Source organism: Pseudomonas yangonensis (assembly GCF_009932725.1).
GTDB lineage: Bacteria > Pseudomonadota > Gammaproteobacteria > Pseudomonadales > Pseudomonadaceae > Aquipseudomonas > Aquipseudomonas yangonensis.
In genome coordinates, this window is the sequence record NZ_BLJU01000011.1 from 55,171 (window position 1) to 157,946 (window position 102,776).

Here is a 102,776-nt window from a genome sequence, read left to right on the forward strand (position 1 = left end):
CGAAACACTGGTACGTGCGCGCCCTGCCCTACGGCTACATCTTCTTCTTCCGCGGCACACCGATGCTGGTGCAGCTGTTCCTCATCTACTACGGCCTGGCCCAGTTCGATGCCGTGCGCCAGAGCATCTTCTGGCCCTATCTGCGTGATCCGTACTGGTGCGCGGTGCTTACCATGACCCTGCACACCGCCGCTTATATCGCCGAGATCCTGCGCGGCGCCATCCAGGCCGTGCCGCCAGGGGAGATCGAGGCTGCCCGCGCTCTGGGCATGTCGCGCGCCCAGGCCATGCTGCACATCATCCTGCCGCGCGCCGCGCGTATCGGCCTGCCGGCCTATAGCAACGAAGTGATCCTGATGCTCAAGGCCAGTGCCCTGGCCAGCACGGTCACACTGCTGGAACTGACCGGCATGGCACGCACGCTCAATGCCCGCACTTATGTAAGCATGGAGTTCTTCTTCACCGCCGCGCTGTTCTATCTGGCGATCACCTTCATTCTGATCAACCTCTTCAAGCTGCTCGAACGCTGGCTGCGCGTCGACGCCTGCCAGGGCCGTTAAGCCTGTGGGTCGCCTGCACAGGCGGCCCGCTTTTTCACCATAGACGCCATGTCCGAGCCCATTCTTACCTCAGGCGAACTCCTCGCCCGCTTCCAGGCGCTGGACAACTTTCTCCTGCAGCACCAGGCGCTGTGGCGTCCAAGGCCGTTTTATCATCTGCACCTGCCCTGGGAGGCAGAGCTACCCGAACTCTCCGCCTGGCTGCGCAGCCGCTCTCTGGAGCAGGCACAAGCCAGCGACAGCGGCCTCTTCGCGCTCGTGGCACCCGCCCCGTTCACCGCCCTGGCCTGCCAGGCAAAGGCGCTTAGCCAGCTGGACGAACTCCCAAGCCTGCATGGCCCGGAGCGCGCACATGCCCTGAGCGTCGATGTGCCCGGAAGAAAGCTGGCGCAGATTCAGGCCTTCGCCAGTCACCTGCAATTTCGTCAACGCCCGCTGCATTGGCTCGACTGGTGTTCAGGCAAGGGACATCTCGGTCGCTGGCTGACCGAGGATGACCAGCGCCTGACCTGCCTGGAGTGCGACCCGGCACTGATCGAATCCGGTAGCGCATTGAGCAAACGGCTGGGGCTGGATGCCATGCACCTGCAGCAGGATGTGCTGGCCGATGATTGCAGCGAACGCCTGAGCAAAGAACATACCCCGGTAGCTCTGCACGCCTGCGGCGACCTGCATGTGCGCCTGCTGCAACTGGCCAGCCGCACTGGCTGCTCGCAGTTGGCAGTCGCCCCCTGCTGTTATAACCGCATCGCCGGCAAGCAGTACCAACCGCTCTCGACTGCAGCGCAAGCATCGGCGCTACAGCTTTCACGCGACGACCTGGGCCTGCCGCTGAGCGAGACCGTCACGGCCGGGGCTCGGGTACGCAGGCAACGCGACCAATCCATGGCCTGGCGCCTGGCCTTCGACCTGCTGCAACGCCAGTTACGCGGTGTCGACGAATACCTGCCGACCCCCTCGCTGCCCAGCGACTGGCTGAGCAAACCTTTCGCCCGCTTCTGTCATGACCTTGCCACCCTTCGCAATGTGCCTTCGCCTGGCGAGCAGGACTGGGCCACTCTGGAAGCGCGTGGCTGGCAACGCCTGGCCGAAGTGCGCAACCTGGAACTGCTACGCAACCTGTTCCGTCGCCCACTGGAACTCTGGCTGCTGCTGGATCGTGCCCTCTATCTGGAAGAACAGGGCTATAGCGTCAGGCTGGGCGCCTTCTGCGATTACCCATTGAGCCCACGCAACCTGCTGCTTCTGGCGGAACGCGCCTGAGTTGCTCACAGAAGCTGTGGATAACTCTGTTGATCCTTTCTGGGCAAGTCCTGCAAAGCCAATCGGGAATAGCCTCGCAAACGTCTGATCATTTTTCGAACAATCGCTGGAGTCATAATAAAAACAATGACTTGCAAAAAAAACGTGAGCGAGCGCACGGACAAGGTGCACAGCGGTGACAGGTGCCTTACGTTTGTGCATAAGACGAAAGCTGTTGATAGCCGCGCCTGAAAAATCTTGCCTTGAACGTGGCTTTACTCAGGCTGACGAATGGATATAATGGCGGCCCTTCCGTGCCGGTATAGCTCAGCTGGTAGAGCAACTGACTTGTAATCAGTAGGTCCCGGGTTCGACTCCTGGTGCCGGCACCATTTACATCAAGCCTACGGGCTTTGGAATTTCCTAACCCCGTAATCATATGTTCCCGAGGTAGAGTTTCGGTACAGTCCCGTGCCGAGTACATCTCGCAGAACATATGGCGCCCCTCGTAAACCCCTTCTGACACATGGAAAGCAGTCATCCGCAAGACTGGCTGGCCAACCTGCTCCAATTCCTTCCGAACCAAGCGTGATGCCGAAGACTGGGCACGCCGCACCGAAGACAAGAGGGGCGTGGCGTCTATATCGAGCGCAGCAGCTCGGAGTGCATGACGAGCGCCCCCATTGCTACCTCACCGACGCCTTTTGGGTCCCAAATTCCCCTATGCCTTGACCTAGCTGGTTAGCTGTATGTGATGGCGTTCGAGCGTTTTGCACCGCTCACCCTCGGCTAGACAGCCAGCGCCATTATTAGAAGCAAGACTTCACGTTCAGCATGGTCGCCATGCTGCGCGCCGGTGGACTGATCATCAAGCGGCCATGCCAGAATGCCTCTAAACGCCACAACAAGCGGCTGGCAGAGACGGCGTCGAGCCTTCATTTGGCAGGACGGGCGACAACTACAAAAAAGCCTTGGTTAAGGCCCTTAAATGTACAAGGCCGGACTGGTTGTCGCTTAGGAGGAGCCACGAGACAACTAGTAAAAACTACCGACGCCTTCTGAACTCAAAACGATAACTTCGCCTGTGGAGGCGAACCCAACCCCGCTAGTAACAAAACAACAAACAGGTCAGGCCTTGGCGGCCTGACCTAAACAAATAAACCTAAAAAGCCGGAGCAACTCAAATCCAACCGTAATATTAAAAAACCCTTCTCTTACTCTGAGACCTGACTGGCTGTCGTCTTTTTCAATTTTTTCTTATTCTTTTTCTTCCAAACAGGCAAATACATCACACGCAAAAAGCTAAATCGCTTAATAAATTCACCAATCAGCAAGGAAGCAATCACGGTAAACACAAGCGCAATAGCAGCACCTAAATGGTCAGGAACAGAGAACCATCTCAGCAAGGCGAAGCTTTTGTTTTGAATCTCACCATGGAAGATCAGGATAACCAGAGTCGATTGCCCGATATATGTCATAGCTTTGGAAAGCCAGCCCCAATGTGTCATCAGACCTGACAACGCCCAACAGATATACACCCCCAGAACTGCCAACAACGTGGTCCACAGCCAATGATCATAACGTCGTTGCGCCAAATCCATAGTCACGGGATGAAAAAAGAAAATCATGCCGAACAATACGACGCTGACTAATAGACCTATCACCGAGGTTTTATGTGCACGCAGAGCCGAGCGTAACAGATAGCCAAGCAAGAAGTATGCGCTACTGATAAAAACAACATCGGCACTGAACGGCAGCCCAGGTATGCTATAGGAGTGGCCCAAAAAGGTGACCGGCGAATGCCACGACCAGCCAAGCAGCCAGATTCCCAGCAGCATCTGAACGACCACGACAAGCCACATGATCAGAGCAGGGCACCGCAACGACTCAAGCAGGCGCAACAACAACCAGCTGTATAGAATTGCCAGCCAGAAGTGCGGCAGGAACCACAATGCTTGCCAGGGCAGTGTGCTGACCGAGGCATAGAACAAGCCTCCGATATCCGGTAGCAGGGGCTGCCCTCGCAACACATCACGCACCACGACATACAACAACATCGTGAAGAAGAAAGGTTTGAGCAGGGCATCGGCCTTGCCAATAGCCGTTTCAGCGAAGGTACCAGTGGTTTTGAAGAAAACCCCGGAGAGAAAGAAAAACAGCGGCAGAATGAAGGACGCCAGCAGCGGATAGAGAAAATCCGGCGAGCTGGCCACGAACCATCCATGCCCGAACACAATGATCAGGATACCCACTCCCTTGGCGATATCCATCTGAATCCAGCGCTGCTCCACCCTGCTTCCCCTTTAAGAAAGCCCGCTACGGGGCTCTGACTGTTCGTGTGTGTTCGTGAGACGTACCCGCACCGCTCAGGCGGCACGCCAGGGCCGCAGCATCAATGCCATGCCGGCGAGCGTCGCCGCCGCGAATAGCGTAGTCAGCCCCAGTTGCAACCAGGTGTCTGCCACGCCGAAAAGACCTCCTGCGCTGATACCCAGCAACAAGCCCGCACACAGCCAGTACCGCACCCAGGCCAAATGGCCCAGAAGCGCCTGGCGGCGCATGAGCGCCAGGGCCGTGACCAGCACGCCTGCCACGGCTGCCAGCGGTATACCAGCCAACCCCAGCCACCAGGGCAGCGCCAGCAACAACAGCGCGTTGACGCCGCTGCCCAGAAGTTCGCAGTACAGCGGCTGAACCGTGTCGCCGACTGAATAAGCATAACGGGCGAGCAAGGCATTCCAACAACCGAACACCAGCGGCAGGGCAAACCAGGCAAGCAGCGCCGGTAGCGGATCAGCCCCCAGCGATGACGGCAGCAGCAATGCCACCAGCGCAGGGGCGGCGCCCACCAGGCCGATGCCGGCCGGCAACGCGAGCAGGCTTGCCGTCTCGACCCCACGTCTGAGCAGCGGAATACGCTGCGTATCGGCTCGGCTGCTCATCAGGCCCAGCAGCACCTGATTGAGGCTCATCAATGCCACCAGCGGAAGGTTCACCAGCTTGCGGGCCAGGTTGACCCAGGTAACAGCGCCCTCCCCGAGCAGCGACGCGACTGAACGCTCAAGCAGGGCAAGCCCCTGGCTCGCCGCGTTGCTGCCAACCAACGGCAACATGCGCCGCCCCAGTAGCCGAAGTGCCTGCAAGGAGCCGTTGCTGCGCCATGGCCTCCAGCCCTGTTTCCATTGCCAGGGCAGCAGCGAGCCGGCCATCAGCACGCTGCCTAGCACGCAGGCCTCGGCTACACCGGAGACACTGCTTTGCGCCCCCATGCTTGCCAGATAGATCACGGGCGGTGCGTTGAACAGCACCGAGCCCAATCCCGCCATCACGAAGCGCTCGCTGGCCTGCAGCGGCACACTGAGCAGCGCATGCAGCACGAAACCCGGTATGCACCACGCGAGCAGCCGCAAGGTGTCACCTGCCTGGACCTGCCCGGTATCGCTCAGGCCCAGGCCGATCACACCGACAATCCATGGAGCCGTAACGACTACCAGCAGCGCGGCGGCCAGACCGATCAACGCAAGCTGCGGCAACAGCGCCCCCATCCAGCGACGACGCCCCAGCTCGTCCTCGGCCAGATAAAGAGGCAACGCAGCGGCACTGAGCAGCCCACCGGCCAGCGACATGCGAACCGCCTCCGGCAGAAACAGTGCGACAAGGAAGGCATCGCTCTGCGCGCCAGCGCCCCATGCGCTGACCAGCAGCCACTCACGGGCAAAGCCCAGCGCCAGGCCGAACAGGGTAACCAGGGTGAGCGACGCGGCGGAGCCAAGCATGGTCGCCCTCAGCCTCGCTCGTTGACCACGACACCCAGGCGCTGGCGCTGCAATCCGCGATGGAGCTTGCGAGCAGGGAACAGCCGCCTTGCCTCCAGCAGATTGATACCCACCAGCAACCAGAACAGGCCGATCATCACCACCGCGAAGCTGAAGTAATGGTCGAACAGACCGCTTATCAGCGCTGCCAGCACACCACCCAGGCTACCCAGCCATATCGCATTGTCCCGCGTCAGCACGATATCCCCCTGCTCAGGCCGGCTCTCGCGCCACCAGCACCAGGTGGCGGCGATGAACAACAGCATGCCGCCAAGCCCCAGCTTGTACATGAAGTTGAGCCACAGGTTGGAGATGCCGATCAGGTCAGTGCCTTCGATAGGCGGCTCCAGCTTGAAGCCCAGACCGAACGGGTAGGCAAGCACCGCCCTGGGGAACATCCGGTATTCGTCGAATCGCTCCTGTGTACTGGCGTTATCCGAGGAGAAGATCGTCGCCAGGCGTTCCTGCAGAGGCGGGTAACTCATCACCAGCGCAACGACAAGCACGGCACCGAGCATCAACAGGCGACCGGTATAGGGAACTCGCCGTCCCGCCATCCAGATCAGTACCACGGTCAGGCTCAGCATCGCCCCGCGCGAACTGCACAGCAGCAGTGCCGCAGCCCCCAGCAAGGCGACGCACAGCCCCAGCCAGCGCCGCCAGCCTTCATTGGCAAGGCCAAAACACAGCGCCAGGGGCAACAACAGCGCCATGATGCCGCCCGTGGCATTGGGGTGCATCCAGGGCGAGCCCATGCGCGATGAAAGCGCATTCAGGGCGAAGCCGAGCATATCCAGGTTTCCGTAACTGAAGAACGTCAGCACCGGCAGCATGCCGGAAGCCGAGCGGGTCCTCAGGAATACCGCGATCGACAGGAGCAGCATCGCCAACGTGCCGAGCAACAGGCAGACAACCAGCAACTCCCGGTTTTTGCGCTCCTGCAGCAGCTTGGCAGCGAGGAACACGACGGAAAGGTTGAGCAACCAGCGCAGCCAGTTGGACAGACCGCTGGCGGTGCCTTGTGTCGTGAGCTGCCCCACCACGAAGGGCAGGATACTGAACAGCATCAGCACCATGAGCCAGCGCTCGGTGGTGCCGGTGACCGCGACCCGGGAGGCCGGGGAGATGAACGCCTGCCACAGCAAGGCACCCCAGGTCAGCGCCAGCAGCGCCTCGCTGACCGTGGTACGAATTCCCAGGTTGACCGTCGCGTAGGGCATGAAGGTGGCAAGCAGCGCGAACAGCAGCAGCCCCCACAGCGGAAAGCGCAGTACGCTCAGGGCCACCGCCACCGCGAAGACGGCCGCCACGGCCTTGACCGGGGACAGAAACAGCAGCAGCGCACCAAATACGACGCCAACTACGATGGCAATTAGCTTTCCTGGCATTACGAACTCACTTCCGCGATCAATTCGATCAGGCGATTACGATAGGTTGCCGGGCCGAATCGCTCAGCCCACTGACGCAACAGTTGTGGGTCCTCGGCCGGCTCCGCAGACAGCCCCAGCATGAGCTGCACCAGTGCCGGCCCATCACTGGGCGAAAAACGCGGGCTGATCGCAGGCGCCACCTCGTCGAGGGAGGAGCCGCGAGCCACGGCCACCGGCACACCCAGGCTCAGGGCCTCGACAACCGGCAGACCGAATCCTTCGGCGTATGAGGGCTGCCAGAGCCGCTGCGCTCGCGCATACACGGCGTGAAGCTGCGCATCATCGAGTCCCGACAAGGCATGCAGGCCTGGCAGGTCACGCTGCGCCTGAGGCAAGTGGTCCAGGCTGCCGACCATCACCAGATCAGGAATTTCAGCAGACTCACGCCTGGCCTGCGCCCAGGCTTCGACGAACCATGGAATGTTCTTGCGCAACTCCCGCGTGCCCACCACCAGCCAGTAACGTGAAGGCAATGGCCGGGTAAGCGCCGCAGGTTGCCCACTGAAACCTTCGACCAGGTTGGGCAGTACCCGAACCTTGTCGGCCACGCCAGGAAACAACCGCACCGCCTCGTCGGCCGTGAAGCGCGAAGGGGTCCAGATTTGATCGGCCGTCCGCACCGCATAGCTGATCGAAAGGCGGTCACAGGCACGGTAGACCGCAGCCTTGAAAGCATTGGCGTGGTAATTCTTGAGCGTGATCTGAAACAGATCGTGCAGCAACAGCGCGTAACGCGTGCCCTTGGGACGCGGAGGCAGGGGCAGACCCATGTTGAAGTTCGCGATGTACAGATCGATACCCTGCGTGCGCAGTTCGCCTGGCAGAAAACAGGCCTCGAAGCGCAGCCGGTTGTGAGGCTGGTGCATCGAAGCCGAGGCGCAATCCCAGGGCGGACAGCAGACCTGCTGGCGCAGATCGGCTCCTGACGGCGCGACGGCATAGCGGGTGAGGGTTACATCGGGAAGTTCGCGCAGCACGCGCTCCATCGCCAGCACCTGACGACTGATACCCGACATCGGCGCAGACGCCACCATCCGATAGTCGAGGCCTATGCGCATGACGCCTCCGATATCGGCTGGCGCGCCAGGTCTTCGTAGATGGCCTCCACCTGACTGGCAGCGACCGCCCAGTCGTGATGGACGCGGACATACTCGCGCCCGGCCTGGCCGAGTCGCGCGGCATCCGCCGGCTGGTCCAGCACCTCGGACAACGCCACGGCCAGTTGCTGCGCCGTCTCGCCAGCCAAATAGTCGCGCCCCGGCTCCAGCGCCAGGCCGGACACCCCCTGCGCGGTACTTACCAGCGGCAGACCGGCGGCAAGGGCCTCCAGCACTTTGAGCTTCGAGCCACCGCCGTGGCGCAACGGGGCAAGAAACACCGACGACTGCGACTGCAGCGCCGGGAGGTCGCTGACGAACCCCTGCCACTCGATTCGCTTGTCAGGCCAGCGCTCTGGCCATTGGGCCGGCAGCGCATGCCCGCAGATGCTGATGACCGCACGCGGGTTGCGTTGCCACAGCAGCGGCATGATCTCATCCAGCGCCCACTGCACGGCATCGACGTTTGGCGAGTACTCGTAATTGCCGAGAAACAGGATCCTCTGGCAAGCATTGTCGGGCGTTGCGCCAGCGAACTGCGCACAGTCCACGCCATTCACCACCACGGCCACCGGTTGCCCAGTCAGGCGCTGCATCACGGCCGCATCCGCTTCGGTCACGGCGACCACACGTGCCGCCTGCCTGAGCACCTGGCGCTCCCAGCGCCGGTAACGCCATTGGTCGAACCAGACGAACGGCCGCGCCCAGGTCGGAAAGCGGGAATAGGTGGCCGCCCCCAGCGATGACTCGACATTGTGCTCGGTCAGCACGAACGGCTGCCGCTGTTCACGGAGCGGCTTTCGCAACGGCTCGATGGTATAGCTGTGCTCCACCTGCACGACATCCCATCGCTGCTGCAGCAACTCGACGAACGCGGCCTGCATGCGTGGGGCATAACCATTCACACCAGCCAGCAGAGGGGCTGGCGCGAACAGCGCCACAAACAGACTTGCGAAGCTGCGCAGCGGGCGGCGCGGCACGACGATCAGTTGCTCGAGCAAAGGCTCGAGCATCGCCCGGTCGTCGGCGCTCAGTGGTTGCTTGCTCTGCACCAGCAACGTGATGCGGTGCCCACGTTCGGCCAGACTGCGCAGCAGATTGTACTGGCGGGTCTTGCCACCGCTGGTGGTGGGCCAGGGCGAATAAGGGAGAACCCACAATAAACGCATCTAGGTTCAGTCCCAGGTCAGTATCTGCAGCGACGGTTTGGTCTTCACCTTCACCCAGCTGCCATTGCCGAGCGCCGTTTCGCGCCCCGTGAGCGGATCGTGGAGAACGGCGCGGGTGACTCCCGGAAGCTCAAGCTCAGCGCCCTTCTCCGCCCAGAACATCAGCAGGCTCCGTCCCTTCTCGTCCTTCCAGGCGATGTTGTACAGCCCGTCGATCTTCTTTGCGATCTGCGGGGACTCGGCGGGTACCAGGCGCGGCCCGGTGATTTTCAGGAACCGTTGCAGCGCCAGGTAGACAGGCTTGGGATTACCTTCAAGATCAAGCAACCCATAGTCACGGTCCCTGACGGTTGCACGGGTGTCGAGGTCATTGAGGGTGAAGAGAAAAACCCGGTCGAAATCCTGCGTACTCATCAAGGCCAGACGCCGCAGAACGTAATCGGCCTGGCCGTTTCGGCCGATGATGTCCTGAGCCTCCTTGGGCCCCGAATAGCTGGACCACCCCCACTCCGTCGCCCAGATGGCGGGTACACCGGAACGGCGCAATACATCGTTGAGCTCGCGTGTGCGCAGAGCGAAATCGTTGCTGCCACGCGTGTTGCCTTCCGGCAGCTGGGTGTAGGGGTGATAGGCAACGATGGTGTTCAGCCGCTGCACACCCAGTTGGCCGAGCTGCTCGAACATGCTCGCGCCACCGGGCAGATCGCTGAAGAATGCCAGCCCGGCGCCCACCACCGGTTTGTCGGGGGCGACGCTGCGCAGAGCCCTGGTACTGGCTTCGAGCAGGCGGGCGTAGCCGGCCGCATCTGCCTCGGGGCGCCAGAAACCAATCAGATTCGGTTCGTTCCAGACCTGCCAGGCATCGACACTGGGGTAACGCATGGCCAGCAGCGCCATGCGCTGGGCGAAAACCTCCGGGTCGCGCGGCGGATACTGATCTTGGTACGGAGACTCCGGCGGGGCGGTAGTGATGAAACGGGCCGAGCCCACCAGATAGAAAACGGACTTGAGCTGCTGGCGCTCCAGATCACGCACCAGTACATCCAGGGCCGCTACATTATATTGGTCCTCAGCCAGTTCGAGTTGGTCCCAATGCAGATCAAGGCGCACCCATTGCAGACCAAGCGCCTTCAAACGCTCCATCTGCTGGTTGTACCGCTCCGGGCTGAACCACAGGAACTGTGCATTCACGCCCAGGAAATCCTTCCAGACGACCTCACGCGGCGCCTTGAGCGCGTGCATCTGAGCGTCCACCCGCATCCCCCACAACAACAGGCTTCCAAGCAGAACGATCATCAAGGCGGTGGCTATCTTTCTCATAGCATCGGCTCCTGTCTGCACAGTTCGTCGAAGTGCTCGTGAAAACGCCGCCCAACACTGCTCCACCGGCGCTCACGCCCGATCGAGCTTGCCCGGTCCGCCCAGGCCGCAGCCAGTTGTGGCTGACGAGCGATACCCTGCAACGCCTGCGCGAGCGCCTCGACATTTCCCTGAGCATAGGTCATGCCGTTTCCGCTACTGACCTCTTCGGCAAATGCCCTGGCGTCCGAGGTAATCGCCCCACGACCGCAGGCCGCAGCCCAGGAAAGTGCACCACTGGTGCCACGTTGCTCACCCAGGATGCGCAGCTTCTGCGACTCCCGGTACGGTAGAACCATGACATGGTGCTGCTGAATGACCTGGGCGATTTCCTCGCGTGGCAGGTCAAGGCGCCAATCAATGCTGTCCTGCAGTTGAAGGCGACCGATCAACTCGCGAAGCTCGTCGAGGTAATCATTACGCCCGCCAAATGCCATCTCGGCTGCGGTACCACCAGCGAGCGTGAGGCGCAGGCGTCCGTGCAGCGACTCGTCGGCCTGCAGAACCCTGGCCAGGGCCTGCAGAAGATCCTCGATGCCCTTGCCCCGGTAGATGAAGCCAAAATACAGCAGACGCATCACATCCAGCTCCGGCAGGGCAGCCGGCGCTATGTCGAGATTGCCGTGCGGGACCACGGCGACCCGCCCGTCGGCAAGCCCCATGCGCTGGCGCAGGCAGGATGCACCGAGCCCGGTCAGGGTGAACAGACGATTCATGCCGTGCGCCAGCTTGCGCTCCTGACGCAACGTGAACGGGTCATTCAGCACCACCGCCGCCTGCTGCAGCAGGCCCGGAAAGCGTTCCGTCCAGGCCAGGACGCGGGGCAACTTCGCCTGACGCCATACCAGGCGCTCGGGATCGTGGATGGTCGCCGTCAACGGCAGCGCGGGATAGCGCATGCGCAGCAGCTCCAGCGCGTGGAACTCACGCAGACGCCCACCGCCAAGCTCGCCATGAACCAGATCGACGCCGCTCCAGTCGAAGGATGACACCCGGGCGTTGACGGCCCCCGGCTCTGCGCCACACCCGGCCAGCGGGGTCAGTACTTCGACCCCGCCGGCTTCCAGCGCCGCCTTGAAATGCCCCGCGTAATCGGCAATGCCGTTCTTCTCGGGGGGCAACGGCGCCAGCAGGGCAATGCGCATCAGAACGCGCCTCGGAAACGATCAATCACTTTCAGAACCTTGCCCGGCACCTCGAAGCAGCGACGGTTGATGATGATGCCGTCCACCTTGCCGAACGCGGTGGTGAGAATCGACAGCACGTGCTGGACCACTGGAATGGAGCTTTGTCGTGCCTCTACCACCAGCGCGATCATGTCCGCGCGGCGCAGCGTGACAAATGCCTCGCGGCTGTCGAGCAGAGCAGACGCATCGAGCAGCACGACCTCGCCGGGTTGGGCCGGCTCTGCGCCGCCTACGCGTACATTAAGGCCATTCTCTTCAAGCAACTGACGCATCTGCTCGATGACGAAGCCGACCCCTTCGCCATGACGTGCTGAGGTCAGGCCAAGCATCAAACCATCGCTGGCGATGCGCTTGAGCGGCATGAAACCATACAGCCGGTAGACACTGGCAGCGAAGGCATTGCTAGTCTGGGCACTGGAATTGTTCCGCTCGGGAAGCGTCGTCCACAGGGGCAGGCCAAAGCGCGACTCCACTAGGCCGCCATCATGGATGCGCTGATCCAGCAGGTAGCACACATAGACCACCAGCAAGCCCACCAGCGCCGAGAATGGCAAAGCCAGCAGCAACATCACCAGCGTCTTGGGGAAGACCCGGGCAGGGTTTAGCGTCGCGGCCTCGATGACTGCGATGTTGCTGATCTGGCTGTTGTCCAGTTCGCGATCAATCCGAGACTTCTCCAAGCTGTCGGTATAGAGCACATAGTTCTTCTCTGCCGCATCCAGCTCACGCTGCAGGCGAGCCACTTCAGGCTCCTCGCGCATCGCCTCGTTGCGCTGCGCCTCGAGTTCATGCAGTTGAGATTCCTGAGCCGCGAGCTGAGCGCGCAATGCCTTGTTATTGCTGGTTTCGTCGAGCAGAACACGCTGCAGGTGAATGGACAGCGTATTAGGGGCACGGTCCTCGGAGCTCTGCACCGTATCCCCCTCATCGGCCACCTGCTTCTCCAGCGAGGCGATCGACTCGTCGAGCGCCCGCACGGGCTCGGCGGAGGTCATATAGGTGCGCAGCATATCGACGCGCTCGAGACGCTTCTGATTGAGCAGACGACGCAGGTCCTGCTGGGCCGGGTTCAGGGCGATCTGACGAACCGTTACGACCTCCTGAGGCAGCCCCTTCAGTTGATTGCGAGTGTTTTCCAGAACGCTGTCCGAAGAACTGATCAGGCGCTGGGTATTGAAGCGTTCGCCACGCAGGATGTTGATACGCTCCGACAGGTCCTCCAAACGGTCGGTGATGCTGGCGGCGCCGAGCCCGGTCATCTTCTGCAGCAATTGTTCCTTGTAGCTCTTGATCTGCAGGGCGCTGGCCGCACTCTGCGCTTCGTAGAACGTGAACAGGCTCTTTCGGCCAAGCGCATCGGTACGCTGGCGCTGATAGATTTCGATCCAGTGCTCGACAATGGCTTGCGCCACATCCGGCTCGTTCCAGGTGAAGCGAATCTCCATAACGCTCGAGCCCAGCGCATGGTCGACTTCGAAGTTCTTCTCCAAGGCACGTGCCAGACGCTCGACGTCGGTCTGTTCCTCGATCACGCCGATGGTTTCGAAGACCGTGCGCACCCCATCGATAACCGCACCGACAACGCGCTTCACTTCATATTTAATGCGCTTCCATACCCACGGCGGAGGCGGCTGGTTGGCCAGCACTTCCAGGTAATGCTCAGCCACCTCGCGGACGATCGGCCGGCCGGTGAGCATGCGCTCTTCGTCGACAATCGGATCACGCTGGCTGATGGGCATCACCATAGCCTGGCGATCGCTGATTTCCAGCGGTAAGGCAGCATCACGCCCCGGCTTCACCAGCAATCGCGCATTGGACTCGTATTTGGCGGGCAGCAGGAATGCGCCCAGCAGGATCACAACCAGGGTTATCCCCATCGCCCACTTGAATTCTCGCAAGAATATAAACAGCAGACGCAGCAGGTCGCGAAAGGAACGAATTTCGATCATGAGTGTGTCGCTCCTCAGCGATTGATTGTGTAACTGGCGCCGATTCCCATCGACTTGGTAAAAGGAATGAGCTGGTTCAGATAGACGTCCACGCCCTCGATTCGCTCGCCGACCGCCGACTTGGGCACGAAGACGATATCGCCGCGCTGCAGCCCGACTGTCTTGCGCCCGTGCTCTCCGGTGACGAGCAGTTGGCTGTAGTCGAGGAAATAGGCGTGATAGGCCCCCTCGGAATCCTCTCGCAGCAAGGCGACCTTGCGGCTGTCCGCCGTGGGAAGCACGCCACCGGCCCCGATGATGGCCTGCTGGATGTTGTTGGCCGCCGGAATCGGCACGGCCGAGGGATTGCGCACCGCACCACCGACGAAAACGGTATTGCCCGGCGCGTTGTTGATGTTCACCGTTACCTTGGGCTGGCGGTAGACCTCCTTAAGCCGCTCGGTGAGGGATTCGGCGATTTCGCCGGGCGTGCGACGCGCCGCCTGCACGTTGCCGATGAACGGGTAATAGATTGAACCGTCATTGAGTACGGTGAACAGCGTCAGCTCGTAGATGGTGCTGACATTGAAGGCAGATAACGTCGGCATCTCACCGGCATCGCGGACGATGCGTAACGTATCGCCCACCCGCACACGCTCTTGCGGTGGCGGCACCAGGGCAAGCTGATCGAGCGCCTGCTGCCCGGCCTCTATGGTGTCCGTATCAGGCAGCATAACCCTCGCAGGTGTGGTGCATGCCCCCAGCATCACGACGGATAACAACAAGATCACATGTTTCATTTATCGAACTTCCTGTAGCAAAGTAGGGGCTAACGCCAGTACCCGGAAAACATACTGACGCGACGCTTGAGGGTTGATGGCAAAGACATTTCCACCTGACCAAGACGGTAACCAGCCAGCTTCATCGCACTGCGCAGAAAGACTTCGGGCAAACGGTAGAGGCAGCCGGCCGCGCGCAGCGCTGCCATCTCGGCCTTCACATAACGCATGCCTTCGCCACCGGCCGAACCGAACGCCTGCCTGATCCAGCGCTCACGTCCGTAAAAAACACCGATATCGAAGTAACGACGAAACTCCTCGAGCACGCTGTAATCGTGCGAGTGATACACCTCGGCGGTCGCTGCATAACGCACGGCATAACCGCAGAGCAGCATGCGGGCCGCAACGTAGGCGTCTTCGCTGCCGATCACGTCCTCGGGAAAGCCGCCCACGGCGACCAGCGCGTCACGCCGGTAGGCCGAAAACGAATCTGAGCTGAAACAGGTTTTGATCCCCAACTCAGGTGCATCACTCATGCGCTTGGTGCGGCTCTGCGGCGGATAGTTGAAACGACGCGACTGCGCGCCCAGCAGGCCCGCATCCGGGTGCGGCAGTTGTCGCCCATAGGCAACCCCGATATCGGCCTCGCCCTGCAGGTCGGCGATGATGTTGGCGAAGGTACCGGCGTCGACCGGAATCGCGTCCTGGGTCAGGTAGATCAGCGCGTCCGCGTCGACCTGCTCGCTCGCCCAACGGCGGGTACCGCCATGATTGAACTGCGCCGGTTCGATCACCTCGACCTGCGCACCAGCAGCGCGAAAGCGCGCCACCGTATCGTCACGCGAGGCGCTGTCGACAACCAGGAACTCGTCCGGCTGCAGCGTCTGCATGGCGAGCGCCGGCAACAGGCGATCAAGATGAGCGCCAGCGTTGCGAGTCGGGATGATCAGGGCCACACGCATCAGCTGGTCTTCTCGCTCACCGGCGCACGACCATAGATATCGTTGAAACGGACGATGTCGTCCTCGCCCAGGTACTCGCCGCTCTGCACCTCGATCATCACCAGGTCGATCACCCCTGGGTTGACCAGGCGGTGGCGGTGGCCGGCGGGAATGAAGGTCGACTCGTTGGTATTGAGCAGGAAATCACGCTCACCATTGACCACCCGCGCCATGCCACTGACGACGATCCAGTGCTCGCTGCGATGGTGGTGCATCTGCAGCGACAGCGATTCGCCTGGGCGGACCATGATGCGCTTGATCTTGAAGCGCGCACCCTCCTCCAGCACGGTATAGGTGCCCCACGGGCGAGTCACCGTACGATGCAGTCGATAGGCCTCGTGGCCGCGCTTCTTCAACTCCTGGGCGATGAACTTGACGTCCTGAGTGCTGCGCGCGTCGGCGACCAGCAGGGCGTCTGGCGTGTCCACCACCACCAGATCATGCACGCCCACGGCGCCTACCAGCCGCTTGGGTGAATCGATGTAACATTCCTGTACGTTGTGCAGTACCGCCTCACCTATGATCTGGTTGCCATTGGCATCCGCTGGCGTCAGCTCGCGCAGCGCCTGCCACGAGCCGATGTCGCTCCAGCCCAGGTCGCAAGGCACGACAGCCACCCTGGAGGAACGCTCCATGAGGGCATAGTCGATGGAGATATCCGTTACCTCGGCGAAACTGGCCGCATCCAGCTCACATTGCTTGCCCTGCTTGCCTTCGACGGACCCGCTCAGTGCCAGGCATCTCTCCACACTCTCGACGACCTGCGGCGCATGTTCGCGAAGTTCGCGCAACAGAACGTCGGCGCGGAAACAGAACATGCCGGCGTTCCAGAGATGTTCGCCACCCTCCAAGTACGTCTGCGCGGTCTGCAGGTCGGGCTTCTCGACGAAACTGGCTACGCGATACCCACCGTTCTCCAACGCTTCACCCTGCTGGATATAGCCATAACCGGTCTCCGCATGGTCGGGGCGGATACCAAAAGTGACCAGCCAGCCCGCCTCGGCTAGATCACGCGCACGCGCCACCGCGGAAACGAACGCAGCCTGATCACGAATCAGGTGATCGGCCGGCAGCACCAGCAGCTGCGTCTCCTCACCGTAGTGACGAACGGCGTGCAGCGCTGCCGCGGCAATCGCCGGTGCCGTATTGCGCCCCATAGGTTCGAGGAGAAAATCCAGCCCCAGGCGCCCACGATTCAGCGGCCGGTAGTCGTCCAGGGTGCGAAACAGCAGCTCCCGATTGATCACCGTCAGCAGCCTGGCCACATCATCCAGGCCAGCGACGCGTTCGAAGGTCTTCTGCAGCAGACTGAGACCATCGGCCAGACGCATGAAAGGCTTCGGCATGGCCTCGCGCGATACCGGCCACAGACGGGTGCCGGCACCACCGGCAACGATGCAGGGAATCAGCGTGCTCATCAGTAGGCCTCGCGGGTGAAAATGACCGCAGGCAGGGTGCGGAAGAGGATGTACAGGTCGAACCAGACCGACCAGTTCTCGATGTACTGCAGGTCGTACTCGACACGTTTCTCGATCTTTTCCAGCGTATCGGTTTCGCCGCGATAGCCATTGATCTGCGCCCAGCCGGTGATGCCGGGCTTCACGCGATGCCGCGCGGTATACTCCTTGACCGCTTCCTCGAACAGGACTCCGGCCGCCTTGGTGGCCGTGGCATGGGGGCGAGGTCCGACCATGGACATGCTGCCAAGCAGCACGTTAAAGAGCTGCGGCAGCTCGTCGAGGCTAGTCTTGCGAATGAAGCGGCCGACCCGAGTGATGCGTTCATCGTGGCGGGTGGTCTGGCGCTCGGCGTTGGCATCGGCGCGGTCGCAGTACATCGAGCGGAACTTGAACACCTCAATCAGGCGATTGTTGTAGCCGTAGCGTTTCTGCCGGAACAGAACCGGGCCGGGCGAGTCGAGCTTGATGGCCAATGCCACCAGCACCATCACCGGTAGTGCCGGTACCAGCGCCAGGCTCGCCAGCACCAGATCCTCGAGGCGCTTGATCAGAGGCGACCAGCCATCCAGCGGGCGCTCCGATACATTGAACATGGGCAGCCCGCCTACCTCGGTGATGCGGTTACGCGCATGACGAAAGGCGAGCATGTCCGGCACCAGCAAGACGTTAACCGGCAACTTGCGCAGCTCGCGCACAATCTGGCCGATGCGGTTCTCGGCCGACCAGGGCAGTGCCACCAGCACCTGAGTGACCCGCTCGCGACGGATCAGACTCTCCAGGTCACGGCTGTCACCCAGCAGCGGCAAGCCTGATAGCGTGTCCGGCATGCGCCCTATACGATCATCGATGAAACCGATTAGACCGGAGCGAATATCGCAGTGACGCGACATGTGCTCGGCCAAGCGCAAGCCGTTTTCGGTACCACCAAGAATCACGGCGCTCTGCAGGAACTGGCCGGCAGCAGTCCATTGCCGGAATAGGTACAACACAAGCAGACGCTCCATGAAAAACGCCAGTAAACTGACGAAAAACCATAGAGCAAGTAGGTGCACCTCCATGAAACTGAACATTTCCAGCGCCTGGTGCATGAACAGCAGCAGGCAGAAGGCCGCCGACCAAGCGAAAAACATCACTCGAAAGCGCAGTAGATTGCTGAAGGCCTCTTCTGAATAAACGCCCAGTGCCTGAAACATCAGGACCGTAAGCACTCCGAAAAATAACAGAACGGCACTATAACTCTGCGTCAGCGCTAGTTCTTCCGATAACCACAACAGCAACAACAAGCCGGGCAGCGCTGCGGTGCAGCAATGCACTAGACGCATTCCAGCAAGGAAATACTGGACAAAGCCAGGACGTGCCAACAATGAGCTACCGTGCAAAAGCTGCTGCATGATGGTTACCCCGCGCAACCGAGAGCGCCTGCCTGCAACCGCCAAAAAAAAGGCATAAGAAACAATTCCATGTAAAAATGACGGAATACCGCCGCTCACAGTGGTGCGACTTAACCACTTTTATGATGGCATTTCAATATCCACCCGATATTTGGCGCAGTTAAAAATTGACGCCAGACACACGCCACGAGCTAGCGTCTTTTGGCTGGATAACTTCTGGACACCTGAAGCGCCGATCGGCGTGGGATTAGCGGTATCGGATGAGAGAGGTAAAGCAGCACAGGCACCCGGCAACTGACGACCAGAGCGGCATGGATGCTTTCCTCCCCTATTCGTCTGTGACTGCCTTATCCTACGCAGCCGAAGACTTGCGTTCGTGTTCCACAGGTAAAGGGCATCATCCATGCGCATCCTAATAACCGGCGGTGCCGGCTTTATCGGGTCAGCTCTGATCCGCCATCTGCTCCAGCACACCGAGCATCAGGTGCTCAACCTCGACAAGCTGACCTACGCCGGCAACCTCGAGTCGCTCGCACCTGTGGCGAGCAATTCGCGCTACCGCTTCGTTCAGGCCGATATTGCTGATGCCGTACGAGTCGCTGCGACGCTGAGCGAATTCCAGCCAGACGCCATCATGCATCTGGCGGCCGAATCCCACGTCGACCGCTCCATCGATGGCCCCGCGGCCTTTATCCAGACCAACATCGTCGGCACCTACAGCCTGCTGGAAAATACACGCGCCTATTGGCTAACCCTGAGCCCCGAGCGCAAGGCGGCCTTCCGCTTCCACCACATCTCCACCGATGAGGTCTACGGCGACCTGCACGGTGTCGATGACCTGTTTACCGAAACCACCCCCTATGCCCCCAGCTCACCCTACTCGGCGAGCAAGGCCGCGTCCGACCATCTGGTCCGCGCCTGGCAACGCACCTATGGCCTGCCGGTGCTGATCACCAACTGCTCGAACAATTACGGCCCCTATCATTTCCCCGAGAAGCTGATCCCGCTGATGATCCTCAATGCCCTGGCCGGCAAGCCTCTGCCGGTGTATGGCAACGGCCAGCAGGTACGCGACTGGCTGTATGTGGAAGATCACGCGCGAGCGCTGCTCAAGGTGGTCAGCGAAGGCGAAGTCGGCGAGACCTACAATATCGGCGGACACAACGAGCAGAAGAACCTCGACGTGGTACGCGCCATCTGCGCCCTGCTGGAAGAGCTGGCTCCCCAGAAACCGGCTGGAATCGCGCGCTATGAAGATCTGATCACCTATGTGCAGGACCGCCCGGGCCACGACTTGCGCTATGCCATCGACGCCAGCAAGATCGAACGCGAACTGGGCTGGGTGCCGCAGGAGACCTTCGAAACAGGTCTGCGCAAGACGGTGCAGTGGTACCTGGACAATCTCGAATGGTGTCGCCGCGTGCAGGATGGCAGCTATCAGGGCCAGCGACTCGGCGCACTCTAAGGAGCTTCAATGAAAGGCATCATTCTCGCCGGCGGCTCCGGCACCCGCCTGCATCCCATCACCCTGGGTGTTTCCAAACAGCTGCTGCCGATCTATGACAAGCCGATGATCTATTACCCGCTGTCGGTGCTGATGCTGGCCGGCATTCGCGAGATTCTGATCATCTCCACCCCCGAAGACCTGCCCAACTTCGAGAAGATGCTCGGCGACGGCAGCCAGTTCGGCATCAGGCTGCAGTACGCCCAGCAACCTTCACCGGACGGCCTGGCCCAGGCGTTCCTGATCGGCGAGTCGTTCATCGGCAACGACTCGGTCTGCCTGATCCTCGGTGACAACATTTTCCACGGCCAGCACTTCACCGAGATGTTGCTACGCGCCGCCAGCCACGACAGTGGCGCCACGGTCTTCGGTTACTGGGTCAGCGATCCTCAGCGCTTCGGCGTGGTCGAGTTCGACGCGGCAGGCAATGCGCTGTCAATCGAGGAAAAGCCGGCTAAGCCGAAATCCAGCTTCGCCGTCACCGGCCTGTATTTCTACGACAATGATGTGGTGCAAATCGCCAAGGCCGTCAAACCCTCGCCACGCGGCGAGCTTGAAATTACCGATGTGAACAATGCCTACCTGGCCCGTGGCGACCTGCGCGTGGAGCGCTTCGGCCGTGGCTTTGCCTGGCTCGATACCGGCACTCACGACAGCCTGATCGACGCTTCGCAGTACGTACAGACGGTGGAGAAACGCCAGGGTCTGAAAGTCGCCTGCCTTGAGGAAATTGCCTATCAGCAGGGCTGGATCGACCGCGAGAAATTGCTTACGTGCGCCAAGGCGCTGGGCAAGACCGGTTATGGTCAATACCTTTACAAACTGGCGGAGGAGTCGCTGTGAAAGTGATCGCGACCGCACTACCGGAAGTGCTGATTCTGGAGCCCCAGGTGTTCGGCGACGAACGCGGCTTTTTCTACGAGAGCTTCAACGCACGGCGCTTCGCCGAAGCCAGCGGAGTGACCCGCGAGTTCGTGCAGGACAACCACTCGCGCTCAGCGCGAGGCGTGCTGCGCGGCCTGCATTATCAGGTGCAGCAAGCCCAGGGCAAGCTGGTGCGCGTCAGCGCCGGCGAGGTCTATGACGTGGCGGTGGATGTGCGGCGCAGCTCGCCGAATTTCGGCAAATGGGTCGGCGTTCATCTGTCGGCCGAAAACAAACGCCAGATGTGGGTACCGGAGGGCTTCGCACACGGTTTCCTGGTGCTCAGTGAGTACGCCGAGTTCCTCTACAAGACAACCGATTATTATGCCCCTGCCCATGAACGCTGCATCCGCTGGGACGACCCGCAGCTGGCCATCGACTGGCCCTTGGACGGCCTGACGCCACAACTGTCGGCCAAGGACCAACAGGGCCTGAGCCTTGCAGACGCCGAGACCTTCCCATGAAGATCCTGATCAGCGGCCACACCGGCCAGGTCGCCCGCGAGTTGCAACTGGCCCTGCGCGAGCATGAATTGATCAGCCTCGGTCGTCAGGATTTCGACCTGTCGCGCCCGGCCGGCCTGCGCGAAATCATTCTGCGCGAGCGCCCGGCGCTGGTGATCAATGCCGCCGCCTACACCGCCGTCGATCAGGCCGAACAGGAGCGCGAACTGGCCTTCACCATCAATGCCGAAGCGCCGGGCGTCATGGCCGATGCCTGCTTCGAACTGGACATCCCGCTGATCCACTATTCCACCGACTACGTCTTCGACGGCAGCAAGACCACGCCCTACCGCGAGGCGGACACGCCGCGCCCGCTGGGTGTCTACGGCGCCAGCAAGGTTGCCGGGGAACAGGCACTGCGCATCAGTGGCTGCGACCACCTGATCCTGCGTACCAGCTGGGTCTACTCGCAGCACGGGCGCAACTTCCTCCTGACCATGCAGCGCCTGCTGCAGGAGCGCGAGGAGCTCAGCGTGGTCGACGACCAGATCGGCGCCCCGACCTGGGCCGGTAGTATTGCCACCGCCACCGCCGAACTGATCGAAAAGTGGCAGCAAGGACGTCATCGCTGGGGCACCTATCACCTGACCTGCCAGGGCGAGACCAGCTGGTTCGGCTTCGCCAGCGCCATTGCCGAGCGTCTGCGTGCGGCCGGCAAGCCCTGCGCCCGGCTGCGCCCCATCCCCAGCAGCGACTACCCGACGCCGGCGCAGCGCCCTCTCAATTCGCGCCTGGATGGCGAGCGCCTGGAGGAAGAGTGGCAGATTCGCCTGCCGGACTGGCGCACGGCACTGGACACCTGCCTGCAGCGCATGAACTGACATCAGCGGCCGGCGCACATCACCGGCCGCTCGCTTAACGTGCATAATGCGCCGATCATTTCTGCACGGTTTTCCATGAGCACGAACACCGCCACTCCCCGTCGCCTGCGCTGGCGCAGCCTCGTGCTGCTGGCGCTGCTGCTCGCGCCACTGCTGTGGCCGGTGCACTTCCTCGCCGAGCGTTACTACCGCGAAGTACTGACCGAACAGAATCGGCAGACACTGGACCTCTACGTGGCCAACCTGCTCGGTACGCTGCGTCGCTACGAGGTGCTGCCGCAGATTCTCGGTGACCTGCCCGGCCTGCGCGCCGCACTGCAGGCGCCAGAGGATCCCGCCGTACTGGACAGCGCCAACCGCCTGCTGGCGCGCGTGAAGAACCAGACCGGCGCCGACGTGATCTACCTGATGAACACCCGCGGTGTCACCCTGGCCGCCTCCAACTGGGACAAGCCCGACAGCTTCGTCGCCGGCAATTTCGCCTTTCGCCCGTACTTTCGCGAAGCACTGGCAGGGCGCCTGGGCCGCTTCTTCGGCCTCGGCACCACCTCCGGCAAACGCGGTTACTACTTCGCCTACCCGGTGCGCGAAGACGATCACAACATTGGCGCACTGGTGGTGAAGGTCGACCTGGACCATACCGAAACGCTATGGGGCAATACCCCTGAACAGCTGCTGGTTACCGACACCAATGGCGTGGTGATTCTCACCTCACGCCCGGACTGGCGCTTCCATGCCAGCCGCCCACTGGACCGCACCGAGCAACTGGCGATCGCCGCCAACCAGCCCTACCCAACCCAGGCGCCGCCCGCGCTCGAGCTCGAGCCCAACGCCTGGCTGACACAAAGCCGCGCCCTGGAAGAAACCGGCTGGACGGTGAGCATTCTCGCCCCGCGCATCCTGCTCGACCGCCCTGTGCGCAGCGCGGTAGCTGTCGGTGCGGCTGCCCTGCTGGCCGTGCTGCTGCTGCTTGGCCTGCTGATCCTGCGTCGCCGTCATTACCTGGAACGCATCGCCCTCGACGCCCGCGCCAAGGCCGAGCTGGAGCAGCGAGTGGCCGAACGTACGCGGGACTTGGAACTGCTCAACAGCCGCCTCAAGCAGGAAGTGCTGGAGCGCGAGCAGGCCCAGCAGGAACTGGTGCGCGCCCAGGACGAGCTGGTCCAGGCCGGCAAGCTTTCCGCGCTCGGCACCATGAGCGCCAGTATCAGTCACGAGCTCAATCAGCCGCTGGGCGCGATCCGCAGCTACGCGGAGAACGCCAGCACCTTGCTCGATCACCAGCGCAGCGACGATGCCCGTGCCAACCTCAAACTGATCAGCGAACTGACCGAGCGCATGGCCTCGATCATCGCCCATCTGCGCGCCTTTGCCCGCCGTGATCGCCATGCACCGGAGCGGGTCGCTCTGCAGCCGGCGCTGGACGACGCCCTGGCCTTGCTCGCCAAACGCCGCCGGGCCATGGATGTGGAGTTGATCCGCGACCTGCCGGACGCCACGCTCTGGGTCCAGGCCGGCGAGACACGCCTGCGCCAGGTGCTCGGCAACCTGCTCGGCAATGCGCTCGATGCCCTGGTCGACAAGGCGCGGCCACGGCGCATCTGGATCAGCATCGAGCATCAGGCCGAACACCTCGAGCTGCTGCTGCGCGACAATGGCCCGGGCTTCTCGGCCGAATCCCTCGCCCGTGCGCGTGAGCCCTTCTTCACCACCAAGACCAGCGCCCAGGGCCTGGGGCTCGGCCTGGCCATCTGCGATAGTCTGGTGCGGGCGCTGGACGGCGAACTGCTGCTGGCCAATCATCCGGCCGGCGGCGCGCTGATCACCCTGCGCCTGCGCCTGGCCAGCCCCGGCGTCAACCTGCAACCATCTGAGGATCCTTCGCCATGACCAGCGACAGCGCCATCGACAGCCGCATTCAGGTACTGCTGATCGACGACGATGCCCATCTGCGCCAGGCGCTCAGCCAGACGCTCGACCTGGCCGGGCTCAAGGTCCTCAGCCTGGGCGACGCCCAGGGCCTGGCTGCGCGTATCCCGGCCGGCTGGCCCGGCGTTGTGGTCAGCGATATCCGCATGCCGGGCATCGACGGCCTGCAATTGCTGCAGCAGCTTCGCGAACGCGATGCCGAGCTGCCGGCACTGCTGATTACCGGTCACGGCGATGTGCCACTGGCCGTACAGGCGATGCGCGCCGGCGCCTACGATTTTCTGGAAAAGCCCTTCGCCAACGATGCTCTGCTCGACAGTGTGCGCCGCGCCCTGGAGCTGCGTCGCCTGGTGCTGGACAATCGCAGCCTGCGCATGGCGCTCAACGACCGCCAGCAACTCTCCAGCCGCCTGGTGGGTCAGTCGCCTGCCATGCAGCGCCTGCGCGAACAGATCGGCGCGCTCGCCGGCATCGCCACCGACGTGCTGATCCTCGGCGAGACCGGCGCCGGCAAGGAGGTGGTCGCCCGCGCCCTGCACGATCTGTCCAGCCGCCGCGACGGCCCCTTCGTCGCCATCAACGCCGGTGCGCTGGCCGAATCGGTGGTGGAGAGCGAGCTGTTCGGCCACGAGGCAGGCGCCTTCACCGGCGCGCAGAAGCGCAGAATCGGCAAGTTCGAGTTCGCCAATGGCGGCACCCTGTTCCTCGACGAGATCGAGAGCATGAGCCTGGACGTGCAGGTCAAGCTGTTGCGCCTGCTGCAGGAACGTGTGGTCGAGCGTCTCGGCGGCAACCAGCTGATCCCGCTGGACATCCGCGTGATTGCCGCGACCAAGGAAGACCTGCGCCAGGCCGCCGATGTCGGGCGTTTCCGCGCCGACCTCTACTACCGCCTCAACGTCGCGCCGCTCTCGATTCCGCCGCTGCGCGAGCGCGGCGAGGATGCCCTGCTGCTGTTCCAGCACTTCGCCGAAGGGGCGGCCGCCCGCCATGCCCTGGCTCCGCGCGAACTGCAGCCGGGCCAGCGTGCGCTGCTGCTGCGTCATCCATGGCCGGGCAACGTGCGCGAACTGCAGAACGCCGCCGAACGTTTCGCCCTGGGCCTGGAACTGGCGCTGGACAGCAACGCGCCGAACCTGCCGCCGGTCAACGGTGGGCTCAGCGAGCAGGTCGAAGCCTTCGAGCGTGCGTTGATCGCGGCCGAGCTGAGTCGCCCGCACGGCTCGCTGCGCAGCCTGGCCGAAGCGCTTGGCGTGCCGCGCAAGACCCTGCATGACAAGCTGCGCAAACATGGATTGAATTTCTCCGGCGCTGGCGGAAGCTCGCCAGAGGACTTCGACTGACTGGCGGCAAACCGCCAACTCCACCGTTAAAGCCTTGCCGGCAGCAGGCTCGCACGCCGGCGCAACCCTCGGCAAAAAGCCATCAAAGCCCGCAGCCACGGGCCTTTCCCGGGCACATGGAATCCGCCCACAGCGGACTGGCACAAGGGTTGCTCTAGGCTAGCCTCAAGCGAACCCACAAGTACAAGTCCAGGCCTCGCTGATGCCACCGGCGTTTTTCTCCAAGCCGCCTAGACTTGCTCTTGTCCGTTCGTCAGCAGCGCTTCGGCGCAAATGCGATAAACACAACAAGAGGAAGCATCCGCATGTTCAAACTGACTGCCAAGGCGCTGGCTTGCGCCCTGTCCCTGTCCATCGCTGGCGTGGTTCACGCTGCCGACCCGATCGTCATCAAGTTCTCTCACGTGGTTGCCGAGCACACCCCGAAAGGTCAGGGTGCCGTGCTGTTCAAGCAACTGGCTGAAGAGCGTCTGGGCGACAAGGTCAAGGTCGAGGTCTACCCGAACTCCTCGCTGTTCGGCGACGGCAAGGAAATGGAAGCGCTGCTGCTCGGCGACGTCCAGATCATCGCCCCGTCCCTGGCCAAGTTCGAGCATTACACCAAGCAGCTGCAGGTATTCGACCTGCCGTTCCTGTTCGACGACATGGCTGCTGTTGATCGCTTTCAGAAAGGTCCGGAAGGCCAGAAGCTGCTGACCTCCATGACCGACAAGGGCATCACCGGCCTGGCCTACTGGCACAACGGCCTGAAGCAGCTGTCGGCCAACAAGGCGCTGCTGGAGCCCAAGGACGCCCGCGGTCTGAAGTTCCGCGTACAGGCATCCGCCGTACTGGAAGAGCAGTTCAAGGCCGTGCGCGCCAACCCGCGCAAGATGAGCTTCGCCGAGGTCTATCAGGGCCTGCAGACTGGCGTGGTCAACGGTGCCGAGAACCCGTACTCGAACATCTACAGCCAGAAGATGCACGAAGTGCAGAAGTACATCACCGAGTCCAACCATGGCCTGCTGGACTACATGCTGATCACCAACACCAAGTTCTGGGACGGTCTGCCGGCTGACGTACGCGACGAGCTGAACAAGATCATCGCCGAGGTCACCGTCGAGGTGAACAAGCAGGCTGACGCCCTCAACGAAGGCGACAAGCAGCGCATCATCGACGCCGGTACCACCGAGATCCTGACTCTGACCCCGGAGCAGCGTGACCAGTGGCGCGACGCCATGCAGCCGGTATGGAAGAAGTTCGAAGGCGAGATCGGTGCCGACCTGATCAAGGCTGCACAGGCCGCCAACCAGCAATAAGGCCGGAGAGCCGTAGGGTGGGCAGAGCGCTGCAGCTCTGACCCACCACGACGCCCGCGACGGGCGTCGTCCAATGCTGTTACCGGTGGGGCGGCTACCGTCCCACCCTACGCCCTTTCCATTCGGGAGAATCATCCATGAACGCCTTGCGGCGCGCCTGGGAGCACTTCGAAGAAGGCTTCATCGCCTTTCTTCTGGCAACCATGACGCTGATCACTTTCGTCTACGTGATCCTCAACAATTTCTACACCCTGTTCTACTGGCTGGGTGACACCTTCGGCGGTAACGAGACCCTGCTCGCTATCGGCGACTTCATTCTCGATCTGGCCCAGGCGATGACCTGGAGCAATGCCCTGACCAAGGCCCTGTTCGGCTGGCTGATCTTCTTCGGCCTGGCCTATGGCGTGCGCACCGCCGGCCACATCGGCGTCGACGCGCTGGTCAAGCTCGCCCCACGCGGCATCCAGCGCGTGATCGGCGTGATCGCCTGCTCGGCTTGCCTTGGCTACGCCGGCCTGATCGCCGTCGGCAGCTTCGACTGGGTTCGCACCCTGTTCATCGCCGGCATCGGTGCCGAGGATCTGGGCCACTACGGCATCCAGCAATGGCACATCGGCATGATCGTGCCCTTCGGCTATGCCATGGTGTTCATCCGCTTCCTGGAGATCCTCGTGCGCATCCTGCGCAACGAGCAGACCGGTCTCGGTCTGGCTGACGAAGCCGCCGACGCCCTCAAGGTCAATGAGCACGAGGAGGCCAAATAATGACCGTTCTGTTCCTCTTCCTGCTGCTGTTCTTGCTGATGTTCATCGGCGTGCCGATCGCCGCGTCGCTCGGCCTGGCCGGCTCGATCACCATCATGCTGTTCAGCCCCGACTCGGTGCGCTCGCTGGCGATCAAGCTGTTCGAGACCTCCGAGCACTACACTCTGCTGGCGATCCCGTTCTTCCTGCTGTCCGGCGCCTTCATGACCACCGGCGGTGTGGCCAAGCGCCTGATCGACTTCGCCAACGCCTGCGTCGGCCATATCCGTGGTGGCCTGGCCATCGGCGCGGTGCTGGCGTGCATGCTGTTCGCCGCGCTGTCCGGCTCCTCGCCCGCCACCGTGGCTGCGGTGGGCTCCATCGCCATCGCAGGCATGGTGCGCTCCGGTTATCCGCAGGCCTTCGGCGCCGGTATCGTGTGTAACGCCGGTACCCTGGGCATCCTGATCCCGCCATCGATCGTGATGGTGGTGTACGCTGCCGCCACCGAGCAGTCGGTGGGCAAGCTGTTCATGGCCGGTGTGATTCCGGGCGTGATGCTTGGCCTGGCACTGATGATCGCGATCTACATTGTCGCCCGCATCAAGAAGCTGCCGGCCCTGCCGCGCGCCAGCTTCCGCGAATGGCTGCGCGCTGCGCGCGAAGCGTTCTGGGGCCTGCTGCTGATGGTGATCATCCTCGGCGGTATCTACACCGGTATGTTCACCCCGACCGAGGCTGCGGCCGTGGCGGCGGTCTACGCCGGCTTCGTCGCGCTGTTCGTGTACAAGGACCTGACCATCCGCGAGTGCCCGAAGGTGCTGCTGGAGTCCGGCAAGCTGACCATCATGCTGATGTTCATCATCGCCAACGCCATGCTCTTCGCTCACGTGCTGACCACCGAGCAGATCCCGCAGCAAATCACCGCCTGGGTGGTGGAGCTGGGCCTGCAGCCGTGGCAGTTCCTGCTGGTGGTGAACATCGTGCTGCTGGTGGCCGGCGCCTTCATGGAACCGTCGGCGATCATCCTGATTCTGGCACCGATTCTCTTCCCCATCGCCATGCAGCTGGGCATCGATCCGATCCACCTGGGCATCATCATGGTGGTGAACATGGAAATCGGCCTGATCACGCCACCCGTGGGGCTGAACCTGTTCGTCACCTCGGCGGTGACCGGCATGCCGCTGACCCACGTGATCCGCGCGGCGCTGCCGTGGCTGATGATGCTGATCAGCTTCCTGATGGTGATCACTTACATTCCGGCCGTGTCCATGGCCCTGCCGAACTGGCTGGGCATGAGCTGAGCCTGAAGAACGCTGCTACTTCGGTACCTTGTGTACCCACTCCGCCCGGCCTTGGTGCCGGGCTTTTTTTGCTTGCAAGGAAAGCGCGTTAGGCTGAAGAAAAGCGCTGTAGCCATTTCCTCCGGCTCACAGCGCATACTGCACTGCCCACAGCCGCCTGCACAGGCGTAAAGTGCGCCGGCATCTTCATCGTGGAAACCGAGGCATGATCAGAAGCAGCCTGAAATCCATCGTTACCACCTGGCTGACCGGCCTGCTGGCACTGTTGCCATTGGTGCTGACCCTGGCCCTGCTTGCCTGGATATTCAGCCTGCTCAACCGCCTGGTCGGCCCCTCGACCCTGATCGGCCAGCTGTTCGCGGCGCTCGGTCAGCCCTTCTCCAGCAATGGCTACATGGCCTATCTGCTGGGCAGCCTGGTACTGCTCGCCAGCCTTTATCCGCTTGGCCTGGCCGTACAACTGGGCCTGCGCCGTCCGCTGTCCTGGTTGCTCGACCGCACCTTGCGGCGCACGCCGCTGATCGGCAACTTCTACAACCTGGCCGACCGCTTCGTGGGCTTGCTGGACAGAAGCAAGAACCCGGATATCACCACCATGGCGCCGGTCTGGTGCTTCTTCGGGGGCGACGGCGCAGCGGTGCTCGCCCTGCGCCCGAGCTCGGAGAGCATCGAGCTGGAAGGCCGCGCCTACTGCGCCGTTCTCATTCCCACCGCACCGATTCCGGTGGGCGGCGGCCTGCTCTATGTGCCAGAACAATGGATACGCCCCGCCGACATGGGCGTGGAGCAACTGACCAGCATCTACGTGTCCATGGGGCTTACGCCACCCGGTAAGCGCAACGCCGAGCAGTCGCCTCCGATCAAACCCTAAGCAAGCGGCAAGCTGGTGGTGGACTTGATCTCCGACAGCGCTACGATGGAGTTCACCTCCTGGATCCCCGGTACCAGAGACAGCTTCTCGAAGAAGAAGCGCTCATAAGCCTCGATATCGCGAGTGACGATGCGCAGCATGAAGTCCACCGCGCCCATCAGCACATGGCACTCCAGCACCTCGGGGAACTCGCGCATGGCTTCGGCGAATTCGGTCAGGTTGGAGCGGCCATGGGCGTTGAGTTTGACCTGCGCGAAGACCTGCGTATGCAGGCCGATTCGCTTGCGATCGAGCAACGTCACCTGCTTGCGGATCACCCCCTCCTCCTTGAGCCGCTGAATACGGCGCCAGCAGGGTGATTGCGACAGGCCGATGCGCTCGGCGATCTCGGCGGTGGACAAGCCAGCATCTTCCTGCAGCAGGGCAAGAATGCGTTGATCGTAGGCATCCAAGGTGACGGACATAAAAAATCCCGGATATCTGATTATCCAGGCAAGTCTATCCACAAAGCCCCGATAAACACAGAAAACCAGGCAGAACTTTTGCCCATACAAGGTGGAAACTTAGGCAAAACCTGCCCGAGCTGCCGCCATGCCTGATACCACTCCTTTTCCGTCCGCCGCTAACCGCCGTGATCCCTGGCAGGATCGTCCTGATGCGTGCGTCGAATACCAGTTGCGTACCGATGCCGAAGCCGACGTGATGTGTCGCCTGCTCGGCCTGTTCGCCCAATTGCAACTGCTTCCCGAGGCTCTGCACATGGAGCGTCTGCAGGATGATCTGCACATCAGCCTGCGCCTGCCCGGCCTCTCGTTGCACCGGGCCGGCGTACTGGCGCAGAAGCTGCGCGGCCTGGTGTGCGTCTGGCAGGTGGATTGGCAGCACCTGGATCACAGCCTGGAGACGGAGGTGGCCTGAAGCGGGCATTCGGTCACGCCAGGCACTTCGCCCTCACGCAGCTTTTCGGGCATCCTAGCTCGGCTAAAGGTCGTTGAAGTACGACCTGCTACCCTTGTTCAGGCCGACCCGAGGAGCCCGCATGTCCGCCTTCACCGCTACCGCCCCTGACCGTGTACTGGATCTTGGCGACCTGCTGCGCGAGCTGGTGGCCCAGGGCCGGGTCGAGCAGGACGTGGCCGAGCAGTGCCTGGCGATTCGCCGCAGCTCGCTGAACAACGCCCAGCACCCGCTGGAGTTCCTCGCCGCGCAGCAGGTCGATGACCTGACGCGCCCGGGCAAGAAGCTCGACCTGGAAACCCTTACCGTCTGGCTGGCCAACTTCGCCGGCCAACCCTACCTGCGCATCGACCCGCTGAAGATCGACGTACCGGCCATCACCCCGCTGATGTCCTACGCCTTCGCCCAGCGTCACAAGATCCTTGCCGTGGCGGTGGACAGCGAAAGCGTGACCATCGCCAGCAGCCAGCCGCTGGTGCACAGCTGGGAAGCCAACCTGATCCACGTGCTCAAGCGTCCGATCAAGCGCGTGGTAGCCAACCCGGCGGACATCCAGCGCTTTACCACCGAGTTCTACCGCCTGGCCCGCTCGGTCAGCGGCGCCAATGCCACCGATCAGAAGATCAGCGGCGTCGGCAACTTCGAGCAATTGCTGAGCCTCGGCGCCCAGGATCAGGAGCCGGACGCCAACGACGCGCACATCGTCAATATCGTCGACTGGCTGTTTCAGTACGCCTTCCAGCAGCGCGCCAGCGATATTCATATCGAACCGCGCCGCGAGCAGGGTACCGTGCGCTTTCGCATCGACGGCGTGCTGCACACTGTCTACCAGTTCCCCGCCCAGGTCACCATGGCGGTGGTCAGCCGCCTGAAGAACCTGGGCCGCATGAACATCGCCGAGAAGCGCAAACCGCAAGACGGCCGGGTCAAGACAAAGACCCCGGACGGCGGCGAGGTGGAGCTGCGCCTGTCCACCCTGCCCACCGCCTTCGGCGAGAAGATGGTGATGCGTATCTTCGACCCCGAGGTGCTGCTGAAAAGCCCGGACCAGCTCGGCTTCTCACCGGACGACCTGCGCCGCTGGCAGAGCATGACGAGCCAGCCCAACGGCATCATCCTGGTCACCGGCCCCACCGGCTCGGGCAAGACCACCACGCTCTACACCACGCTCAAGCAGCTGGCGACGCCGGAGGTGAACGTCTGCACCATCGAGGACCCGATCGAGATGATCGAGGGCGCCTTCAACCAGATGCAGGTGCAACACAACATCGACCTCAACTTCGCCAGCGGCGTGCGCGCCCTGATGCGCCAGGACCCGGACATCATCATGGTCGGCGAGATCCGCGACCTGGAAACCGCCGAGATGGCCATCCAGGCCGCGCTCACCGGTCACCTGGTGCTCTCCACCCTGCACACCAACGATGCCCCCAGCGCCATCACCCGCCTGCTGGAACTGGGCGTGCCGCACTACCTGCTCAAGGCCACCATCCTCGGCGTCATGGCCCAGCGCCTGGTGCGTACCCTGTGCCCGCACTGCAAGGCACCGGTGCAGCTGGACGAGGACACCTGGAACGGCCTGACCCGGCCCTGGAGCTCGCCGCTGCCGACCCAGGCGCACCACGCCGTTGGCTGCCTGGAATGCCGTGAAACCGGCTACCGGGGCCGTGCCGGTGTGTACGAAATCATGCTGATCAACGACGCGATCAAGCCGCTGATCTCCGCCGATACCGACCTCACCCTGCTGCGCCGCGCCGCCTTCAAGGACGGCATGCGCAGCCTGCGCCTGTCCGGCGCGCAGAAGGTCGCGGCCGGGCTGACCACCATCGAGGAAGTGCTGCGCGTTACGCCGCAAAGCGAACAGCGCTGATACCCGCGCAGCGATGACGCGCAAGCACTACGCTGTCAAGCCGCCTGCCAAACGCTTGGATGCGCTCCAGTTCGCAAGGATTGACCGGCATCCGCCCACCTTGCGAAGGGGTCGGCGGCAGAGCCTCAGCCGCTGTGCTTAGATTGTTGTATCTGGCAATGGAGTCTTAGCGATGCACACCCAAGGGCGACCGGCAAACTGTCTGGCTACAGGTGGCCGCGTCTTCTCATGATCACCTACCTGCAACATCTGTCGTTCTGGGACTGGCTGGCACTGGCCACCCTGCTGCTGATTCTCGAAGTGTTCGGCGCCGGCGGCTATCTGCTGTGGATAGGTCTGGTGGCTGTCGGCGTCGGGGCGCTGTCCTACCTGTTTCCGGATCTGCCCTGGGCCTGGCAGTTCCTGGTGTTCGGCGCGCTGGCAGTCAGCTCGGCGCTGCTCTGGTGGCGCCATCAACATCGCGCGCACAGGCTGCGGAACTGACCGGCGTGGCAACCGGCCATCGCCGCCAAGGAACCACAAGCGGCTTGTACCACTCCTAGGATAAGAACCACCCCACAGGAGTTTCATCATGCGTGTAACGAGCCGTGCCGCACTGGCGCTCAGTGCCTGCCTGATCGCCCAGACCGCAGCAGCCGATGGCCTGCTGCGCGATATTCTGTCCTCGGGCGCCACCACCGCCTCGACCTACCTTACATTCAAGGATCGCAAGCTGGTCGCGGCGACTGAAGAAGACGCCAGCAGCTTCGTCGCCAGCAACGGAGAAATCCGCGGCCCGCATCTGGAGGCCGCGATGCAGCAGTTGCGCAGCGCCAACCCGCAATTGCAGGACGCCGACGATATGGCCCTGGCCAGCGCCATTCTCGCTGCATCGGCAAACGCGAGCGTAGCGACCGCGGAATGAAAAAAGCCCGCATCTTTCGATGCGGGCTTTTATGACAGCGCAGGCGGGCACAAGGCCCCGCCCATACCGCCTTAGAGCAGCGGCAGGGTGTAGCTGACGATCAGGCGGTTCTGGTCGGTGTCGGTTGCAGCGTTGCCACGCAGCACGCCGTAACGCCAGCCCAGACCCAGACCTTTCAGAGCGCCATCCTGGAACACGTAGTCCAGAGCTACGTCACGCTCCCACTCTTTGGCATCGCTGCCAGTGGTCTTGATATTGGTGCCCTTCAGATAGGCTACCGAAGCCTTCAGGCCAGGTACGCCAGCACTGGCGAAGTCATAGCTGTACTGACCGAAGGTGGTGCGCTCACCGGCGCGGGTGAAGCTGTTCACCAGACGGTCGGTCAGCAGATAGACGCTGGCGCCCGTGGAGCCCTCGATGCCGCCCTGGTTCAGCTGGACGAAGTTGCTGTCCTCGGACACGCGCTGATGGCCGAGCATTACGGCATGGCTGCCCAGGCTGTAGGTGAAGGCAGCGCTCCAGGTGTTGTTGTCGATCTTGCCGTCACCGTTACGGGTGTAACCACCCACGGAGTAGCCCGCTTCCTTGCCATTCTTGCCGTCGGAAGTGGTACGGAAGTAACGCAGGTCAGTTTTCAGACTACCTTCGCCCAGCGCCAGGTTGTGGCCCAGACCGGCGAAGTGCTGCTTGTAGTAGTCTTCCAGGTTCGCGTAGTAGTACTGCGCGGTCAGATCGCTGTTGACCTTCCAGTCACCGCCAGCGAAGTAAAACTTGTTGGAGGCCTCGCTACCGCCAGCGACCGACAAGCCGGTGCTGTTGCTCGAAGCACGGCTGGTGGCATGCTCGATCTGACCTGCAGTCAGGGTCAGGTTGTCGATTTCATTGGAGGTGATCATGCCGCCTTCGAACATCTGCGGCAGCAGGCGACCGTCGTTGGACACCAGGATCGGCAGCTTCGGCATCAGGGTACCGATACGGCCTTCGGTCTTGGAGACGCGAACCTTGGCGGTAGCGCCAGCCTTGCTGAAGTCATCCACGGCGCTGCCATCGCTTTCCAGCGGGAACAGCTGACCCGGAGTGCGATCACGATCAGCTTTGCCGGCACGACCGCCACCGTCCAGACGCACACCCAGCATGCCGACTGCGTCGACGCCGAAGCCGACGGTGCCTTCAGTGAAACCGGACTGGTAATTGAGAATGAAGCCCTGACCCCACTCGCTGGCCTCACCATTGTTATTGGTGGTGTTCACGGTGTTCTGGTCGAAGTAGAAGTTGCGCATGGTCAAGCTGGCTTTGCTGTCGCCGATGAAATCGGCGGAAGCGACTTGGCTCAGGCCCAGGGTGCTGGCGGCTACGGCCAGTGCCAGGGAGGTCTTTCTCATTATGTTTCTCTCCAGTGTGTTTAAGGTGACGCATCGCCCGGCACAGACTTCGGCACGAAGAGGCAGGCCGGAACGAATGGGGCATACGCGCCCGCGAGCCAGACACGGCTAAAGCCGGGCTCGATGGGGCGTGTGAAAACTCAGGAAGAACGGAACAACGGCGAACGCGGCGAGGCGGCCGGAATGAAGCGGGCAGAGTGTTGCATCATGAGTACTCTCTCGTCGTTGTTGTTTTGCGCCGACATCCAGGTCGGGTCAGGCGGGACCTATGCAGATAGCGCGCCAGCTATCTGCATAGGGCGCGCTAAGGCTTCTAGAGCAATAGGTTACAGTTTTTCTGCAGACGAGTGACTGATCGATGACACCTGAAGCTAGGCAAATTTCCGCCGATGAGAACAAGCTCTCAGGCGGAAATTCGCCAGCCATCATCCCAATACGATCTGGTTCTTGCCTTGTCGCTTGGCCAGATACATTGCCGCGTCGGCACGCGCATAGAGCGCATCGAGGCTGACATCGGTTGCCAGCAGACTGGTCAGTCCCTGGCTGACGGTGATGCCGAAGCTGGTACCTTCATGCTGAAAGCTGAGGCGCTGCACCTCGCGCTGTAGTCGTTCAGCTACCTGCAAGGCCACGTCCTGCTCGCAGCCCGGGAACAGCGCCGCGAACTCCTCACCGCCGATACGCCCGAACAGATCGCCGCGTCGCAAGGCATTGCTGCCGCAATGAGCCAGGCGACGCAACACTTCATCACCGATCTGGTGACCGTACTGGTCGTTGATCTTCTTGAAGTCATCGAGATCGAGCAGCAGGAAAGCCAGCGGGCTGCCAAACTTGCGCGCATGCTCGAACTCGCGGCGGGCGCACTCGAAGAAATGCCGGCGATTGCTACTTTGGGTCAGCACATCGGTGGTGGCGAGCCGATGCAGCTCCCCTTCCAAACGCTTCTTCTCGGTGATGTCTTCGGCGATACCGACGATCACGTTGCCTTGTTCCGCCCTCAGCCTCGGGCTGACGAAACACTTGTCGCTGAGCCAACGCAATTGGCCATCGGCGCGAATGATGCGGTACTCGCGCGACTCCACGGCACCGGTTTCCAACACTTTGGCCAGGCTTTCGGCGGCGTAATCGAGATCATCCGGGTAAATGCTGTTGCGCCATTCACCGTAATCAGCCAACAACAGTGCGGCGGAGCGACCGAATATGTGCTCATAGGCCGGGCTGACATAAATCATTCGCTGCTCGTTCCAGTCGAAGGCCCAGAGCACCGCGTTGACGCTGCCAAGCAAGCTGCTGAACAACTGCTCGCGCTCACCCAGACGTTCTACCTCGGCCCGGCTGTGCAGCAGCGCCAGGGTCAGTTCTTCCAACTCGGAAACAGCGTTGCCTTGATCGTCCATTACAGCGGCCATCCCGCCTTGCCTCGCATTGAATTGAGCATAGTGCGAGCTGTTGGACAAACACAAAGGCCCGCCAGTTCGGCGGGCCTTCGCTGGTATCGAACGGCGATCAGGCGGTAGCGCTGGAAGGCCGCAGCGAGTAGGTCTTGAGCTGCTCGGCGAACTCTCGCAGAGACTGGATGCCACTGGCCTCGGCCTCGTGTACCCATTGCTTCATGGCCTCGAGCATATCGTGGCCGTTGCTGCTGGTCCTGACCCAGATCTGCTGCAGCGCCAGGCGCTTCTCGTAGATCACCTTGAGCGCCTGGCTCTGCGCCAGCATGTCGGCGATGCGCGCATGGTGCTGCTCTTGCAGCAGGCTCGGCTCACGCGACAGCAAACGCTTGGCACGACGGAACAGGTGACGAACGGATTCGTCGGCCTTGGCCACTTCCTGCTTGACCAGCGGCGCGATTACCAGCTTGCGGTACTGCGCCATGATCTGGAACCGGTTGTTGAGGATGGCCATGGCAGTGTCCATGTCCAGATGCCCCTTACCTTCTACCCGATGGGCGATGGGCGCAACGCGCTGCACCTTGGCCAGGCCGAGGAAGCTGAACAGCTTGATCCAGGCCCACCCCATATCGAACTCCCACTTCTTCACCGACAGCTTGGCGCTGTTGGGATAGGTATGGTGGTTGTTGTGCAGTTCTTCGCCACCGATGATGATGCCCCAGGGCACCAGGTTGGTGGCGGCGTCGCGGCACTCGAAGTTGCGATAGCCGACCGCGTGGCCCAGGCCGTTGATCACGCCGGCGGCCCAGAACGGAATCCACACCATCTGAATCGCCCAGACGGTCATGCCAAGCACGCCGAACAGGGCCAGGTCGATGATCGCCATCAGGGTCACGCCGCCGATCGGGTAACGGCTGTAGACATTGCGCTCGATCCAGTCATCCGGGCAGTTCTTGCCGTAGATGCGCAACGTTTCCTGGTTCTTCGCCTCTTCCTGATAGAGTTCGGCGCCTTTGCGCAGCACAGTGCTCAGGCCTTTGATGACCGGGCTGTGCGGGTCATCGACGGTTTCGCACTTGGCGTGGTGCTTGCGGTGAATCGCGGTCCACTCGCGGGTGTTCTGGCCGGTGGTCAGCCACAGCCAGAAACGGAAGAAATGCTTGAGCGCCGGGTGCAGTTCCAGTGCCCGGTGCGCAGAGTAGCGGTGCAGATAGACGGTGACGCTGACGATGGTCACATGCGTCATCAGCAAGGTCGCAGCCACCAGCTGCCAGACCGACAGGTCGAGTAAACCGTTGTACCACATGGGCGCTGTTGCCTCTTGATAGGGAAACGCGGTTTGTCCTACAAGGACGAACCAGATCACATTATCCCTGACCCATGCCAGAAAACCAGTTGGTCTTTTAGATAAGAATGTTTCAGCCGCCGCCCATCTATACTGCCCAACATTTCCAGGGAGCGTAGCCGCCCACTCATGCGTATCGACACCGCCGCCTTGCGTCTGACCCTGGGCTACCTGCTATTGGCTGGTCTGTGGATTCTTCTCAGCGATCAGCTACTCACAGCACTGGGGCTTTCCGTGGCGCAGCAGGAGCGCGTGCAGTCACTCAAGGGCCTGTTCTTCGTCGTACTCACCAGTTCGCTGCTGTATCTCGTGCTGCACCGCCATGCACAGCAGTACCGCAGTGCGCGCCTGCAACTGGCGAGCAACGAGGAGCGCCTGCGCCTGGCGCTGGACGCTACGCGCGATGGGCTGTGGGACTGGGATGTGTCGAGTCGCCGCGTGTTTTTCTCCGAAGGCTACGCCAAGCTCCTCGGGCTCACCCCGCAGACGCTGGGCGACACCCGTGAGGCCTGGGCTGCACGCCTGCATCCGGATGACCAGGAGCGCGCTCTGCAGGCGCTCAACGCCGACCTGGGCCAACAGCATTACGACAGCATCCACCGTCTGCGCCATGCCGATGGCAGCTATCGCTGGATTCACTCTCGCGGCCGGCTGCTGCGTGATGAGGACGGCCAGCCGCAGCGCTTCATCGGTATCGCCAGCGATATCACCCAGCAGCGCGCCAACGATGACAGCCTGCGGCAGGCTGCCGCCGTGTTCGATGCCACCCAGGAAGGCGTGCTGGTGACCGACGCAGAGCAGCGCATCGTCCACATCAATCCCGCCTTCAGCCGCATCACCGGTTACAGCAGTGAGGAAGTCCTCGGACAGCACCCCAACCTGCTCAAGTCTGGCCGTCACGACGCAGCTTTCTACCGCAGCCTGTGGCACGCGCTGGAAAACCGTGGCGCCTGGAGCGGCGAAGTATGGAACCGGCGCAAGAGCGGCGAAATCTATCCGCAATGGCAATGCATCCGCGTGATCCATGACAAGCTGGGCCACGTCAGCCATTACGTGGCCGTGTTCTCCGATATCACCGCACTCAAGCGTTCGCAGCGCGAGCTGGATTACCTCGCCCATCACGACCCGCTGAGCAACCTGCCCAACCGTCTTTTGTTTACCGAGCGTATCGCCCACGCGCTCGAGCGCAGCGGGATCGAAGAGCTGCGCGGCGCGGTGCTGCTGATCGATCTGGATCACTTCAAGCACATCAACGAAAGCCTTGGCCACAATGTCGGCGACCTGCTGCTCAAGGGCGTTGGTGAGCGCCTGCAGCAGGACCTGCCCAGCGGCACGACCCTGGCCCGGCTTGGCGGCGACGAGTTCGGCCTGCTCTGCGAAGCCTGCGGCGACGCGGCACAGGCTGCTGAGCTGGCACAAAGCCTGTTGCGTCACCTGGAAACGCCCTTCCGCCTCGATGGCCACGAGCTGTACATCGGCGCCAGTATCGGTATCAGCCTGTTCCCCGGAGATGCCGACACGGTCGAACAGGTCCTGCGTAATGCCGACTCCGCGCTGTTCAAGGCCAAGAGCAGTGGTCGCGAGGGCTATGCCTTCTACGTGCAGGAACTCACCGACTACGCCCGCCAGCGCGTGGAACTGGCCAGCAGCCTGCGCCACGCGCTGGATAACCAGGAACTGCGCGTCTTCTACCAGCCGCTGCACGACCTGCGTGACGGCCGCCAGGTCGGCATGGAAGCCCTGGTGCGCTGGCAACATCCGCAACGCGGGCTGATTCCCCCCGGCGAGTTCATCCCGGTTGCCGAGGAGAACGGCATGATCGGCATCATCGATGCCTGGGTGCTGGAGCAGGCCTGTCGCCAGATGGTGCGCTGGAATGCCCAGGGCAGCTCGCTGGATTTCGTAGCGGTGAACGTCTCCAGCCGTCTGTTCAGCCGAGGCGAGCTCGACCAGAAAGTCGCCAGCGTGCTCGCCGAAACCGGCCTGCCTCCCGAGCAACTTGAGCTGGAGGTGACCGAGAGCGCGATCATGGAAGACCCCGACGCCGCCCTGAAGCTGCTTACCAGCCTGCGGGCACTGGGCGTGCGCCTGGCCATCGATGACTTCGGCACAGGCTACAGTTCGCTGGCGCGCCTCAAGCGCCTGCCGGTGGACAAGCTCAAGCTCGACCAGAGCTTCGTCCGTGGCCTGCCCGACGACTCCGAGGACGCCGCCATCGCTCGCGCAGTGATCGCGCTGGGCAAGAGCCTGGGTCTGAAAGTGCTCGCCGAGGGCATCGAACAACCCGCTCAGGCCGAATTTCTACGTGAGCTAGGCTGCAATTACGGCCAGGGCTATCACTTCGGCCGCCCGCAACCGGTACCTGCCGAAGTCAGCGACAACGCATCCTTCAACGAAGCGAACAATAGCCAGTCCAGCACCAGGAGCTGACATGCGCGTGCTGATTCTAGAAGACGATCCCTGGATCGCCGATCTGCTCAAACAGATCGTACTTAGCCTGCGCCCCGCAGCCCGAGTCGACTGCAAGGCACGCCTGGCAGACGCCATGTCGGCCTGGCAGAGCGAACCGGCTCAACTGGTGATCGCTGACTGGAACCTGCCGGACGGCAGCGGCACTCAGTTGCTGCAGGCCGTGCGCAGCCAGGACCGCGAGGTGGCTCTGGTGATGGTCACTGCCCGAGCAGACCGCAACAGCGTGCTCGAGGTACGCCCGCTGGGCATCAATGCCTTCATCAGCAAACCCTTTCAGGTACCCAAGGTTCTGGAGTGCCTGCAGCGACTGCTGCCAGAAGCTGCCGCACCTGCCGCTGCGCCACTCGGCGAAGAAGACTTTCTTCAGCGCCTGGGCGCACTGCGCGACGACGAAATCGATTTGCCGCTGCGCGATGATCTTCGCCAGCAGCTGCTCGCCATCGCCGCAACATCCACCAGTTTGCAGGAGCTTGGCGACCTCTGGCAGCAGGACCCGGCCGTGCAGGCGCGACTCGTCGCTGCGGCCAACAATCCGCTCTATAACAGCACAGGACAGCCATGCAGCAGCCTGGCAGACGCCGTACGCCGCCTGGGTGCCGCCACTGCGCTGAACCTTGTTCAGGGCCTGGCGCTGCGCCCGGTGACCAGCCTGCAGGACGCCGATCTGAAAGCCCTGGGTGAAAGCCTGCTGCAAACGCAGTTGAACCTGCGCCAGAGGGTCGCCGAGCTGGCCAAGGCCTGCCAACTGGACCCGGCGCCACTGCAATGCGCGGCACTGCTGCAACGCATGGGGGAACTGGCCGTACTGCAGCAGGCGCAGATCTGGCGCAAGCGCGGCCTGACCCTGCATGAGGATCAGCTGCAACGAGCGCTGCGCCAGCACAGCAGCGAGCTGGCCAACCGGCTCAAGGCACACTGGCGCCTGCCCAACGTCATACGTGAACTGATTGGAGCCTGTTATGCCCTCGCGCCCGGCAACGCCCGTCGCGAGCCGATTCTCATGCGCCTGGCCTGTGCCGAAATGCAGAGTCCGGACAGCCAGGAAGTGCAGCGTCTGCGCCGTTTGGCCGGACTGAACTGAGGCAGCGGATGAACACGATCAGACTGGGTAATCGCTGGTTCGGGCTCTGGAACGCCAGCCGCTGGAACGCCAGCCGCTGGATAGTCATCTGCGGCAGCTTTTGCCTGGCAATGTTCTTCGCTTTTCTGGGGCACCAGGCGCTGAACGAGCGCGAAGCGCTCTGGCAGCTGCAGATCGGCAAGCAGGCGGACATTCAACGCATGGCCCTGAACAGTACCCAGCATGGGCTACAGGAGCGCACGCTGCTGCTGGCTGAAACCATCGCTGCCGATGCCTGGGTGGTAGATCTGGTGCGTCAGGCCCATGCCCTGCCGGCGAACGACCTGGAAAACCTGGCCATCATTCGCAAACAGCTCTATACCCGCCTGGCGCCGCGCTGGCGCCACCTGCAGGCGCGCCAGCCGTTTCGCCTGTACGTGCATCTGGCACCGGATATCAAGGTGCTGCTGCGGGTACACGAACCCGAGCACTTCGGCGATTTGCAGATCGGCTGGCGTCCCATGGTACTGGAGGCGCTGCGCAGTGGCACAAGCCAGGCCGGTTTGGGCCTGACCCGCGGCAGCATCGGCATGCGAGCGATCGCCCCGCTGCTGGTCGAAGGCGCAAACGGAACAGTACAGGTTGGCGCCATCGAGGTGGCCATGGGCGTGCTCGAAGATCTCGCACAGCTGGACCGCGAGTTCGACAGCGGCGTTGCCCTGCTGCTGCGCGGAGACCTCCTGCTGGGTTCAGGCAGCGGCGAGGATCTGCGCGGCCTGTCCGGAGATACCCGGCGCTGGCAACTGATGGGCCACTCGCGTCCGCAGATACTGACCTGGCAACAGCAAGGGCGACTGCCGGAACCGCAGGAGGGCAACAGCCTACGCCTGCTGGACGATGGCGAGCGCTTTTATCTGGTCAATCAGGTGGCGCTGAGCAGCTATCGGCAGACCTACGAACGGAGCACCGAACCGTTGGCGGTCGCCCTGATCTGGCACGACGTCAGTGATCAATACAACGTGCATCGACGTGACAAGCGCTGGCTGATCATCAAATGGTTGCTTGCCTGGTGCGGTGCCGAAGCGCTTTTGCTGGTCCTGCTGCGCAGTACCAGGCGCAGTACTCAGCGCCTGATGCAGCGCCAGCAGGCGGCGCTGCGCGCTCTCAACGAGATCGCCGCACTGCCCAGCCTGAGCCGCACCGAGCAATTGCGCCAGGCGCTGCGTCTGGGCGCCGAGCATTTCGGCATGCCGCTGGGCATCATCAGCCACATCGAGGGCGAGCAGTACCAGGTGCTGGTGCAAGTTTCCCCCGAGGGTGCAATGAGCGATGGCCAGCAGTTCGAGTTGAGTGAGACCTATTGCAGCCTGACGCTGCAGCAGAGCGAGGCGCTGGCCATCACCCACATGGCCGATTCGCAGTATCGGCGCCATACGTGCTATCGCCAGTACGCCCTGGAAAGCTACATCGGCATCACCGTGCGGGTAGCCGGCAAGCCCTTCGGTACCCTGGCCTTCGCCAATCCGGAGCCACGCATCCGGCCTTTCGATGACGCCGACCGCGACTTTCTCGGCCTGTTCGCCCGCTGGGTCGGGGCCATGCTCGAACGCCAACAACAGGAGCAAGCCGTACGCTCGGCGCGAGCCTACCTGCAGGCGGTGCTGGACTCGGCCACCGGGGTGTCGATCATCGCCTCCGATAGCAACGGCACCATCAACCTGTTCAATTCCGGCGCCGAACGCCTGCTGGGCTACAGCGCCGAAGAAATGGTCGGACGCCAGACCCCGGCCGTATTCCACCTCGCCGAAGAAGTCCAGGCCCGCGCCAGCGAGCTGAGCGAGGTGGCCGGCCAGCCAGTCACGGGCCTTGAAGTGTTCGTGCACAACGCACGTGGCGGCGAGCCGGAAACCCGCCAGTGGACCTATCGCCACAAGGACGGGAGCCTGCGTCAGGTCAACCTCACGGTCAGCGCAATGTTCGATGAAGGCGGCCAGATCACCGGCTTCCTCGGCATCGCCAGCGACATCAGCGAGCTGCAGCGGACCACTCATGCGCTGCAAGAGAGTGAGAGCCGCTTTCGCGGCCTGGTGGCGAACCTGCCCGGCGTGGTGTATCGCTGCGCCCATGATACCGACTGGACCATGCGCTACATCAGCGACGAGATTGCCAAGCTCTGCGGCTACCCGGCCAGCGACATCATCGACAATCGCGTACGCAGCTATTCCAGCATCGTGCATCCCGATGATCTGCCCATCACCTTCCGTATCGGTGAAGCACTCGAGCAGCAGAAACCCTTCGAACTGACGTACCGCCTACGCCATGCCGATGGCCATGACGTCTGGGTCAGGGGCAAGGGCCGCGGCGAGTACGACAGTAATGGCCAGCTGTTGTGGATCGACGGCTTCATCTGGGACGTCAGCGAACGTCATGCCATGGAAGACGAGCTGCGCCTGAGTCAGCAGCGTTTTCTAAGCGCCTTCGACACCGCCCCGCAGGGCATGGCCCTGGTCGCTCCGGACGGTCGCTGGCTTGAGGTCAACGCCGAGCTGTGCCGCATGCTCGGCTACAGCCGCGAAGAGCTGCAGGCACTGACCTACCAGCAGGTCACCCATCCGGACGACCTGGATACCGACCAGGAAAATATGGCCAACCTGTTGGCCGGGCAGATCAATGCCTACCAGATGGAAAAACGCTACCTGGACAAGCAGGGCCGTGTTCTCTGGGTGCTGCTCAGCGTATCGCTGGTACGTGACAGTGCAGGGCAGCCGGTGCACTTCGTTTCGCAGATCCAGGACTTCAGCGACCGCGTCGCCGCCGAACGCGCCGTGCGCGAGCGCGAGCACTATCTGAGTACCCTGCTCGACAACGTAGTCGACGCCATCGTCACCATCGACGAACACGGCCGCATCGAGACCTTCAACCACGCGGCCGAAGAAATATTCGGCTACCGACAGGATGAAGTGGCCGGGCGCAACGTCAGCCTGCTGATGCCCGAGCCGGAAAGCGGCGCACATGACAGCTACCTTCAGCGCTACCTGCGCACCGGGAAGGCCTGGGTGGTGGGCCAGGTCCGCGAACTGGAGGGCATGCGTCAGAGCGGCGAGCGCTTCGCCATGGAACTGGCCGTTTCGCAGATCAGCCACCAGGGGCAGCGTCGCTTCATTGCGGTGATTCGCGACATCGCCGAGCGCAAGCGCATCGAACAGATGAAAAACGAGTTCGTCTCCACCGTCAGCCATGAGCTGCGCACCCCACTGACGGCCATCGCCGGCTCGCTCGGACTGATCAACGGCGGCGCTCTCGGCGAGGTGCCGCAGGCCATGCGCCAGATGCTGAGCATTGCCCACAGCAACAGCCAGCGCCTCAGCGCATTGATCAACGACCTGCTGGATATGGACAAGCTGGTCGCCGGCAAGATGCACTTCGACCTGCAGACGAGCCTGCTGCAGCCGCTGCTGGAGCAGACGCTGCTGCACAACCAGCCCTATGCCGAGCAACATCAGGTTCAGCTGCGCCTGCAGGTCGAGAGCGACGCTCAGGTACGGGTAGACGCCCAGCGCCTGGCGCAGGTGATGGCCAACCTGCTGTCCAACGCGGCCAAGTTTTCGCCTTCCGGCGGCCAGGTCGTGGTCAGATTGCAGCACTGCGGCGAGATGATGCGGGTCAGCGTGTCGGATAACGGCCCCGGAATACCGGAAGCCTTCAAATCCCGCATATTCAGCAAGTTCTCCCAGGCCGACTCCGGCGATACCCGGCAGCAGGGCGGGACAGGACTGGGGCTGGCCATCTGCAAGGAAATCATCGAACGCATGGGCGGACACATAGGCTTCGACTCCTCCCCCGGCCTAGGTGCTACCTTCTGGTTTGAATTACCGGTCACAGGAAGTGCGTCATGAGCCAAGCCCCGATTCCCGGCAACGAGCGGCAGCGCCTGGCTGCGCTGCACGCCCTGGAGCTACTCGACAGTCCGCCCGAAGCGATGTTCGATCACATCACTGCGCTGGCCGCGGAAATCTGCGAAACCCCTATCGCGCTGATCTCGCTCGTCGACGCTCAGCGCCAGTGGTTCAAGAGCCGGGTCGGCCTGGAGGCAGAACAGACCGCGCGCGAACTCGCCTTCTGCGCCCATGCAGTGCATGCCGATGCGTTGCTGGAGGTGGACAACGCACTGGATGACGTGCGCTTTCGCGACAATCCGCTGGTCACCTCGGAACCGCACATTCGCTTCTATGCCGGCGTGCCCCTGCACGACGGCCAGGGACTGGCCCTCGGCACCCTGTGCGTGATCGACCGCCAGCCGCGCCGGCTCGATCAGCATCAGCGCATGCAGTTGCAGCACCTGGCGCAATTGACCGGCGAGCTGTTCGAGCTGCGCCTGCAGGCGCGCCGCCAGGCCGAACAGAGCGCCATGCACCAGGCCATGCTCGACAACGCCGGCAGCGCGGTACTGGTGCTGGATCCGCAGGGCCGGGTGTTGCGCAGCAACAGCGAAGCGCAGCAGCTGCTGAGCTATCCGGCCAAGGAGCTGGACCAGCAGTACGTATCGCAGCTGCTGCTCGATCCCGGTCAGTTCGAACGCCTTTGCGCCGCCAGCCTCGGTGGCCCGCAGAGCACCGAGGGACAAATGCGCGCGCGCAGCGGGCAGAGCCTGCCGGTACGTCTGAATCTTTCGCCGATTCGTGCCGAAGGTCAGCCGCTGCAGGGCTACCTGCTGGTGGCCAACGACCTCAGCCAGCGCGACGAAGCCCGCCAGCGCCTGCAGCGTATAGCCGCACAACTGCCCGGCATGGTCTATCAATATCTGCTGCGCGCCGATGGCAGCAGCTGCTTTCCCTACGCCAGCGCAGGTATAGGCGATATCTATGGCTGTACTCCCGAGGAAGTCGGCCAGGACGCCGCGCCGGTACACGCGCGTCTGCATGCCGAAGATGCATCGCCCGTGCGCGAAGCGATCGCCGCTTCGGCCCGGAGCCTCACCACCTGGCATCAGGAGTACCGCGTTCTGCACCCCGAACGCGGCCTGATCTGGGTCGAGGGACGCGCTGCCCCACAGCGGTTGCCCGACGGCGACACGCTGTGGCACGGCTTCATCAGCGACATCAGCGAGCGCAAACGCGGCGAACAGCTGCAGAACGAATTCGTCTCTACGGTCAGTCACGAGCTGCGCACGCCGCTCACCGCCATCGCCGGCTCGCTCGGTCTGATCAACGGCGGCGCCCTGGGCGAGGTGCCGCACACCATGCGCCAGATGCTGGAGATCGCGCAGAGCAACAGCCAGCGCCTGCGCCACCTGATCGATGATTTGCTGGACATGGACAAGCTGGTCGCCGGCAAGATGCGCTTCGATCTGCAGCCGCTGGCCCTGCGCGCGCTGCTGCAGCAGGCACTGCACAACAACCAGCCCTATGCCGAACGCCACCAGGTGCGACTGCACCTGCTGGCGGGCGACGACTGTCAGGTGCTGGCCGACCCCCAGCGCCTGGAACAGGTGCTGGCCAACCTGCTGGCCAATGCCGCCAAATTTTCCGCTGCCGGGCAGAGCGTCGAGCTCGCAGCCGTACCCGAAGACGGCTGGGTGCGCATCAGCGTGCGTGACCAAGGCCAGGGCATCGCCGACGACTTCAAACCACGCATTTTCAGCAAGTTCGCCCAGGCCGACGCCGGCGACACGCGCCGCCAGGGCGGCACCGGCCTCGGTCTGGCGATCAGCAAGGAAATCATCGAACACATGGGCGGACACATCGGCTTCGACTCAACCCTGGGTCAGGGCAGCACCTTCTGGATGAGACTGCCCCTGGCTGGAGCGCAATCATGAGAACCACCCGCGCCCTGCTCGCGTCTCTGTTCAGTCGCGTCAACCTGCTGGCCTGGGCGGTGCTGGCGCTGGCCTTGGGAGCGACGTTGCTGGCCTGGTACAACCTGCGCCAGAGCCAGACCGAGTCCGCCACCCGTCAGTTCGAACTGCTCACCGAGGAGCTGAGCCGGGCCATCGTCAAGCGCATGGAAGAACAGGAGAGCATCCTGCTCGGTGCCGCCGGTCTGTTCGATGCCAGCGAAGACGTCAGCCGTGCGGATTGGCGCGCCTATACCGAGCGCCTGCGCCTGGACGAGCGCTATCCGGGCATTCAGGGGCTGGGCTTCGCGCAGATGCTGGAGGCGCAGCAACTGCCAACATTCGAGAGCGAGATTCGCGCCGAGGGCTTTGCCGATTTTCACATGCAGCCACCCGGCCAGCGCGAACGTTACGCTGTGATCCGCTTCATCGAGCCTTTCACCGGGCGCAACCTGGCCGCCTTCGGCTTCGACATGCTGTCCGAGCCGGTGCGCCGCGCTGCCATGCTCGACGCCGGACGCAGCGGCCAGAGCCGCCTGTCCGGCCGCGTCATCCTGCGCCAGGAGACCCACGGCAAGGTCCAGCCAGGGCTGCTGCTGTACGTCCCGCTGTACTGGCCACAACGCCCGCTGGACACCCCGGAGCAGCGCCTGGCCGCGCTGCGCGGCTTCGCCTACAGCCCGTTCAGGATTCACGACCTGATGCATGGCATCTTCGGCGAACGTCAACGCGAGCTGGACTTCGAGCTGTACGCCGGCGGCGCCACCAGCGAAGGTGCCGAACTGCTCTACAGCAGTCGCGGCGACGTACCAATAACGCAGCCGGCCGACAGCCAACACCGACTTGAGATGTTCGGCCAGACCTGGCACCTGGACTTCCACTACGCACCGGGCTACCTCGCCCGCGAACACCGCGGCGAGGTGGCACTGCTGGTACTCGGCGGCTGCATCAGCCTGCTGCTGTTCTTTCTGGTCAGCACCCTCAGCCTGCGCCGCGCTCAGGTACAGGAACTGGCCGCACGCATCACCGAGCAGTTGCATCGCAGCGAGGAACGTCTGGCGCTGGCGCTCAAAGGCAGCAATGACGGCTGGTGGGATATCGACGTCAAGGCCGGCAGCTTTTTCGCCTCGGCGCGCGGCTGGCAAATGCTCGGTTATCCAGAACAAGGGCCGCCAGGCTTTGCCGACAACACGCAGGCCTGGGAAACGCTGGTACACCCGGAAGACCTGCCGGTGGCACGCGCCCGTCTGAGTCAGGCGTTTCATGAGGGCGCCAGCAACTTCACCCTCGACTGTCGCCTGCTGCGTGCCGACGGCAGCGAACTACCGGCGCTACTACGCGGGTATATCCAGCGCGACGCCAGCGGCTACCCGCTGCGCATCACCGGCACCACCATGGACCAGAGCGAAGCCAAACGCATCGAGCGTCTCAAGAGCGAGTTCGTCTCCACCGTCAGTCACGAGCTGCGTACCCCGCTGACCGCGATTGCCGGCTCGCTCGGGCTGATCAACGGTGGCGCCCTCGGCGCGGTACCGGAAAGCATGCGCACCATGCTGAGCATCGCTCAGGCCAACAGCCAGCGCCTCAGCCATCTGATCAACGACCTGCTGGACATGGACAAGCTGGAAGCCGGCAAGATGCAGTTCGATCTGCAGCCCTGCGAACTTGCTGCCCAGCTCGAGGAGGCACTGGCCAGCAACCAGGCCTATGCGGCCCAGCGCCAGGTGCAGCTGCACCTGAGCGACTGCCCGCCGGTGCGCGTACGGGTCGATGCCATGCGCCTGCAGCAGGTGCTCGCCAACTTCATTTCCAACGCGGTGAAGTACTCGCCGCAAGGCGCCGAGGTACGTCTGCGTGCCGAACGTAGTGGCTCCCGCGTGCGTGTCGAAGTGATTGACCAGGGCCCGGGTATCGCCGCCGAATTTCGTCAGCGCATCTTCAGCAAGTTCTCCCAGGCTGACGCCAGTGACAGCCGCAGCAAGGGCGGTACCGGCCTTGGCCTGGCCATCAGCAAGGAACTGATCGAGCGCATGGGCGGCCAGATCGGCTTCGACTCGGTCGTGGGCCAGGGCGCCTGTTTCTGGTTCGAGTTGCCAATGCTGGCCGAAGCCGCATTGCGTACCTCTGGCGACAGCCGTCGCAGCCTGCTGGTGGTCGAAGACGAACCGGACATTGCCAGCCTGCTGAGCCAGTTGCTGGAAGACGCCGGCTACCGCGTGCGCCTGGCCCACAGCCTGGACGAAGCACGTGCCTGCCTGCGCGAAGAAACGCCCGCCGCCATCAGCCTCGATCTGCGTCTGCCGGACGGCGACGGCCTGCAACTGGTGCAGGAACTGCGTGCCGATGCACGCTACCGCGAGCTGCCGATCCTGGTGGTATCCGCCGCTTGCGAGGAAGGTCGCCTGGCGCTCGAGGGCGCGCCTGCGCTGGACTGGCTGAGCAAGCCGATCGACTCACAGCGCCTGCTCGGCAGCCTTGCCCAGGCCCTGCAGAACCTGCCGCACAGCCCACGCGTACTGCACGTCGAGGACGATTACGATCTGCGCCTGGTAGTCGCCGAACAAGGCCGCGGACTGGCCGAGTTCGTGCCCGCCGACAGCCTCGCCGAAGCGCGCCGCCTGCTCGCCGAAGAGCCTTTCGATCTGGTCCTGCTCGACCTTGGCCTGCCCGACGGCAGCGGCCTGGAGCTGGTCGACGAACTGCAGCGCGAGCGCCCGGGTCTACCGGTAGCCGTGCTCTCGGCCAGTGAAATGAACGGCTGCGAGTTGGCCGGGGTAAGCGAAACACTGGCCAAATCGCGCAATGATGGGCAACACTTCCTGCACATGCTTAACCGCCTATTACCCGCCAAGGAGACCGGCCATGACTGAGCTCAAGCGCATCCTTCACGTCGAGGACGATCCCTCGATCCAGGCCGTGGCCAAGGTCGCTCTGGAAGCCGTCGGCGGTTTTCAGGTACTGAGCTGCTCCAGCGGCCTGGAAGCGCTTGATCAGGTGCAGGGCTTCGCTCCCGACTTCATCCTGCTCGATGTGATGATGCCCGGTATGGACGGTCCGCAGACGCTGGAAAAACTGCGCGAACTGGTGGACATCGACAGCGTACCGGTGGCCTTCATGACCGCCAAGGTACAGCCCGGCGAAGTCGCCCACTACCGTAGTCTGGGCGCACTCGACGTGATCGTGAAACCCTTCGACCCCATGCAACTCGCCGCCCAGATCCGGCAGATCTGGAGTCAGCGTCATGGATAAACAGGGCAATGCCATCCCGCAGACCTTGCAGCAGCATCTGCAGCAGCTTGGTCAGCAGTTCGCCGAGCGCCTGCGTCAGGAGCTTCCGCAACTGACGCAACAGGGCGAGCAACTGCTCGCGGCCGGCGACGAGCAGCGCGGGCAGCTTTTGCGAGCACTACGCGACCAGCTTCATCGCCTCGCCGGCAGTGCCGGCACCTTCGGTTTCGATCAGTTGGGCCAGCAAGCGCGAGAACTGGAACAGCAGGCCGAACGCTGGCTGGATCAGCAGCAGCGCCAGCAGCAGGACCTCGACGTCTTCGTCGCCGCGCTGCTGCAGCTAGGCGAGCAATCGGATGCCGACAGCAGCCCGGACGAACAACCGAAAGCAGCCAAGCCGCTGGCACGTACGGAGAACGATACGCGGCTCATCTACATTCTCGAAGACGAAATGACCGTCGGCGAAAACATGCGTCTGACGCTGAGCAACTTTGGTTATCGTGCCGAGCACTTCCGTACTACAACCGATCTCGATACCGCCCTGCTGCAGCAACTGCCCGATGCACTGATCGTCGACGTCAACCTGGCCAACGAACACCGCAGCGGTCTGGATTACGCCGCACGTCTGCAGCAGCGCCTGGAAGTGCCCCTACCGCTGCTGGTGCTGACCCACCAGCATGACTTTGACACCCAGCTGCAGGCGGTGCGTGCCGGCGCGCAGGGTTTCTTCGCCAAGCCGGTGGACATCCCGCAGCTGGAAAGCCGCCTGGAGCGCTGTTTCGCCCAGCAGAACGGCGAGCCCTACCGGGTGCTGATCGTCGACGACGACCGCGACCTGGCCAGCCGTTACAGCCTGGTGCTGCGCGACGCGGGCATGCTGGTGGAAATTCTTCAGGACCCGGCGCAGATCTTCGAGCATCTGCGCGATTTCAATCCGGAAGTGGTGCTGCTCGACGTCAACATGCCGGACTGTACCGGCCCCGAGCTCGCGCAGATCATCCGCTGCAACGACGACTGGCTGCGCATCCCGATCATCTACCTGTCGGCGGAGACCGATATCGCCAAGCAGATGAATGCGCTGATCAAGGCCGGCGACGATTTCGTCACCAAACCGATTTCCGACAACGCCCTGGTCGCCGCCGTTTTCTCTCGCGCCCAGCGTGCCCGCCTGCTGTCCAATGCGCTGGCGCGTGACAGCCTTACGGGTCTGCTCAAGCATGGCGATATCAAGGAGCAGGTGGCGATCGAACTGGAGCGCGCGCTGCGAACCGGCAACCGGGCCAGCGTGGTGATGCTGGATATCGATCACTTCAAACGGGTCAACGACGAACACGGTCACGCGGCAGGCGACAACGTCATCCGCGCGCTGGCCAACCTGCTGCGCCAGCGCCTGCGCCGGGTCGACAGCCTGGGCCGCTATGGTGGTGAGGAATTTCTCGCAGTGCTGCCGGACTGTACGCCGCAGCAGGCCAAACAGATCGTCGATGAGATTCGCGAACGCTTCGCCGAGCTGCGCTTCATCGCCGATGGCAGCGAATTTTCCTGCACCCTGAGTGCCGGTGTCGCCGGCACCGATCTGCACAGCCAGGCCGAACAGCTGCGCGAGCGTGCTGACAAAGCGCTATATGCAGCCAAGCATGGCGGCCGCAATCAGGTGCAGATAGCCGCGTCGGAAGAGCATCGCGGCTGAAGCCCGCTGCTACACCAGCACCACGCTCCGTAGGAGCGGCTTCAGCCGCGATAGGTCATAAGGCTACAGGCCGTAGGGTGGATGCGCTCTCCACATCCACCACAACGCTGGCGCCCTGATCACGCCTCGGCGCGCTGCATCAGGCGGCGCTGACGCCACTCCATGAAGGTCTTGAGAAACAGCGTGAGCAGCGCCATGCACGCCAGCAGCCCGGCCGCGGTGAAGGCCGCTGCCGGCTTGTAGTCGTTGTTGAGCTGGTCGACCAGCAGCGGCAGGGTCAGGGTCTGGTTGATGATGGTGCCGGACACCACCGACACCGCACCGAACTCGCCGACCGCGCGGGCATTGGTGACCACCACGCCGTACAGCAGCGCCCACTTGATCTTCGGCAGGCTGATGCGGCGGAAGATCTGCCAGCCGCTGGCACCCAGACACATGGCAGCGGTTTCCTCGTCCTGGCCCTGAGCCTGCATCACCGGAATCAGAATGCGCGCCACATAGGGCGCGGTGACGAACACCGTGACCATGACGATGCCCGGCCAGGCGAACATCAGCTGCATGCCGTGATCGTAGAACCAGCGGCCGATGAAACTTTCCAGACCGTAGACCACCAGATAGCAGAGGCCGGCGACCACCGGTGACACCGCATAGGGAATGTCGATCAGGGTGGTCAGCAGCTTGCGCCCGCGGAAGTCGTAATGGGTCACGCACCAGGCCAGGCAGATGCCGAAGCACAGGTTCAGCGGCACGGTAATCGCGGCTACCAGCAGCGTGAGGCCGATGGCATGGAGCATGTAATCTTCGTTCAGATTGCTCCACAGCAGGTCGAGCCCGCCGGCCAGCGCCTTGGTGAAGATCAGCGCCAGCGGCACCAGCAGGATCAGCGCCACCACCATCAGACCGAGGATTACCAGCGCCCATTGGCGCCAATCTTGGGGCTTTTTCATCGACCTTGCCGTTGCCATGCGAACAGACGCCCCTGCGCGACCTGCAGGAGGAACAGAAGTGTCAGCGACGCGAGCAGGATCACCGAAGCGATGGCCGCCGCCGCCGGATAGTTGAATTCCTGCAGACGGACGAAAATCATCAGCGAGCTGACTTCCGTCTGGTAGGGAATGTTGCCGGCGATCATGATCACCGCGCCGAACTCACCGAGGCTGCGGATGAACGCCTGCGAACCTCCGGTGACCAGCGCCGGCGCCAGGGTCGGCAGGATTACCTTGGCGAAGGTCTGCACACGGCTCGCGCCGAGGGTGCGCGCGGCCTCTTCGTATTCCGAACCGAGATCCTGCAGCACCGGCTGCACCGTGCGCACCACGAAAGGAATGCTGGTGAACACCATCGCCACCACGATACCGGCGTAGGCGTAGGCCACCTTGAAGCCTAGCCACTGGCCGATCCAGCCGTTGGGCACCAGCAATGCGGCGAGGGTCAGGCCGGCCACCGAGGTCGGCAGGGCGAACGGCAGGTCGACCAGCGCATCGACGATGCGCCGGCCGGGGAAGTCGTAACGGGTGATGATCCAGGCCAGCAACAGGCCCAGCACCAGCACCGCCAGGGTCGAGTAGAGCGCGGCCGAGATGGTCACCTTGTAGGTCTGCACCACGCGCGGATCGCTGATGGCGAACCAGTACTGTGCCCAGGTCATGTCGCTGACGTATAGCAGCAGCGCCGACAGCGGCAGCAGGATTACCAGCGACAGGTACAGCACGCTGACGCCGAAGCTCAGGCCGAAGCCGGGCAGCAGCGGGGTCTGTCGGAAGAACAGCGTTGGTTTGCTCACGAAAAAGCTCGGCTCTACAAATGCAGTTGGCCGCCTGGAAGGCGGCCAACGGACCAGAAAACTGAATAACCCACGACGAATACAGCCCATGTGATATCTCGCGAGCTAGAGCCCTGCAAGGCAAAAACAGGCGAGGGAGCGGAGTGTACTTTTGTACATGAGCATCCCGAGCCTGTTTTTAACGCCGCAGGGCCGACGCGCAGCAGATCGTTGACGAGCGCTCAGCGGCCGGAGGCTAGAAGCTGGTCAAGAATACCACCGTTGTCGAAGTGCTTGGCGGTGATCTCGTCCCAGCTGCCCAGCACCTCGGTCGGGTTGATCAGGCGCACCGGAGCAAACTGAGCCTTGGTCGCCTCGACCACTTCCGGGTTGTGCACGCGGTAGTTGTAGCGGGTCAGCAGTTGCTGGATGTCCTTGCTGTACTGGAAGTCGAGGAAGGCCTTGGCCTGCTCGCGGGTGCCGCGCTCGTCGGCCACCTTGTCGACGATGGCCACCGGGAATTCGGCCAGTACGCTGACTTCCGGCACCACAATTTCCAGGTTGGCGGACTTGAACTCGTCACCCTTGGCGATGTTGATCACTTCCGATTCGAAGGTCAGCAGCACGTCACCCTGGCCGTTCTGGGCGAAGGCCACGGTGGCGCCACGGCCGCCGGTGGGGAAGTTCTCGACGTTCTTCAGCAGCTTGCCGACGAAGGCTTTCACCTTCTCCTGGTCGCCATTGAATTTCTCGTTGGCGAACAGCCAGGCGCCCAGGTAGCTGTAGCGGGCGTTGCCGGAGGTTTTCGGGTTGGGGAATACCAGCTTCACGTCATCGCGAATCAGGTCATCCCAGCTCTTGATGTTCTTCGGGTTGCCTTCGCGTACCAGGAAGGCGGTGGTGCTGTAGTACGGCGAGCTGTTGTTGGGGAACTGCTGAGCCCAGTCCTCACGCAGCAGCTTGCGCTTGGCCAGGATGTCCACGTCGGTCACCTGGTTGAAGGTGACCACGTCGACCTTCTTGCCCTGAATGATGTCCTGCGCCTGACGCGAGGTGCCGGCGAAGGACTGGATGATCTTCACTTCCTTGCCGCTCTGCTGCTTCCAGTGCTCGACGAACAGCGGGTTGATCTCGCCGAACAGTTCGCGGGCGATGTCGTAGGAGGCGTTGTGGAATGGCGTATCGGCAGCGGCATGGCTCAGCGAGCCAGTCAGCAGGGTGGCGCTGGCCACGGTGGCCAGAACGATCTTCTTCAGCATCTATGGCGTCCTTCTTATCGAGAGAGGAGCCTGCAGGCAGGCTATTTGATGGCGCGATTCTGCAGAAAAAACATATAGCTGAAAAATATCTTTTTCTTTTCTTCTTATAACCAGCATCTCTTTACCTGCGAAACACCCTGGAGCCCTCGCACGCAAGGGCTGCTCAGGCAACCATTCTTAGAACCTGTTCACGATCTTTATGGGCCTGAAGCGGCAACTACAAGGCAAAAACGTTCGGTGAACACGTAGGAGGGGCTTCAGCCCGAGCTGGGCGCGAAGAGCTCGCGGCTAAAGCCGCTCCCACAAGATCGCAAGCGGCCTATTTCGCCAATTGGCTACCAAAATCGAGGGAAATTGGCTACAAATCATAAAAAGGTTCTTACAGCTTGGCGATGGACACCTCGGTGGATTTGACGAAGGCAATCACCTCACTGCCCACCTGCAGCTCCAATTCGCGCACGGAACGGGTGGTGATCACCGAGGTGACGATGCCGGCCGCGGTCTGCACGTCGATTTCCGAGAACACGTCGCCGATGACGATCTCCTTGATGCTGCCCTTGAACTGGTTACGCACGTTGATGGCTTTGATGGTCATGGTGTTTCTCCTGATGGTCCACTGATGTAGCCCGGATGCAATCCGGGGGAATTCTTGAGCCGCCCCGGATTACATCCGGGCTACGGCCTCACAGCGCCCAACGCAATTGCGTGGGCAGGGGTGATACGGGGTCGGGTGGCGTCGGCAGCTCCGGCTGCGCCAGCACGCGGTCGAGCACGCGCGCTTCCAGCGCCGCCAGCAGCGGCGAGCCATGCGGGCGCGGGCGAACCAGTTGCACATCGAGGTCGAGGCCGATCTGGCCGTCCTCGATCAGGATCACCCGATCCGCCACGGCCACCGCCTCGGCAACGTCGTGGGTCACCAGCAGCACGGTGAAGCCATGCTGTTGCCACAGGCGCTCGATCAGGCGCTGCATCTCGATACGGGTCAGCGCATCCAGCGCGCCCAGCGGTTCGTCGAGCAGCAGCAGACGCGGGCGATGGATCAGCGCCCGGGCCAGGGCCACACGCTGCTTCTGCCCGCCGGACAGGGCCGCCGGCCACTCACCTGCGCGATCGGCCAGGCCGACCGCGGCCAGCGCTTCCTCGGCCTGCTTGCGCCAGTTGCCGGACAGGCCCAGACCGACGTTGTCGATCACCCGCTTCCAGGGCAACAGGCGCGAGTCCTGGAACATCAGGCGGATGTCCTCGCGCACCGCGTTGAGCGAGCCGCTGCCGGCCAGCAGTTGACCGCTGCTGGGTCGATCCAGCCCGGCCAGCAGGCGCAGCAGCGTGCTCTTGCCGCAGCCACTGCGCCCGACCACGGCAACGAACTGGCCGGCCGGGATATGCAGGTCGATGCCCTTGAGCACCTGACGCTCGCCGAAGGATTTCTCGATGTTCTCGATCGCCAGTGGAATGCCCTGACGAATGTTATGCAGCGCTGTCATTGCCCACCAGCCTTGGCCTGATAGGCCGGATGCCAGCGCAACCAGACGCGTTCGAGACCACGAGCGGCGACATCGGCCAGCTTGCCGAGCACCGCGTAGAGCAGGATCGCCAGCACCACCACGTCAGTCTGCAGGAACTCGCGGGCGTTCATCGCCAGGTAGCCGATGCCACTGCTGGCGGAGATGGTCTCCGCCACGATTAACGTGAGCCACATGAAGCCGAGGGCGAAACGCACGCCGACCAGGATCGACGGCAGCGCACCGGGCAGGATCACCTGGCGGAACAGCGAGAAGCCGGATAAGCCATAGCTGCGCGCCATTTCCACCAGCGCCGGGTCGACGTTGCGGATGCCGTGGTAGGTGTTGAGGTAGATGGGGAACAGGGTGCCGAGCGCGACCAGGAACACCTTGGCCGCCTCGTCGATGCCGAACCAGAGGATCACCAGCGGGATCAGCGCCAGGTGCGGCACGTTGCGGATCATCTGCACCGAGCTGTCGAGAAAGCGCTCGCCCCATTTCGACAGGCCGGTGATAAAGCCCAGCAGCAGGCCGATACCGCCGCCGATGGCGAAGCCGATGCCGGCGCGCTGGCCGCTGATCGCCAGGTGCTGCCAGATTTCGCCGGAGGCCAGCAGCTCCCAGCCGGCGGCCAGCACCGCGCTGGGTGCCGGCAGAATGCGGCTGGACAACCAGCCGCTGGCCACCGCCAGCTGCCAGGCGGCCAGCAGCCCAAGCGGCAAGGCCCAGGGCGCGGCGCGCAGGGCCAGTTTGTTAAGGGTCGTGTTGCTCATGGTTGCCTCGAAAACCTTTGTAGCGTCTGTATTCCCCGGATTGCATCCGGGCTACATCTGCCCTCTCCCCAACCCTCTCCCATAAATGGTAGAGGGGGCTGATCGGCGCCGCTGGTTCGGCCGGAGTCCGGTTCATCCCCCCTCTCCCGCTTGCGGGAGAGGGGCTGGGGGAGAGGGTGCTTTTCAGTCCGTAGCCCGGATGCAATCCGGGAAAACCTTTGCCTGCGCTTACCTCAGCTCGCCGAAGCCGCCTTCGGCAAAATGTCGCTGGAGATCATTTCGCCGAACGGGCTGACATAGCCGCGACTCTCCGGACGCACAGGCGCGGCCACGTCCAGGTGTGGGAACAGCAGTTCGGCGACCCGGTACGACTCCTCCAGATGCGGGTAGCCGGAAAAGATGAAGGTGTCGATGCCAAGCTCCGCGTACTCCCTGACCCGCGCCGCCACGGTCGGGCCATCGCCGACCAGCGCGGTACCGGCGCCGCCGCGCACCAGGCCGACACCGGCCCAGAGGTTCGGCGACACTTCCAGGTTGTCGGTCTTGCCGCCGTGCAGGGCGGCCATGCGCTGCTGGCCGACCGAGTCGAAGCGCGCCAGCGACGCCTGGGCGCGGTCGATGGTGTCCTGGTCCAGATGGCTGATCAGGCGATCCGCCGCCGCCCAGGCCTCCTCGTTGGTCTCGCGCACGATCACGTGCAGACGAATGCCGAAGCGCACTTCACGGCCCTGCCTGACCGCCTTCTCCCGCACCTGGGCGATCTTCTCGGCCACCGCAGCCGGCGGCTCGCCCCAGGTCAGGTACAGCTCGACCTGCTCGGCGGCCAGGTCCTGCGCCGCGTCGGAGGAGCCACCGAAATACAGCGGCGGACGCGGCCGCTGGATCGGCGGGTAGAGCAGCTTGGCGCCCTTCACCTGGATGTGCTTGCCGTCGTAGTCGACGGTTTCGCCCTCCAGTACTCGGCGCCAGATACGGGTGAATTCGACGGACGCCTCGTAACGCTCAGCGTGCGACAGGTGCAGGCCGTCGCCGGCCAGTTCGTCCGGATCGCCCCCGGTCACCAGGTTGAACAGCGCGCGGCCGTTGGACAGGCGATCCAGAGTCGCCGCCTGGCGCGCAGCCACGGTCGGCGAAATGATCCCCGGGCGCAGCGCGACGAGAAACTTCAGGTTCTGCGTCACCGGGATCAGCGAGGCCGCCACCAGCCAGGAGTCCTCGCAGGAACGCCCGGTGGGAATCAGCACGCCGCCGAAGCCGAGACGGTCGGCAGCCTGGGCGATCTGCGCCAGGTAGCCGTGGTCGACGGCGCGGGCGCCTTCGGCGGTGCCCAAATATTTGCCATCACCATGGGTAGGCAGGAACCAGAAGATATTGAGGCTCATGGAGTGGTCTCCTTTTGCGAAAGCGTTGACGTAGCCCGGATGCAATCCGGGAGTACCGTGCAGCGATCCCGGATCGCATCCGGGCTACGGGTTACTGGGCCTGGGCGACCTTGTCCGGCTGCCGCCAGATCACCTCGGCAATGCTCAGGCGCTTGGGGATCAGCTTCAGATCGCTGAAGGTGTCGGCGATCTTCTGCTGTGCACTCGCCACTTCCGGGGTGATCAGCTGCGCGCCGTAGCTTTGCCGCTCAACCGCAGCACGGGTGATCTCGGGGGACAGGCCTAGCAGCGGTGCGACCTGGGCGGTGACCTCGTCGACGTTGGCGCGAGTCCACTCGCCTGTCTTGCGAATCTCGTCCACCAGAGCGACCACTACCTCAGGGTGCTTTTCGGCGAAGGGACGCGCGGCCAAGTAGAACTGGTGGTTGCTCACCAGGCCCTGGCCGTCGCGCAAGGTACGGGCCTGCAGTTGCTGTTCGGCGGCAGCCTGGAAGGGGTCCCAGATCACCCAGGCGTCGACGCTGCCACGCTCGAACGCGGCGCGGGCATCGGCAGGCGGCAGGTACACGGGGGTGATATCGCTGATGCTCAGGCCGGCTTCCTCCAGCGCGCGCACCAGCAGGTAATGCACGTTGGAGCCCTTGTTCAGGGCGACCTTCTTGCCCTTGAGTTCGGCCACCGTTTTGATCGGCGAATCCTTGGGCAGCAGTATCGCCTCGCTGAGCGGCGCCGGCGGCTCGAAGGCCACGTAGAGCAGATCGGCGCCGGCGGCCTGGGCGAATACCGGCGGTGTCTCGCCTGTGGTGCCGAAGTCGATGGAGCCCACGTTGAGCCCTTCGAGCAGCTGCGGGCCCGCCGGGAACTCGGTCCACTGCACCTTGACGCCCTGTTCGGCCAGGCGTTTTTCCAGCGCACCGCTGGATTTGAGCAGCACCAGGGTGCCGTATTTCTGATAGCCGATACGCAGTGTCTCGGCTTGAGCGTGAGTGATGGCGCCGAAGGAAATGGCCGCGGCAAACAGGGCGACCAGACTCCGACGCAAAGTGTTGGCGCCCATGGCGACCTCCTTTGCAAGTTGAGTGTGGGCCTGCTTGCCCGTTGGCGGGCGAGTAAGGCTTTTTGGGGCTTCAGGCTGCAGGCCTCAGGCTCCAGGCGGATAGGCTCTTGCCTGCCGCCTCTAGCCTGCGGCCTGCAGCCGCTTTTCAGATACTCCAGCGGGCGTTCACCAGCCGGTCGTTCAATACGTTCGGGTCGATCGGCTTCGGCCGTCGCGCCAGGGCGGCGGTCAGTTGTTCCAGGGCCTCGTCGAGGCGTTCGCGCAGCTCGTCGTCGATCTGCGCAGGCCTGTCCCCTTCCGGGTAGGCGATCTGCTTGTCCACGGCGAACACGCCGCTGAGCATCTCCTGGGCCTTCAGCGCAGCCAGCACCGGCTTGAGCGCGTAGTCCACTGCCAACAGATGCGCCGGGCTGCCACCACTGGCCAGCGGCAGTACCACCTTGTGCGCCAGGGCACGTTCGGGCAGCAGATCCAGCAGCACCTTCAACGCGCCGGTGAACGATGCCTTGTACACCGGCGTACCGACCACCAGGCCATCGGCGCTGGCCACCACGGCCTGGAGCTGGCGGACAGCCGGGCTGTCGAAGCGTGCGTGCAGCAGATCCTCGGCGGGAAAATCGCGCACCTTGAGCAGGCTCACTTCCACCTGCTGCGCCTCCAGGCGCTGGCGTACATGGTCCAGCAGCACTTCGGTGCGCGAACGCGCCGCAGGGCTGCCGGACAGCAACACGACATGCATGATCGATCCTTAGCGATTCGGTTGCGGCGTCAGACGCAGATAGGGCTTCACGGCGCGGTAGCCCTTGGGAAAGCGCTGGGCGATTTCGGCTTCGTCCTTGAGCGACGGCACGATCACCACCTCGTCACCGTCCTGCCAGTTGGCCGGCGTGGCCACCTTGTAGTTGTCGGTCAGCTGCAGCGAATCCACCACGCGCAGGATCTCGTGGAAGTTACGCCCGGTGCTGGCTGGATAGGTGATGGTCAGGCGCACCTTCTTGTTCGGGTCGATGACGAACAGCGAACGCACGGTCAGGGTGTCGTTGGCGTTCGGGTGGATCAGGTCGTAGAGGTCAGAGACCTTGCGGTCGGCATCGGCGATGATCGGAAAGTTGACCCGGGTGTTCTGCGTCTCGTTGATGTCGTCGATCCACTTGAGGTGCGAATCCACCGGGTCGACCGACAGGGCGATGGCCTTGACGCCGCGCTGGGCGAATTCGTCCTTGAGCTTGGCGGTGAAGCCCAGCTCGGTGGTGCACACCGGGGTGAAGTCGGCCGGGTGGGAGAAGAGGATGCCCCAACTGTCGCCCAGCCACTCGTGGAAGCGAATGCGGCCTTCGCTGGAATCCTGTTCGAAGTCAGGGGCGATGTCGCCCAGGCGGATGGTCATGATCGTGCTCCTTGGCAGCGGCTTGCGTGGTGCTCACTATGCTCAGGAACGAAACGAAACAAAAAGAATAAATAATGATTTATTTATAACCAAAACATCTTTTAAGAAGACCGTCATGACCGCCCCAACCTTGCACGAGATTCCCGGCGAACAGGCGCCCATGGCGTTGCTGCTTGAAGCCGACCCCAGCATCGTCCTCATCGCCCGCTATCTACAGGACGGTCATTGCGTGGTCGCGCGCCTGGACGACGCGGTCGTCGGCGTCTACGTGATCAAGGCCCTGAGCGCCGATACCTGGGAACTGATGAACATCGCCGTGGCGCCTGAACACCAGGGTCAGGGTATCGGCGCCCTGCTGCTGCACCACGCCATCGACCAAGCCCGGCAACTGGGTGCCAAGCGCCTGGAACTGGGCACCGGCAGCTTTGGCCACCAGCTGACCTTTTACCAGCGCGCCGGTTTTCGCGTGGTGGCGGTGGAGCCGGATTACTTCCTGCAGCACTACCCCGAGCCGTTGTTCGAGAATGGCCTGCAGCATCGGGATCGTTTGCGTCTGGCGCTGGAGCTTTAGGCAGAGTCGCGCAGACGATAGCCGACACCGGCCTCGGTGATCAGATAGCGCGGCGCGGCCGGGTCGTCGCCGAGCTTCTGCCGCAGATGGCCGACCACCACGCGCAGATAATGGCTGTCGCCGACGTGACTGGGGCCCCAGATATCACGCAGCAACTGTTGCTGGGTCACCACCCGCCCGAGGTGCTGGGCGAGCAGCGCCAGCACGGCGTATTCCTTGGGGGTCAGGGCGATTTCGGTGCCGTCGAGGCTGACCCGGCGATAGGCCAGGTCGATATTCAGCGCACCACAGGCGATGCTCGCCGGCAGCGCTTCGCGGCCCTGGCCCTGGCGCAGCAGCACGCGCACCCGGGCGAGGAATTCCTGGATGCCAAACGGTTTGGTCACGTAGTCATTGGCGCCGCCGTCCAGCGCCAGCACCTTCTCACCTTCGCTGGCACGAACCGAGAGCACCAGCACCGGCACCTGGCTCCATTCGCGCAGGCTGCGCAGCACCTGCTGGCCGTCGAGGTCGGGCAGGCCGAGGTCGAGCACGACGAGATCGGGGCTGTGCAGCGCCGCCTGGGCCAGGCCGTCTTCGCCGTTGGCCGCCTCCAGCACCCGATAGCCTTGGGCGCTGAGGGCGATGCGCAGGAACTTGCGAATCTGCGCTTCGTCGTCGATCAGCAGAATGCTCGGCCCCTGGCTCATCAGTCGTCCTCGGCTTGTGGCTGCGTGGTCAGCGGCAGGTGCAGGGTCAGGCTGGCACCACGGCCATCGAGGCCTTCGCCGACCGTGACGCGACCACCATGGGCACCGACCATGCCCTGGCAGATGGCCAGGCCCAGACCGGTGCCCTGGCCGCCGCGATCGCCCCGCGCTGCGGTGTAGAACATGTCGAAGATCTTCGCCCGTTCCGCCTCAGGAATGCCAGGGCCCTGATCGGCGACCACGAAGCGCAGCTCCTGCTCATCGTATTCCAGCGCCACGCGCAGGCGCCCGCCGGGCGGCGAGAAGCGCGCGGCGTTCTCCAGCACGTTGACCAGCGCCTGCTCGATCAGCGCCGCATGCACGTGCAGCAATGGCGGCTGTGGCGGCAGCAGGCATTCGACCTGCAACGGCGCAAGCACCGCGCGCAGGCGCTGCAGGGCGCTGGCGACGATATCGCTGGGCGCCACCCAGTCGCGCGCCAGCTTGAGCCCGCCATGGCCGAGGCGGGTCATGTCGAGCAGGTTCTGGATATAGCGGTCGAGGCGCTCGGCCTCGTCGCGGGTGCCTTCCAGCAATTCACGGCGATCCGCCTCGGGGATCGCCTCGCCCAGCGCCAGCAGGCTGTCGATGGAACCGCGCATGGCCGTCAGCGGCGTACGCAGGTCGTGCGACACCGAAGCCAGCAGCGCGCTGCGCAGCTCCTCGGTCTGCCCGTGCAGGCGCGCCGCCTCCAGCTCCTCGGCCAGTTGCGCACGGGCCAGGGCCTGTGCCAGCGGTTGGCCAAGGGCAGCGATCAGGCGCCGCCGCTCATCGACCAACGGCGCGCCCTGCGCACTCTGCAGACCGATCAGCAGCAGCGGCCCCTCCTCCGCGCACAGCGGCCACCACCACCAGCGGCTGCCGGGCAGAGTATCGGTACCCAGACCCGCCGCCTGCTCGTGCTGCCAGGCCCAATCGGCAGCGGCGCGTTCGGCATCAAGCAATTCGGCGTGCAGGCCACCCTCGTGGCGCCACTGCCCGTCGGCGCTGCGTGACAGCAGCGTCAGCTGCACGTCCGGCCAGCCACCCAGTTGCTGCTCGGCCACCGCCAGCACGGCCTGGCGATCGGCGGCGACGGTAAGCTTGCGCGACAGCTCAAGCAGCGCCGTGGTTTCGCCCTGCGCCTGGCGCAACGCCTGCACCTGGCGCCGCTGGCGGCTGGCCAGGTTGCCGGTCAGCCCGGCCATGAGCAGGAAGAACAGCAGGGTCAGCACATCCTCCTGACGCTGGATCTGCATGGTCAGGGTCGGGGGGATGAACAGGAAGTTGTAGGCCAGGAACGACAGCCCCGCGCAGGCCAGCGCCGGGCCCAGGCTGCTGCGCACCGCCACCAGCAGCACGGAGGCGAGGAACACCAGGGAGATATTGGGCAGCTCCAGCACCCGCGCCAGGCCGAGGGAGATCAGCGTGGCACAGGCGGCGGCCAGCGTGGCCAGCAGGTAGTCGCGCCAGCGCGGCGCGATGCGCACGCGCCGACCGGCCGGAGGCTGGGCCCCGGCCGCATCCAACACGCTCACTTCCAGCCCGGCACCGGCAGCCAGCAGGCGCTCGCCCAGGCCGCGGCCGAACCAGCGCCGGCGCAGGCGCCGTGCGCTGCTGCCGACCAGGATCAGGCTGGCGCGGCGCTCGCGGGCATGGTCGAGCAGCGTGCGCGCCACCGAGTCGCCATGCAGCGTCACCACCTCGCCACCGAGGCGCTCGGCCAGGCGCAGCGCCGCTTGCAGACGCCCACGTTGCTCCTCGTCCATGGCCCGGCGGCCGTCCACGTGCACCACCGACCAGGGCAGATGGCGGCGCTCGGCCACTCGGCAGGCGTGGCGCACCAGGCGTTCGGCCTCGCCGTCGCCGTCCACTCCCACCAGCAGGCGCCCGAGCAAACTGGGCGCGGCCTGGCCGAGCTGGCGGTAGCGCTGGTCGAGGTCGGCATCGACCCGCGCCGCGGCGGTCTGCATGGCCAGCTCGCGCAGCGCCGTGAGGTTGGTCGGCGAGAAGAAGGCATCGATGGCCGCACGCGCCTGCTCGGGCATGTACACCTTGCCGTCGCGCAGGCGTTCGAGCAGTTCGCGCGGCGGCAGGTCGACCAGCTGGATCTCGTCGGCTTCCTGCAGCACCCAGTCCGGCACCGTCTCGCGTACCTGCACGCCGGTGATATCGCGCACGCGATCGTTGAGGCTTTCCAGGTGCTGGACGTTGACCGTGGTGTAGACGTCGATGCCCGCGGCGAGCAGCTCCTGCACGTCCTGCCAGCGCTTGGCGTGGCGGCTGCCGGGGGCGTTGCTGTGCGCCAGCTCGTCCACCAGCGCCAGCTTGGGCGGGTCGGCGAGCAGGCCGTCGAGATCCATCTCGCTCAGCTCCAGGCCGCGATACGGCAGGCGCAGCGGCGGCTGTTGCGGCAGGCCCAGCAGCAGCGCCTCGGTTTCGCTGCGGCCGTGGCTTTCCACCACCCCGGCGCGCAACGCCACGCCCTGGCGCAGTTGCGCATGAGCGGCCTGGAGCATGGCGTAGGTCTTGCCCACGCCCGGTGCCGCGCCGAGAAACACCTTGAGCCGCCCGCGCCCTTCGCGGGGCAGGTCGGCGAGCAGCGCTTCGGCGCGCAGGCTGTCGTTCATCGAGCACTCGTCACTGGGTGGAAGTGGAAGGATTGTCGGCCAGCGCCAGGTTCAGAGCCAGTACATTGACCACCGCCGGGCCGAACAGCGGGCTCTCGGTGTGCGCTTCGATCAGGCGCAGCAGCTCCACCTCCGCCAGGCCACGGGCCCGGGCGATATGGGGCGCCTGCCAGGCCGCCGCCTCGGGCGACAGGTGCGGGTCGAGGCCGCTGCCCGAGGTAGTCGCCAGTTGCATCGGCAGCGGCGCCTGGCCGCTCAGGCCGACGCCGGCCTGCTCGATGCGCTCGCGCAGTTGCGGGTTGCTCGGCGCCAGGTTGCTGGCGGCGCTGGCCACGGTGGCGTAATCGCCTGCCGAAGGGCGCGGCTGGAACCACTGATCGCCGTCGAAGGCCTGGGCGATCAGGCGGCTGCCGCGTACCTGGCCGGAATCGTCACGCAGCAGGCTGCCGGCTGCCTGATCGGGGAAGGCCAGTTGCGCCACGCCGGTGACGCTCAAGGGATAGGCGACCCCGACCAACAGGGTCATGAAAGCCAGCGTGGCGATAGCGGGGCGGATATGGTCGAGCATGATGAGTCTCCTGATTCAGATTGCCCCGGATTGCATCCGGGCTACGTCGCTTGGCTTGTGTCATTCGTCTTGGCGCCGTGCTCGCTTGTTTCGCGGATAACGACCGTGCATCCGGGCTCTTGTAGGAGCGAATTCATTCGCGATGGCCTTGCCTGCGGGACAGCCATATCGCGGATAAATCCGCTCCTACAGAACGGTCGAACAACGCACTTACACCCAGCCCAACCCCACCAGCAGCAGGTCGAGCAGCTTGATGCCGACGAAGGGCGCGAGCAGTCCGCCGAGGCCGTAGATCAGCAGGTTGCGCCGCAGCAACTGGCCGGCGTCCAGCGCCTGAATGCGCACGCCGCGCAGCGCCAGAGGAATCAGCGCGACGATGATCAGGGCGTTGAACACGATGGCCGAAAGGATCGCGCTCTGCGGGCTGTGCAACTGCATCAGGTTGAGCGTGCCAAGCTGCGGGTAGATGCCGGCGAACAGCGCCGGGAGGATGGCGAAGTACTTGGCCACGTCGTTGGCCACCGAGAAGGTGGTCAGCGCGCCACGGGTCACCAGCAGTTCCTTGCCCACCTGCACCACGTCGATCAGCTTGGTCGGGTCGCTGTCCAGATCCACCAGGTTGGCGGCCTCACGCGCGGCCTGGGTGCCGTCGTTCATGGCCAGCCCGACGTCGGCCTGGGCCAGTGCCGGGGCGTCGTTGGCGCCATCGCCGCACATGGCCACCAGCTTGCCTTCGGCCTGCTCGGCGCGGATGCGCGAGAGCTTCTTCTCCGGCGTGGCTTCGGCGATCACGTCATCGACACCGGCCTCGGCGGCGATGGCGGCGGCGGTCAGCGGGTTGTCGCCGGTCACCATCACGGTGCGGATGCCCATGGCGCGCAGCTCGGCGAAGCGCTCGCGGATACCCGGCTTGACCACATCCTTGAGGTGGATGGCGCCGAGCAGGCGCCCGTCCCCGGCCACCAGCAGCGGCGTGCCGCCGCTCTGGGCGATCTTCTCCACCTCGCGCGCCAGCGGCGCCGGCAGATCAGTTCGGCCCAGGCCGAGGTAGGCCAGCACGGCATCCACCGCGCCCTTGCGGTAGGCCACGCCCTTCACGTCGGCGCCGGACAGGCGCGTCTCGGCGCTAAAGGCGATCAGGGTCATGCCGCTGCGCTCGGGCACCTCCATCGGGTGCAGCGCCGCCAGGTATTCGACGATGGACTTGCCCTCCGGCGTGTCGTCGCCCTGCGAGGCCAGCAGCGCCGCCTCGGCCAGCTCCAGCGTGGTGACGCCCGGCGCCTTGACCATGGCGCTGCAGCGGCGGTTGCCGAAGGTGATGGTGCCGGTCTTGTCCAGCAGCAGGGTGTGCACGTCACCGGCGGCCTCCACGGCGCGACCGGACTTGGCGATGACGTTGAGGCGCACCAGGCGATCCATGCCGGCGATGCCGATAGCCGAGAGCAGGCCGCCGATGGTGGTGGGGATCAGCGTCACCAGCAGCGCCGCCAGGTAGATCAGCGGCAAGTCGCCACCGGCGAAGCGGGCGAACGGCTGCAGCGTGGCCACCACCAGCAGGAAGATCAGGGTCAGGCCGATCAGCAGGATATCCAGCGCCACTTCGTTGGGCGTCTTCTGCCGGCGCGCGCCTTCGACCAGGGCGATCATGCGGTCGAGGGTGGACTCGCCGGGGTTGGCGCTGATCCGCACCAGCAGCCAGTCCGACACCAGCCGGGTGTTGCCGGTGACCGCCGAGCGGTCGCCGCCGGACTCACGAATCACTGGTGCGGACTCGCCGGTAATCGCCGCCTCGTTGACCGCCGCCACCCCTTCGATCACCTCGCCGTCGCCGGGGATCAGCTCACCGGCCTCGACTCGTACCACGTCGCCCTTGCGCAGGCTGCTGGCCGGTACGGACTGGATCTGCGCGCCGACCTGCTTGCGCGCCATCAGGCCCTGGCTGCCGGACTTGAGGCTGTCGGCGCGGGCCTTACCACGGCCCTCGGCCAGGGCCTCGGCGAAGTTGGCGAATAGCACGGTGAACCACAGCCACAGGGCGATCTGCACGCCTAAGGCAGTGCTTACTGCAGGGTTGGGGACAAAGCACAGCACGCTGGTGACCAGCGCTGTCAGCTCCACCACCAGCATCACCGGCGAGCGCACCAGCTGGCGCGGGTCGAGCTTGACGAAGGCCTGCTTGAGGGCCGGGCGCCACAGCGCGCCGAGGCCGGTCTGCGGCTGGCTGCTGGACGATTGGGCGCTGCGTTGCGCCGTTACGGGGGCATTCATCACGGTTTCTCCTTCAGAACGCCAGGTGTTCGGCCAGCGGGCCCAGGGCCAGCGCCGGCATGAAGGTCAGGCCACCCACCAGGAGGATGGTCAGGGTCAGCAGCACGACGAACAGCGGCCCATGGGTGGGAAAGCTGTTCTGCCCCTGCGGTGCGGCGCGCTTGGCCGCCAGGCTGCCCGCGATCGCCAGCACCGGCAGGATGTAGCCGAAGCGCCCGAGCAGCATGGCCAGGCCGAGCATCAGGTCGTGGTATGTGGTGTCGGCGCCGAAGCCGGCGAAGGCCGAGCCGTTGTTGCCGGTGGCCGAGCCATAGGCATACAGCGCCTGGCTGAAGCCATGCGGGCCGGGGTTGCCGATGGAGGCCGCGGTGCCGGCGAAACTCACCGCCAGAGCGCCGAACACCAGCACGCCGAGCGGCATCACCAGCAGCGTGGCGACCATCAGGCGCACCTCGCGTGCCTCCAGCTTCTTGCCCAGATAAGCCGGCGTGCGGCCGATCATCAGGCCGGCGAGGAATACCGCGATCAACACGAACAGCAGCATGCCGTAGAGGCCCGCGCCGACGCCGCCGAAGACGATCTCGCCAAGCAGCATATTGACCAGCGGCACCAGCCCGCCGAGGGCGCTGAAACTGTCATGCATGGCGTTCACCGAACCGTTGGACGCCGCCGTGGTGGTAGTCGCCCAGAGCGCCGAAGCGAAGCTGCCGAAGCGCGCCTCCTTGCCCTCCAGCGAGCCCACCTGCTCGATGGGCAGCCCCGCCAGCGCCGGGTTCGGCTGCAGCTCCGCCCAGGCGCACACCCCCAGGCCGATGACGAACAGCAGCAGCATGCTGGCGAGGATCGCCCGGCTCTGGCGCAGGTCACGCACGTAATGACCGAAGGTGAACACCAGCGCCGCCGGGATCAGCAGGATCGACGCCAGCTCCAGCAGGTTGCTCAGCGCCGTGGGGTTCTCGAACGGATGCGCCGAGTTGACGCCGAAGAAGCCGCCGCCGTTGGTGCCCAGTTGCTTGATGGCGATCTGGCTGGCCGCCGGCCCCATCGGCAGGCTCTGCTCGCTGCCCTGCAGGGTGGTGGCCGAGATGTAGTCGCTGAAATTCTGCGGCACGCCCTGCCACACCAGCAGCACGGCCAGCACCAGGCACAGCGGCAACAGGCCGTAGAGCACGGCGCGGGTGATATCGACCCAGAAATTGCCCAGGCGGTCGCTGGACTGCCGCGCCAAACCCCGGCACAGCACCACCAGCACCGCCAGGCCCACCGCCGGGCTGACGAAGTTCTGCACACCGAGGCCGAGCATCTGGCTGAAGTAGCTGAGCTGCGCCTCGCCGCTGTACGCCTGCCAGTTGGTGTTGGTGACGAAGCTCACCGCCGTATTGAACGCCAGGGGCAGGCTCATCCCCGCCACCTGCTGCGGGTTCAGCGGCAAGGCGCCCTGCAGCAGCAGGATGCTCATGAGCCCCAGCAGGCAGACCAGGCTGAAGACCAGCAGCGCCAGGGCGTAGCCGCGCCAGCTTTGCTCTCGCTCAGGGTCGACGCCGGCCACGCGGTAGCACAGGCGCTCCACCGGCAGCAGTACCGGGCTGAGCCAGGTGCGCTGGCCCTCCATCACGCGATAGAAGTAGCGCCCGAGAAAGGGTGCCGGTGCCAACACCAGCAGGGAAAAGGCCGCCAGCAGCAGCCAGTCGTAGTCGTGCATGGCCGCCTCCTCAACCACGTCCGGCGGTCAGCAGGGCCGACAGCAGGTAGGCGAAGAGGCCGACCACCAGGATCAGCGACACACCATCGATTGCGTTCATCTACAAAACTCCACGATGCGGGGAATCCGCTCGCGAGCATTGTCGAAAGGCTGGCCGTAAAGATTCGATTGGCGCCCCGCCGCCGGGGCGTAAAGAAATCGTATTGATGTGGTGGAATCAGCCCTGTGGGAGGCGCTTCAGCGGCGACAGGGCCGCTACGCTGCATGGACGTGGCACCCGTAGGGTGGTTAGCGGCGCAGAACACTACCCCGACAGATACTCCCGCGCGCAACGCGCCGCGTAACCCACCAGGCGATACCAAACCCACCCATCAAACCAGCACATGCACCGCCAGCCCGACCACAGCGCAACCAGCAATGGTCTCGATCACCCCGCGCTTGAAAGCGAACAGGGCCAGCGCCGCGCCCAAGGCGATCAACGCCGACACCCAATCGAAGGTGCCGGCAAAGCCCTGCGGCCAGAGCACGTGATAACCAAAGAACAGCGCCAGATTGAGGATCACCCCCACCACAGCGGCGGTGATGCCGGTCAGCGGCGCGGTGAACTTCAGCTCGCCATGGGTCGATTCCACCAACGGCCCGCCGGCGAGGATGAACAAAAACGACGGCAGGAAGGTGAACCAGGTGACCAGGCAGGCCGCCAATGCCCCACTGGCGAAGGCCGAGTCGCCACCGAACACCGGCTGCCCATAGGCGCCGACGAAGGCGACGAAGGCCACCACCATGATCAGCGGCCCCGGCGTGGTCTCACCCAGGGCCAGACCATCGATCATCTGCGTCGGCGTCAGCCAGCCGTAGTGGCCCACCGCGCCCTGATAGACATAGGGCAGTACCGCATAGGCACCGCCGAAGGTCAGCAGCGCCGCCTTGGTGAAGAACCAACCCATCTGCGTCAACGTGCCGTCCCAACCGAACGTCAGGGTCAGCAGGCCCATCGGTAGCAGCCAGAGCGCTGCGCCGACCAGCAGGATCAGCGCCAGGCGGCTGGAACGAAAATGTGTGTGCGCCAGGCGCGTGTCGTCATCGATCATCGCTGGCGCATGCGCCCCGCCCTTTTCGCCATGCCCACCACCGACCGCGAAGTGCTGCGGCGCCAGCCGCCCACCGATATAACCCACCAGCGCCGCGCCCAGCACGATCAGCGGGAACGGCAGCTGCAACGCGAAAATGGCGACGAAAGCCGCCGCGGCAATGGCCCACAGCCAGGCGTTCTTCAACACCCGCCCGCCAATGCGCCAGGCCGCCTGCACCACGATGGCCGTCACCGCCGGCTTGATGCCGTAGAAGATCCCGGCCACCAGCGGTACATCGCCGAACGCCAGATAGACCCAGGACAGCGCGACCAGAATCAGCAGCGACGGCAACACGAAAAGCGCCCCGGCGATCACCCCGCCCCAGGTGCGGTGCATCAGCCAACCGATATAGGTGGCCAACTGCTGCGCCTCCGGCCCGGGCAGCAACATGCAGTAGTTCAGCGCATGCAGAAAGCGCCGCTCGGACAACCAGCGGCGCTTCTCCACCAACTCCTGATGCATGATCGAAATCTGCCCCGCCGGCCCACCGAAACTGATCAGCCCCAGCTTCAGCCAGAACCAGAAAGCCTGCAGCAAACTGACCGGAGCGGGACGCGCAGCGGACTCGGACATCGAAGGGCTCCATCGGTGGAAAATATCGACCGGCCACTATAGCTGCAGAACATGACCGCCGCGCGACAGCGCACGAAAAATCACCATCGCCGCGCAGCCCTTGCTCCACCTGGCCTGGGCGAGTTTTCCCATAACTTATCCACAACGCTTTCCCCAGATTCTGTGCACGACACCCAGTAACCCGTCTTCGCCCTGCGCTGCTGTGGAGAACCCGAGCCAAGTGATTGATTAAAAGTGATATTCCGCCTGGCGATAACGCCAGCAGAGCGTCATTGGGCAAAAACTGAACGACCCACCGAGGTCCGCTTGAATGCTAGGTGTGGAGGGCTTTTGCAAAGGTTATCCACAGTGGTGTTAACAGAAATTGTGGGTGGCCGCGGGAAGGCTTGAATTCAGCCCAACGGCAAACCAACCACATGGCATCTTGCCCACGAAGCGTGGACAGCTCGTGGTGGATGGGATAGCAAGTAGCCCGGACGCCCCCGCCCAACGGAGGATGAAAAAAGCGTCATCCACCCTGCGGAGAATCGTGGCGTGGGGTGGACAACGCGGAGCTTGTCCACCATGCCTTGGGATAGGAACAGCAAGTAGCCTGGATAGAGCAAAGCGATACCTGAGGCAATCGCGATGATCAGTTTCGCGTTGCTCTAGCCATGCGATCGTTGATCTGCGCATGTCCGCACTCTCAGGGACATTGCCGGAATCACACCCCCGGATTGCATCCGGCTACGTCAGCCTAGCTTGCTTGGCGAAGCATCCTCGAAGCGATCCACCTTACGCAGACTCTTGAAGCCGAGCATCCAGCCTCCGGTCACCGTCAGGGTGCAGGCGCACCCGAGCAGGGCCGCTGGTACCACGCCGAACCAGGCGGCGCTGGTGCCGGCGCGGAATTCGCCGAGTTCGTTGGAAGAGCCGATGAACAGCATGTTCACCGCATTGACCCGGCCGCGCATGGCGTCCGGGGTGGAGAACTGCACCAGCGAGGAACGGATATACATGCTCACCATATCCGCGCCGCCAGCTACCACCAACGCCGCGAACGACAGCCAGAACAGACTGGACAGGGCGAACACCAGGTTGGCCAGGCCGAACAGCGCCACGGCGCCGAACATCACCAGGCCGACATGGCGGTTGAACGGTTTCATGCTCAGGTACAGGCCGACGGACACCTCGCCGATGGCCATGGCGCTGCGCAGCAGGCCGAGGCCGGTCGGGCCGACTTCCAGCACTTCCTGGGCGTAGATCGGCAGCAAGGCCACCACGCCGCCGAGCAGTACGGCGAACAGATCCAGCGAGATGGTGCCGAGGATGATCGGCCGCGTGCGGATGAAGTGGATACCCGCCGTGAAGCGCGCCCAGGCGGTGGACTCCAGCGCCTGCATCTTCTCCGCATACAGCACCGGAACCCGCTGCAGCAGTACGCAGCCGGCGAGGAAGCAGGCGAGGCACACCGAGTAGGTCAGCCCGCCGCCACCGATGGCGTACAGGCCACCGCCAATCACCGGCCCGGAAATGGTCGCGCCGCGCATGATCATGCTGTTGGCGGCGATGGCCGCAGCCAGGCGCTCGCGCGGCACGATCTGCGGCAACAGGCTCGACAGCGCCGGCCCGGTGAAGGCACGGCCGCAGCCGTACAGCACCAGCACCGCGTAGTACCAACTGACCGCCGCCTCGCTCAGCGACAACCAGAGCAGCGCCGCCGCACACACCCCCTCAACCAGCCAGCTCAGCATCAGGATCAGTTTGCGATCAAAGCGGTCGATCAGGTCCCCCGCCGGCATCAGCAACAGCAGCATGGGGATGAACTGGGCCAGGCCGACATAAGCCAACGACAGCGGATCGCGAGTCAGGTCGTAGACCTGCCAGGCCACTACCACGGCCTGAATCTGCACCGCGAAGACCACCACGATGCGGGCGATGAGAAACGGCAGGAAACCGGGAAGGCGATAGACGGAAGCGGGAACAGCAGCGGACACGGCGAGGACTCAAGGCATGACTGGCGAGAGCCGGTCGAGGTTAGCCGGGCAATTTAAGGTAAAGCTTCGCCCGGGAGCAAATGCGGGAACAGGCTGTTGCGTTTATTGCGATCTGACGCACGCCGTATCCCAGCATGTGCACCTGACGCATGCATTTCGGTGACGGTAGGAGCGCCGACCCGGCGCGAAGGGGATACAGGCGCGCCGCGGCGTCGAGGCGCCTGCCCTATTCGCCGCGGGGCGCGGCTCCTACAGGTATCGTCAGAGCCATCGAGCGCAATCTGCTGCTGTAGGAGCGCGGCCCCGGCGCGAAGGTGTATGAAGGCACATCGCAACATCGAGTCGCCTGCTCCTTTTGCCGCAGGGTGCGGCTCCTACAGGATTGGCGGCGCGGGCAGATGCAGGAGGTCATCCCTCCCGCAACTATCCAGGCTAGACGAATGACTGGTCGCCGAAACCACGGGGCAGACGCTGCGGGCCTGGCAAGGCAGCCAGACGCGCCTCCCAGGAAGTGCGCCAGTCGTTGGTGGCGCGGGCCACCTTCTGCCGGCGCGCGGCGCGTCGGGCGGCATTGCGGGCGTTACGACGCGCTTCGGTGAAGACTTCGGTCTTGCGGCAGTTGCGGCATTTGACCTTGGCCAGTTCGGTGGTAGAGGCCAGCTTTTCACCATGAGAGCCACAGGCGAGGTGGCCAGAGACCTTGTAGTGCGTAACCATCGCATCATCTCCTGATTGTGGGCGCCCGGCTGCAGCCAGCCGGTCTACACCCCTCGGAAAATCGGACTGTCACAGCGCAGCGGTGGTTCACTGGCGGCCATGTGGCATCACCCGCCTCGCTGGCCAGCGGCCCCCGCCAGCGGGTTTAATGTCGCCTTTTGCCGGAACATCGCCATGCCCCTGAGCCCCGACGAACTTGCGCAGATCAGTACCCTCACACTGGCCCACTACCAGAGCAGCGCCGAGGATTTTCGCGAGGGCACACGCGACCACGACGTGAGCCAGAACATCGCTGCCCTGCTGCGTCATATCGAGGGAGAAAAGCCCTGGCGCATCCTCGACTTCGGCTGCGGCCCGGGGCGTGATCTGCGCACTTTCAGCGGCCTTGGCCACGAGGCCATCGGCGTCGATGGCTGCGCCGAATTCGTGGCCATGGCGCGTGCCGACAGTGGCTGCGAGGTGTGGCAGCAGAGCTTTCTCGAACTGGACCTGCCGGCCACTCATTTCGACGGCATCTTCGCCAACGCCAGCCTGTTCCATGTACCGGATCAGGAGTTGCCGCGCGTACTCGGTCAGTTGCATGCCGCGCTCAAACCGGGCGGAGTGCTGTTCAGCTCCAACCCACGCGGCGAGAACCAGGAAGGCTGGAACGGCCCGCGCTACGGCAGCTACCACGACCTCGAACGCTGGCGCGCCCGGCTCACGGCAGCCGGCTTCGTCGAACTGGAACACTACTACCGCCCCGCCGGCCTGCCCCGCGAGCAGCAACCCTGGCTGGCCAGCGTGTGGCGGCGAGTCGGCTGAGGTTTTTCAAGCCGGCGATGAAGGCGCTGCCAAGAGACCGGGCAGCGCCGTCTCCTCCTATTCGAATACCGGGCGGAAGAAGCTGCGCTCATAGCTGAGGATGCAGCGCGTCTGTTCGGCATAGCGAAAGGCTGCCTGGCACTCGGCGTCGGCGAAGGAGTCCTGACGATAGCGCTCGTAGTCGGCCAGGCTGGGGAAGCTGAACAGCGCCAGGGCCACGTCATTGGCGCCCTCGGACGGCAGGAAATAACCGTGGTGCGTGCCCCCGAAGCGCTCTACCAGCGGAATCCACAGCTTGGCGTAGTGCTCGAATTCCTTGAGCTTGTAAGGGTCGACGATGTAGCGCAGGTAGCAGGTGATCATGGCTGTCCTTCCTTGCGGGTGGCTTCGATAAGCGCCTGATATAAACACGGCCCGACCGACAGGTGCATCTGCTACGCAGCGGCATCGCCCTCGTAGCACCGGCCCCTCTGGGCGTTCTGCGCAACGCCTCAAGCCGTGACTAAGTGGCACGACCTCGCCACAGCATCAGCGCCAGGCCTGCGACCCAGATCACCGAAATGCCGTAGTTGATCCGCTGATAAAGGCCGAACCACTGCCCGGCCTCGACCGCCCGGGCCATCAGCACCACGGTGGCCACGGCCAGCACGGTGCAACCGAGGGAGAACAGGCCGAAAACACGCGAACCCAGCAGGCGACTACTCAGGAACCCCCAAAGCAGGCTGGCCAGAGTCAGCGAGAGGAACATCAGCAGACCGGCCAGGTTGTGCATCTGCTGCGAGAGGGATGGCTGTGCCGGCGCGCAGCCCTGATCACAGGCGAAGTAGCCGGTGGCGAAGCTGGCCAGCCCGTGAACGAGGATCAGCACGGCACTGAACAGCGCCAGCCGCGAGCCGCGCACCTGACGCATGACCCCAACGGCAAAGAGCACGAAAAACACGCCCAGCGGCAGATTGTTGAGCCAGGCCGAGAAGCCCTGAGTAGGTGCCCCCTGCGCCCCCAGCTGGCTCATCGCCTGGTCCAGGTGGCTGTAACCGGGATAGGCCAAGGCAGTCAGCAGCACCCCGAAGAACAGCCAGAACGGTATCAGTACACCCAGGCCAAGCAGTATTCGAGCAACGTCTTTCATTCGTCCCTGTTCCTTTCGGCTAATTAGTGCTTCTTGAGCGACGGCAACAGCGCGGTCAGGATGCCGAGCAAGGGCAGGAAAGAGCAGATCAGGAACACCTCCTCGATGCCGTGAATGTCCGCCAGGTAGCCCAGCAGCGCCCCGCCGATGCCACCGAAGCCGAACATCAGGCCGAAGAACAGTCCGGCGATCATGCCGACGTTGCCCGGCATCAGCTCCTGGGCGAAGACCACGATGGCGGAGAACGCCGAGGCGAGGATGAAGCCGATCAGCATGCTCAGCACGCCCGTCCAGAACAGGTCGACGTGCGGCAGCAGCAGGGAGAACGGCGCCACGCCGAGGATGGAGAACCAGATCACCTGCTTGCGCCCGATGCGATCGCCGATCGGCCCGCCGAAGAAGGTGCCGGCGGCCACCGCTCCGAGGAAGAGAAACAGGTAGAGCTGCGAACTGGCCACCGACAGGTCGAACTTCTCGATCAGGAAGAAGGTGAAGTAGCTGGTGAAACTGGCCATGTAGAAGTATTTGGAGAACACCAGCAACGCCAGGATCAGCAGGGCGAACTTCACCCGCCCGGCCGACAGGCCGTGAGTGGCCGCGCTGCCCTGCTTGAGCTTGAACAGCGTCAGGTGGTGGCGATACCAGCGGCTCAGGCCGTACAGCACGACGATGGCGAAGGCGGCGAACAGGCCGAACCAGGCGACGTTGCCCTGGCCGTAGGGAATGATGATCGCCGCCGCCAGCAGCGGGCCGAAGGCGGTGCCGGCATTGCCGCCGACCTGGAAGGTGGACTGTGCCAGGCCGTAGCGCCCGCCCGAGGCCAGGCGAGCGATGCGCGACGCCTCGGGGTGGAAGGTCGAGGAGCCGATGCCCACCAACGCCGAAGCCAGGAGGATAGCCGGGAAGCTGCCAACGAAAGCCAGCATGAGGATGCCGACCAGGGTGCACAGCGAGCCGGCCGGCAGCAGCCAGGGCTTGGGATGGCGGTCGGTGTGATAGCCCACCCAGGGCTGCAGCAGCGAGGCGGTTAGCTGGAAGGTCAGGGTGATCAGGCCGATCTGGGCGAAGCTCAGGCCGTAGTTGAGCTTGAGCATCGGGTAGATGGCGGGCAAAACCGCCTGGATCAGGTCGTTGATCAGGTGCGCCAGGGCGCAGGCGCCGATCACGCGCATCACCAAGGTATTGGCCTGGCTGACGGGCGAGGCGCCGGCCAGGGAGGTAGCGGCGGGGCTGCTGGACATGTTTGAAACTTCCGAACCAGTTGAGGAACGGCGCTATGCTAGGCTCCGCCCTGTCGCCTGTCTCACGAAGAAAAGGCAGCTACCCTCGCAAAAAAGGCACCAAGCATGCGTCTCCCTGATAAGCGGCTGGCCGAGATCGATGCCGCGCCCTGGCTGGTCAGCAGCAGCGCCACCGATTACCCGCTCAACGCCGTCATCGAGCCGCACTCGCACCGCAACAAGCATCAGTTGATCTACGCCATCTCCGGTGTAATGGTGGTGACCTCGGCAATGAACCAGTGGACGGTGCCGCCCAGCCGGGGAATCTGGATGCCGTGCGGCCAGGTGCATGCGATCCGCTGCGTCGGCAGCGTGAAGATGCGCAGCATGTTCGTGCGCCCCGACAGCCTGCCGGACATGCCCGACGAGTGCCGCGCCGTGGCCATCTCGCCGCTGCTGAGCGAACTGATCCGCGCCGCCGTGGACATCACCCAGCCCTACGTCGATGACTCGCGCGAAGCGCGGGTAATGCGCCTGATCCTCGATGAGCTGCGCATCCTGCCGACCCTGCCGCTGCATCTGCCGCAGCCGGCCGACCCGCGCATCCAGCCGATCTGTTCAACGCTGCAGGACAACCCCGGCGACGCCTCCACCCTGGCCAACTGGAGCGCCCGCCTGGGCCTGGACGAGAAAACCATCCAGCGCCTGTTCCAGAAGGGCACCGGCATGACCTTCGGCCAGTGGCGCCAGCAGGCGCGCCTGCTGCTGGCGCTGGAGCGCATCGCCCTAGGCGAGAAGATCATCGACATCGCCGGCGAGCTGGGTTACGACAGCCCCAGCGCCTTCACCACCATGTTCAAGAAGCAGTTCGGCCTGACGCCCAGCCAGTTCTTCAAGTGATGCGCGGTGGGCGGTTCTTGAGCGGCGATTGTCGCGGCTGAAGCCCCTCCCACATCACATGTGTCAACGCCGGAGCGCAGTTGGTCAAGCCGTGGGAGGCGCTTTAGCGGCGATCGTTCTATCGCGGCTGAAGCCGCTCCTACCGAATCAAAAGCGCCGGCTGTCGGCGGATGGTCGCTCGGGCGAGAGATAGCTGACCAGTTGCCGCGCATGAGATGACAGCGCCTCCCAGCTGCGCACGCACAGACGCAGCTCACGGGTGGCCCAGACATCCTCCAGCATCACCACCGCCACCGGCAGCTCCTGGGCGAAACGGGTCGCGGCCACCTCGGGCAACATCGCCACGCCGACGCCCTGCGCCACCAGTTGGGCGATGGCATCGAAGCTCGGTGCACGCACGCGCACCTTGAGCGGTAAGGCGTTGCGCACCGCCATATATTCGATGAAGCGCTGCATCGCGCGCTCGGCCGGCAGGCAGACGAAGGAGAAGTTCAGCGCGCTGCGCAGTGACGCCGGACGCTGCCCGATCAGCGCGTGCCCCTGGGGCACCAGCAGCACCAGGCGGTCGTTGCGAAACGGCAGTGACAGCAGGCCATCGGTGGGCAGGTTGCCGTCGTACACGCCGATATCGATGCCGCCATCCCTGATCGCATGCAGCACATCCTTGCTGTTGTACTCGGCCAGCTGCAGATCCACCTCCGGGTAATCGGCCAGAAACGGCCCGAGCGCCGCTGGCAGAAAGGTACTGTTGGCCACGGTGGAAGCCGCCAGGCGTAGCGTGATGCGCCGCTCGCCCTTGAGCTCCTGCAGGGTATCGCTGAGCTGGCGGGCCTCCTTCAGCACGCCCTGGCAGGCCTCAAGCACCAGCCGCCCGGCAGGGGTCAGGCTCATGCCATCGCTGCTACGCAGGAACAGCGTCAAGCCGCAGCGCTCCTCGAACAGGCGCAGGCGGGTGCTGGCCGCCGACACGGCGACAGGAAAGGTGGCCGCCGCCTTGCTCAGGCTGCCGGTGGCGGCAATCGCCGCGATCAGGCGCAGGTCGGGCAGATCGAAATGCATGAGCCTTCTCCAGATCAGAAAGCTGTCTTCGTGAAATTGCGATTCTTGCCGGGTGGCTTTCCACGCAGAATAACAGCTCGATCCCTAGCGCAGCCTTGATCATGAATGCACTGACCGCCTCGTACCGTCGCAGCCTGGACAGCGGCGTGCTGTTCGCCGTGCTCTCTGCCACCGGTTTCAGCCTGAAAGCCGTGTTCGTCAAACTCGCATACGCCGCGGCGCCGGTGGATGCCGTCACGGTGCTGAGTCTGCGCATGGGCCTGGCGCTGCCGCTGTTCGCCTGGCTGCTGTGGCTGAGCCGGGGCACCACGCAAACGCGCTTGTCGGCGAAGGACTGGGCGCACGTTCTGTTGCTGGGGATGTTCGGTTACTACCTGTCGAGCCTGTTCGATTTCTATGGCCTGCAGTACATCAGCGCCGGACTGGAGCGGCTGATCCTGTTCACCTACCCGACGCTGGTGGTGCTGTTGCAGATGCTGGCGATGGGTGAGCGACCAGGGCCGCGTACCTTCCTGGCCATGGGACTGTGCTACCTGGGCCTGGGCATCGCCCTGGTGCATGACATCCGCGTCGAGGGCGACAGCGAGCAGATCCTGCTGGGTGCGGCCTGGGTGTTCGCCAGCGCGGTGACCTACGCCCTGTATTACCTGGGCACCGGCGTGGTGATTCGCCGGGTCGGCTCGATGCGCCTCGCGGGGCTGGCCGGAGGCGCCTCGGCGGTCATGGTGCTGGTGCATTACGGCCTAACCCGCGACCCCGCGCATTTGCTCAACCTGCCGGCGGCGGTATGGCTGCACGGCTCGCTAATGGCGCTGCTGTCGACGGTGCTGCCGATCTACTGGATGGCACTGGCCGTGCAGCGCATGGGCGCCAGTCACGCCGCGCTATTCGGCAACCTGGGCCCGGTGCTGACCCTGTTCGCCGCCTGGGCGTTGCTCGGCGAAGCCATCACCCTGTACCAGATCGGCGGGCTGGCACTGGTGCTGCTTGGCGTCTCGCGCCTGTCGGCGGGCAAGCACAAGGCGCGCTGACCGGCGCACCTCCAGGCCACGCACCAGAAGCCTCGGTGCCTGCGCCTGGCTGGCAAAACACCGTCCATGCGGGCAAACTTTCCAGCAGCCCGCCTCTGAACGATCTACTGTGCAAACCCCGGGCTGCGTCCAGCCAGGACGGCAGATACGCAGGCCCGAACCTGCGTCGCTATTCTTCACGCAGGTACCGTTGCAATGCCGCCTATCGATCTCAATTCCGACACGATGTATCGCCTGCTGGTACAGAGCGTGGTGGATTACGCCATCTACCTGCTCAGCCCGGAGGGCGTGGTCACCAACTGGAATGCCGGCGCGCAACGTGCCAAGGGCTACCAGGCCTCGGAAATCGTCGGCCAGCATTTTTCGGTGTTCTACAGCGAGGAGGAGCGCAAGGCCGGTGTGCCGCAAAGGGGCCTGGAGCAGGCGCGCGAAACCGGTCGTTTCGAAGCCACCGGCTGGCGGCGACGCAAGGATGGCTCGTCATTCTGGGCGCATGTGATCATCGATGCGGTGCGCGACGAGGATGGCCGGTTGATCGGCTTCGCCAAGATCACCCGCGACATCACCGAACGCCGCCGCCACGAGCAGGAGTTGCTCAAGGCCAAGGAGCTGGCAGAAAGCTACAGCGAGGAAATGCGCAAGTTGTCGCGCTTCCTCGATTCGGTAATCGGCAATATCCCTGCCAGCCTGATCGTCCGCAATCTCCACAGCGGCGAGATCCTGCTGGCCAATCCGCAGGCTGAACGCCTGTTCGGCTGCGATGCTCAGACGATGATCGGCCAGCATCCTCGTGCCTGCCTGGCGCCGGACATAGCCCGTTATATCGATATGCAGACCGAGCAGGGCGCACGCAGCGACAGCGCCCAGCCGACCGAAGAGTGTCTGCAAACACCCTCAGGGGCACGTACGCTGCGTACCCGTGTGGTAGTCAGCGAGAGCGAAGCAGACCAGAGCGGCTATGTGCTGATGATCGCGGAAGATGTTACCGACGAGCTGGCCGCGCATGCCCAGATCCACCACATGGCGCATCACGATGCGCTGACCGGGCTGGCCAACCGCACCCTGTTCGCCGAGCGCCTGCACGAGGCGCTAGCCGAAAGCAGCGTCGGGCGATCGCTGGTCGGCGTGCTGTGTCTGGACTTGGACAATTTCAAGAACATCAACGACGCCCTCGGCCATGCCTTCGGCGATCGCCTGCTGCGTTCGCTGGCGGCGCGGCTCAAGGGCACCCTGCGCGATCAAGACACCCTGGCCCGGCTCGGCGGCGACGAATTTGCCGTGGTCCTGCGCCATCTGGAGCACGCCGAAGATGCCCATCGCACCGCCCAGCGCCTGATCGATGTGGTGGCGCCGGCCTTTCTCATCGACGATCACAGTTTCACCGTCGGCCTGAGCATCGGCGTAGCCATCGCGCCGCACGACCATGACAGCGCAGACCAGCTGCTGCGCTATGCCGACATGGCGCTGTATGAAGCCAAGCGCAACGGGCGCAATCGCTTCGAATACTTTCACCCGGAACTGGACGCCGCCGCACGGCGTCGGCGCACCATGGAAACGGACTTGCGCACGGCCCTGCACCTGGGTCAGCTGCAGCTGCATTATCAGCCGATCATCGACCAGCAGAGCGAACACATCTCCGGCTATGAGGCGCTGATGCGCTGGCACCATCCGCTCAACGGCCTGGTGATGCCCATGGACTTCATTCCACTGGCCGAGGAAACCGGGCTGATCAACGAGATAGGCGCACGCGCGCTCAACCTGGCCTGCCAGGAAGCGGCCAGCTGGGGCACCGAGCAGACGGTGGCAGTCAACCTGTCACCCGCGCAATTCAGAAACGCTGAGCTGGTGCACATCGTGGCACTGGCGCTGCAGGATTCCGGCCTGGCGCCGCAGCGCCTGGAACTGGAGATCACCGAGTCCGTGCTGCTCGACAACAGCGAAGGCAATATCGAAACGCTCAAGCGCCTCAAGGCCCTGGGGGTGACCATCGCACTGGACGACTTCGGCACCGGCTATTCGTCGCTGAGCTACCTGCGCTCGTTCGCCTTCGACCGCATCAAGATCGACAAATCGTTCATCAACGACATGGTCCACAGCCCCGAAGCGATGTCCATCGTGCGCGCCATCACCGGCATGAGCAGCAGCCTGCAGATCAAGACCACCGCCGAGGGCGTGGAAACCGAAGAGCAGCTCGAGCAACTCAAGGCCCAGGGCTGCTCTCACTTCCAGGGTTTCCTGTTCGGCCATCCCGTGCCGGCGAGCGAGCGCAAGCAGGAGCCGTGACATTCGCGCAAACTCCAACGGAAGAACCGCGCCCGTAGCCGAGAAGCAACGTGCCAAGTTGCCGGGCTTCTCCACCAAGGCAATCCTCAGCCTGACCTAGCCCACGAACCTGCGCATTTTCAGTCTCGCACGTGGATACCCTCCCGGCCTGCCAGACAAACGCTATATACAAAATAATATAACGAGGTAGGATTGCCGCATTCAGCCTGCTGCCCGGGCCGAGTGCTCGCCTAAAAACGACAGGGAATCCACATGCTCAAGCCTCTCAAGCGCAGCCTGCTCGCCCTTGGCCTGCTGTTCGCCGGCGGCGCCTTCGCTGGCGAAGTCAAGGTTGCGGTAGCCGCCAACTTCACCGCGCCGGTCCAGGCCATCGCGCCTGCATTCGAGAAAGCCACCGGGCACAAGCTGGTGGCTTCCTTCGGCGCTACCGGGCAGTTCTACGCACAGATCAACAACGGTGCGCCATTCGATGTGCTGCTCAGCGCCGACGACACCACGCCGGCCAGGCTGGAGCGTGAAGGAGCGACCGCTCCGGGCTCGCGCTTTACCTATGCCATCGGCAGCCTGGTGCTGTGGTCGGCCGACGCCGCCTACCTCGACGGTACGGACGCGGCGCTGCAGGCCGGCCAGTTCAGGCACCTGTCCATTGCCAACCCGAAGGCCGCCCCCTACGGCCTGGCCGCAACGCAGGTGCTGGACAAGCTGGGCCTCAGCGAAGCGGTGAAAGCCAAGCTGGTCGAGGGCCAGAACATCACCCAGGCGCACCAGTTCGTCTCCACCGGTAATGCCGAGCTGGGCTTCGTTGCGCTGTCGCAGGTGTACAAGGACGGCAAGCTCGGCAGCGGCTCGGCCTGGATCGTGCCAGACGCCATGTACGAGCCGATCCGGCAGGATGCGGTGATCCTCAAGCACGGCGCGGGCAACCCGGCCGCGGCAGCGCTGGTCGAGTACCTGCAGGGCCCGGAAGCAGCCAGGGTGATCGAATCCTTCGGCTATAAACTGCCCTAGCCCGGATTGCATCCGGGCTACATTCGCCACTTCCGGAATCCCTGCATGCCGCTGTCCAAGAACGACCTCGACGCCATTCTCCTGACCCTGGAGCTGGCCTCGCTGACCACCGTGCTGCTGCTGATCATTGGCACGCCCATCGCGCTGTGGCTGACCCGCACCGACTCCTGGCTCAAGCGCCCGGTCGGCGCCATCGTCGCATTGCCGCTGGTGCTGCCGCCGACGGTGATCGGCTTCTACCTGCTGGTGAGCATGGGCCCCAACGGTTTCTTCGGTCAGCTGACGCAGAGTCTCGGCCTTGGCACCTTCACCTTCAGCTTCACCGGCCTGGTGATCGGTTCGATCTTCTACTCCCTGCCCTTCGTCGTGCAGCCCTTGCAGAACGCCTTCGAGGCCATCGGCCGCGGCCCGCTTGAGGCCGCCGCGACCCTGCGCGCCAACCCTTGGGATACGTTCTTCAGCGTGGTGCTGCCGCTGGCCCGCCCGGGATTCGTCACCGCCGCGATCCTGGCCTTCGCCCATACGGTCGGTGAGTTCGGCGTGGTGCTGATGATCGGCGGCAATATCCCCGGCAAGACCCAGGTGGTGTCGGTGCAGATCTACAACCACGTGGAGACCCTGAACTACGCCCAGGCGCACTGGCTGGCCGGCGGCATGGTGGCGTTCTCCTTCATCGTCCTGCTGGCGCTATACGGCGGCCGCAGCACCAGGGTGAGGGCGCTGTGATGTTCGGATTCGGCAAGGCCAAGGCGCCTGTCGTCAGTGACGACGGGCGTATCCGCGCACGCTTCGTGCTGCAGCGCGCCGAGTTTCGCCTGGATGTGAATCTCGACCTGCCGGCGCGGGGCGTCAGCGCCCTGTTCGGTCATTCCGGCTCGGGCAAGACCAGTTGCCTGCGCTGCTTCGCCGGGCTGGAGCGCCCGCAGCAGGGCTACCTGCAGGTGGCCGGCGAACTCTGGCAGGACAGCGGGCGCGGCTGCTTTCTGCCGGCGCACCAGCGCGCCATCGGCTACGTGTTCCAGGACGCCAACCTGTTCCCGCACCTGAGCGTGCGCGGCAATCTGCAGTACGGGCAGAAACGCATCCCGGACGCGCAGCGCAGGGTCGCGCTGGATCAGGCGCTGGAGTTGCTGGGCATCGGCCATCTGCTCGAGCGTATGCCGTCAGCGCTGTCCGGTGGCGAACGGCAGCGCGTCGGCATCGCCCGCGCCCTGGTGACCAGCCCGCGCCTGCTGCTGATGGACGAGCCGCTGGCCTCGCTGGATCTCAAGCGCAAGCAGGAAGTGCTGCCCTACCTGCAGCGCCTGCACGAGGAGCTGGACATTCCCGTGCTTTACGTCAGCCACGCCCCAGACGAAGTGGCGCGCCTGGCCGATCACCTGGTGCTGCTCGACGACGGCCAGGTGCGCGCCAGCGGCCCGCTCAAGGAAACCCTGCTGCGCGCCGACCTGCCCTTCGCCAGCGATGAGGATGCCGAGGCGGTGATCGACGGCGAGGTCTGCGGCCATGCTGCCGCCTATGACCTGCTGGAACTTCGACTGCCCGGCAGCGAGGCGCGCCTGCGCCTGCCTCACGCGGTATTGCCCAACGGCCATCCGGTGCGGGTGAAGATCAAGGCACGCGACGTCAGCCTCAGCCTGCAACGCGCCGAGGGCAGCAGCCTGCTCAACCTGCTGCCGGCGACGGTGGAAAGCTGGCAGGCGCTCGATGCGCAGATGCTGCTGACCTTGCGCCTGGGCGAGCAACGCCTGCTGGCGCGGATCACCCGCTATTCCTTCGATCAGCTGGACATTCATGCCGGCCAGGCGCTGTGGGCGCAGATCAAGTCGGTGTCGCTGCTGGCGCCTTAGGGTGCGCCGAGTACACGCAGATGCCGCAGGTTCGTAGCGGATGCAATCCGGGGCGATTACACGCTCCCAGGCAACTCCAGATGCTCCGGTCCGATTTCGCCGTTGCCGGCCAATAGCAGGCCGAAGTGGATGACGTTCTCCAGCTCGCGTGTATTGCCCGGCCAGCGGTGCGACTCCAGCACGGCCTGCGCCGCCGGGCTGATCGGCGGGATGGCCAGGCCCAGGCGCGAGGCGTGGATGCCGAGGAAGTACTCAGCCAGCGGCAGGATGTCGCCGACCCGCTGGCGCAGCGCCGGGAACAGCAGCTGACCGTCGCACAGGTAGGCGTACAGGCGCTCATCAAAGGTGCCGGCGGCCACCGCGCGGGCCAGATCGATGCTGCTCGCCGCCACCAGGCGCACATCCACCGGCAGGGCCTGGCTGGCGCCGACGCGATACACCTCGCGGGTTTCCAGCGCGGCCAGCAGCTTGCTCTGCAACGGGCGCGAAAGATCGGCGATTTCGTCCAGGTACAGCGTGCCGCCATTGGCCGAACCGAACCAGCCGGCGCGGCTGCTGGCGGCCCCGACATGGGCGCCGCCGACATGGCCGAACAGCTCGGCCTCGCCCCATTGCGGGCTGATCGCCGCGCAGCTCAGTGCGACGAACAGGCCGCCGCGCTCGCTCTGCCGGTGGATGTAGCGCGCCAGCAACTCCTTGCCGGTGCCGGTCTCGCCAAGGATCAGCAGCGGCTGACCATTGCCCGCCAGCGCCTCGGCGCGTTCGCGCAACTGACGTGAACGCGGGTCGACGAACACCAGCGCCTTGGCCCGAATGCTCAGCGGGCTCTTGTCCGAATCGGCGAAGGTCAGCGGCGCCGGGAAGTCGGGTGCAAAGCTCATGACGTGCAGCTCCAAGGCCGCGCCTCGGTAGACGCAGCCCGTAGTCGAGTAAAAAAGAGCGGGCGGCTGCCTGGCCCGTTCCCGCTCCGAAAAAGTTCGCCCCGAGGGGACGCTCAGGCGCGCAGGCGCGTCTGCTGTTCAATGCGACTCTGCAGGCGATACAGATAGCCGAAGCCCTGCTCCCAATGGTGGTGCCCGGACTTCACGTTGATATGCCCGACCCCGCTCAGAATCGCCGCCTCGCTACCCCAGGCACGCGCCAGCTCCAGGGCACGCAGGGCGCTGGCCGCCGCATCGTTGTCGGAGCCCACCAGCAGGCTGGGAAAGGGCAGCAGATCGCGCGGCATCGGTGCGAAATTCTGCAGTGGTGCGGGGCAGCCCGGGCGCTCGACATCGGCCGGCGCCACCAGCAGGGCGCCGCGTACGCGACGCAGCAGATCGATCGGTGCCTGCGCCGCCCAGTGGGCGACGGTGACGCAGCCCAGGCTATGGGCGATCAGGATGGCAGGGCGCGGGTCGGCGGCCACGGCGCGGTTCAGTTCGCTCACCCAGTCGGCGCGCCCTGGATGGAGCCAGTCGGCCTGCTCCACGCGCGAGCTGTTCGGCAGGCTGCGCTGCCAGTGGCTCTGCCAGTGTTCCTCGGGCGAGCCCTGCCAGCCCGGCAGGATCAGATAACGGATTGCTTCGCTGCCCATGACGGCGCCTCCTTGAATCGAATGGCGTCAGTCTAAGCAGCTCAAATCAAATACAAAAAGAATAAGAATTTCTTTGCTTATTCCATTAGATCATCCATGCCACGCAGTATTTATATTTCCAAAAGGCATATAAATGTTCTTAAACAATATTTTTAAGAATATTTCGGTCTCTCTACTATCCGCTCCACGCCAGCGTCGGCACTCGTTACGCCGCCGTGGCGACCTGTTCATAAGGAGCCTGGAAATGACCGCGACGCTGAGAAACCTCGAAGGCCAGGATGAAGCCAGCATCCTGCACGAGATCCAGACCGCCCTGCATGGCCTGAAATTCGGCTCGGTGGAGATCACCGTACACAACGGCCAGGTGGTGCAGATCGAGCGCAAGGAAAAGATCCGCCTGCAACAACCGAACACCAAGAACTAACCATGCTGCAGCCCGACTGGACCACCAGAGGGCCACAACCCCAACGCCTCCGCCAACACAAGAACCTATCCAGTCCAGGAGCTGCACCATGTCCATTCGCCGTTTCGCTCTGGCCGCGCTGGCCAGCACCCTGATCGCCGGCCCGGCCATCGCCCAGCCGCTGCTCAACGTGTCCTACGACCCGACCCGCGAGCTGTACGCCGAGTACAACGCCGCCTTCAACAAATTCTGGCAAGCGCAAGGCAACCCGGCCGTCGCCATCCAGCAGTCCCATGGTGGCTCGGGCAAGCAGGCCCGCGCAGTGATCGATGGCCTGCGCGCCGACGTGGTGACTCTGGCACTGTCCGGCGACATCGACGCGCTGAACCTCAACCAGCAATTGATCGACCCGAACTGGCAGGCACGCCTGCCGGACAACAGCACGCCCTACACCTCGACCATCGTGTTCCTGGTACGCAAGGGCAACCCGAAAGGCATCAAGGACTGGGATGACCTGGTCAAAGACGGCGTGGAGGTCATCACCCCGAACCCGAAAACCTCCGGCGGCGCACGCTGGAACTTCCTCGCCGCCTGGGCCTACGCCCGCGAGAAGTTCGGCAGCGAAGACAAAGCCCTGGAGTTCGTCACCGAGCTGTACCGCCACGCCCCGGTGCTGGATACCGGCGCCCGTGGCGCGACCATCAGCTTCGTCCAGCGTGGCCTGGGTGACGTGTTGCTGGCCTGGGAAAACGAAGCCTATCTGTCGCTGGCCGAAGAAGGCGGCGACCAGCTGGAGATCGTCACCCCGTCGCTGTCGATCCTTGCCGAGCCGCCGGTAGCGGTGGTCGACGCCAACGTCGAGCGCAAGGGCACCCGAGCCCTGGCCGAGGCTTACCTGAAACATCTGTACAGCGAAGAAGGCCAGCGCATCGCCGCGAAGAACTTCTATCGCCCACGCAACGAAAAGGTCGCAGCCGAGTTCAAGGACCAGTTCCAGGACCTCAAGCTGGTGACCATCGACAAGGACTTCGGCGGCTGGAAACAGGCCCAGCCCAAGTACTTCGACGACGGCGGCGTGTTCGACCAGATCTTCAGCAAGATCAACCAGTAGCAGCGGAATTCATTCGCGATTGCCTCGCGAGATTCGCCACTGGAGCCGCGCCTGCTGGGCGCGGCTCCCGATCGCTGTCTTTGGGTAAAAGGACACTCCATGTCTCGTCGCATTTCCCCGGTCATACCCGGCTTCGGGCTGACCCTGGGCTACACCATCACCTACCTGGCGTTGATCGTGCTGATTCCGCTGGGGGCGATGTTCCTCTTCTCGCTGCAACTGACCGGCGAACAGTGGTGGGCATTGCTGAACAACCGCCAGCTGCAGTTCTCGCTGAAACTCTCGTTCGGCACCGCACTGGCCGCCGCCCTGCTCAATGGCATTCTCGGCACCATCATCGCCTGGGTGCTGGTGCGCTACACCTTCCCCGGCCGACGCATCATCGACGCCATGGTCGACATGCCGTTCGCCCTGCCCACGGCCGTGGCCGGCATCGCCCTGACCGCGCTGTATGCGCCAACCGGCCTGATCGGCTCGCTGTTCCCCTTCAAGATCGCCTACACCCCGCTGGGCATCACCCTGGCGCTGGTGTTCGTCACCCTGCCGTTCGTGGTGCGCACGTTGCAGCCGGTACTGGCCGACATTCCCAGGGAAGTCGAGGAGGCGGCAGTCTGCCTGGGCGCCAAGCCGCTGCAGGTGTTCCGCCACATCTTGCTGCCGAGCCTGCTGCCCGCCTGGCTGACCGGCTTCGCGCTGGCCTTCGCCCGCGGCGTCGGCGAGTACGGCTCGGTGGTGTTCATCGCCGGCAACATCCCGCTGAAGACCGAGATCCTGCCGCTGCTGATCGTGTCCAAACTCGACCAGTACGACTATCCGGGCGCCACCGCCATCGGCGTGATCATGCTGGTGGTGTCGTTCCTCCTGCTGCTGCTGATCAACATCCTGCAGCGCCGCATCCAGCCGCAACTCTGAGGAGCCCGTCATGAGCCTTGCAACCCTTGGCCAGAGCGCGGCTGCGCGCCCGGCCAGCCGCTCCGTCGGCGCCATCGTCCTGATCGTCATCGCCTGGGCGGTGTTCGCCGCGATTCTCGTATTGCCGCTGTACATGGTGGTGACCCAGGGCCTGAGCCGCGGCCTGGAATTCTTCTGGGAGGCGATCAGCGAGCCGGACGCCATCTCGGCGCTGAAACTCACCCTGCTGGCGACCGCCATCTCGGTACCGCTGAACCTGGTGTTCGGCCTCGCCGCGGCCTGGGCGGTGACCAAGTTCGAGTTCCGCGGCAAGAGCATCCTGATCACCCTGATCGACATGCCCTTCTCGGTATCGCCCGTGGTCGCCGGCCTGATCTACGTGCTGCTGTTCGGCTCGCAGAGCGTGCTCGCACCGTATCTCGACTCGCACGACCTGCAGATCGTCTACGCCGTGCCCGGCATCGTCCTGGCCACCATCTTCGTCACCTTCCCCTTCGTCGCCCGTGAGCTGATCCCGCTGATGGAGGAACAGGGCACCACCGAGGAAGAGGCCGCACGCCTGCTCGGTGCCAACGGCTGGCAGATGTTCTGGCATGTCACGCTGCCTAACGTAAAATGGGCGCTGATCTACGGCGTGGTGCTGTGCACCGCCCGTGCGATGGGCGAATTCGGCGCAGTTTCGGTGGTTTCCGGACATATCCGCGGTTACACCAACACCCTGCCGCTGCATATCGAGATTCTCTACAACGAGTACAACATCGTCGCGGCCTTCAGCGTGGCGATCCTGCTGCTCGTCATGGCCCTGGTGGTGCTGCTGCTTCGCCAATGGAGCGAAGCGCGCCTGACCCGCCAGTTGCAAGCCAACCGAGAAGACTGACCGCCGTAGCGCCGCCAGCAGGCGGCCCGGCCCACGGAGCATTAGCCATGAGTATCGAAGTCAAAGGCGTCAACAAGCAGTTCGGCCAGTTCAAGGCGCTGAACGAAATCAACCTGAGCATCCAGAGCGGCGAGCTGGTCGCCCTGCTCGGCCCGTCCGGCTGCGGCAAGACCACCCTGCTGCGCATCATCGCCGGCCTGGAAACCCCGGACAGCGGCAGCATCGGCTTCCATGGCGAGGACGTGTCCGAGCACGACGTGCGTGATCGCAACGTCGGCTTCGTGTTCCAGCATTACGCGCTGTTCCGCCACATGACGGTGTTCGACAACGTTGCCTTCGGCCTGCGCATGAAGCCCAAGCGCGAGCGCCCGAGCGAAGAGGTGATCAAGCAGAAGGTGCACGAGCTGCTCAACCTGGTGCAGCTCGACTGGCTCGGCGACCGCTATCCGGAGCAGCTCTCCGGCGGCCAGCGCCAGCGTATCGCCCTGGCCCGCGCCCTGGCGGTGGAGCCCAAGGTGTTGCTGCTCGACGAACCCTTCGGCGCACTGGATGCGAAGGTGCGCAAGGAACTGCGCCGCTGGCTGGCGCGCCTGCACGAGGAAGTGCACCTGACCAGCGTGTTCGTGACCCACGACCAGGAAGAAGCCATGGAAGTGGCCGACCGCATCGTGGTGATGAACAAGGGCGTGATCGAGCAGATCGGCACCCCGGCCGAGGTTTACGAGCATCCGGCCAATGACTTCGTCTACCACTTCCTCGGTGACGCCAACCGCCTCTACGTCGGCAGCGACCACCACGTGCTGTTCCGCCCGCACGAGGTCGACCTGCGCACCGAGCCGGCCGCCGATCACCAGGCTGGCGAAGTGCGCGATATCCGCCTGCTCGGCGCCATTACCCGCATCACCCTCAAGGTCGAAGGTCAGGACGAGCTGATCGAGGCCGAGGTGGCCAAGGACCACGTCAGCCTGGACAACCTCGCCCGCGGCACCACCCTGTATTTCAAACCCAAGGGCGGCAAGCCGGTGAGCGCCCAGGCCTAAGGCCACACCCGTAGGAGTCGCGCCCCGCGACGAAAAGCTTCGCCCCGGGGCGGGGCTCCTACGCGGTGATGCATTGGCATCCCTTGGTAGCAGGCGCAAGGTGGGCTTCAGCCCACCGAAACTGCGTTCAACCTTTGTTGGGTGGGCTAAAGCAGATCGCCGCCCGGCCTGCCCTACGAAACTACAGAGCCGCGATCGCCATGATCGCCCTGCGCCCCTGCGGGGAAACCTGCAGCGCACGCGAATCCTTGCTGCGCCGCAGCCAGCCCTCGCCTTCGCACAGGTTCAGCAACGCCGCACCGAGTGCGCCGCCCAGATGCGGCTTGCGCTCGCTCCAGTCCGGGCAGGCGCACAAACGCTGGCGGCGCTGACGGCCTACCTGCTGCAGATCGATACCCAGCGCCTGCAGCCCCTGCTCGCCGCTTGCGGTCAGTTTCAGCGCACCGCCCGCCTCGCTCAGCCAGTTGGCGGCGCGCATGCGTGCGAACACCCCGACCGCCAGCTCGCCGGCCAGATGGTCATAGCAGGTACGCGCCTCGCGCATGGGCTGAGGCGTGCCGCGCGAGGTCGGTATAGCGCGAGCTTGCCGGGGCTGTGCAGCCAGTGCGGCACTGGCCAGCGCCTCCACCAGTTGCCCGACCTCCGGCCCGGCCAGGCGGTAATAGCGATTGCGCCCATGCCGCTGCTGCGCCAGCAGGCCGCCCTCCACCAGCCTGGCCAGGTGCGCGCTGGTCGACGAAGGCGACAGCCCCGCCAGCAAGGCCAGCTCGCCGGCCGGCCGCGCACTGCCATCCATCAGTGCCCAGACCATGGCAGCACGCCCGGCATCGGCGAGCAGGGCGGCGATCGAACTGAATCCCGGTGCGTATTCCATAGTTCACCTCATGACGAAACATGGTGTGCAGCAAATGTGGATACTGACAGGCAACTTCAGCCAGAGCCAGCCAGGGAGAAAGCCGATGCTCGCCGTGATCTTCGAAGTCGAGACCAAGCCGGACCAACGACAGGACTATCTCGACCTCGCCGCAGAGCTGCGCCCGCTGCTCGCCGAACAGCCGGGTTTCATCTCCATCGAGCGCTTCCAGAGCCTGACCCAGCCGGGGAAGATCCTGTCGTTGTCGTTCTGGCAGGACGAAGCCTCGGTCCAGGCCTGGCGCCAGCGTGATGAACACCGACGCGCACAGACGGCAGGACGCGAGGAGGTCTTCAGTCACTATCGGTTGCGCGTGGCCCAGGTGCTGCGCGATTACGACCTGAATGAGCGCGAACAGGCACCGGCCGACAGCCGCGCGATCCACCAACAGGGGGCGGCGCAATGACCGACCACCTGCCGCTGATCCTCGTCACCTTTCTGCTCGCCGGCATGGTCAAGGGCGTGGTCGGCCTTGGTCTGCCGACCATCGCCGTCGGTCTGCTCGGCCTGGTGATGGCGCCACTGCAGGCCGCTGCGCTGCTGATCATCCCGTCGATGGTGACCAACATCTGGCAACTGTGTGACGGCCGCAGCCCGCTGCCGATGGCACGCCGTCTGTGGCCGATGCTGCTGGGCATCCTCTGCGGCACGTTGCTGGTCGCCGGCCTGCTGCAGAGCCTCGACCTGCCCGGAGCAACCCGCTGGCTGGGCGCAGCCCTGGTGCTCTACGCACTGCTCGGCCTGGCCAGGGTGCACTTTCGCGTGGAGCGGGCCAAGGAAGCGTGGTTAGGCCCGGTGATCGGCGCCATCACCGGTGCGATCACCGCGGTAACCGGCGTTTTCGTGATTCCCGCCGTACCCTATCTGCAGGCCATCGGCCTGGAGAAAGACGACCTGGTGCAGGCCCTGGGGCTGTCGTTCAGCGTCTCCACCCTGGCCCTGGCGGCAGCGCTCGGTCACAGCGGTGAACTGCTGCAACCGGCGGTGCTCGGGCTGTCTGCCCTGGCCCTGCTGCCTGCCCTGCTGGGTATGGCCGCCGGCCAGTGGCTGCGCAAGCGCATCAGTGCGGAGCGCTTCAAACGCTGGTTCTTCATCGGCCTGTTGCTGCTCGGCGCCGAGCTGGCGTTACGCGGCCTCTGAGCCGACCTCATCAGGCCACGGCAGCCTGCGAGTGCTTGAGGCCGAACCATTGCAGTTCGGCCAGCAGCCCGACCGCCAAAGCCTGAGCGATGACGAAGGCATGGCCGAACAGGTTCGGCGACACCCATCCCACCACCAGCAACAGCAGGCTGTCGACCACCCAGACGACGTTGACTGCAATCACCGCCCAGATCGCCTGACGGCTGATTTCGGCGCGGTTGGCCAGCCACACCAGCATCGCCGCGAAGGGCAGCAACGCGCTGCCGGCGACCAGCAACAGCAGACGCGGCAGTTCGAGGAAGGCGCCCAGCCAGCCGGCCGCCAGTACCAGCAGCAGGCCGGTGAAACCGCTGAGCAGGCCATCGATCAGAAGAGCGTTACGTAGCATCGGGGAAGGTTGCAGTGTGTTCATGGCGAATCCTCCATAAGGGCACCGGAGTGGTGCCTGGCCTACAGATTTCGCCGAAACCGGCAGCGCGTCGATTACCTGCCAGGTAATGGCTGACATGACCTGGCTGGACTATCGTGCAGGCCATGAACAGCCAATCCCAGACCGCCGGCGCCCTGTTGCGCCAGTGGCGCCAGCGGCGCCGCCTGAGCCAGCTCGACCTCGCCTGCGAGGCCGAGATTTCCACGCGTCATCTGAGCTTCGTCGAAACCGGACGCGCCCAGCCCAGCCGCGACATGCTGCTGCACCTGGCGGAACAGCTGGACATGCCCCTGCGCGAACGCAACCGCCTGCTCGCCGCCGCCGGCTTCGCCCCGCTGTACAGCCAGCACGACCTGGCCGACCCGGCGCTGGCACCGGCGCGCCAGGCCATCGAGCAATTGCTCAAGGCCCATGAGCCCTATCCGGCCCTGGCCATCGACCGCCAGTGGAACCTGCTGGCCGCCAACGCGGCAGCCACCGCCTTCCTCGCCGGCATGCCAGACTTTTTGCTCGGCCCACCGCTCAACGTGATGCGCCTGTCGCTGCACCCCGAAGGCCTGGCTCCGCGCATCGCCAACCTGGCGCTGTGGCGCGCGCACCTGCTGATGCGCCTGCAGCGCGACGCGGAGATCAGCGGCGACGAAACCCTGTTCGACCTGCTCGATGAGTTGCGCGGCTACCCGGCGCCGGCCGAAGTCCCTGCGCCACCGAGCGACGCCGTGCTGGTACCGCTGCAACTGCACAGCGAACAGGGCGTGCTCAGCCTGATCAGCACCATCACGGTGTTCGGCACACCGAATGACGTGACCCTCGCCGAACTGGCACTGGAGACCTTCTTCCCCGCCGACGCCTTCACCGCCGAGTACCTGCGCAATCTGATGAAAGGCCCCTGAACGGTGGCGATTTCCGACGAAATCACTCTTTCGGGTCATGCTCCGCTACGCTTGGCGCAGTAGTCTTGGCCGTGCGTCGTTGACGCTGCCAATGCATACCTGCTCAAAACAATAACAAGGAGCACCCCGGATGCGCTGTAAAGCACTGTTGCGTCATGCTTTTCTCTGGTCGCTCGGACTCTTCGTCGGACTTTCGCCCGTGGCCTTCGCCGAAGCCGTCAGCCCGCAAGAACAGATACAGATACACGCCAGCCGCGCCACCGGCAGCCTGATGCTGTTACGTGGTGAAGGTTTCCAGAAGACTCATCAGCAGCGCCTGGAAGCCGATCTGGCCGCTCTGGCCGGCGCCATGCAGAGCCTGCCGCAGGGCAGCGCCGAACTGGCAAGCGCCCATCAGGCCCTCGTTACCCAATTGCGCAACGGTGTTTCCTATGGCCCCGGTGACGAGAACGTGCCCTGGCGCTTTCCCGAAGACCTCAGCCGTGCCCTGCGCGACTTTCTCAGCGCGGCCCGCGCATTGCCCGGCGCCGAGGGGCAAAGCGAGCTGGCGGCGAAGGTCGAGTACCTCAGCGTGCAGTACCTCAGCCGTTCCTATCTGGGCACCTTCGAGATCGCCCGCGAGCAGCCCGGCACCTACCTCGGCCAGGACGAACGTCTGCTGTTGCCGGCCATCGACAGCGAGCTACAGGCGCTCAAGGAGCAATCCGATCCGCAGGTGAGCAAGTTGCAGACGCGCTGGAGCTATCTGCGCGCCGCGCTGGCCGACATGAACAGCCAGAGCAACACGCTGCAAAGCGTTTCCGGCCGCCCCTTCGCGCCCATCACAGTGGATCGCCATGCGCGCTCGATGACGACCCAGTGGATGGCGATGTACTAGAAAGGCTCGCGGCTAAAGCCCCTCCCACAGTCTCTCGAGCTTGTGGGGGGACTTCAGCCGCGCTCCGGCGATTTCGTAGGAGCCGCGCCCCGCGGCGAATCGTGCCGACAACGCCAATCGGGCACCACGGCGATGATCGTTTCGCGCCGGGGCGGCGCTCCTACAGCTAGGACAGAGTCAGGCCAGCGCTTTCTTCTCGCGAATGCAGGTCGGCCCGGCGATTTCCACCACGGCGTGCTCGACTTCCTTGCGCAAGCCGAGCAGAAAGGCCAGTTCAGCGACCACGAACAGCGGGCCGACTACCAGCCCCATGATGTCGTCGACAAACGCCGGCTTGCGCCCTTCGTAGTAGTGGCCGATGAACTGGATGATCCAGCCGACCACGAACAGACCGATGCCGGCTGACAGCCACAGCGCGGTGGAGGCGCTCGCCAGGCCGGCTCCAGCCCACAGGCACAGCCCCAGCAGCAGCGTCATGAGCAAACCGAAGCGGGTATCCAGGCGCAGGTAGAACACGGCAGCGGCCAGGGCAGTAAGGGTGGCAGGCGCCAGCCAGAGGCCGGCGAGCTCGAAGCCCGGGCGCGACAGCAGCACGGCGACGGCCAGCACGATCATCGGGATACCGATGAAATGGCTGGCGATGTTGCGTCGGTCGCGGTGGTAGGCGGCATACTGCGCCAGGTGATCGACGAGGGTTTTCATTGTTATCGTCCTCATGTGTGAAACAGGCCAAAGCATGATCACCTCGCCGCGACCCGACGCACTGTCGGCTAGCCGACAATGGCGCCGCGCAACCTCACAGGAGCCGTAATGCCCGAACCCCGCCGCTACGTCAGCCAGCTGAGCCAGGGCCACTGGTTCGCCGCACTGCCCCAGGCGTTGAGTCAGAGCCTGCTGGACATGGCCCAGGTGCAGCGCCTGGACGCCGGCCAGCGGCTGTTTCGCCGTGGCGACAAACCCAGCGGGCTGTATGCGGTGGTGGAAGGTGCGGTGCGCGTCGGCGCCGTCAGCGAGAACGGCAAGGAGGCGCTGCTGACACTGGTCGAGCCGCCCTACTGGTTCGGCGAGATTTCCCTGTTCGATGGCCTGCCGCGCACCCACGATGCCTTCGCCGAAAGCCCCAGCACCCTGCTGCTGTTGCCCCAGCACGAATTGCTCGCGCTGCTCGAGCGCCAGCCGCAGTACTGGCGCGACTTCGCCCTGCTGATGAGCCACAAGCTGCGCCTGGCCTTCATCGCCTTGGAAGACATGAGCCTGCTGCCCGCCGCGCCACGCCTGGCCCGACGCCTGCTGCTGATCGCCGAGAACTACGGCGAAAGCGAACCACGCCGGGTGCTGCACCTGGCCCAGGAACAGCTGGCGCTGATGCTCTCGCTGTCGCGCCAGACCACCAACCAGATCCTCAAGGACCTGCAGGCGCAAGGCGTGGTCCAGCTGACCTACGGCGAAATCGAGATTCTCGACTTCGAGCGCCTGCGCCAGCTGGCCTCCTGAACTGCTGGCGCCCTGCCACTGTCCAAGGCCTGTATTTTCCCGGTAGTTTCTGCATGTCCGATAGCGCCCGCACCCCGTTGCCCGATGTACTCGCCGGCCCGCTGCTGCGGCGCATGGCGCCTGGCCGGCTGGTGCTCTGGCTGGTAGGCAGTCGGGCGCTGGACCTGCAGCTGTGGCTGCAGGCCGACGGCGAACAGCCGCGCACTCAGAGCCTAGAAGCGCATTGTCAACGCCTGCCGCTGGGCCACCACGCCGTGCTGCACCTGATCGACCTGCCGCTGGAGCAGGCGCTGCCGCAGGATGTGCGCATCGCCTATGACCTGCAGATCGTCGAGGACCAAGGCACTCGTGGCATGGCCGACTGGGCGCCGCACCTGCTCTACGACGGCGCCGAGCATGCTGATTTCGTCCTGCGCTCACGGGTCGATCAGTTGCTCCACGGCTCCTGCCGCAAGCCGCACCACGCCGCTGCTGACGGCCTGCTCTGCGCCGACCGCCTTCTGGCCGGGCAGCGCGACGCCGCCCAACGCCCGTCGTTGCTGCTGATGAGTGGCGACCAGGTCTACGTCGACGACGTCGCCGGGCCGATGCTGTGCGCCATTCACCAGCTGATCGCCCGCCTCGGTCTGTTCGACGAGTTTCTCGAAGGCGCCGTGGTTGAGGACAGCCAGGCGCTGTATGGCCATCCGGTCGGCTACTACCAACGCGCCGACCTGCTGCCGGCGGTGAAGAGCAACCAGACCCTGCGCGACAAGTTCTTCGGTGGTGTGGAAAAGCCGGTGTTCACCAGCAGCAGCGCCGACAACCACCTGGTGACCTTCGCCGAGATGATCGCCATGTATCTGCTGGTCTGGTCGCCGCTGCCCTGGACGCTGATCAGCGAAGAACAGCCGCCGCTGGACCAGCAACAACAGCAGCGTTATGCCGACGAGCGCCAGCGCATCGACGCCTTCCGCCAGAGTCTCGACCAGGCCGCGCGTGTGTTCGCCCACCTGCCGACGCTGATGATCTTCGACGACCATGACGTCACCGACGACTGGAACCTGTCCGCGCGCTGGGAGCAGACCGCCTACGGCCACCCCTTCTCCAAGCGCATCATCGGCAACGCCCTGCTCGCCTACCTGCTGTGCCAGGGCTGGGGCAACAACCCGGACGTGTTCGAGCAGCCGCTAAAGACCTTTGCCGAACTGCTGCAACAGCGCCAGAACGGCCACCTCCAGGCCGAGATGCAGGACGGGCTGATCGACCAGCTGCTGCATTTCGAGCAATGGCACTACGTGCTGCCGACCACCCCGGCGCTGCTGGTGCTGGATACGCGCACGCGCCGTTGGCGCAGCGAGGGGCACCTGTCGAAACCCTCGGGGCTGATGGACTGGGAGGCGCTGTGCGACTTCCAGCAGGCGCTGCTCGACCACCCCAGCTGCATCATCGTCTCGCCGGCACCGATGTTCGGGGTGAAGCTGATCGAGGGCATCCAGAAGCTGTTCACCTACGCCGGCCACCCGCTGATGGTCGATGCGGAAAACTGGATGGCCCATCGCGGCGCGGCCAGCGTGATGATGAACATCTTCCGCCACTCACGTACGCCGGGGGACTTCGTCATCCTCTCCGGCGATGTGCACTACTCCTTCGTCTACCGCGTGAGCATCCGCCACAAGCGCGCCAGCCCGACCATCTGGCAGATCACCAGCAGCGGCATCAAGAACGAATTTCCGCACAAATTGCTGGACTGGTTTGACCGCCTCAATCGTTGGCTCTATGCGCCCTGGTCGCCACTCAACTGGCTGACCAAGCGCCGGCGCATGCGCGTCACCCCGCTGATCCCCGACCGCAGCCGTGCCGGCGAACGCCTCTGGAACGGTGCCGGCCTCGGCCAGGTGTTCTTCGACGACCAGGGCCGGCCCAAACGCATCATGCAGCTCAATGCCGATGGCTCGGCGCCCGCCACCTTCGTCGCCGAGCGCGAATCAGGCCAGGCCAAGGCGACGCAAGCCAGCCCCGCGAATAGCGGCGCGGTGAGCGGAGACGAGCACCTGCGCTGAGCAAGCGAAAGCAATCGCCCATAAAAAAACCGGAGCCTTTGCAGGCTCCGGTTGCGTTTCAGGCGAGGATCACTTGCCAGCGGTCAGCGCGCTGTAGCTGGTGATCAGGTTGCGGTAGTCCGGGATGTGATCCGAGCAGATCTTGGCCAGGCCTTCCACGTCGTTGCGCCAGTCGCGGTGCAGCTCGCAGGCTACGGCGAACCAGTTCATCAGTTGCGCGCCGGCCTGGGTCATACGCTGCCACGCCGAGTCACGGGTGATCTGGTTGAAGGTGCCCGAGGCATCGGTCACCACGAACACGTCGAACCCTTCTTCGATGGCCGACAGGGCCGGGAACGCTACGCAGACTTCGGTCACCACGCCGGCGATGATCAGTTGCTTCTTGCCGGTGGCCTTGATCGCCTTGACGAAGTCTTCGTTGTCCCAGGCGTTGATCTGACCAGGGCGGGCGATGTACGGCGCGTCCGGGAACATTTCCTTCAGCTCGGGAACCAGCGGGCCGTTGGGGCCGGTTTCGAAGCTGGTGGTGAGGATGGTCGGCAGGTTGAAGAACTTGGCCAGATCAGCCAGCGCCAGCACGTTGTTCTTGAACTTGTCCGGCTCGATGTCGCGAACCAGGGAGAGCAGACCGGCCTGGTGGTCGACCAGCAGTACTACGGCGTTGTCTTTGTCCAGGCGGTTGTAGGTGGCGTTGGTCATGGTGAAGTCCTCGAGTTGCTTTCGGTGTTTCCAGCTTAGCTGGAAGGTTGGTTTGGTCCAGCAGTGCGTCACTGCATGGAAGAAAGATTAAATTCGAGACGACCAATCGACTAGACTACAAAAATTGCCTCTAGCGTTCTATTTGGAGAACGATAAATGGAAGACCTCAACAGCCTCTATTACTTCACCCAAGTGGTGGAGCATGGCGGCTTCGCCGCGGCAGGGCGCGCGCTGGACATGCCCAAGTCCAAGCTCAGCCGGCGTATCGCCGAACTCGAGGAGCGCCTCGGCGTGCGTCTGCTGCACCGTACCAGCCGGCACCTGTCGCTCACCGAGATCGGCCAGGAGTATTACCGGCGCTGCCTGGCCATGCGCGTCGAGGCCGAAGGCGCGGCGGAGGTGATCGAGCGCAACCGAGCCGAACCACGCGGCCTGGTGCGCCTGGCCTGTCCGACGACGCTGCTCAATTCCTGGGTCGGGCCGATGCTGACGCGCTACATGCTCAAGTATCCTTTGGTGGAGCTGTACATCGAGAGCACCAACCGCCGGGTGGATCTGCTGCATGAAGGCTTCGACGTGGCCCTGCGGGTGCGTTTTCCGCCGCTGGAAAACACCGACATGGTGATGAAGGTACTCGCCGCCAGCACCCAGTGCCTGGTGGGACACCCGGATCTGCTGGCCTCGCTGCCGAAGGATTTTCACCCCGAGGAACTCGGACGTCTGCCGAGCCTGCACTGGGGCGGCGCGCAGCGCGACTATCAGTGGGAGCTGCTCGGCCCTGAGGATGGCAAGCTGGTGATCACCCACCGGCCACGGATGATCACCGATGACCTGCGGGCCCTGCGCGACGGTGCGCTGGCAGGCGTGGGTATCGTCCACCTGCCCTGTGTGGCGGTGCGCGACGACGTGGCCGCCGGCAAGCTGGTGGAGATGCTGCCGGGCTGGGCGCCCAAGTGCGGCATCGTCCACGCCATCTTCCCGTCGCGGCGCGGACTGCTGCCCTCGGTGCGCACCCTGATCGATTTTCTCGCCGAGGAATTCAGCCAGAGCGACATGGCCTAGAAATGCCGAAGGCGCCGTCAGCCAGGGCTAACGGCGCCTTCGGCGCAGGAAGATGAGCCGCCCAGCGGGTGCTGGGCGCCCATGGTGTCACAACGCGGCCTGGCCAACCTCGGCTGGCTGAGCGGCCTGCCGGGCCGGCATTAGGAAGTGATCGATACGGATCGCCACGCCGGCCGTCTGGAACTGCCGGGCGGCAGCCTCGATGCGCTGCTCGGCACGCGTTACCCGGCCGTGGTGGCGCAGGTGCTCGAGCCAGGATTCGTCGAAGAAGAACTCCTGCCAGTGCCGTGGGTTCTCGCTGTTCTGCACCAGCCCCCAGGAGAAGGCACCGTTGCGCCGGCGCATGCGCGCCACTTCGCTCATCGCCTGGCGGAAGGCTGCAGCATGCTCGGCCGCGATGTCGTAGTGCAGGGTGACCATCACCGGGCCGCGCTCGAGATCGGCCTCGTCGGCGAGAATCGGCGCAGGCCAGTGCAGCGAGGGCGCGAGGTCTTCGCTTTCGGTGACCGGCAGCGGGAACCTGGCGCTCAGCAGCAGGCCCAGCACCAGGCAGCCGGCGGCGGCGAACAGCGCCAGCGGAATCGACGCCTGGCTGGCGACGAAGCCCCAGAGCGCGCCACCGGCGGCCATGCTGCCGAAGAACACCAGGATGTACACCGACAGCGCCCGTGCCCGCACCCAGTCGGGCACCGAGGTCTGCGCGGCGACCTGCAGGCTGGACAGCACGGCGATCCACGCCGCGCCGCTGAGCAGCATCACCGGCAGCAGGGCGGCGAAGTGGCGCACGCTGGCCAGGGCCAGCAGTACCAGGGCGTAGAGCAAGCTGGCCAGCAGCACCAGGCGGTCACTGCTGATGCGCTCGCGAATGCGCGGCAACAGGGTGGCGCCGAGTACGGCACCGACGCCGACGCTGCCGAGCATCAGGCCGAAGTCGCTGGCGCTGCCCTGCAGCTCGCCACGCACGATCAGCGGCAGCAGCGACATGCCGGCGCTGGCCCCGATGAAGAACGCCGCCGCGCGCACCAGCACCGCCTGCAAAGGCCTGGAGGCACGGCTGTAGCGCCAGCCGGCGCGGATCGCGCCCAGCAGACGCTCGGCCGGGAAGGCCGCCACCTGGCGCTCGCGCTTCCAGGTCAGCAGCACGGCCATGACCGCGAAGAACGACAGGGCATTGAGGGCGAAGGTCGCCCAGGCGCCACTCAGGCTCACCAGCACGCCGGCGATGGCCGGGCCGAGCGCGCGGGCGACGTTGATGCCGAGGCTGGACAGGGCGATGGCTGAGGGCAGGTCACGCTTGCTCACCAGCTCCGGAGTCAGCGCCGACCAGGCCGGCATCATCAGCGCGGTGCCGACGCCCATGGCCAGGGTCATGCCCAGCAGCAGCCAGACACTGGTCAGCCCGAGCAGCGTAAGCGTTGCCAGTGCGGTAGCCACGGCGGCCATCCACAGCTGCACGCCCAGCAGGTAGCGGCGCTTGTCGACGATATCGGCCATGGCCCCGGCCGGCAGCGCCAGCAGGAACATCGGCGCCGACCCGGCGACCTGCACCAGCGCCACATGCATGGGATTGGCCGACAGGCTGGTCATCAGCCAGCCGGCGCCGACTTCATGCATCCAGGTGCCGATGTTCGAGGCAATGCTGGCCAGCCACAGCCAGCGGAAGGTGCGGTGGTTCAGGGCGCCCCAGGGCGACGGTTTGGCGGTGGTCATCTCGGAGCAGGCCTTGTCGTGGAATGTTTTAGAATTCGGCGCACTGCCGCCAGCCCGGCCGGGCTGGCGGCAGGCGGGCTCAGAAGGCGAAGCAGGAGCAGCCGAACGCGCCCCAGAAGCCCTGATGATCACTGACCGGCACATTGCTGCGGCGCGCACGGTCATGCTGGTGCTGATGCACGGCGCAGGAGCCGATGCACTGGTGGATGCTCGCGCTCAGCGGCGCGGCGGTCGGGCTCCAGTGGCCGGGCACCAGGGCCACCGGCGACCAGTCCGGCATCACCGGCACGGTGGGCGGCGCCAGCTTGTCGAACTCGCTGGTGGCATGAACCACCTTGCCGCCGACCACGGTGAGCACCGATTCCAGCCACTTGATCTGCTCCTCCTCGACGCTGAAGAAGTCCGCCGACAGGGCCACCAGGTCGGCCAGCTGGCCCACCTTGATCTGGCCCTTCTTGCCCTGCTCGCTGGAGAACCAGGCGCTGCCGTGGGTGAACAGCTGCAGCGCGGTGGCGCGTGGCAGGCCTTGCGGGTAGAGCGTGGTGCCGCCAACGGTCTT

The 102,776-nt window shown here is 64.3% G+C and carries 90 protein-coding genes, 1 tRNA gene and 1 pseudogene (1 of these 92 running past the window's edge); 45 read left to right on the forward strand and 47 right to left on the reverse strand.

Annotated features, from left to right (window positions below; genetic code table 11):
- From GYB81_RS14260 to GYB81_RS24755, 4 genes and pseudogenes are all read left to right on the forward strand, one after another.
- Nucleotides 1-560: the 3' portion of an ABC transporter permease gene (locus GYB81_RS14260; protein ID WP_161866174.1), read on the forward strand. Its footprint begins 130 nt before the window's first position; only the last 560 of its 690 coding nucleotides appear in the window; the start codon falls outside the window, past its left edge; it ends in the stop codon at nt 558-560.
- 48 nt (nt 561-608) lie between these two features.
- Complete coding sequence (locus GYB81_RS14265) at nt 609-1,823, forward strand: methyltransferase (protein WP_161866175.1); 1,215 nt, start codon at nt 609-611, stop codon at nt 1,821-1,823.
- Between the two features lie 295 nt (nt 1,824-2,118).
- Nucleotides 2,119-2,194 (forward strand) — tRNA-Thr (locus tag GYB81_RS14270).
- 147 nt (nt 2,195-2,341) lie between these two features.
- Nucleotides 2,342-2,475: pseudogene (locus GYB81_RS24755) on the forward strand (site-specific integrase); the annotation flags it as partial.
- 541 nt (nt 2,476-3,016) lie between these two features.
- Here GYB81_RS24755 and GYB81_RS14275 read toward each other — a convergent pair.
- The 12 genes from GYB81_RS14275 to GYB81_RS14330 all read right to left on the reverse strand — a co-directional run bounded on the left by GYB81_RS14275 (nt 3,017) and on the right by GYB81_RS14330 (nt 18,418).
- Nucleotides 3,017-4,093 (reverse strand): acyltransferase family protein, encoded by a 1,077-nt coding sequence (locus GYB81_RS14275; protein WP_161866176.1) that lies wholly within the window; start codon nt 4,091-4,093, stop codon nt 3,017-3,019.
- Nucleotides 4,094-4,168: 75 nt separating this feature from the next.
- Nucleotides 4,169-5,578: a lipid II flippase MurJ gene (locus tag GYB81_RS14280; protein ID WP_161866177.1), complete on the reverse strand. Its 1,410-nt coding sequence runs from the start codon at nt 5,576-5,578 to the stop codon at nt 4,169-4,171.
- An 8-nt stretch (nt 5,579-5,586) separates the two neighbouring features.
- Nucleotides 5,587-7,005, reverse strand: a complete 1,419-nt coding sequence (locus GYB81_RS14285) for an O-antigen ligase family protein (protein ID WP_161866178.1) — start codon at nt 7,003-7,005, stop codon at nt 5,587-5,589.
- The gene (locus GYB81_RS14290; protein ID WP_161866179.1) at nt 7,005-8,105 is read right to left on the reverse strand and encodes a glycosyltransferase family 4 protein; all 1,101 of its coding nucleotides are present in this window, start codon (nt 8,103-8,105) and stop codon (nt 7,005-7,007) included. Before GYB81_RS14290 ends, GYB81_RS14285 begins: the two co-directional genes overlap by 1 nt.
- Nucleotides 8,096-9,313, reverse strand: a complete 1,218-nt coding sequence (locus GYB81_RS14295) for a glycosyltransferase family 4 protein (protein WP_161866180.1) — start codon at nt 9,311-9,313, stop codon at nt 8,096-8,098. Before GYB81_RS14295 ends, GYB81_RS14290 begins: the two co-directional genes overlap by 10 nt.
- A 6-nt stretch (nt 9,314-9,319) precedes the next feature.
- Nucleotides 9,320-10,633: a GH39 family glycosyl hydrolase gene (locus GYB81_RS14300; protein WP_161866181.1), complete on the reverse strand. Its 1,314-nt coding sequence runs from the start codon at nt 10,631-10,633 to the stop codon at nt 9,320-9,322.
- Nucleotides 10,630-11,817: a glycosyltransferase gene (locus GYB81_RS14305; protein WP_161866182.1), complete on the reverse strand. Its 1,188-nt coding sequence runs from the start codon at nt 11,815-11,817 to the stop codon at nt 10,630-10,632. Before GYB81_RS14305 ends, GYB81_RS14300 begins: the two co-directional genes overlap by 4 nt.
- Nucleotides 11,817-13,808, reverse strand: coding sequence for a GumC family protein (locus GYB81_RS14310; protein ID WP_161866183.1), 1,992 nt, complete (start codon nt 13,806-13,808; stop codon nt 11,817-11,819). Before GYB81_RS14310 ends, GYB81_RS14305 begins: the two co-directional genes overlap by 1 nt.
- A 14-nt stretch (nt 13,809-13,822) precedes the next feature.
- Nucleotides 13,823-14,587, reverse strand: coding sequence for a polysaccharide biosynthesis/export family protein (locus GYB81_RS14315; RefSeq protein WP_003464321.1), 765 nt, complete (start codon nt 14,585-14,587; stop codon nt 13,823-13,825).
- 29 nt (nt 14,588-14,616) lie between these two features.
- Nucleotides 14,617-15,528: a glycosyltransferase family 2 protein gene (locus GYB81_RS14320; protein ID WP_161866184.1), complete on the reverse strand. Its 912-nt coding sequence runs from the start codon at nt 15,526-15,528 to the stop codon at nt 14,617-14,619.
- A complete protein-coding gene (locus GYB81_RS14325; protein ID WP_161866185.1) occupies nt 15,528-16,985 on the reverse strand; it encodes a mannose-1-phosphate guanylyltransferase/mannose-6-phosphate isomerase in 1,458 nt (485 codons plus the stop codon). Before GYB81_RS14325 ends, GYB81_RS14320 begins: the two co-directional genes overlap by 1 nt.
- Nucleotides 16,985-18,418, reverse strand: a complete 1,434-nt coding sequence (locus GYB81_RS14330; RefSeq protein ID WP_161866212.1) for an undecaprenyl-phosphate glucose phosphotransferase — start codon at nt 18,416-18,418, stop codon at nt 16,985-16,987. The genes GYB81_RS14325 and GYB81_RS14330 overlap by 1 nt, the downstream gene beginning before the upstream one ends.
- 403 nt (nt 18,419-18,821) lie before the next feature.
- On the opposite strand from GYB81_RS14330, the gene rfbB reads away from it, so the two are divergent.
- The 10 genes from rfbB to GYB81_RS14380 all read left to right on the forward strand — a co-directional run bounded on the left by rfbB (nt 18,822) and on the right by GYB81_RS14380 (nt 29,658).
- The gene (gene rfbB, locus GYB81_RS14335) at nt 18,822-19,883 is read left to right on the forward strand and encodes a dTDP-glucose 4,6-dehydratase (protein ID WP_161866186.1); all 1,062 of its coding nucleotides are present in this window, start codon (nt 18,822-18,824) and stop codon (nt 19,881-19,883) included.
- Nucleotides 19,884-19,892: 9 nt separating this feature from the next.
- Entirely contained in the window at nt 19,893-20,765 is an 873-nt protein-coding gene (gene rfbA / locus GYB81_RS14340; protein ID WP_161866187.1) for a glucose-1-phosphate thymidylyltransferase RfbA, read from the forward strand.
- Nucleotides 20,762-21,310, forward strand: a complete 549-nt coding sequence (rfbC, locus tag GYB81_RS14345; RefSeq protein ID WP_161866188.1) for a dTDP-4-dehydrorhamnose 3,5-epimerase — start codon at nt 20,762-20,764, stop codon at nt 21,308-21,310. The genes rfbA and rfbC overlap by 4 nt, the downstream gene beginning before the upstream one ends.
- Nucleotides 21,307-22,170: a dTDP-4-dehydrorhamnose reductase gene (gene rfbD, locus GYB81_RS14350; protein WP_161866189.1), complete on the forward strand. Its 864-nt coding sequence runs from the start codon at nt 21,307-21,309 to the stop codon at nt 22,168-22,170. The genes rfbC and rfbD overlap by 4 nt, the downstream gene beginning before the upstream one ends.
- 75 nt (nt 22,171-22,245) lie before the next feature.
- The gene (locus GYB81_RS14355; protein WP_161866190.1) at nt 22,246-24,060 is read left to right on the forward strand and encodes a sensor histidine kinase; all 1,815 of its coding nucleotides are present in this window, start codon (nt 22,246-22,248) and stop codon (nt 24,058-24,060) included.
- On the forward strand, nt 24,057-25,442 hold the full coding sequence (locus GYB81_RS14360; RefSeq protein ID WP_161866191.1) for a sigma-54-dependent transcriptional regulator: 1,386 nt from the start codon (nt 24,057-24,059) through the stop codon (nt 25,440-25,442). Before GYB81_RS14355 ends, GYB81_RS14360 begins: the two co-directional genes overlap by 4 nt.
- A 305-nt stretch (nt 25,443-25,747) precedes the next feature.
- Nucleotides 25,748-26,740 (forward strand): C4-dicarboxylate TRAP substrate-binding protein DctP, encoded by a 993-nt coding sequence (dctP, locus tag GYB81_RS14365; RefSeq protein ID WP_024309960.1) that lies wholly within the window; start codon nt 25,748-25,750, stop codon nt 26,738-26,740.
- Between the two features lie 137 nt (nt 26,741-26,877).
- Nucleotides 26,878-27,504 (forward strand): TRAP transporter small permease, encoded by a 627-nt coding sequence (locus GYB81_RS14370; protein WP_024309961.1) that lies wholly within the window; start codon nt 26,878-26,880, stop codon nt 27,502-27,504.
- Complete coding sequence (gene dctM, locus GYB81_RS14375) at nt 27,504-28,787, forward strand: C4-dicarboxylate TRAP transporter large permease protein DctM (protein ID WP_024309962.1); 1,284 nt, start codon at nt 27,504-27,506, stop codon at nt 28,785-28,787. Before GYB81_RS14370 ends, dctM begins: the two co-directional genes overlap by 1 nt.
- 205 nt (nt 28,788-28,992) lie before the next feature.
- Nucleotides 28,993-29,658, forward strand: coding sequence for a DUF502 domain-containing protein (locus tag GYB81_RS14380; RefSeq protein WP_161866192.1), 666 nt, complete (start codon nt 28,993-28,995; stop codon nt 29,656-29,658).
- Here GYB81_RS14380 and GYB81_RS14385 read toward each other — a convergent pair.
- Nucleotides 29,655-30,122, reverse strand: a complete 468-nt coding sequence (locus GYB81_RS14385; protein ID WP_021490633.1) for an Lrp/AsnC family transcriptional regulator — start codon at nt 30,120-30,122, stop codon at nt 29,655-29,657. The genes GYB81_RS14380 and GYB81_RS14385 overlap by 4 nt on opposite strands.
- 127 nt (nt 30,123-30,249) lie before the next feature.
- Between GYB81_RS14385 and GYB81_RS14390 the strand changes: the two genes are divergently transcribed.
- The 4 genes from GYB81_RS14390 (at nt 30,250) to GYB81_RS14405 (ending at nt 33,386) form a co-directional block, all read left to right on the forward strand.
- Nucleotides 30,250-30,576: an ACT-like domain-containing protein gene (locus GYB81_RS14390; RefSeq protein ID WP_024309964.1), complete on the forward strand. Its 327-nt coding sequence runs from the start codon at nt 30,250-30,252 to the stop codon at nt 30,574-30,576.
- A gap of 121 nt (nt 30,577-30,697) precedes the next feature.
- A complete protein-coding gene (tfpB, locus tag GYB81_RS14395; protein ID WP_161866193.1) occupies nt 30,698-32,482 on the forward strand; it encodes a type IV pilus assembly ATPase TfpB in 1,785 nt (594 codons plus the stop codon).
- A 228-nt stretch (nt 32,483-32,710) separates the two neighbouring features.
- Complete coding sequence (locus GYB81_RS14400) at nt 32,711-32,965, forward strand: NfeD family protein (RefSeq protein ID WP_161866194.1); 255 nt, start codon at nt 32,711-32,713, stop codon at nt 32,963-32,965.
- An 88-nt stretch (nt 32,966-33,053) separates the two neighbouring features.
- Nucleotides 33,054-33,386 carry a DUF2388 domain-containing protein gene (locus tag GYB81_RS14405; protein WP_161866195.1) on the forward strand — a complete coding sequence of 111 codons (333 nt, stop codon included), beginning with the start codon at nt 33,054-33,056 and terminating at the stop codon, nt 33,384-33,386.
- A 71-nt stretch (nt 33,387-33,457) separates the two neighbouring features.
- Here the strand turns inward: GYB81_RS14405 and GYB81_RS14410 are convergent, their stop codons facing one another.
- The 3 genes from GYB81_RS14410 to desA all read right to left on the reverse strand — a co-directional run bounded on the left by GYB81_RS14410 (nt 33,458) and on the right by desA (nt 37,465).
- Nucleotides 33,458-34,768 (reverse strand): OprD family porin, encoded by a 1,311-nt coding sequence (locus GYB81_RS14410; protein WP_161866196.1) that lies wholly within the window; start codon nt 34,766-34,768, stop codon nt 33,458-33,460.
- 425 nt (nt 34,769-35,193) lie between these two features.
- Complete coding sequence (locus GYB81_RS14415; protein WP_161866197.1) at nt 35,194-36,165, reverse strand: GGDEF domain-containing protein; 972 nt, start codon at nt 36,163-36,165, stop codon at nt 35,194-35,196.
- Nucleotides 36,166-36,274: 109 nt separating this feature from the next.
- A complete protein-coding gene (gene desA / locus GYB81_RS14420; protein WP_161866198.1) occupies nt 36,275-37,465 on the reverse strand; it encodes a delta-9 fatty acid desaturase DesA in 1,191 nt (396 codons plus the stop codon).
- Nucleotides 37,466-37,633: 168 nt separating this feature from the next.
- Between desA and dibA the strand changes: the two genes are divergently transcribed.
- From dibA to GYB81_RS14455, 7 genes are read left to right on the forward strand one after another with little or no spacing between them, the layout of a single operon-like run.
- Nucleotides 37,634-39,934, forward strand: coding sequence for a phosphodiesterase DibA (gene dibA, locus GYB81_RS14425; RefSeq protein ID WP_161866199.1), 2,301 nt, complete (start codon nt 37,634-37,636; stop codon nt 39,932-39,934).
- A gap of 1 nt (nt 39,935) precedes the next feature.
- Nucleotides 39,936-41,057, forward strand: a complete 1,122-nt coding sequence (locus GYB81_RS14430; protein WP_161866200.1) for an HDOD domain-containing protein — start codon at nt 39,936-39,938, stop codon at nt 41,055-41,057.
- A gap of 8 nt (nt 41,058-41,065) precedes the next feature.
- Nucleotides 41,066-44,932, forward strand: coding sequence for a PAS domain S-box protein (locus GYB81_RS25020; RefSeq protein ID WP_161897866.1), 3,867 nt, complete (start codon nt 41,066-41,068; stop codon nt 44,930-44,932).
- Nucleotides 44,929-46,851, forward strand: coding sequence for an ATP-binding protein (locus tag GYB81_RS14440; protein ID WP_161867904.1), 1,923 nt, complete (start codon nt 44,929-44,931; stop codon nt 46,849-46,851). The genes GYB81_RS25020 and GYB81_RS14440 overlap by 4 nt, the downstream gene beginning before the upstream one ends.
- Entirely contained in the window at nt 46,848-49,739 is a 2,892-nt protein-coding gene (locus GYB81_RS14445) for a CHASE domain-containing protein (RefSeq protein WP_161867903.1), read from the forward strand. The genes GYB81_RS14440 and GYB81_RS14445 overlap by 4 nt, the downstream gene beginning before the upstream one ends.
- Nucleotides 49,732-50,118 (forward strand): response regulator, encoded by a 387-nt coding sequence (locus GYB81_RS14450; RefSeq protein WP_161867902.1) that lies wholly within the window; start codon nt 49,732-49,734, stop codon nt 50,116-50,118. The genes GYB81_RS14445 and GYB81_RS14450 overlap by 8 nt, the downstream gene beginning before the upstream one ends.
- Complete coding sequence (locus GYB81_RS14455; protein ID WP_161867901.1) at nt 50,111-51,787, forward strand: diguanylate cyclase; 1,677 nt, start codon at nt 50,111-50,113, stop codon at nt 51,785-51,787. The genes GYB81_RS14450 and GYB81_RS14455 overlap by 8 nt, the downstream gene beginning before the upstream one ends.
- Before the next feature lie 119 nt (nt 51,788-51,906).
- Here GYB81_RS14455 and cysW (GYB81_RS14460) read toward each other — a convergent pair whose 3' ends face one another.
- The 10 genes from cysW (GYB81_RS14460) to GYB81_RS14505 all read right to left on the reverse strand — a co-directional run bounded on the left by cysW (GYB81_RS14460) (nt 51,907) and on the right by GYB81_RS14505 (nt 60,909).
- Nucleotides 51,907-52,734: a sulfate ABC transporter permease subunit CysW gene (gene cysW / locus GYB81_RS14460; RefSeq protein WP_161867900.1), complete on the reverse strand. Its 828-nt coding sequence runs from the start codon at nt 52,732-52,734 to the stop codon at nt 51,907-51,909.
- The gene (cysT, locus tag GYB81_RS14465; RefSeq protein ID WP_161867899.1) at nt 52,731-53,570 is read right to left on the reverse strand and encodes a sulfate ABC transporter permease subunit CysT; all 840 of its coding nucleotides are present in this window, start codon (nt 53,568-53,570) and stop codon (nt 52,731-52,733) included. Before cysT (GYB81_RS14465) ends, cysW (GYB81_RS14460) begins: the two co-directional genes overlap by 4 nt.
- A 221-nt stretch (nt 53,571-53,791) precedes the next feature.
- A complete protein-coding gene (cysP, locus tag GYB81_RS14470; protein WP_161867898.1) occupies nt 53,792-54,808 on the reverse strand; it encodes a thiosulfate ABC transporter substrate-binding protein CysP in 1,017 nt (338 codons plus the stop codon).
- Nucleotides 54,809-55,187: 379 nt separating this feature from the next.
- Entirely contained in the window at nt 55,188-55,403 is a 216-nt protein-coding gene (locus GYB81_RS14475; protein WP_161867897.1) for a TOBE domain-containing protein, read from the reverse strand.
- 88 nt (nt 55,404-55,491) lie between these two features.
- Nucleotides 55,492-56,292: an aliphatic sulfonates ABC transporter ATP-binding protein gene (gene ssuB / locus GYB81_RS14480; RefSeq protein WP_161867896.1), complete on the reverse strand. Its 801-nt coding sequence runs from the start codon at nt 56,290-56,292 to the stop codon at nt 55,492-55,494.
- On the reverse strand, nt 56,289-57,083 hold the full coding sequence (ssuC, locus tag GYB81_RS14485; RefSeq protein WP_161867895.1) for an aliphatic sulfonate ABC transporter permease SsuC: 795 nt from the start codon (nt 57,081-57,083) through the stop codon (nt 56,289-56,291). Before ssuC ends, ssuB begins: the two co-directional genes overlap by 4 nt.
- Nucleotides 57,084-57,316: 233 nt before the next feature.
- The gene (ssuD, locus tag GYB81_RS14490) at nt 57,317-58,465 is read right to left on the reverse strand and encodes an FMNH2-dependent alkanesulfonate monooxygenase (RefSeq protein WP_161867894.1); all 1,149 of its coding nucleotides are present in this window, start codon (nt 58,463-58,465) and stop codon (nt 57,317-57,319) included.
- A gap of 91 nt (nt 58,466-58,556) precedes the next feature.
- Entirely contained in the window at nt 58,557-59,522 is a 966-nt protein-coding gene (locus GYB81_RS14495) for a sulfonate ABC transporter substrate-binding protein (protein ID WP_161867893.1), read from the reverse strand.
- A 145-nt stretch (nt 59,523-59,667) separates the two neighbouring features.
- Nucleotides 59,668-60,261: an NADPH-dependent FMN reductase gene (ssuE, locus tag GYB81_RS14500; protein WP_161867892.1), complete on the reverse strand. Its 594-nt coding sequence runs from the start codon at nt 60,259-60,261 to the stop codon at nt 59,668-59,670.
- A 9-nt stretch (nt 60,262-60,270) separates the two neighbouring features.
- A complete protein-coding gene (locus GYB81_RS14505; protein WP_161867891.1) occupies nt 60,271-60,909 on the reverse strand; it encodes a peroxiredoxin in 639 nt (212 codons plus the stop codon).
- 115 nt (nt 60,910-61,024) lie between these two features.
- Here GYB81_RS14505 and GYB81_RS14510 point away from each other — a divergent pair, with 115 nt between their 5' ends.
- Complete coding sequence (locus GYB81_RS14510) at nt 61,025-61,480, forward strand: GNAT family N-acetyltransferase (protein ID WP_161867890.1); 456 nt, start codon at nt 61,025-61,027, stop codon at nt 61,478-61,480.
- Here the strand turns inward: GYB81_RS14510 and GYB81_RS14515 are convergent.
- From GYB81_RS14515 to GYB81_RS14555, 9 genes are all read right to left on the reverse strand, one after another.
- On the reverse strand, nt 61,477-62,169 hold the full coding sequence (locus GYB81_RS14515) for a response regulator (RefSeq protein ID WP_161867889.1): 693 nt from the start codon (nt 62,167-62,169) through the stop codon (nt 61,477-61,479). The two genes, GYB81_RS14510 and GYB81_RS14515, sit on opposite strands and share 4 nt — an antisense overlap.
- A complete protein-coding gene (locus GYB81_RS14520) occupies nt 62,169-64,817 on the reverse strand; it encodes a DUF4118 domain-containing protein (protein ID WP_161867888.1) in 2,649 nt (882 codons plus the stop codon). The genes GYB81_RS14515 and GYB81_RS14520 overlap by 1 nt, the downstream gene beginning before the upstream one ends.
- Nucleotides 64,818-64,827: 10 nt before the next feature.
- Entirely contained in the window at nt 64,828-65,385 is a 558-nt protein-coding gene (kdpC, locus tag GYB81_RS14525; protein WP_161867887.1) for a potassium-transporting ATPase subunit KdpC, read from the reverse strand.
- Between the two features lie 210 nt (nt 65,386-65,595).
- On the reverse strand, nt 65,596-67,653 hold the full coding sequence (gene kdpB, locus GYB81_RS14530; RefSeq protein WP_161867886.1) for a potassium-transporting ATPase subunit KdpB: 2,058 nt from the start codon (nt 67,651-67,653) through the stop codon (nt 65,596-65,598).
- 13 nt (nt 67,654-67,666) lie between these two features.
- On the reverse strand, nt 67,667-69,355 hold the full coding sequence (gene kdpA, locus GYB81_RS14535; protein WP_161867885.1) for a potassium-transporting ATPase subunit KdpA: 1,689 nt from the start codon (nt 69,353-69,355) through the stop codon (nt 67,667-67,669).
- Nucleotides 69,356-69,365: 10 nt separating this feature from the next.
- Complete coding sequence (locus tag GYB81_RS14540; RefSeq protein WP_021490657.1) at nt 69,366-69,455, reverse strand: hypothetical protein; 90 nt, start codon at nt 69,453-69,455, stop codon at nt 69,366-69,368.
- Nucleotides 69,456-69,726: 271 nt separating this feature from the next.
- Nucleotides 69,727-71,061, reverse strand: a complete 1,335-nt coding sequence (gene chrA, locus GYB81_RS14545; protein WP_161867884.1) for a chromate efflux transporter — start codon at nt 71,059-71,061, stop codon at nt 69,727-69,729.
- Nucleotides 71,062-71,792: 731 nt separating this feature from the next.
- Nucleotides 71,793-73,037, reverse strand: a complete 1,245-nt coding sequence (locus tag GYB81_RS14550; protein WP_161867883.1) for an MFS transporter — start codon at nt 73,035-73,037, stop codon at nt 71,793-71,795.
- A 432-nt stretch (nt 73,038-73,469) separates the two neighbouring features.
- Entirely contained in the window at nt 73,470-73,754 is a 285-nt protein-coding gene (locus tag GYB81_RS14555; protein WP_161867882.1) for a hypothetical protein, read from the reverse strand.
- 174 nt (nt 73,755-73,928) lie between these two features.
- Between GYB81_RS14555 and GYB81_RS14560 the strand changes: the two genes are divergently transcribed.
- The gene (locus tag GYB81_RS14560) at nt 73,929-74,558 is read left to right on the forward strand and encodes a class I SAM-dependent methyltransferase (protein ID WP_161867881.1); all 630 of its coding nucleotides are present in this window, start codon (nt 73,929-73,931) and stop codon (nt 74,556-74,558) included.
- Between the two features lie 57 nt (nt 74,559-74,615).
- Here GYB81_RS14560 and GYB81_RS14565 read toward each other — a convergent pair whose 3' ends face one another.
- The 3 genes from GYB81_RS14565 to GYB81_RS14575 all read right to left on the reverse strand — a co-directional run bounded on the left by GYB81_RS14565 (nt 74,616) and on the right by GYB81_RS14575 (nt 76,928).
- Nucleotides 74,616-74,921 (reverse strand): NIPSNAP family protein, encoded by a 306-nt coding sequence (locus tag GYB81_RS14565; RefSeq protein WP_161867880.1) that lies wholly within the window; start codon nt 74,919-74,921, stop codon nt 74,616-74,618.
- A gap of 139 nt (nt 74,922-75,060) precedes the next feature.
- Nucleotides 75,061-75,687 (reverse strand): DUF998 domain-containing protein, encoded by a 627-nt coding sequence (locus tag GYB81_RS14570; protein ID WP_161867879.1) that lies wholly within the window; start codon nt 75,685-75,687, stop codon nt 75,061-75,063.
- A gap of 23 nt (nt 75,688-75,710) precedes the next feature.
- Nucleotides 75,711-76,928 (reverse strand): MFS transporter, encoded by a 1,218-nt coding sequence (locus GYB81_RS14575; RefSeq protein WP_161867878.1) that lies wholly within the window; start codon nt 76,926-76,928, stop codon nt 75,711-75,713.
- A gap of 105 nt (nt 76,929-77,033) precedes the next feature.
- Between GYB81_RS14575 and GYB81_RS14580 the strand changes: the two genes are divergently transcribed.
- Nucleotides 77,034-77,807, forward strand: coding sequence for an AraC family transcriptional regulator (locus GYB81_RS14580; protein ID WP_161867877.1), 774 nt, complete (start codon nt 77,034-77,036; stop codon nt 77,805-77,807).
- 147 nt (nt 77,808-77,954) lie between these two features.
- Here GYB81_RS14580 and GYB81_RS14585 read toward each other — a convergent pair whose 3' ends face one another.
- Nucleotides 77,955-78,866, reverse strand: coding sequence for a LysR family transcriptional regulator (locus GYB81_RS14585; RefSeq protein WP_161867876.1), 912 nt, complete (start codon nt 78,864-78,866; stop codon nt 77,955-77,957).
- Between the two features lie 101 nt (nt 78,867-78,967).
- Here GYB81_RS14585 and GYB81_RS14590 point away from each other — a divergent pair, with 101 nt between their 5' ends.
- From GYB81_RS14590 to modC, 5 genes are all read left to right on the forward strand, one after another.
- Nucleotides 78,968-79,897 carry a DMT family transporter gene (locus GYB81_RS14590; RefSeq protein ID WP_161867875.1) on the forward strand — a complete coding sequence of 310 codons (930 nt, stop codon included), beginning with the start codon at nt 78,968-78,970 and terminating at the stop codon, nt 79,895-79,897.
- 195 nt (nt 79,898-80,092) lie between these two features.
- Entirely contained in the window at nt 80,093-82,180 is a 2,088-nt protein-coding gene (locus GYB81_RS14595; RefSeq protein WP_233787582.1) for a putative bifunctional diguanylate cyclase/phosphodiesterase, read from the forward strand.
- A gap of 252 nt (nt 82,181-82,432) precedes the next feature.
- The gene (gene modA, locus GYB81_RS14600; protein WP_161867874.1) at nt 82,433-83,188 is read left to right on the forward strand and encodes a molybdate ABC transporter substrate-binding protein; all 756 of its coding nucleotides are present in this window, start codon (nt 82,433-82,435) and stop codon (nt 83,186-83,188) included.
- A gap of 45 nt (nt 83,189-83,233) precedes the next feature.
- On the forward strand, nt 83,234-83,914 hold the full coding sequence (gene modB, locus GYB81_RS14605; protein WP_161867873.1) for a molybdate ABC transporter permease subunit: 681 nt from the start codon (nt 83,234-83,236) through the stop codon (nt 83,912-83,914).
- On the forward strand, nt 83,914-85,038 hold the full coding sequence (modC, locus tag GYB81_RS14610; RefSeq protein ID WP_161867872.1) for a molybdenum ABC transporter ATP-binding protein: 1,125 nt from the start codon (nt 83,914-83,916) through the stop codon (nt 85,036-85,038). Before modB ends, modC begins: the two co-directional genes overlap by 1 nt.
- Before the next feature lie 56 nt (nt 85,039-85,094).
- Here modC and GYB81_RS14615 read toward each other — a convergent pair whose 3' ends face one another.
- Together GYB81_RS14615 and GYB81_RS14620 are read right to left on the reverse strand one after the other, a co-directional pair.
- A complete protein-coding gene (locus GYB81_RS14615; RefSeq protein WP_161867871.1) occupies nt 85,095-85,919 on the reverse strand; it encodes a sigma 54-interacting transcriptional regulator in 825 nt (274 codons plus the stop codon).
- 113 nt (nt 85,920-86,032) lie between these two features.
- Entirely contained in the window at nt 86,033-86,614 is a 582-nt protein-coding gene (locus GYB81_RS14620; protein WP_161867870.1) for an RBBP9/YdeN family alpha/beta hydrolase, read from the reverse strand.
- 244 nt (nt 86,615-86,858) lie between these two features.
- Between GYB81_RS14620 and oscA the strand changes: the two genes are divergently transcribed.
- From oscA to GYB81_RS14645, 5 genes are all read left to right on the forward strand, one after another.
- Entirely contained in the window at nt 86,859-87,038 is a 180-nt protein-coding gene (gene oscA, locus GYB81_RS14625) for a sulfur starvation response protein OscA (RefSeq protein WP_161867869.1), read from the forward strand.
- A gap of 88 nt (nt 87,039-87,126) precedes the next feature.
- On the forward strand, nt 87,127-88,128 hold the full coding sequence (locus GYB81_RS14630) for a sulfate ABC transporter substrate-binding protein (RefSeq protein WP_161867868.1): 1,002 nt from the start codon (nt 87,127-87,129) through the stop codon (nt 88,126-88,128).
- A 99-nt stretch (nt 88,129-88,227) separates the two neighbouring features.
- On the forward strand, nt 88,228-89,040 hold the full coding sequence (gene cysT, locus GYB81_RS14635) for a sulfate ABC transporter permease subunit CysT (RefSeq protein WP_161867867.1): 813 nt from the start codon (nt 88,228-88,230) through the stop codon (nt 89,038-89,040).
- Nucleotides 89,041-89,050: 10 nt separating this feature from the next.
- Nucleotides 89,051-89,917, forward strand: a complete 867-nt coding sequence (gene cysW, locus GYB81_RS14640; RefSeq protein ID WP_161867866.1) for a sulfate ABC transporter permease subunit CysW — start codon at nt 89,051-89,053, stop codon at nt 89,915-89,917.
- A 47-nt stretch (nt 89,918-89,964) separates the two neighbouring features.
- Nucleotides 89,965-90,957 (forward strand): sulfate/molybdate ABC transporter ATP-binding protein, encoded by a 993-nt coding sequence (locus tag GYB81_RS14645; protein WP_161867865.1) that lies wholly within the window; start codon nt 89,965-89,967, stop codon nt 90,955-90,957.
- Nucleotides 90,958-91,138: 181 nt separating this feature from the next.
- Here GYB81_RS14645 and GYB81_RS14650 read toward each other — a convergent pair whose 3' ends face one another.
- Entirely contained in the window at nt 91,139-91,831 is a 693-nt protein-coding gene (locus GYB81_RS14650; RefSeq protein ID WP_161867864.1) for an ArsR/SmtB family transcription factor, read from the reverse strand.
- An 85-nt stretch (nt 91,832-91,916) separates the two neighbouring features.
- Between GYB81_RS14650 and GYB81_RS14655 the strand changes: the two genes are divergently transcribed.
- Nucleotides 91,917-92,276: an antibiotic biosynthesis monooxygenase family protein gene (locus GYB81_RS14655; protein ID WP_161867905.1), complete on the forward strand. Its 360-nt coding sequence runs from the start codon at nt 91,917-91,919 to the stop codon at nt 92,274-92,276.
- Nucleotides 92,273-93,010: a sulfite exporter TauE/SafE family protein gene (locus GYB81_RS14660; RefSeq protein ID WP_161867863.1), complete on the forward strand. Its 738-nt coding sequence runs from the start codon at nt 92,273-92,275 to the stop codon at nt 93,008-93,010. The genes GYB81_RS14655 and GYB81_RS14660 overlap by 4 nt, the downstream gene beginning before the upstream one ends.
- Nucleotides 93,011-93,020: 10 nt before the next feature.
- Here the strand turns inward: GYB81_RS14660 and GYB81_RS14665 are convergent, their stop codons facing one another.
- Complete coding sequence (locus GYB81_RS14665; RefSeq protein WP_161867862.1) at nt 93,021-93,422, reverse strand: hypothetical protein; 402 nt, start codon at nt 93,420-93,422, stop codon at nt 93,021-93,023.
- A gap of 122 nt (nt 93,423-93,544) precedes the next feature.
- On the opposite strand from GYB81_RS14665, the gene GYB81_RS14670 reads away from it, so the two are divergent.
- The gene (locus GYB81_RS14670) at nt 93,545-94,333 is read left to right on the forward strand and encodes an MmyB family transcriptional regulator (protein WP_161867861.1); all 789 of its coding nucleotides are present in this window, start codon (nt 93,545-93,547) and stop codon (nt 94,331-94,333) included.
- A gap of 130 nt (nt 94,334-94,463) precedes the next feature.
- Nucleotides 94,464-95,210, forward strand: a complete 747-nt coding sequence (locus GYB81_RS14675) for a hypothetical protein (RefSeq protein ID WP_161867860.1) — start codon at nt 94,464-94,466, stop codon at nt 95,208-95,210.
- A 177-nt stretch (nt 95,211-95,387) separates the two neighbouring features.
- Here the strand turns inward: GYB81_RS14675 and GYB81_RS14680 are convergent, their stop codons facing one another.
- Nucleotides 95,388-95,912, reverse strand: coding sequence for an Mpo1 family 2-hydroxy fatty acid dioxygenase (locus GYB81_RS14680; protein ID WP_161867859.1), 525 nt, complete (start codon nt 95,910-95,912; stop codon nt 95,388-95,390).
- Between the two features lie 108 nt (nt 95,913-96,020).
- On the opposite strand from GYB81_RS14680, the gene GYB81_RS14685 reads away from it, so the two are divergent.
- Nucleotides 96,021-96,704 carry a Crp/Fnr family transcriptional regulator gene (locus GYB81_RS14685; RefSeq protein WP_161867858.1) on the forward strand — a complete coding sequence of 228 codons (684 nt, stop codon included), beginning with the start codon at nt 96,021-96,023 and terminating at the stop codon, nt 96,702-96,704.
- 53 nt (nt 96,705-96,757) lie between these two features.
- Nucleotides 96,758-98,746: a metallophosphoesterase family protein gene (locus tag GYB81_RS14690; protein WP_161867857.1), complete on the forward strand. Its 1,989-nt coding sequence runs from the start codon at nt 96,758-96,760 to the stop codon at nt 98,744-98,746.
- A 69-nt stretch (nt 98,747-98,815) separates the two neighbouring features.
- On the opposite strand, the gene ycaC is transcribed toward GYB81_RS14690, so the two are convergent.
- Nucleotides 98,816-99,445: an isochorismate family cysteine hydrolase YcaC gene (ycaC, locus tag GYB81_RS14695; RefSeq protein WP_161867856.1), complete on the reverse strand. Its 630-nt coding sequence runs from the start codon at nt 99,443-99,445 to the stop codon at nt 98,816-98,818.
- 156 nt (nt 99,446-99,601) lie between these two features.
- Here ycaC and GYB81_RS14700 point away from each other — a divergent pair, with 156 nt between their 5' ends.
- Nucleotides 99,602-100,507, forward strand: a complete 906-nt coding sequence (locus GYB81_RS14700; RefSeq protein ID WP_161867855.1) for a LysR substrate-binding domain-containing protein — start codon at nt 99,602-99,604, stop codon at nt 100,505-100,507.
- 87 nt (nt 100,508-100,594) lie between these two features.
- Here GYB81_RS14700 and GYB81_RS14705 read toward each other — a convergent pair whose 3' ends face one another.
- Together GYB81_RS14705 and GYB81_RS14710 are read right to left on the reverse strand one after the other, a co-directional pair.
- Complete coding sequence (locus tag GYB81_RS14705) at nt 100,595-102,217, reverse strand: MFS transporter (protein WP_161867854.1); 1,623 nt, start codon at nt 102,215-102,217, stop codon at nt 100,595-100,597.
- 79 nt (nt 102,218-102,296) lie between these two features.
- Nucleotides 102,297-102,776 (reverse strand): amidohydrolase family protein (locus tag GYB81_RS14710; protein WP_161897867.1); only part of this gene is annotated, 480 nt, incomplete at its 5' end.

What these genes read in the sequence shown, in the direction of transcription:
- GYB81_RS14265 (WP_161866175.1), top strand. Translation starts at nt 609, where the DNA reads ATGTCCGAGCCCATTCTTACCTCAGGCGAACTCCTCGCCCGCTTCCAG.
- GYB81_RS14280 (WP_161866177.1), bottom strand. Translation starts at nt 5,578, where the DNA reads ATGCTTGGCTCCGCCGCGTCGCTCACCCTGGTTACCCTGTTCGGCCTG.
- GYB81_RS14285 (WP_161866178.1), bottom strand. Translation starts at nt 7,005, where the DNA reads ATGCCAGGAAAGCTAATTGCCATCGTAGTTGGCGTCGTATTTGGTGCG.
- GYB81_RS14290 (WP_161866179.1), bottom strand. Translation starts at nt 8,105, where the DNA reads ATGCGCATAGGCCTCGACTATCGGATGGTGGCGTCTGCGCCGATGTCG.
- GYB81_RS14295 (WP_161866180.1), bottom strand. Translation starts at nt 9,313, where the DNA reads ATGCGTTTATTGTGGGTTCTCCCTTATTCGCCCTGGCCCACCACCAGC.
- GYB81_RS14300 (WP_161866181.1), bottom strand. Translation starts at nt 10,633, where the DNA reads ATGAGAAAGATAGCCACCGCCTTGATGATCGTTCTGCTTGGAAGCCTG.
- GYB81_RS14305 (WP_161866182.1), bottom strand. Translation starts at nt 11,817, where the DNA reads ATGCGCATTGCCCTGCTGGCGCCGTTGCCCCCCGAGAAGAACGGCATT.
- GYB81_RS14310 (WP_161866183.1), bottom strand. Translation starts at nt 13,808, where the DNA reads ATGATCGAAATTCGTTCCTTTCGCGACCTGCTGCGTCTGCTGTTTATA.
- GYB81_RS14315 (WP_003464321.1), bottom strand. Translation starts at nt 14,587, where the DNA reads ATGAAACATGTGATCTTGTTGTTATCCGTCGTGATGCTGGGGGCATGC.
- GYB81_RS14320 (WP_161866184.1), bottom strand. Translation starts at nt 15,528, where the DNA reads ATGCGTGTGGCCCTGATCATCCCGACTCGCAACGCTGGCGCTCATCTT.
- GYB81_RS14325 (WP_161866185.1), bottom strand. Translation starts at nt 16,985, where the DNA reads ATGAGCACGCTGATTCCCTGCATCGTTGCCGGTGGTGCCGGCACCCGT.
- GYB81_RS14330 (WP_161866212.1), bottom strand. Translation starts at nt 18,418, where the DNA reads ATGCAGCAGCTTTTGCACGGTAGCTCATTGTTGGCACGTCCTGGCTTT.
- rfbB (WP_161866186.1), top strand. Translation starts at nt 18,822, where the DNA reads ATGCGCATCCTAATAACCGGCGGTGCCGGCTTTATCGGGTCAGCTCTG.
- rfbA (WP_161866187.1), top strand. Translation starts at nt 19,893, where the DNA reads ATGAAAGGCATCATTCTCGCCGGCGGCTCCGGCACCCGCCTGCATCCC.
- rfbD (WP_161866189.1), top strand. Translation starts at nt 21,307, where the DNA reads ATGAAGATCCTGATCAGCGGCCACACCGGCCAGGTCGCCCGCGAGTTG.
- GYB81_RS14355 (WP_161866190.1), top strand. Translation starts at nt 22,246, where the DNA reads ATGAGCACGAACACCGCCACTCCCCGTCGCCTGCGCTGGCGCAGCCTC.
- GYB81_RS14360 (WP_161866191.1), top strand. Translation starts at nt 24,057, where the DNA reads ATGACCAGCGACAGCGCCATCGACAGCCGCATTCAGGTACTGCTGATC.
- dctP (WP_024309960.1), top strand. Translation starts at nt 25,748, where the DNA reads ATGTTCAAACTGACTGCCAAGGCGCTGGCTTGCGCCCTGTCCCTGTCC.
- GYB81_RS14370 (WP_024309961.1), top strand. Translation starts at nt 26,878, where the DNA reads ATGAACGCCTTGCGGCGCGCCTGGGAGCACTTCGAAGAAGGCTTCATC.
- dctM (WP_024309962.1), top strand. Translation starts at nt 27,504, where the DNA reads ATGACCGTTCTGTTCCTCTTCCTGCTGCTGTTCTTGCTGATGTTCATC.
- GYB81_RS14380 (WP_161866192.1), top strand. Translation starts at nt 28,993, where the DNA reads ATGATCAGAAGCAGCCTGAAATCCATCGTTACCACCTGGCTGACCGGC.
- GYB81_RS14385 (WP_021490633.1), bottom strand. Translation starts at nt 30,122, where the DNA reads ATGTCCGTCACCTTGGATGCCTACGATCAACGCATTCTTGCCCTGCTG.
- GYB81_RS14390 (WP_024309964.1), top strand. Translation starts at nt 30,250, where the DNA reads ATGCCTGATACCACTCCTTTTCCGTCCGCCGCTAACCGCCGTGATCCC.
- tfpB (WP_161866193.1), top strand. Translation starts at nt 30,698, where the DNA reads ATGTCCGCCTTCACCGCTACCGCCCCTGACCGTGTACTGGATCTTGGC.
- GYB81_RS14400 (WP_161866194.1), top strand. Translation starts at nt 32,711, where the DNA reads ATGATCACCTACCTGCAACATCTGTCGTTCTGGGACTGGCTGGCACTG.
- GYB81_RS14405 (WP_161866195.1), top strand. Translation starts at nt 33,054, where the DNA reads ATGCGTGTAACGAGCCGTGCCGCACTGGCGCTCAGTGCCTGCCTGATC.
- GYB81_RS14410 (WP_161866196.1), bottom strand. Translation starts at nt 34,768, where the DNA reads ATGAGAAAGACCTCCCTGGCACTGGCCGTAGCCGCCAGCACCCTGGGC.
- GYB81_RS14415 (WP_161866197.1), bottom strand. Translation starts at nt 36,165, where the DNA reads ATGGACGATCAAGGCAACGCTGTTTCCGAGTTGGAAGAACTGACCCTG.
- desA (WP_161866198.1), bottom strand. Translation starts at nt 37,465, where the DNA reads ATGTGGTACAACGGTTTACTCGACCTGTCGGTCTGGCAGCTGGTGGCT.
- dibA (WP_161866199.1), top strand. Translation starts at nt 37,634, where the DNA reads ATGCGTATCGACACCGCCGCCTTGCGTCTGACCCTGGGCTACCTGCTA.
- GYB81_RS14430 (WP_161866200.1), top strand. Translation starts at nt 39,936, where the DNA reads ATGCGCGTGCTGATTCTAGAAGACGATCCCTGGATCGCCGATCTGCTC.
- GYB81_RS25020 (WP_161897866.1), top strand. Translation starts at nt 41,066, where the DNA reads ATGAACACGATCAGACTGGGTAATCGCTGGTTCGGGCTCTGGAACGCC.
- GYB81_RS14440 (WP_161867904.1), top strand. Translation starts at nt 44,929, where the DNA reads ATGAGCCAAGCCCCGATTCCCGGCAACGAGCGGCAGCGCCTGGCTGCG.
- GYB81_RS14445 (WP_161867903.1), top strand. Translation starts at nt 46,848, where the DNA reads ATGAGAACCACCCGCGCCCTGCTCGCGTCTCTGTTCAGTCGCGTCAAC.
- GYB81_RS14450 (WP_161867902.1), top strand. Translation starts at nt 49,732, where the DNA reads ATGACTGAGCTCAAGCGCATCCTTCACGTCGAGGACGATCCCTCGATC.
- GYB81_RS14455 (WP_161867901.1), top strand. Translation starts at nt 50,111, where the DNA reads ATGGATAAACAGGGCAATGCCATCCCGCAGACCTTGCAGCAGCATCTG.
- cysW (WP_161867900.1), bottom strand. Translation starts at nt 52,734, where the DNA reads ATGAAAAAGCCCCAAGATTGGCGCCAATGGGCGCTGGTAATCCTCGGT.
- cysP (WP_161867898.1), bottom strand. Translation starts at nt 54,808, where the DNA reads ATGCTGAAGAAGATCGTTCTGGCCACCGTGGCCAGCGCCACCCTGCTG.
- GYB81_RS14475 (WP_161867897.1), bottom strand. Translation starts at nt 55,403, where the DNA reads ATGACCATCAAAGCCATCAACGTGCGTAACCAGTTCAAGGGCAGCATC.
- ssuB (WP_161867896.1), bottom strand. Translation starts at nt 56,292, where the DNA reads ATGACAGCGCTGCATAACATTCGTCAGGGCATTCCACTGGCGATCGAG.
- ssuC (WP_161867895.1), bottom strand. Translation starts at nt 57,083, where the DNA reads ATGAGCAACACGACCCTTAACAAACTGGCCCTGCGCGCCGCGCCCTGG.
- ssuD (WP_161867894.1), bottom strand. Translation starts at nt 58,465, where the DNA reads ATGAGCCTCAATATCTTCTGGTTCCTGCCTACCCATGGTGATGGCAAA.
- GYB81_RS14495 (WP_161867893.1), bottom strand. Translation starts at nt 59,522, where the DNA reads ATGGGCGCCAACACTTTGCGTCGGAGTCTGGTCGCCCTGTTTGCCGCG.
- ssuE (WP_161867892.1), bottom strand. Translation starts at nt 60,261, where the DNA reads ATGCATGTCGTGTTGCTGTCCGGCAGCCCTGCGGCGCGTTCGCGCACC.
- GYB81_RS14505 (WP_161867891.1), bottom strand. Translation starts at nt 60,909, where the DNA reads ATGACCATCCGCCTGGGCGACATCGCCCCTGACTTCGAACAGGATTCC.
- GYB81_RS14510 (WP_161867890.1), top strand. Translation starts at nt 61,025, where the DNA reads ATGACCGCCCCAACCTTGCACGAGATTCCCGGCGAACAGGCGCCCATG.
- GYB81_RS14515 (WP_161867889.1), bottom strand. Translation starts at nt 62,169, where the DNA reads ATGAGCCAGGGGCCGAGCATTCTGCTGATCGACGACGAAGCGCAGATT.
- GYB81_RS14520 (WP_161867888.1), bottom strand. Translation starts at nt 64,817, where the DNA reads ATGAACGACAGCCTGCGCGCCGAAGCGCTGCTCGCCGACCTGCCCCGC.
- kdpC (WP_161867887.1), bottom strand. Translation starts at nt 65,385, where the DNA reads ATGCTCGACCATATCCGCCCCGCTATCGCCACGCTGGCTTTCATGACC.
- kdpB (WP_161867886.1), bottom strand. Translation starts at nt 67,653, where the DNA reads ATGAATGCCCCCGTAACGGCGCAACGCAGCGCCCAATCGTCCAGCAGC.
- kdpA (WP_161867885.1), bottom strand. Translation starts at nt 69,355, where the DNA reads ATGCACGACTACGACTGGCTGCTGCTGGCGGCCTTTTCCCTGCTGGTG.
- GYB81_RS14540 (WP_021490657.1), bottom strand. Translation starts at nt 69,455, where the DNA reads ATGAACGCAATCGATGGTGTGTCGCTGATCCTGGTGGTCGGCCTCTTC.
- chrA (WP_161867884.1), bottom strand. Translation starts at nt 71,061, where the DNA reads ATGTCCGAGTCCGCTGCGCGTCCCGCTCCGGTCAGTTTGCTGCAGGCT.
- GYB81_RS14555 (WP_161867882.1), bottom strand. Translation starts at nt 73,754, where the DNA reads ATGGTTACGCACTACAAGGTCTCTGGCCACCTCGCCTGTGGCTCTCAT.
- GYB81_RS14560 (WP_161867881.1), top strand. Translation starts at nt 73,929, where the DNA reads ATGCCCCTGAGCCCCGACGAACTTGCGCAGATCAGTACCCTCACACTG.
- GYB81_RS14565 (WP_161867880.1), bottom strand. Translation starts at nt 74,921, where the DNA reads ATGATCACCTGCTACCTGCGCTACATCGTCGACCCTTACAAGCTCAAG.
- GYB81_RS14570 (WP_161867879.1), bottom strand. Translation starts at nt 75,687, where the DNA reads ATGAAAGACGTTGCTCGAATACTGCTTGGCCTGGGTGTACTGATACCG.
- GYB81_RS14575 (WP_161867878.1), bottom strand. Translation starts at nt 76,928, where the DNA reads ATGTCCAGCAGCCCCGCCGCTACCTCCCTGGCCGGCGCCTCGCCCGTC.
- GYB81_RS14580 (WP_161867877.1), top strand. Translation starts at nt 77,034, where the DNA reads ATGCGTCTCCCTGATAAGCGGCTGGCCGAGATCGATGCCGCGCCCTGG.
- GYB81_RS14585 (WP_161867876.1), bottom strand. Translation starts at nt 78,866, where the DNA reads ATGCATTTCGATCTGCCCGACCTGCGCCTGATCGCGGCGATTGCCGCC.
- GYB81_RS14590 (WP_161867875.1), top strand. Translation starts at nt 78,968, where the DNA reads ATGAATGCACTGACCGCCTCGTACCGTCGCAGCCTGGACAGCGGCGTG.
- GYB81_RS14595 (WP_233787582.1), top strand. Translation starts at nt 80,093, where the DNA reads ATGCCGCCTATCGATCTCAATTCCGACACGATGTATCGCCTGCTGGTA.
- modA (WP_161867874.1), top strand. Translation starts at nt 82,433, where the DNA reads ATGCTCAAGCCTCTCAAGCGCAGCCTGCTCGCCCTTGGCCTGCTGTTC.
- modB (WP_161867873.1), top strand. Translation starts at nt 83,234, where the DNA reads ATGCCGCTGTCCAAGAACGACCTCGACGCCATTCTCCTGACCCTGGAG.
- modC (WP_161867872.1), top strand. Translation starts at nt 83,914, where the DNA reads ATGTTCGGATTCGGCAAGGCCAAGGCGCCTGTCGTCAGTGACGACGGG.
- GYB81_RS14615 (WP_161867871.1), bottom strand. Translation starts at nt 85,919, where the DNA reads ATGAGCTTTGCACCCGACTTCCCGGCGCCGCTGACCTTCGCCGATTCG.
- GYB81_RS14620 (WP_161867870.1), bottom strand. Translation starts at nt 86,614, where the DNA reads ATGGGCAGCGAAGCAATCCGTTATCTGATCCTGCCGGGCTGGCAGGGC.
- oscA (WP_161867869.1), top strand. Translation starts at nt 86,859, where the DNA reads ATGACCGCGACGCTGAGAAACCTCGAAGGCCAGGATGAAGCCAGCATC.
- GYB81_RS14630 (WP_161867868.1), top strand. Translation starts at nt 87,127, where the DNA reads ATGTCCATTCGCCGTTTCGCTCTGGCCGCGCTGGCCAGCACCCTGATC.
- cysT (WP_161867867.1), top strand. Translation starts at nt 88,228, where the DNA reads ATGTCTCGTCGCATTTCCCCGGTCATACCCGGCTTCGGGCTGACCCTG.
- cysW (WP_161867866.1), top strand. Translation starts at nt 89,051, where the DNA reads ATGAGCCTTGCAACCCTTGGCCAGAGCGCGGCTGCGCGCCCGGCCAGC.
- GYB81_RS14645 (WP_161867865.1), top strand. Translation starts at nt 89,965, where the DNA reads ATGAGTATCGAAGTCAAAGGCGTCAACAAGCAGTTCGGCCAGTTCAAG.
- GYB81_RS14650 (WP_161867864.1), bottom strand. Translation starts at nt 91,831, where the DNA reads ATGGAATACGCACCGGGATTCAGTTCGATCGCCGCCCTGCTCGCCGAT.
- GYB81_RS14655 (WP_161867905.1), top strand. Translation starts at nt 91,917, where the DNA reads ATGCTCGCCGTGATCTTCGAAGTCGAGACCAAGCCGGACCAACGACAG.
- GYB81_RS14660 (WP_161867863.1), top strand. Translation starts at nt 92,273, where the DNA reads ATGACCGACCACCTGCCGCTGATCCTCGTCACCTTTCTGCTCGCCGGC.
- GYB81_RS14665 (WP_161867862.1), bottom strand. Translation starts at nt 93,422, where the DNA reads ATGAACACACTGCAACCTTCCCCGATGCTACGTAACGCTCTTCTGATC.
- GYB81_RS14670 (WP_161867861.1), top strand. Translation starts at nt 93,545, where the DNA reads ATGAACAGCCAATCCCAGACCGCCGGCGCCCTGTTGCGCCAGTGGCGC.
- GYB81_RS14675 (WP_161867860.1), top strand. Translation starts at nt 94,464, where the DNA reads ATGCGCTGTAAAGCACTGTTGCGTCATGCTTTTCTCTGGTCGCTCGGA.
- GYB81_RS14680 (WP_161867859.1), bottom strand. Translation starts at nt 95,912, where the DNA reads ATGAAAACCCTCGTCGATCACCTGGCGCAGTATGCCGCCTACCACCGC.
- GYB81_RS14685 (WP_161867858.1), top strand. Translation starts at nt 96,021, where the DNA reads ATGCCCGAACCCCGCCGCTACGTCAGCCAGCTGAGCCAGGGCCACTGG.
- GYB81_RS14690 (WP_161867857.1), top strand. Translation starts at nt 96,758, where the DNA reads ATGTCCGATAGCGCCCGCACCCCGTTGCCCGATGTACTCGCCGGCCCG.
- ycaC (WP_161867856.1), bottom strand. Translation starts at nt 99,445, where the DNA reads ATGACCAACGCCACCTACAACCGCCTGGACAAAGACAACGCCGTAGTA.
- GYB81_RS14700 (WP_161867855.1), top strand. Translation starts at nt 99,602, where the DNA reads ATGGAAGACCTCAACAGCCTCTATTACTTCACCCAAGTGGTGGAGCAT.
- GYB81_RS14705 (WP_161867854.1), bottom strand. Translation starts at nt 102,217, where the DNA reads ATGACCACCGCCAAACCGTCGCCCTGGGGCGCCCTGAACCACCGCACC.